The following is a 103505-nucleotide window of genomic DNA, read 5'->3' on the forward strand; positions in this document are numbered from 1 at the left end:
CACAGACATAAAAACGTTTTGTCACCTTGCGGGTCGTAATCGAATTCCCGCTAGCGTAGCCCGCCATTCCAGATGCCGCGACCAGAAACTTTTCGGGCATATTTTCAAGCACCGTATTCACGAGCATCGCCTTCGCCTCGGCATTGTCGAACGCCTCGCAAATCAAGTCCGCTTTCGCAAGCAGCGACACCGCATTATCAGCGGTCACTTTTTCGAAATGCATCTCGAATTCCGTATACGGGGCAACCTCTTTCAAGTTCGCAAGGAGCGCCTCGGGCTTCGGCATGCCCACCTGATTCGCCTTGTACTGCTGCCGATGCAAGTTCGTCACATCGACGCGGTCAAAGTCTATCAGGATCAGTTTCCCGACACCGGCACGAGCAAGCGAAATGGCAATATTCGAACCGAGTCCACCAAGGCCACAAACGGCAACCGTCGTCGCCTGCAACTTGCGCACGGCATCCTTTCCCTGCCGCTTTTCAAGTGCAGCAAGCATCTCTTCGCGAGAGGGAACGCAAGAATCGCGCGTCTGTGAACAAGCGTCAGCCATCACCCGCCGCCTACGAAATTCACGACCTCGACGACATCGCCGTCGGCAAGCACCGTCTCGGCATACTTTGCCTTCGGAACAATTTCCTCGTTCCGTTCCACAGCGATGCGTACGGTATTGTACCCCGCTTCTGCAAGATATTCAGCAACGGTCTTCCCCGCCGCATCGACACTCTGTCCATTAATAGTAAGCATAGAACAAATATAGGAAAATGAACACTCCAATACTGTTCTCAGTTCAATCCGCCTACATAATCGCGGACAACTTCGTACACGACGTTATGGAAAGAAAAATACTTGATGCCGTTCTTTTCCACAGGGATATAGAACAAATGGCGGCTAAAGCACTTATGCGTCGATTGAGAACGAACATCGACATACTCCACAGACAAAGTATCACCATAACGCTCAATTGACAAATCGGCATCAACATAGTCATAATCTTGAACGAAAAGAAGTTCTACCTGGGTCCAATTTTTCCCTGCTTCTTGTAAATACGCCTTTTTGCTATCTTCTACAGAATACATCTTTAAAAACTGGTTCTAGTCCTGACAGAAACTAATCTCAAAATGCGGTGCGGCAGGTTCATTTTTTTCCGCATTCAGCGAGTCCTTATTGACAACAATTGGCGGTACACACGAAACAGTCATAACACTTGGCGGGGGGCACTCGGTACCGGGGTAATGGTATTTCGATTCGCCATTTTCGATATAGAGCGTATCGGGGCAGCAACCCCTTGTATCATAATCCAACCAATTTTTGCTAGAACTACTTGATGCAGGGAACTCCGCTGAAGAAGAGGATTCTTCCTCGCTAGAAGATGATTCAAGTGCAACCTTGCAACAAGTTGTATCGGGAGGTAGTTCTTCTGCTTCGGACGATAAGCCCTTGTCAGTTGTCACATTTTCAGATGAAGAACTTAGCGATGCCGAGTTATCGTCAACGGTAGCAGAAGAATCGAGGCTAGATGACGAATCGCTACAGGCACAAAGAACATGCGACAAAAAAAACGCCGCAAATAAAGAACTTTTTCATATAATCCTCCTATGCCCCTAAATATAACATAGAAGGCAGCAAATTTGTTGCTGTATTCGCAAGAAAGCATCTATATGCAGGACATTTTCACCTCGGTTTCGAGCCGAGAGAAATCTTTATTCATCAAAGTCATACGCGCCAGATTCCACAGCATCGCAAACCATCTCGGCGCGTTCTTTCAAAACAGAAAGAGTCGCTCCATTTGAAGGTGCTCTAGAAACCATGGCATAGTCTTTACAAGTCACCTCAGCATCCGCCACACGCTTCAAAGATTTCTCAGAAGCCTTGCAAAGATCGTTCCATTCAGACTGCGAGAAGCCTATATATGTCGATGTCACAACAATATAGTCACCATCGATAACAGATTTTTCACTAACAGTCTGTCCATCTTGCGTAAGAACCACGGTTACAGAATTCGCGTCCCAAGAGGCTTCGCAAGAAGGCTTATCGCTAGCACTGCTAGAATCATCACAAGCGACAAAACTAAACATTACAGCCAGGAAAAGCGCGGGGAATAGGATTTTTTTATTCATTACGACCTCCTGTTTGGGATAATGCCTTATAGGAGTTCTTTATGAACCCCACCTCATTCTGAATATATCATTTTACTTATGGAAAGTCAATACCCAATATCAACTTTTATCAATGTGGGCATAAAAAGCGATAGTTAAAACATCACCCTGTAGCGGATTTGCTTATCGAAACGGCGGCCCTTGAGATCGCGGAATCCGGAGCGCTCAGGCAAACGCAGATTTGCGCGGTCACGGAGTTCATCGGCACGAATCGATGTCGTTTCGCTGTTAGAACTTTCCGGCGCAACTTCGCTAGAGCTGGACATCACTGTCGCAGTATCCGGCAGTACCGCCTTTTCCAATTTGAATTTCTGGTTGTCCGTTCCGGTGCGCACCCAAGTAATCACCGGCATGCCAGCATCCTTCGAAATATTCAGCACATCGCCCACGAAATCGCTGTCATAATCACCGTAAATGTAGTAGCCCTTGTTCACAGAGGCATTCTCGATGCGGATTTCACAAGCGTTCGCCGAAGTCTTCACCGTATCCAAGAGTTCTGTGGGCGGGCAATAATAGCGACCCGTTCCAAAATTCTGCAAGGTGTAATGACGGCGCTTTTCGCTCTGCTTGAGCACCCACAACTGATTGTTGGCGCGGGCATCCGCAGTATATTCTACCAGCGGGCGCTGCACCACGATTCCGTTTTCATCTTCCAGCGTGAGGTTGCTATGGGAAACCGTCATGCGGTAACCACCATTTTCGACCAACGCGTTATTGACTTTGTCTACACCCGTCGAGGTGCGCTTGATTTTCTGGACATTCGCATTTTCGTCATAATACAGGTAGTCGATATTCACGGAACGACGGTAAGTCCAGCCGCCCGGAGAATTCGCGCCATGATACATAAAATACCAATGCCCGAGATACTTGAAAATCGCCTGGTGGTTCGTCTCGGAATTGTCGAGCTTATCGTTCAGCACGCCCATCTGCGTCCACGGTCCATTGATACTCGGAGCCATGGAATAATTCGTGGTCGAAGGGTACCCCGACGCATAGCTGAAGTAGTAATTGCCGCGGTACTTGTGCATCCAGGGCGCCTCGAAGAAATCCTTAATCTTGATGTCTTCAGGAGTGCCCGCGAGTTCAACCATATTCTCCTTGAGTTTTACGCGGCGGCCCGCACTCCACGAGCCCCAATACATCCAGATATCATCGCCATCGTAAAAGATTGCGGGGTCGATATTGAGTTTCACATCGTTCGGCGTATTGTCGGTAATGAGCGCCTGCCCGATGGCATCGACCCACGGGCCCGACGGATGATCCGCCACAGCCACGCCGATAGCGAAGCCTTCGCTCCCGTTTTCCTGGATGGTTCCATGATGCACAGCCACATACCAGTAGAATTTTCCGTTACGGTATTCGCAGTGGCCCGCAAAAGCGCTGGCGTTTGCCCACTTGAATGTTTTCACACTGAGTACGGCACCGTAATCATGGTAATTTTCCATGTCATCGGTCACGAGCACGTGCCAGTCGTTCATGATGAACGCCTTGTTGTTATTGCCCTGGGGGCCCTGTTCGTCGTGGCCCGCAAAAATGAACAGGCTGTCGTTATGCACAAGGGCAGCCGCATCGGCTGAATAGAAAGCAGTAGTAAGGGGATTGGCAGCGAAAGCTGTAACCGCGCACAAGATTATACTTAAGAATGGATTGCTTCGTCGCATAGCTCCTCGCAATGACGTTGTTAGGTTATTCAGCGCGGATGCTTGCATACGCATTGAAAAACCGCCACAGTCATGCACATTGTGCAATGACGTAAATGCCTTTAGAACATCACCCTGTACGGAATCTGTTTGTCAAAGCTACGACCCTTAAGGTCACGGTAACCCTTGCGAGCGGGCAACTGCAAATCCTGGCGGATTACGCGCGGAGCAATCGAAACCGTGCCCGAGTTACTGGAGGTAATGTCGGTGCCATTGGAACTGGAAGAACCTATAACACTACATGAACCGCTGCAAACATAAGAATCTTCAAACTGAATCTGATCAATAATCAATTCGTCCGAAAGTCCCGACGCAGTCAGGTACAAATCCTTCACTCCCCCTTTATTTTCAAAGCCCTCGCAGTCAACCAAAAAATTGTCATCACGCGATTCATAGGCCTTCGACAAATCGCAAGAAGCGATTACCGGTCCATCCTTGCTCCCGTCACGAATGTCTATGTTTCCGGTAACCTTATTCATCACCCAAAGGCGCGGGAAAGTATCATCAAGTTTGTCCATCACCACATTCTCGTAAATCGCATAACCGCCATCCTTAATGCCCAACTTGTCTTTCTCGGTGAGGCGCACGCGAATGCCGTTGTCAAAGCCGTTCGCTGGAATCGTATCGGTTATCACACGCAGAAAATCAATGCGGTCGAGTTCTGCAAAATTGCCATTGGGCACCGGTTCGATGTCGATGAAATTGCCACCGCGCTTGAGTGTCGCAGGTATCATCACGACGGACTTTTCAGGGAAAGTCCCCCAAGAACCCGTAGGCGGAAGTGTCACCGTCTGAGACTTTCCATTAACAGTCACCTTGTGCGTCGCGGCCGCATCGCCGCCATTTGCATAACGGTAGCGCAGCAGGTAATTCCCCGCTTGCATAATGTTCATGGGCAGGTGAATCTTGGAACCCGAAGTATTCACGTACGCAAGGTATTCCCCATTCGACGCGGTACTACTCGAAGAAATCACGAGGTCACCCGACACAGCTCGCGTGAGCGTACCATGTTCGACTTCGGCACTCAAATAACGCCCGAGGAAGGGCTGTCCCATCTCAGCCCAGTTATCCTCGGTAAAGACGACATCACGAATATGAATATGGTTGAACTTGTCGCCTGCGTTATCGTAATAATGATGCACAAAGCGCACACGGTTCAAGTCCTGGAAGGCTTCGCCGCCGCCCGGCCCCACGTAACGCCCATAACGTTCCATCAAAAGGGTTCCACCACCATCCGCCATATCTTTGCCAGAACGATCCTTGTAAGGTCCCGTCACCCTGTCGGCGCGGCCGTAAGCGGTCTTGTAAGTCGTCTGTTCGATGTTTGCGCCCTGCTGGCAGCACTTATCCCAAGCCGTAAACAAGAAATACTGACCGTTATGTTCGATCAGGCTCGGGCCTTCTTCGGCCCCTTCGCTCGCCTTGCTCGTGCGGCGTGCGATATTGTAGACGGTCTTGTCGTCGCTCGCCTGGTAACCCGAAGTCCCATCCAGCTTAATCAGCTGAATGCCAAGCCCAAACGAACCGAACGCCATCCAGTAATTGCCTTCGGTGTCACGCACCACATCGGCGTCAATCGCGTTGTACTTGTCGCTGGTCGTCGTGTGGAAAACATGCCCATGGTCCTTCCAACCGTAGCCGCTCGTACCCGGCACAATCGAGGTCGTCGCCGTGTAGCCAATTGCAGACGAACGCTTGCCAAAAACAGACACGCAATAGTAGGCGCGGAATTCGCCATTCATATAATACAAATCAGGCGCCCAAATACCCTCGGTACCCGGCGCATACTGATAAGCCCATTGCGGAATCGCACTCACCGTGGACTTGTGGTCCTTCCAGGAATAAGCATCTTCGGATGTCCACAGTTGCAGATTGTTATTCGTGCTCATGAGGGCGTAGCCGTCCTCGAACCGCACCATGCTCGGGTCATGACCCGGCTGTAAATTGTCCTTCGCGTACCAGTCGGCCGCGAAGGTTGCGGTGGTCCCCAACGCCATCGCAAAACTGAATACACCACGTAATCCCATACACATATAACACTCCCTGACGGATTACTTCTAATATACCTATTATTTCGTCAAAAGTCAACATAAATTTTCATTAAAAGTCTACAATTTGAGAAAAATTAAGGCACATCTGCGCATTTTAACAAATGCAAGAAAATAAAAAGTCCACACCATTGTCCCCTTTACTGGTCCCGCACCATACAAAAAACGCCCCAGGCGTGCATGCCTGGAGCAAAAGTAACTCGCTAAGCAACTAGATTACTTCTTGTAACCGAACCAGTAGGCAATATCGATCTGGAAGCGGAGCGGAGACATGTCAATGTCACCCTTGGTGAACGAGTCAAGCACGCCATAGGAGAAACGGCCGCTGAATTCGAGACCAAACCACAGGGTATAACCCGCACCAACGGTCGGACCCAGCTGGAATACGCGCCAGTTTTCAATCTTTTCCCAAGCATCAAAGCCCTCTTCGTCAGCTTCTTCGCTATAGTTCTGCGCCAGCAAATTAAACTGCATATCCAAGCCTGCTTCAGCAAAGAAGCCCGGTGTGAAGTTGATCCTAGCCAACACAGGGAGCTGGAGGTTCAGGAAAAGATTCATATAATCATAATCTTTGCCGTAGTCATCATAAGTGTAGCTGTAAGCGTTAATCTGGAAATCAAGGCCAGAACGCAAAGAAATCATCTGGTTAAAAGGAACACGCACGTTCAAGCCGAGGGCGAAGGCAGAGGAAACCTGCTCATCGCTAAAAAACTTGACAGCATCCTTATCACCAACCATTCCTTCGGACTGGTAAGAAATGTTGACGCCGAAGTTCGCATTCTGTGCGAAAGCACTAGAAGCAAACAGCGCAAACATTGCTAATGCCAAGAAGATTTTTTCATATCAACTCCTTTAATTTAAGATTATTTGAACATTAATCTAAGAAAATTTTTACTTTTAGTCAAGGCAAAACAGACGGCTTCTTACAATTTTATTTACAAAGTACCTCGTACAAGGGTTCATAACAAAGAAAAACTTGCATTTTGAACAAAACCTTAGGATATTCTATATTTTAGTCCATGAAAAAAGATGCAACAAATAACGATTTTTCCCATACAAATTTCTTTTTCTGGTTTATTTTCGGCTTAATTCTTATCGCCGGACGATTCGCCCTCCTCTGCTCGCTTTACATGCTGGATACCCCCACCGGAACATCCCTTGTACCGGACTACAACCGTTTTCTTTGGCACACCCTTTACGAAGAAATCGGGTTCGGCATGGCCCTATCGCTGATTTTCTTCACCATTTCACGTTTTGTCCGCGAAAAAGGCCTAAAATTCGTCAAGATCGCCGCAGTCATTTGTGCAGCCATCTACCTGACCCTGAGCGGAACCGACGACGAAATACAGCGCTGGATGAGCCAAAAGCTCTCTATATCCTTTATCAAGACCTACTGCAACGCCTGGAACGATATGGGACTTGTCTCCAAGATCGCCCTCGGCGGAATTCAGCACTTCCTGTTGACGGTTGGCCTAGTGATTCTAACCGTGACTGGACTTTCCATCTTTTCGTACAAGCATGACATTCGCGGCATTTGGCAGCGGCCCATTCAAAAAAAGACCTGGATTACGCTCGGCATGATGATTGTCTTTGCCGCCCTCGGATGCACGTCGCACCTGTGGTATAACTATTCCCAACACCGCTGGGACCGAATTCGCCCCGTAGTCTACACACTTGTCGGAGACGTCATCGAAGAATTTGAATCAAAGGAGGAACCGCCTGACTACGCAGAAGGTATCAGGCTTATGGGCGGAAACCCCGACAAAGAATACCCCTTCTGGAAAGAAAACCCGAACGAAGCCACTTCTATCGAAACATTCAAGTCAAAGCCACTCGAAGAAAAGCCCGATATTCTTCTAATGACTATCGAATCCCTCCGTGGCTGGACATGCGACATGCGCGTCGAATCCAACTGCAAGCTTTTCCCCAACTTGTGCAGACTTTCCAAGCAAGGGCTTTATTTTCCCAATGCCTACAGCGTCGGTAACCCCTCTGTAGAAGGGCTGCTCGGAATCATGACCGGCGTCAACAGCCACTCCACCAAGACCCTTCTAAGAGACTACCCCAACACAAACCTTCGCGCCTTCTCCGAAGTCCTTTCCGAAGCAGGCTACTACAACGAAGTCATTCTAGGAGCGGATCCCCGTTTCGACAACGAAGAAGCGTGGTACACCAAGTGGTTCGATTATCACGAATTCAAGCCCGAATACGAAGATGACGTTTCTTCGGCCTTGCGCTTTGTGGAACGCTACCGTATGCGCCCCAAGGACAAGCCCACCTTTTTCCATTGGATGAGCCTTAGCATGCACACGCCATTCGTGTTGCCCGCCGAACTGGGTGAAACTCCGGAAGACCCCGGAGAGGCCTACTTAAGGGCAACGGCCTATATGGACAGCGCTGTAGGCATTATCCTCGACTCGCTTGCAACAGACCCACGATTCCAAAACACCCTCATCATTTTGACCGGCGACCACTCCACGCCCAACGGCAAGCAACAACAAGAATCTGGACGCATCGGAATGGGCAACGAAGGCTATTCGTGGATTTCCATCATGATGAGCGGCCCAAACATCTCCCCCGCCATAGACAAGCGAATCGTATCGCAGGCAAACATCGCGCCTTCCATCATGGCGTACCTGGGTCTCGAAGTTTCTAACCACTACATGGGAATCAACCTGTTCGACGACTCGCTCGCCACAAAGGAACTCCCCGCCGTGTATTCTTACAAATACGGAAGCATGGCGATGCGCAGCGATTCCATGTCGTACTACATTTTCCCCGTCGAAGGAACAGACCCGGCCGTCGCCCAGAAAGTTCTCCTGGACCCCACCTGGGATACGACAAATCCGGCAGACGGCTTTGTCACGGGCACTCCCGTCGAATTGCCGAAAGACTCCCTAAACGAAATAGCACGCAAGATGCGTGCTATTGCAAGAGCTTGGAATTTTGTAGTCCACCAGAACAAGGTGATGCCGCCAAGATAAGCGGCATACGCCTTTATGGCTAGTCCAGCGGAATCGTGGACTTCGCGTTTTCGAAATCCTCGACCGTATCGAGTTCGCAGGAGAAATAGTCCGACGCATCCAGAACGGAATACGTGTGCCCCTGCGGAATCAGGCGTTCAAAGGCGAGCTCGTAGAACGTATTTTCCAGGTGTTCCACGTTCATCATCTTTTCAAGCTCAGCGTAAAGGGCGCTAGAGTACGCCGCACCGATTTTCTCGATGCCGAGGCTTTCACCCGCAGCCGCCTTCGGCGAGCACGTCTTGCTGATTTCAGAAATATTTCCGTCGGCACCCAAGACAACCTTCATTTCCTCTTCGCCGAGTTCATGGCGAATCAGCGTAAGCACGTTGCCTGCCTTGGAAGCGAGCACGTTCTTCACGATCTGCGGATCGTAAAGCAAGTCGCTATCGAGCAGCAGGAATTCCTTCCCAGCAACGGCCTGTCCTGCAAGCCAGAGCGAGTAGATGTTGTTCGTGGAATCGTAGAGGGCGTTATGAATGAAGGTGGTGCGAATGGAATCGCCGTAATGTTCCTTCACGAAATTTTCGATCATGTGGTTCAGGTAACCCGTCACAATCACGAACTCGGAAATACCCGCCCCCTTCAGGGCGTCCATGGAGCGTTCCAGAAGCGAGCGACCCTTCACGTCCAAAAGGCACTTGGGCGTATTGTCCGTAAGCGGGCGCAAGCGCTTCGCCATACCAGCTGCAAGAATGACGGCGATCATACGGCGGCACAACGCTTGATGGTGTCGACCACCACCTGAATCTGTTCCTTACGGCCAAGCGTAATGCGCAGGCAATCTTCAAGGCCCTTATCGCTCATGAACTTGATCTTGTAATCCTGTTCGGCCATGGCTTTCTGCAGTGCTTCTTTGATGCGGGTCGGATACTTGATCAAAATGAAGTTCGCGACACTCTTGTAGACCTTGAAGCCCGGCAGGTTGCCGAGTTCCTTCTTGAACAGCTGACGGTCCCATTCCATTTCATCGGCGACCTTGCGGTAGTGATCTTCGCTTTCGATGGCGGCCATGGCCACAGCTTCGCTAAAGCGATTGTAGCCCAGATACTTGTTGGCGTAGCTCAGGAAAGATTCATGACCCTTGCCCATGAAGCCGAAGCCCATGCGAAGCCCCGGAAGGCCGAAGAACTTGGACAGCGTGCGGGAAATAATCAGGTTCGAATACTTGCTCACAAGCGGTGCGATGTAGGCCGTATCCGTCGTAATGAACGAGGCGTAGGCTTCGTCAATCAGCACCATCGTATCACTCGGAATATTTTCCATGATGCGGCCGATTTCTTCGGGCGTAAGGCAGTTACCCGTCGGGTTGTTCGGGGAAGCCAAAAGCAACATGCGCGGGTGAATCTTGTTCGTGAGCGCGATAACTTCGTCCACGTCGTAGGCGAAAGTATCTTCCTTTTCGTGGAGCGGATACATTTCAAAGGATCCACCACATTCACCGGCGATGCGGTTGTAGTACCACCAGGAGAATTCCGGAATCATGATAGTCTTGTTATCGCCCACCATCAAGTAGTAATGGACAGCGTTCTTGAGAATGTCTTCGCCACCGTAACCCAGCAGCACCTGTTCTTCGGGCACGTTGTAGATTTCGGAAAGCTTTACCGAGAAAATGCTCTTTTTGCCTTCGTCGTAAATACGGGTGTAAAAGCAGAGCTGTTCGGGGTCAAAATTCTTGACGGCGTCAAGCACTTTCTGCGAAGGCTTGAAGTTAAATTCGTTTCTGTCCAAGTAATTCATGTTTTACCTTTTACGGGGCGGAGCCCCAATTTCAAAATCCCTTTAAAATATAGGTTATTTCCTACTTCCACCACACATCCATTCCATGGTTATAGCGTTTTTCTTCGGGAGGAAGCTGCATATAGTCACGGTAGAATTCCGACAGATAGTAGTCATAATTCTTGTAACCGCTAAATTCGCGATTCTCAAACGGATAGTCGACCGTTTCCGCAATCTTTTCCATGTCGAGAATACGGTCGGTTTTGGTATCAAAGAAAAGTGTAGCCACGCGGCCCGAATGACTTGTCGGATAGCGATGAATGACGCGTTCCACATAACGGCAAAAACGCTTTTTCCCAACAACACATGCAACCGCATAGAAGAAACGCTTGTACAGGAGCGTCCACGCATCATAAGCCTTGGACTTAAAGTCGGTGGTGATAGAAAGGGTTATCACGCGCAAAAAACTACAATACAGCACAAAGGCCTTTTCCCAAAAACGGGATTTCGGAAGGCCATCGAGCGGGAAAATGTCCACCCACACGCCCATTTCACCCTTGTGGCGCTCTACCTTAACGCTTGTCCGATTGTCAAAGGCCTTCGCGAACGGGTAAAAGTAACCGTCGCAAGTGTCATCGACCACCGAGAACCATTCCTTCTTCGGAACAGAAGGATCCTTCAACAAGGACATCAGCTTTTCATAATCTTCACGCAAAAGACAGATATCGATATCGTCGTCCCACGGAATGTACCCCTTATGGCGCACGGCCCCTAGCAGAGTCCCGTAAGCCAGGCTGTACTTCAAATTGTGTTCTTTACAGATGCGTGCGATTTCATCCAAGACAGACATCTGGACTTCGCGACATTCATTCTGGTCCAACTTTTTCATTTTGATTTTCCTGCCGAAACGGCGTTCCTATCTTTTTCCATCTTTTTCTTGACCACAAGGCCATAAGCAAGTAGGGCAGCTACAATCGCTACGTACACAACGGCCTTTTCTACAAGGGTCAACGTAAACACCTGCATATTCAATGCGATATAGAAAGCGATCAAGGCAATAATCCAGCCCACCTGCGACAAAAGCCTAAGCGAGTAAGGCTGAAGCCCCATCTTGAGGAGGTAGACGTTGTTGGAGATAATGGCGACTATATTGTAGCAAAGCATCGAAAGGGCTGCCCCTACCAGACCAAAGGCAGGAATCAGCACATACCCCGACGCCAAAGCCACCCCCAACAGGACAATGTCCAAAATAAGCGTGTAGAGGCTCTTCCCCATACCGTTCAACACCACAAGCGACATTCCCCCAAACCCAGCAACCAGGTGCACCAGGAGCAAGACGCCGAGCGTTTCGGGCTGCACGACAAAGTCCTTACCCGCAATGCCCAAAATAAGGTCAGGGAACAGCACGATAAAGAACCCGATCAGAAGCTGGATAAAGGTCACCATAAATACGCAGTAGCTATAGACCGGCTTGAGATCCGTCTTTAGGCGTTCCTTGTTCATGCCCGCTACGACCGGCGTAAGGATAGGCGTGAAGCCCACGCGAATCGTCTGGAGAGCATTCGAAATCGTAACCATGATGCCATAGGCACCCGCCTTTTCGGGGCCAAGGAAAAGCATCACCAGCCAGAGGCTCGAACGAATCATGAAGGACGACACGAATTCATCCATCCCCAGCGGAAGCGAGTAGCGCAACAGCATCCACGAAACCGATTTGTGCGGACGAAGCGGCATATCGGGGAACTGCCTACGCAATAAGACGAAGTTCACGACAAAGCCTGCCATCTGCCCCACCAAAAGGCCAAGCGGAAGCGCATGCGGAACTTTCAGGAAATGAAGTGCAATAGACGTGGCCGGTGCAAGCGTCACAGTCAAGAAAGAATTCACGAACACCGCATTTTGCGGACGACGGTTCCCTTCAGAGGCGGTGCTAAAGACGTAAGAGCCCACATAGAACAAAAGCGACAGCGCATACCACGGAAATTCCTTGGAAATATAGGGGGTAAACGAACCTACAAAAATCACCGCAGTACAAAAAAGAGCTATTGCCGCCGAAACCCAGAACGATTCCATGATTCCGTCGTAATGGGCACGGCCATCCAGCTTATTTTTGGGCAAGTACCAATAAAGGCCCTTGTCAAGTCCAAGCGTTGCCGAGTGCGCAATCGTCAAAAGGAGCGTCTGGGCCGAAACAAAGATTCCAAATTCGGCGGCACCAAAAACACGCGCCATCACAAAAGTCAGAAGCGGTCCGCAAACTTTGAGGATGGTCCCCACGATGTTTACGATCATCGCCTTTTTCAAGAACTTACTATCGGTCTCCAGATTTTCCATAATCGCTCGCAATATAGAAAAAAGAAAACGGTCAATTTTCAGCAAAACGACCAATTGCATTAACTTATTGATAACGTGTCCAATATGGGCGATAAAAAACAAACATTTTTCACTATTTTTTCTATTTTAAGGGCATGAAGCTTCGCGTTCCTGAAATTGTAAAAAAGATGACGGCAAGCCTTGCCCCCATGCAAAAACTTGTCCTGATTTCCCTGGCCGCATGGGTTACCCATATTATATTGAGGGTTTTGCTCCTGTTCCGGAACAACCCCTACGGATTTCCGTTCGTGTCCAAGCCGGACTGGTTCATTTTTCACGCCGTCTGTATCGACTTCATGTGGATCGTGAACGCATTGGTGGTATTCCTAGTTATCAGTGCCATAGCTATCAAAATTACCGACGCCCTAAAATCTGACAAAGCAAAGAGCGTCATCCAAAAGATCCTGACAATTTTTTATGCCGTATTTCACGGAGCAATCCTTTTCCTTACCCTTCTTGACAACGAAACGCAGCGATTCCTGGGTGGGCACCTCACTTTTGGACTCGTAGACACCTATAAGGACACCTCGTCTATCGTTGTATTTTACGACTACGTTGCTAACGACCTGTCCGTACCGTACTTACAGTTTGTGGTGCTTCTTCTTATGCTCCCGCTGACTTACGGTGTCTACAGGCTACTTTGCAAGTGGTACCGCCCCGCCGAAGGGTTCTACGTAAAGAAATCCGTCATCGCGATGCTCATTTTCTACATCGCCTCTTACTCTTACGTTTACATTATATGGACCGGGAGTTCCCGCATGGATAAACTCTGCCCGGTCGTGTCGCTGATTTACAACGACCTGTTCTCCGCAAAGAGAGCCCCCGGCCTTACCGAAGCAGACCTGGGTGCATACCGAACCGCCTATCAGAACCTGTGGCAAAAAATCGAAGGCGATTCCGACTGGAAATTTTCCGACGCAAAAGAAGGTGCATCCCTCCCGTTTTACCGCGTCCCTAGCGCAGAGCTTGTAAACAGCGAAAAGCTAGCCGCCCAGCGCGAAATGAAGCCAAACTTCATTCTGGTGCTCATGGAATCCGAACGCGGCCGCAACACGGGCTACATGAATCCGCAAATCAAGCCCTCCCCCACGCCCTTCATGGATTCGCTCGCCGCCCATTCCCACGTATGGATGCGCATGCACACAAGCGGCGTTCCCACCACAGGCGGCGTACTTTCGACCCATATCGGAATTCCGCACCACACCTACCTTTCGCAAGCGACAGACCTTGCCCATATCAGTCTTCCAAGTTTCGTGTCCACCCTCACCGATTCCGGCTATACCACGCACTATATGTCGGCAGCGGACCCGGCCTGGGATAACCTAGGCGTTTGGATGGCAAAGTGGTACACCGCACAACACTACAACCGTCACCGCGAAGACGATTCCACCTTCATGGACAACGCCATCGAATACGTGCGCGACACCCTCGCCAAAGAAGGTCGCCCATTCCTTGCAACCCTCATGACCCGCTCGAACCATTACCCGTTCAACTTCGCCGCAGGCATGACCGACGAGCAAAAGAACCTGCCTTTGCAGGAACGCATCAACGTGACCATGGCATATGCCGACAGGCAACTGGGCCGATTCATCCATGCTATCGAAAACGAGGAATGGTACAAGAATACCTACGTCATTATCATGGCGGACCACGGATTTCCTCTAGGAGAAAACGGCATTTCGACAATGAGCGGCGGCGGATATTCAAACATCAGCTGGATTCCGTTCTTTATTCACGGAAAAGGCCTTGACTCCGTACGCGACACGACAACCGCATCGCAGATCGACATCGCCCCCACCGTGCTCGAACTTGCTGGTTTTGCTGTGCCGAACATCTTTATGGGGCATAATCTGTTAAGGGGTGGTTCGACGGCCTCATCGACCGATACAACGGATTCCGCTAGTGTTAAGGCTCCGCTTGAACGCGCGGGGCTTGCGCTCGGATCGTACTCGGGCTACGCCGCCATCGGGCTAGACGGTTACCGCTTTATCGCGAAATACCCCGTCCAAAGCGAAACACACCTTTTTGCCGACAGCGACCTGCTCCAGGAAAACGAACTCACCGGCAAGTTCCAGAACGAAGAAACTCACTTCTCCGCAATGCTCGACACATTGCTCAAGCTAGCGGACTACACGCTCGAGCGCGGATTTTAAGGACTAAGAGCGGCGACGCTGCTCCAGCAAATCTTCAAGGAGATGAACCCAGTTTTCTCCTATTTTATCCGGAGTGAAGTCCTGGGAACGCTTCCATCCGTTTTCCTGGACTTGCTTACGATAACCTTCGTCTTCAATCATTTTCGAAAGAGCGTTTGCCAGGGCATCCTCGTTTTCGCTTTCTACGCATAAACCTTGAGAATCATCCTGAATGATTTCTCGTTGGCGGCCCTTATAGTCACAGGCGATACAGGCAGCCCCCTGCGACATGGCTTCGATAAGAACCATACCGAAACCTTCGTAACGACTGCTGAGGACAAATATCTCGGAATCACTGAAAAAATCTTTGATATTCAGGTGGAATCCAGAAAGGACGACCCGATTTTCCAAATGGTTTTCGGCAATAAGACTTTCCAGGTACACGCGTCCGCTTTCACCTTCGCCGGCAATTTCCACGACCCAGTCAGGGTATTTTTCCTGAATTCGAGCCCAGGCCTTGATCAGGATATCAAACCCCTTGCAGTGCCAAATATTCAGGCGACCTGCGGCAAGAATCCGCTTTTTCCTCTCGACGCGAAGGATCTCTGCGGGCGGCATCGAAAGAGGATTCGGCATCACCTCCGTTCTCCGGAACTTCTTGACGACTATATCATGGTCCGTTTTTGTCAAAACGGTAACGCAGTCATAAACGGCGTTGAAGTAGAACTTGAGGAGGTAAGGGAAAAGATGCCTTTGCGAATAGGGATTCTTTTCGAAAGAACTGTGGTCAGACGAAACGATGATCTTGTGGAGCCCCAGAGCGGCCAAGTAGGTATAGAAAGTGGAATCCGGCATGACACCGATAATGATGTCAGGATTCTCTTTTTTAATGGCACGTCGAAGGCTGAAAATTTTCAGGGGAAAATAATGACGGAAACAAGGGAGGATTTTCACCCTTTCTTCAATAGGGTAAAAATCAAAGATGTTGCTCCGTTCCTTGTTGCTCACGAAAAAAGTCTCGTGACCCATTCGGGAAAACTGATTGGCAAGCTGAACAGCCACATTTTCCCCGCCACCACGGGCGATTCGGTTAAGGACAATCATTATTTTCATGAATCTAAATCTAGCAAAATCAAGAGCTTACGCCAACATTTTTATATATTTTGTCTATGACTACAAAGAAATCCCTGCAAGAAAGATTTTCAGCATGGTACATTCCGCTGATTTGTAAGCACCAATACAAAGCACTTGCTCTCTATTTCCTGCTTGCAGCACTATGCGCCTTCCCCATTTTCGTTAAACCCGGTCTCCGACTGGACGCCGACCTTTCTCATTTGCTGCCCGATGGAACCCCCAGCGTGCTTGCCCTGCAAGAATCCTACGAGCGTTTTGGCAGCACAGACCGCTTCACGATCGCCATCCAGAGTGACGATCCCGAAGTTGTGGCGGCGATGCAGGATTCCGTGGAAAACTATATCCATAGTCGTTGGCAAGGGGACTTCGTCTCAACGCAAAAAGACGAAGATAACCAGTTCTTCAAGGATAACGCCCTTCTTTACCTGCCCGTGTTCCATTTGGAACGCATCCGCAACAACCTAGAAGAGCTTCAGCTGGAAATTGGCAGAAAGAACGGTCCGCTTGTCGTGGACTTGCTCGGAGATACGCCAGCCGAAACCTCCGAAAAAAAGGAACGCATTTGGTTTGACGAAAACTTGCCGCAAGAACTCGGCCTTCCGGACGAAGCCGTTGGCGCCTTCGCCTCTTTCATTCAAAAGACTAAGATCAATTCCGCCCAGGAAGAGAGCGACGAATGGCACCCCAAGGATCCCGTGCCCGCCCATCTGAAAACACGCCTTATCGGATGTCCGAGGCCCGATAGCACCGGAAAGATTTTGTTTAACGGTGTCGTGAACGCAAAACTCATCAAGCCCTCCACCGATTACGAGTTTGTTACCCATATCCTTGCCCGTACAGATACGCTACTTGAGCATTTCAACGGGAAAACCTACTCCGTGCCTACCCGCTTTACCGTAGACGGTACATACGAAGGCCTCAAGGAAGTTGACGAAGTTGCAAACGACAGTATTTTCTCTTTTGGCATTAGCCTGGTGTTGATTCTCCTTCTTACCTCCTATTTCTTTAGGGGAATCAAGGGACCGATTCTTGTCACGGGTTCCGTGCTTTACGCCTGCATTCCGACCTTTGCCTTTACAGCCCTTTTCTACGGCAAATTGAATCCGTTTACGGTTTTTGTAGCCTCCATCATCCTGGGTATAGGAATCGACTACTCCATCCACATGCTGGGAACAGCCCAAAAACTGTTGCGCGAGAAAGCGACTTTGGAAGAAGTCCTTGAAGAAGCCCAAAAGCGTATGCTCAAGCCGTTTGTTCTGGCAAGCTTTACCACCATCGCCGCCTTCCTCACCTTGCTTGCGGCGCATTTCAAGGGTTTCTACGAATTCGGCGTTGTAGCATCTGCAGGTGTTTTCTTCAGTATGCTCACCTCCATCCTGGTGCTCCCGGTTTTCATCAAGTGCATGGGTGGCATTCCCAAGGCACCCGACAACAGTTTCTTCCCTAAGGCCTGGACAGAAGCGAAAATTCTCAACTTCTTCAAAGTCGCCGCAATCATCGGCTTTATCCTCGGTGCAATTTCCCTCTACTTTGCCCCGCAGGTGGATTTCGAACACGACCTCAAGAACCTTCGCCGAACATCTACGGTAAAGACAGTCGAAGACAACAAGATTTCTACAAAGGTGACGCGCGCAAGCTACAAGGCAAAGACCTCTACGCCTGCAGCGGTCATGGGTTCAAAGACCTCTCAGCTGGACAGGCTCTACGACACGCTGATGTATCGCCTCAACGTGGAACGCGATTCCATGCTCGGCAGTTTCATTACGCTCAGGAGCTTCATACCGCCAAAGGATTCCCAGGAAGCCCGTCTTGAAATCATCGAAGAAATTCGCGACCTGGTGGAAGCCCGCGTCTTTGACAAGGCCGAAGGAGAAGATTCCATCAACATCGCCAATCTGCGTAAACTCGCCATGGTCGATCATACCTTTAATCCAGAGGACATTCCTAGCTGGATTCTGGACATTGTCCGCGAAAAGGACGGTTCGTACGGCAAGATTGGCTTTATCTACGGTGATTTCCCCAGCTGGGATGCACATGCATTGCAACGTTTCCAGGACCGCTACGGCCACTGGAATTTTGACGGCGAAAACCTCCGTACCTTCTCTTCGCAATTCATTCTTTCTGACGTGATTTCTTCTGTAAAGGAAGACAGCTTCAATCTGGCGATTGTGATTATCCTCGTCATTTTCGGCACACTTCTCATTTCGTTCAGAAAGCCCAAGATTTTCCTGGTGGGTTGCATCCCCTTTGGCATGGGCGTTCTGCTGACGCTCGGATTGCTCGGATTCCTTAACGGAACATTCGAGTACGGCAAGATAAGCATCTACAACGTTATCGTCATTCCCATGACACTCGGAATCGGCATCGACGCCACGATTCACCTTGTGACGGCATGGAGCTCCAACAAGACGATGACACTTCGCCGCTTGATGGATACGACGGCAAGAAACGTGATGGCAAGTTCCTTGACGACCATTGCGGGTTTCGTCGGATTCCTCTTTACGACGCATAAAGGCCTGAAGGGAATCGGTGATCTGGCCTGCATGAGTATATTCATATTCCTTATCGCAAGCGTCGTCTTCTCGATGTTCCTCTGCGGAAAGATCCTAAAGAAGGAGTAGTCGGGTGAGATTCATTGAGCTATATCGTAGCATTATGCAAGGTGTCTGGAATATCGGCTTTGTCGAAAACACCTTGGATGAAGTCATCGACGGGAGCCCGCTAAAAATCAACTGGCTGAAACATGAATGCAAGAACCGCTGGTTTGCGGACCCCTTCATTCTCGATGTTACCGATGACAAGATATACGTCTTAGTGGAAGAATACTATTACCCCCATAAGCGAGGGCGCCTCGCGATGCTCACCGTCGATAGGGCAAGCAACACCCTCCTCAAGGTGGACACCATCCTGGAACTGGATTCGCATCTCAGCTTTCCTGCGATTATCCGTAGGGACGGCAAGATTCTCGTCTATCCTGAAAACTTCAAGGGAGGCGGACTGAAGCTCTACGAACTGGATCTGGAAAAAGCAGCCCTGGTGAACGGACGACAGGTAAGCGACGCCCTTCTGACAGACGCCATCTATACGGAATTATTCGGCAAAAAACAGATTTATTCTACGGAATTTCCCGATCCCAACGGCGCCACATTGGGCGTATACGAATTGAACGAAAACGGAAAGTACGTCAAGGTGAAGGAATACCGTTTTCCTGAAAACATCGCCAGAAATGCAGGCGACTGGTTTGAACATAAGGGAAAGCTATATCGTCCGGCCCAGGAATGTAACGTGGAATACGGCCACGGCATTTCCTTCCAGCAAATCGAAAATTCCCCGGACGGCCTCGTATTCAAGGAATTGTGGAGAAAGACCTCCCCTCACCCGACAATGAAGGTTGCTTTTCACACATTCAACATGTATAAAGGCGTCATGGTTGTAGACTGCCGTGGCTACCGTTACAGGGTGGCCGCCGGCATCATCAATTTCTTTAGACGTCCGTTCGTAAAGGGGTAGCCCCCTCTTTTACGGCATCATGATATCGTTGCGGAGTACGGAGCGCACCATTTTCGCAGCCCCCACCGCCCTCTTTTTCCATTCAAGGTCGGCAGCATCAGTCGTAAGCTCATAGTGGCTTTCGCCTCCAGCAGCGGCACGGTAAACATCTTCGTTTTCAAGCCCGCCAGTCAGCACATAATCCCTAAAGCCAAGGTAGTAGGCGTTCTGCGAGAAAAACACTGAAGGCTGTTCTGCAGGGCGTTCCTGGGCAAGCAAGTCGTATCCCCAGAAATGGTTGGGTTCGCGCACCTGCGAGAGGTCAAAAATCGTGGGGCCCAAATCCAGCTGCGAGGCGACATCTTCGCGAACGGTAAGTCCGCTAAAGAGTGCCGTATCCGCCGAGAAGATTCCAAGAAAGATTTGCGAAGCCGAAAGTCCAAGCGGCTGCGGAACCAGGTAATCCACCGAATCCACGGGCGTATCATGATCTCCCAGAATAAATACCACCGTATTTTCGAAATCGGGGCGAGCAGAAAGGGCATCAAAGAAGCGTCCAAGCTGCTTGTCCGTATAACGAAGCGCATTACGGAAACGCACCATGGCATCGTCCGGCTTATCGGTAAAAGCGTTTGGATAACCGTAGAACGGAATATGCGTAGAAATGGTATTGAACGAAAGTTCCCAGGGCTTATCCGTGGGCATTTTTTCAAGAAGTTCCACAGCCAAGTCAACACCCAAACTGTCGTCTGTATCGTCCACGACATCTTCAGCAATCAGGTGCCAATTCTTATTGAAAAATCTTTCAATAAACGGAAGCGTATGGTCAAAAATCGGATTCGAGACCGTCGCATACGCGCGTTGATAACCGGTCAAGAATTCGGGCCAGCCCTTGAACTTATTTGCGGCATAAAAGCTCGGAACGTCGCGGTTCGGGTGTGAGGGGAAACCCATATAGGTAGCCATCGTGCCACGCACCGTCGGATATCCGCCGCTAAAGGCGTGCCTAAACCAAAGTCCACCGCCTAAAGAATTCCCTGCAGAATCCTTGGCATAGTAGCCACCGCTTGCAAGTTTCCAGATATTCGGAGCCAAAGCGGTATCACCCGAAAGCATCTTGTTAAAGATACGTCCCTTGAACGATTCGCCCATGATGAACACGATGTTGTAGGGCTTTTTGGCCCTGTATTCATGCGTCGGAGCGCTACGGTACATCGGATGTTCCAATGCATTTTCACGACTTTCGACAAAATCCTTCGATAAGAAGGTATCCAAATCGCCCACCAGTTCATCGGTGATCTTAGCGTTGTCATGAATGAATTCGAAAGTTTCGACCGCCGCGATATGCAGAATCGGCGCCGTAAGCGTATGTTTTCCCAAAGTGAAGCGCCACTCGATTTTTGTATGAATCAGCGGAATTTCGCCCCAGCCGCGGGCCCCCGAAAGGAACAGCACCAAAGGCGTAAGCGACAAAGCCATGCCGACAGCGAACATGGTCCAGGGGATTTTTTTGGACGAGGGTTTCCAGGATCCGTTGCGGTTATCGAGGACTTTTGAACGGCGATGCGCACGCAACCGAAGCGTATAGGCAACTACAAATGCGATAGCCCCTACAAAGCAGAGAACGACCATCGATACCCAGAGAACCGTCCCGAGCAGATCGCCCCCCAACGTCGAAACCGTGGTGGCATCGGTTATGTTCGAAATATGGAAATACGTGCGCAGGAAAGAAAAGGAAAGACGCTGGTGCGAAAAACGAAAAACGTCATAATCCACAATCGCCACGAAAAAGTACAGTGCGTAGAAAATGGCGAGTCCGCGCGGAGCACGTGCAAAGCCAAAGAGCCCCGCCATGGCAAGTATGGCACCGAACGCCATAAAGACCTGCCAAATCGTCTTTCCCTCGAACATTTCGGTAAGCGAAAGTCCAAGCGGATCGGGCAAACTGTAGAAAAACACCAACAGCACACTCTGCACCAGCAGGGCGACAAGCGCCAGCGCAAGATAGGGATTCTTCAGAAAACGCACAACTACTCCTTCAATACAAAAACTAACGGACAGCGCGATTGTCCTTTCCAATAAGAGCCCCCAACACTCTCAGGGGGAACACGAGGAAAGGCATCTTCTTGTAAATCCAGGCAAGCGACTTCGCGAAGGCATAGCTGCGGATAATGTAGGCACCACCGGCCCCCACCTTGCGGGTCTGGAATTCAAATTCTTCCTTGGCGTGGGCAATCACGTCATCGTAATATTCGTTGATCGAAATGCTCTTGTCTTCATTGACCTTCACTGGAATATTCTTCAGGTTGGTGTAGAAGTCCTTGCGCAAGATTTTCGGCAAGAACAGGTCCATACTTGCGGGCACCTTGTGACCGCGAGTGTCGATGATACGTGAACCGAAGAAGTGCAGCACCTTCGCGGTCGGAAGGAAACGGTTACCGTAGGCCAGCTGACAGTTCCAGCCGCCAGGCATCTTCTTAGTAATGTAGCCGAACTTGAAGTTCGTTTCGGCAAGGCTCGCCATGTCGAAGGGGAAATTCTTCGATACGCAATAGAGCCAGAGTTCGTGCCAGGTTTCAAAGAACTTGCGGGCTTCAGGAGTGTCTGCGGCAAACATCACTCCCCCGTTAAAGATTTCATCGTTCAGAATCGGCGAGAAGCCCATCATCTTCGCGTTGTTCAGCACCTTCTTGCGGTTAATCGCCTTCGAAAGATTCGTATGGAAATCGAGCACCGCATAAATTCCACCCTTCCATTCTTCGGGAATGGAGAGGTCGCCCACAATCGCGATGTCGGAATCCATGTACAGAAAATCGCCGTCAATGACGTTGCGCATCACCGTCTTGAGGTAGCGGGAGCGAAGCATCGGCGTGAACTTTTCGTCGAGGGTGAGTACCTTGAGTTCATCCACCGCATCTTTCAAGGCCGCTCGCGGACCAGTTAAAGTCGCAGCGGTCTTATCGTCCGTCAGGAGCGTTACGAACGCGCCCGGATTATGCACGCGGAGCGATGCAATCGCGACAAGCGTCTGTTCACAAAAGAAATCTTTGGGGGAACTCGTCAAAACAAAAAGGTACTTCGTCATGGTGCAAAATATATCAAAAATTTTACACGTCCGTACAAAAACGAACGCATTCCACCCCCCTAAAAAAGCCTCTCGTCAGATTTTAATTTATTCAAAAAACGAAACTACCGGCGGAAGTCCAAGTTCATACTCTTTCGACAATCTTTCAAATATTTTTACTAAAATGCCTAGAACCGAATCTTTTTTCTTAATTTTTTGCTAAATTATTTGCGTATGATTCAATTCAGTCAAACTTCATGGCAAGAATACACTCTGGCAAACATGCTCGAGACGATGCGTTACGCCCCCATGAACATGACTATCGGCAAAAATCCCGTTCTCCACTATACACTTCCCAAGGCACTCGAAGCAGGCGAAATCGTCCGCTACAATATCGTCGTCGGTTTTAGGAAAATTAGCTGGACAGGTCGCATCAGCGCTATCAACAACGGGAAAATCATGGTCCGCCTAGACAAGGGGCCGTTCCGTGGTTTCAACGCCACCCACGAATTTGTTGACGAAGGCAACCTGACCGGATGCTACGATGAATTTTCTTTCCAGGGATTCAACGAATTCCCCGAAGAATCTTTCTCCAAGGTCATCTCTGACGCAAGCATCGTTTACGCCGTCGCCAGTCGAAAAGATGCCCGCGACGCCATTCTCGCTATCGAAAGCAAGAAACAGACCCAAGGTTTTACAGCCATCGACCAATCCGCAACTGCCGGATAGGTGGTCCCATGTACAGGAATCTGGAACAGGCACTGCTGGATCTTGAACGAGCAGGCATGCTCAAGCGTATTTCACGCGAAGTGGATCCCTATTTGGAAATGGCGGAAATCGCCCGAGAGACTTTCGAAGCCCATGGTCCGGCGCTCCTTTTTGAACATGTCAAAGGTAGCCCTTTCCGCGCAGCCTGCAACATCTTCGGAACTCAGGAACGGCTAGACTTCCTTTTCCAGGATACCCTCAACGGTACAAAGACGGCGGTACTTTTCAAGTCGAATCCGGTAGAATTCTTTAAACACGCAAGCCCCGCGACATTATGCCGAGCGGCCCTCACCGGCCTCCACTCGCTCCCGCAAAAGAGCGGAAGCATCAAAGATTTCGAGGAATGCAAACTCTCCGACCTGCCGCAGCTTGTCTGCTGGCCTCACGACGGAGGCGCATTCATCACGCTCCCGCAGGTTACGACGCGCCCGGCCGAAAATGCATCGGTCATGACGACCAACGTGGGAATGTACCGCATCCAGATTTCAGGGAACGATTACGTACAAAACAGCGAATGCGGACTGCATTACCAAATCAAGCGCGACATCGCAAGGCACCATCAGAAAGCGATTGAAGAAGGACGCCCCCTCAAGGTAAGCATCTTCATTGGCGGCCCGCCCGCCCACACCGTTGCAGCCGTGATGCCCATGCCCGAAAACTTGAGCGAACTGCTATTTGCAGGAATGCTGGGCGGGCGGCGTTTCCGCTACTTTGACTACAACGGCTACCTGGTTTCAGCCGATGCAGATTTCTGCATTCTCGGTGAACTAGAGCCCACTTTAAAAGACGAAGGCCCCTTCGGCGACCACATCGGCTACTATTCCGACAGGCACCCGTTTCCGTTCCTGAAAGTTGAAAAGGTGCTGTGCAAGAAAAACGCCATTTATCCGTTTACCGTTGTCGGGCGACCGCCGCAAGAAGACACCCTGTTCGGAAGTTTCATCCATCAAATTACAAAGCCGATGGTTCCCGCCTCGATACCGGGACTTGTGGCACTCCATGCCGTCGACGACGCCGGAGTCCACCCGCTTTGCCTGGCACTTGCGCATGAACGATTTAGGCCCTACGCCAAGAGCGAAGAGCGCGAACCGCTTGAAATTCTGAAAACGGCAAACGCCATTCTCGGCTTCAACCAGGCAAGCCTCACCAAGTACCTGTTCATCGCCGCGCAAGAAGACGAAACTGAGGGCCACAAAATCGACGTCAACAACGTTGAAGGTTTCTTGAGACACGTTCTAGAACGAATCGATTTCGGCCGAGACCTTCATTTTGAAACAAGCACCAGCATCGATACACTGGACTACACCGGAACAAGGCTCAATCACGGATCCAAGCTGACCCTTGCCGCAGCAGGTTCAAAAAAACGAGAATTGCACCAGAACACCGCCGACTTGCAAAGCCTAGAAATTGCAGGCATTACCGCGAAAGCATGCCCCATGCCGGGTGTACTGATTCTGCAAGCCCCTGCCTACGACGACGCCCAAAGAAACGAACTTCTTCAGCAAATCGAATCGGCTCTTGCCCAATGGCAATTCCGCGAGAACTACCCGTGGATTTCCCTTGTCGATTCTGCCCCCATTTTGGAAGATTCTATAGACATCGAAAAACTCCGCGATTTCCTGTGGCTAACCTTCACGCGATCCGACCCCGCCAAGGACGTTTTCGGCTACCGCGCCCAAATCCGCGACAAGCACTGGGGATGCGAAGCCCCGATGATTGTCGATGCACGAATCAAGCCGCACCATCAGAAGGCTTTAACAGTCTCCGCAGACATTCGCGCCCAAGCAAGAAAAATCTTGGCCGAAGAGCACGTTTTCAAGGAGAACGAATGAAACGAATCCTCCTTGCCATCGGCATCCTCCTAGGAATCGCCCTTCCCGCATTTTCAACACATAAATGCGGAACCGCCCTGTTGCTCGAACAACTGCGCAACCGGAATAAAAATACCAGCGCAACCCTTTCTGAAAATCTTTCGGCACGCGTAAAACTGAGTTCCTGTACCGACAGCGACTTTTACGACAGCGTCTATTCCCGGACAACGGAGCATTTCCAGATTTTTTTCACGTTGAACGGACCGCATAGGACTACCTTTGAGTACGTCGATTCTCTCGCCAAAGCACTCGAATACGCATGGGATTTCCACGTCCGTAAACAAGGAATGAAAGCGCCCCTAGGCCACTCCCCGACCATTCAATTCGAACAGACGGTTAAGGAAAGTCTTTTTCCAGTCGAAGTGGTCGACATGGGTTACCAGCGGACCGTACCGTGCAGACAGTGTTACGGATTCGCCCATCCGTTCGACAACGGGCAAAGCCAGCTGGCCATCGAAAATGACTTCAAGTACGCTCCGACAACCTCTCAGGTCTTTGACACCATAAGCATCAACGGGAAAAACTGCGCCTACGTCCGCTCTACGGTCGATTTTGAAAATGTCGCCCACGGTTACTCCTACGCCAAGAACTTTATGCAGGCCCTCCGGGTAACGGCAGCACATGAACTATACCACACCATTCAATTCCGTTACATCGAAGACCTCAAGAACCCCTCCTTTTGGCTAGAAGCCGCAGCAGCAGGCATCGAAAACGTCGTCGCCCCCGATGTGGACGACTACTTCATTTACCTTCCGAAAATGGCCTCTAACGTCGGGACGCCGCTTTCTGGAATGGAATCGGATTACGGAGCAGGACTCCTTTTTCTGTACCTCTACCACCATGTAGCCCACAACATCGACAAGCTGATTCTTGAAAGCTTTGGAAAATACCCCTCAAAAGCCTTCCAATACCAGCTAACGCAAGTGGCCAGCAAGAAAAAACTTTCGGCGGACTCCCTGTTCCACGACTTTGCGACAAGGCTAGTCCTTTCGGGGGAACTCTCTTCGCATGCCGATTCCAGTTTCTGGATCGACCCGGACCAGCCTCGATGGCCCGAATTCAGGATTCTTCCCAAGGAAAGCCATTTTGAAGCGGACGCTCTAAGCGATCTCGCCTACATGTTCTATTACAACGGTACACCGGATCTTGCTCATTTAACAGGACGCGCCTCCGCCATGGCGCTCAGCCAGGACGCCTACCGTATACGCTTTTTACCGACCAGCAACAGTGTCGATTCGACCTTCACCGAATTTAGCGGCACAGTCGATTCCGTCCTCTGGGTCGTAAGCCGGTTCACCGAGACAGACGCCATACCAACGGTTTTCAAGGATTCCACCCTGCGCGCCTACCCCTCGCCCTGGCGACACGGCCCACTCTGCTTTACGCCCCTTCCGCAGAATAAGGACTTCATCGAAATCCGCAACCGCCGCGGAAATTTGGTCGAAAAAATCAAGTACGAAAATTATACCCAGTGCATCGATGAAGCACGGGTCAAGTCGCTTTTAGCTCCCGGTGTCTACCGTTTCAGGGTAGGCAACAGCGGCAAGCTAAAAGACTTTATCGTTATCTATTAAAACTTGAATCGGATTCGAGACTAGATAAAGATCAGTCCGAAGATTCCAAGTGCCCAGACGTACCAAGCGAAGTGCTGGAACTTGCCTTTCTGCAAGAAGGTCATGAGCCACTTGAGGGCGATAATGCCGAAGATAAACGACACAACCATGCCCACCAGGAGTTCCGGAGTAAAGCCACCCGCTGTAGCGCACTTCATCGCCTTTTCGGGAGCAAGAACAGCCTGTTCCGGAGTCATGGACTGACACTTAAGCCACTTAATGCAGTCAAGGAGGGCAGCACCGCCCACGGCAGGAATGCTCATCAGGAAGCTGAATTCGCCCGCATACTTACGGTTTACGCCCATGAACATCATGGCGCTAATGGTAGAACCGCTACGGCTGATGCCCGGAATGCAGGCAATCCCCTGCACAACACCGGTCACGAGAGCTCGCCACCAGTTCATCTTGACGCCTTCGTTATCCGGATGCTTTGCACCGGTCGCCCCCCACTGAGATGTGAAAAGCAAAATGCCGGTAAAGAGTTCGGCCACGCACACGGCACGCGGATTTTCGAACAGGCCTTCAAGCGCATCCTTGAATCCAAGACCGATAAGCGCCGTCGGGATGCTCGCGAGAATGATGTAGCCCGCTTCGCGAAGCTGGTCGGGATTTCTGCGGAGGCACCCCACGATGATATCGGTAATCTTCTTGTGGAAGACAACGAAAATGGAAAGGAGCGTACCCGCATGGAGCATGATGTCAAAGAACATGCCCGCTTCGTTCATGCCTAGAAGTTCGTGCCCGATAACGAGATGACCGGAACTGGAAATGGGGAGGAATTCAGCGAGGCCCTGCAACAGGCCGAGGATAATAGATTCAATCATAGTGCGGTAAATGTAGCTTTTAGATGAGAGACGAGAGACGAGAGACGAGAGATTTTTAGTTTTTTCATTGCGCGAAGCGCCATTATTTCACTTTCGTCTCTAGTCTGTAGGACCGAAGGTCCGTTCTTTCGTCTAATATTACTATCTTCAAAGTCATGGCTCGCAAATTCCTTCTCTGCTTTCACGATTTCAGCGTCTGGAACTACCAGAAAATGCTCCCGGTTCTGGAACAACTCAAGGACCTGGCAGGAGCGCCCTTCAGCATTCTGGTGATTCCCGATACCGAAAAAGCACCCCCCGAAGCAGTCGACGGTTTCCGCGAAGCCCTTTCACAGCTGAAAGATGACGGATTCGATCTCGCCCTGCACGGATACAAGCACAGGGCTGAATTCAGCCAGGGGCGAAGCTACGCCGGACTGATCGCCATGAACCTCACCCACGGCGAAGCCGAATTTGCTGGCCTCAGCGAATACGAATCCAGCCGAATTCTCCACGCAGGCATCGATGCCTGGAACAAGCTTTTCGGCGATTCTACGACAAAGCCCTCGGCGTTTATTCCGCCCACCTGGTACAGCAATAAGTTTTTGCCCAGCCAGGTGCACGCCGAAAAAATGATCTACGAAGACCGCTACGCCATCGTGACCGCCAAGAGAAAACGCTACGCCTCCCCCGTCGCAAGCTTTGCGGGAATTCCCAATTTTTTAGTCAACCCCGCATTCAGGTTCGGTGAATTTATTCAAAAAATTCCCTTCGGACTCCCCCGCATCGCACTCCATCCAGTTGATTTTCCGCAGCACGAAAAAGCGATACACAACCTGATTCGCGCCGCCCTTGGATGTGGCCGAAAGCTAACCCGATATAAGGATCTCTAAAAGGACATCTAATAGCACTCCCGCACAACAGGAGAACAGATTTCACCATACAAGAAAAACCGGCTGCATCAGCAACCGGCTTTCTTAATTTGTCTAGACCGACTTACTTCACCTGGAAGTAATAGGTCTGCAGGGTCTTGCCGTCCTGGGAAAGCTGAATAATCTGCTTACCCTTCGGTAGGTTGCCCGTAATCTGGAAAAGGTTTTCAGCCTTGTACTGGACGTTCAGGTTCGTACCCTTGGCCTTGTCCACAAAGAGACCGGTCTTTTCGTCGGCACCGAAGCCCTGGCAGTCGCTATGATCGGCCACCTTGCCTTCGACAGCAGGATAGGTCGTTGCGACCAGCGGAGAAGTCACGGAGCTTGCGTTCACGTAGAACACGTCAAGAGCACCTTCGACTACGCGCGGAGCCGGAAGCGGAACGAGCTTGATCTTGGACTTTTCCTTCTTTTTCTTCTTGTCGTCCTTCTTGGGAACCTTGCCCGCTTCAGGATCCTGCGGGAAAACGAGACGGTAGCCGGCGATAGAGGCGTCGGTGCAAGTGGTAGACCACACGACCCATTCGTTCTGGATCTTCTTCGGGCCTTCTTCGCTACCGGTGTACATGCCAGGAGCAACCTGGTCGCTGTATTCGTACAAGGTCACGGAGAGGTTCGGGTTCTTTTCGTCGGTGGCAATCTTCTGCTGACCGAGAATGTACTTGGAACGGCGAGCCTTGATGAGATATTCACCAACGGGAACCTTTTCGAACTTGAACTTACCCTGCTGCAAGTCTGCCTTGTAGGGGTACTTCGGGTTCTGCGTACCGAAGATGGTAGAATCCATCCAAACGGTCGGCATTTCGATTGCCTTGCCGGTAAACGGATCGAGGACGACACCTTCGATGGTGCCAGTCTTCTGGCAACCGGTCATAGCCAAAGCCACGAGAGCGGCTGCACCAATAAAGAGTTGCTTTTTCATTTAAATCCCTTTAGTAAATAAAAGGCCCCCTTGGTTTTGCAGGGGGCCCATCGCTTTGATGAAATTATTCAGCGTCTTCGGCCTTGGCAGGAGCAGCCTTGCGGGTCTTACGCTTTGCACCAGTGATGTTGCCAGCGAAACGCTTGTTGAAGCGGTCGATACGGCCAGCCGTATCCACGCGATGCTGCTTACCCGTCCAGAACGGATGGGTATCAGCCGTAATTTCCAAAGAAATTACGCTATATTCAACACCATCGATAGTCTTCTTTTCGGCGGAAGACTTCGTGGAGCGGGTGATGTATTCTTTACCCGTATTCGCATCGACGAACACGACCGGTTGATAGTTAGGGTGGATACCTTCTTTCATTTTATAAACTTCCTATTGAAGCAGTTAGAATTTGAGAGCATAAATTTAGAAGATTTTCGCCATTTTGGCAAGACTAATGCACCAAAAATCCACAAAAACCCCACTTACGCACGATGATTTCATTTTTAAACACTCCATTTCTATTTCACCAACCCCTACACGAATTGTTTCAAAAATAAACATCATATATATGAATAGGGGGCTATTTTTGCTTGGCACGAAAATTGCATAACAAAGGGCGAAATCAAATAAACAGTCCAACTTGGACTAAAAAGTACAATCTGGGTTCAAAAACCCGCAAAAAAGGAAAAAAGAAAATGATTAAGCCTCTTGCAGATCGAATCGTCGTCAAGCCGGCAGAAGCCGAACAGAAGACCTCCTCGGGTCTCTTTATCCCGGATAACGCCAAGGAAAAGCCGATGCAGGGTAAGGTCGTGGCCGTGGGCCCGGGTCGCAAGAACGACAAGGGCGAAGTCGTAGCCATGGAAGTCAAGGTCGGCGACGTGGTTCTCTACGGCAAGTACAGCGGCACCGAAGTCACCGTCGACGGTGAAAACTACCTCATCGTGAAGGAATCGGACGTCATCGCTACTTTGTAGTGGTTAGTAAACAGTAGGCAGTAAACAGGTTAAGTTAGGCGGCTTCGCCGCGATTATAAAAACTAACCACCAACCACTAATCACTAACCACTCTTTCAAAATTTTAAACAAGGACAATCAAAAATGGCAAAGCAACTTAAGTTTGATGTAGCAGCTCGTGAATCCCTGATGAAGGGGGTCGACAAACTCGCCAACGCAGTCAAGGTTACCCTCGGTCCTAAGGGCCGCAACGTGATGATCGCAAAGGCCTTCGGCGCCCCGAACGTCACCAAGGACGGCGTGTCTGTCGCTAAGGAAGTGGAACTCGAAGACGCCTACGAAAACCTCGGCGCCCAGATGGCCAAGGAAGTCGCCAACAAGACTTCTGACGCTGCTGGTGACGGTACCACCACTGCAACAGTGCTCGCTCAGGCCATCACTCGCGAAGGCCTCAAGAACGTGGCCGCCGGTGCAAACCCGATGGACATCAAGCGCGGTATGGACGCCGCCGTCGAAGCCGTGATCAAGGAAATCGGCAAGATGGCCGTGAAAATCAACGGCAAGGAACACATTGCCCAGGTCGCAACGATTTCTGCTAACAACGACCCAGAAATTGGTGAACTCCTCGCCAACGCTATGGAAAAGGTCGGTAACGACGGTGTAATCACCATCGAAGAATCCAAGACCGCCGAAACCATCCTCGACGTTGTCGAAGGTATGCAGTTCGACCGCGGCTACCTCTCTCCGTACTTCGTCACGAACACGGACAGCATGGAAGTCAGCCTCGAAAATCCGTACATCTTGCTGTACGACAAGAAGATTTCTACCATGAAGGATTTGCTCCCGATGCTCGAACACGTTGCAAAGCAGGGCAAGTCTCTCCTTATCATCGCCGAAGACGTCGATGGCGAAGCTCTCGCAACACTCGTTGTGAATAAGATGCGCGGCACCCTGAAGGTCGCTGCCGTCAAGGCTCCGGGCTTCGGTGACCGTCGTAAGGCCATGCTCGAAGATATCGCTATCCTCACCGGTGGTATGCTCGTTTCCGAAGACACGGGTGCAAAGCTCGAAGACGCTCCGGTTACGGTTCTTGGCCAGGCCAAGTCCATCACCATCACGAAGGACAACACCACGATCGTCGAAGGTGCTGGCGACGCCGCTTCTATCAAGGCCCGTATCGGTCAGATCAAGAAGCAGATCGAAGCCACCACGAGCGACTACGACCGCGAAAAGCTCCAGGAACGCTTGGCCAAGCTCGCTGGCGGCGTTGCCGTCATCAAGGTCGGTGCCGCTACTGAAGTTGAAATGAAGGAAAAGAAGGACCGCGTCGACGACGCCATGCACGCAACCCGCGCTGCCGTCGAAGAAGGTATCGTTCCGGGTGGTGGCGTTGCCCTCATCCGCGCCGAAAAGGCCATTGACGAACTCAAGTTCGACAACATCGACCAGAAGACCGGTGCAGCCATCATCCGCCGCGCTATCGAAGAACCGCTCCGCCAGATCGTGCAGAACGCTGGTCTCGAAGGCTCTGTCGTGGTGAACAAGGTGAAGGAAGGCAAGGACGCCTTCGGTTACAACGCAAAGACCGACACTTACGAAGACCTCATCAAGGCTGGCGTGATCGACCCGGCCAAGGTGACCCGTACGGCCCTCAAGAACGCCTCTTCTATCGCCTCGATGATTCTCACGACCGACTGCGTGATCACCGAAAAGAAGGAACCGAAGCCGGCAGCTCCTGCTATGGATCCTTCCATGGGTGGCATGGGCGGCATGATGTAATCTGCGGTTCGCTAGAGTAATTCTCCTTATGGACGTCCGGTTCTTTGAACCGGACGTTTTTGCATTTCAATTGAAGAATGTCAATTGAAGGGAAACTATTAGTAGAAACAAAAAAAGCCTCCCCCGAATATTCCGGGAGAGGCAAATTTATCACGTCAGAACTCCCCCACCAAAGGGCGATATTCTGCGATGCGATTATTTCTTCAGGTACACGCCCTTTGCTTTCGGCTTGCCAATGTTACGGCCCTTAAGGTCGAAGGTTCGCTTTCCAAGGCGATTGAAGTGAATTTCGCCGGTGCGGGTATCAAGCTTGCCGATAACCGTCGTGTGTTCACCGCCATTGTCCCCCCGACTGACGACAACCACATCAATGGTTTCGGGAAGATTTTCAACGCTTGCCACAGGTTCTGCTGCGGCCGAGTAGCCCTTCGGAACAGGAGCATTGGTGGTCGGCTTGGGCAGCGGACTATAGACCATATAGGCACGCAGCGGACGAATCCATGCGCCGGCGCCAAACTTATAGAACTGGCCAACCTTGAAATTTTCACCCTGACTCTCTGCCGCAAATCCCCAGACATGTCCTATATCGGAATCACCCTTATTCCAGACTTTCTTCTGGAGCGTTCCGCGGAACACCCAGTCGTACGAGCGGGCCTCGGTAGATTCGGTAGGCATAATCGTTACACCTCCATCGAAAGAAATCGTTTCAGATTCCATTTCAATCATATACGGAGTATACGCTTTGAGTTTGCCCGCATATTTATTGCAGTTTGAGTTCTCTGCCGTAGCAACGGCGTCACTGCACCATACATAACTCATTCCGATAGCCGTATCACCGTTGTCCTTTTCGACCAGACCCGTAAATTCGATAACGGACTTTGCTCCCCAAATATTTGAGGCATCGATATCAAAGGGCAGCATAATCGTCGAATATCCGTTCGTTGAGAAAGAACGCTCAAAATAAACCCCATCGACCGGGATTGGGGACGGAATGTTGATGGGGTCGAATCCATTATAGAGTCCGTCAATCGTTGCCCAGACCTTGCCATTCGCCTTAGAGATAGAAACTGCAGCGTATTCACCTTTTACAAGTCTCCATGAAGGCGTTACCGTCACTTTAGACGACGGCATCGTGAACTTATAAGAAGTCCCGGTTGCTTGAACCGACAATTTATTACCATAAGCATCTTTCACGACAATTTCCGTCAACTCATACCCCGCGTTAGGCGTCGCCGTCAGATAGACTGGCTGACCATGCGTTGCTCTGTAATCGTCAGCGGTCATGGAACCACCGACAACAGAGGCAATACTTACTGTGCGATTGCTAATAAGATTTACGGTAAGATCGAAACCAGACTCTAAATATTTATTACAGCTCTTTAATTTACATGGATCAGAGCCAAAATAAAGAGTTACCACATTATCCGTACTAGTCACCGTCGGAACGCTATTAGCACCAGGCCCCTGTACTTTTGCCTTAGGAGTTCCACCATTTGGATACAAAGCATCATAGATAGAGAGGGAATCGTTTTCTGCAAAGAACTGAGCAGAGCCCGAAATTTCCATCACATAACCTTCAGGTGCCTTTAACGCAATTGTGTCTTGGGTCCCCAAGAAATAACACCCACCAACCATTCCTTTCTCAGCCTCCACACAAGCTTTCGGACCGCCATTATCGTACACATGGAAGGTTTCCACATATTCAGGGATCTCTATAGTCCTTGCAATATTTTGGAACATACTTACATACGCACCAGAAAGGTCATTCGTCCAGGTGGGCGTTACCAGAACATTCGATTCTGGCATACTGAAGGTGTACACATCCCAGAACCATTGATCTTTATTCTTTGGAGAGGAATAAACTTTCCCTCCATTCGATTGAACGACGCTGATTCCGGAGAGTATATAACCTTCTTTAGGATTAGCGGTCAATGTCACCGTTTCATAGGCACTATAAGCCATTTTATCGGCAGACATGACTCCTTCCGCGGCATCAGACACATCCACCTTGTACAGAGCCGAACTCAGGGATACATTGAATACAAAACCGCTCGAGACGTATCTAGGGGCATCCGCTCCCGAAGCAAAAAAGATTGTCATTGTATTTCCGGACGTGATGACTGAACTAAAAAGAACATTGTCGCCACTGGATTTTTCCAACAGGCCTTTCGCACCCGCATTATCGCCATCATAAATCATCAGATAGGCGTAATTTTGATAAGTCGACAAAGATCCCGACACAATAAAGTTATAACCTTCAGGAGCCTTCAAAACAAGGGTTCCATTCGCGTTGTAGCTATAGTTATCATCGCTGCCACCATCGTCGTACACCGTAAACGACTTTACGGTTTCCGGAATTTCAATAGTCCTTGTACCACTTTGTGGCATATTCACAAACAGGCTCCCGCTTGCAATCTTTGTCCACGAGGGAGTAACGGTTACTCTGGACTCCGGCATCACGAAGGAAAGTTTACTCGTACTAGAAAGCTCGCCATACTCCCCTTTTACAGTCACCGGATTTCCATATTCGTCCACAACGTTTATACCAGCAAGAGCATACCCCTCGGCCGGAGTCACCGTCAAAGAGACCTTTTCACCAGATGCGACGGATACTTTGGGCGTCGACACGGATCCGCCCTCAACATCCACAACGTCTACATCGTAAAAAGCAACGAGATCCACTTGAAGGTCGAGACCACTCGCCCTATCAGTCGTTGAAGTCGATTTAAACTGCAGTGTCATATTGCCACCGTCATTGATGAAGGAAACTCTTTTTTCGTCGCCTTTACCTTGAAATTTCTTCAACAGCAGACCGTTTCCATCATAAATGTTCAAAACAGCGTAGGCTTCCATTGATCCTTGCAATTTCAATCCATAGCCGGAACGAGCAATCAATTCCAAGGTTCCATCGGCATCGTAACTGTAGGGTTTGTACAAGCCTCCATCATCAAGCACACGGAGACCTTTACCTACCGGGACAGAAGCCGCATTCGTGCCTGTTTGGGGCATTTTTACAACCCCATACCCATAGTTTTCAACAACTTCCACGGTAAGATCTAGGCCCTTGTAGGCATCGAATTGAGAAGATTTTAAATAGAGCGTTAACATACGTCCTGTACTTACAACATCGATAGACTCATCACTAGCGGTAGTATTATAAAGTTCGTTCGCATTGGGATCTCCATCAAAGGCTAGGAACTTGGTACCACTCATTAGAGCCGCACTCCCCGTCACCCGCAATTTGCAATATGGAGGAGCCGTCAAAGTTAAATATTCATTCACATAGCTACTATAATTACCATTCTTTCCCCCGTCGTCATACACTTTGAACGAAGAAACATCCTCAGGAATTTCAATAAACTTCAGCCAGTCATCCGCCATGTTCACATATAAATTTCCGTCACTGTCTTTCGAGAGGCCTCCTGTAGAAAGCGATTTCGTCCAGGACGGATTAACCTGAGTTTTAGAATTGGATTGCGTATACGTAAAGGTTTTGACGTTCCCGTAACTTCCATATTCGAATTTATCATAATCCACATTACCGAATTTAATCCCCGAAAGCGCATAACCTTCTGAAGGGGTCGCAGTCAAAGTCACAACGTCACCAGAAACAGGACTTTCCTTATCTGAAGAAACCGTACCACCGGTAACATTTTCAATAACTAATTTGCGATTATCCTTCCATGTAGAACTGACGGTGACTTCAGCGGCAGGCATAATAAATGTTTTTTTGTTATCACCCACAGATGTCAGCGATACGTTATTGCCGCCATACATGACCTTTAATTCCGTAAGTTCAAATCCCGCTTTTGGGCGAATCGTCAAGGTCACGGTTTCACCTTGAATGGCGTTAAGCTTATCCGACGAGATAGAGCCACCCGTTGCACTACCAATATATACGACATGGGGTTCAAGATACGTCACATGAATATGGTCATTCAGGCCATTGTCATAGTTGTACGAACTTCCCATCGTTGTTACAAAACGGAACGTAATCTGGTTGGTTGAGCTAGTTACAAGATCAGGTTCTGCCAAGCAACCCGCCCTAAGCATATGATTATTGGAGGCATTCACCCCATTGCCATATCGACCTTTACAATATATGGACGAAGGCGTTACACTTGTAGGTCCGTCATAAACATCCAAGAGAAAGTAATCGTCGGGACCACGGTCATATGAAGCGCCCACCCTATCAACCGCCAAGCCTCCACTTATTTTTAAACGAGAACTCGTTGGAGCCTTGATCGTCAAAGAGCCATTTGCACTATAGCTGCGTTCCTGTACCACGGCAATTTCTTTCAGCGATTCACTCAAAGTAATGGTATTTGTTCCCTGATAAGGAATTTTCACCAGATTGCAGCTATGCTCGCCATAGGAGTAGCCAGAAGAACCATCAATGCATGTAGTTTGCACTGGTGTTACATCGGCCGCACCAGCTACCGAGGTTAAAGCACAAAGTAACAGGCTTAACGCCTTGAATTGCTCGGAAATTGAAACACGTTTCATGGATTCTCCTATTTAAGGGCGAACAATTGATAAGCCGCCACTTTCATGTAATAAAAAAGATAGACAAACGTAACCACGCTGTCAAACAAAATAACAGTTCCGAACAACGTTGTGAGTGGGGGCGGCGGGGTGCTACAACAGCTCAGCAATGTTGATGATTTCTATGGCGGGATTCTGCTCGGCTATGCCGAGCAGTTCCGGCTGGGGCTTGAATACAGATTATCAGCTTTCTCACGGCGGGAGGCTACACCGCTTCGCGGCGTAGCCCCGGCTTCGGCTCGGTTATGCCGGCAAGTACACTTGCCGGCGCAACACTCGCCTTACGCCGTGGTCGAACACGGGTTCTCCTGTTGCGTCATAAGTATGAAAAAGAGGCCCCCGAGGGGACCTCTTTTTCATACTCACGGCGGGAGTCGAACCCACGACCCGCTGCTTAGAAGGCAGCTGCTCTATCCAACTGAGCTACGCGAGCGTTGTGGCGCAAATATAGAAAAAAATTTCAAGTTTACACCGATTATTAAAAAAATCCCATTGCCGATTGGCGTATTTTTATTATATTTATGCACGTATCAACATATTTGCATAGGCTAAGGGTGCTGGTCCGACCCGCCCTACGGAGAGATAATGAAGATTGTAGACATTCTGAAGCAAGACAAGATGAGCCTTTCGTTCGAAGTGTTCCCGCCGAAAAAGGAAACGAGCTTCGAAAACGTGAAGACCGCCACCGAATCGATTGCAGCCCTTGGCCCCGCATTCATGAGCGTGACCTACGGTGCAGGCGGCGGAGTAAGCCAGTACACGCTCCAAATCGCAAAGAACCTGAAAGAAAAATTCGGCATTCCGATGCTTGCCCACCTCACCTGCGTTTCGAGCAGCAAGGAAACTATTCACCAGCGCATCGAAGACATGCGGGCCGCAGGCATCAAGAACGTGATGGCCCTCCGTGGCGACCTCACGCCGGAACTCATTGCAAACGGTCGCGACAACTGCGACTACCACTACGCCGTGGAACTTATCCGTGAACTCAAGGCCGCAGACGCAGACTTCTGCATCGGTGCAGCCTGCTACCCCGAAAAGCACCCCGAAAGCGCAAACCAGGCCGACGACATCAAGCACCTCAAGGAAAAGGTGGACGCGGGCGCGGACTTTCTCACCACTCAGATGGTCTTCGACAACAACCTGTTCTTCAATTTTCTGTACAAGCTCCGCGATGCTGGCGTCAACTGTCCGGTACTCCCCGGAATTATGCCGATTACGAACGCAAACCAGGTGGAACGCGCCATCAAGCTTTCCGGTTCCTTTATGCCGCAGCGTTTCAAGTCTCTCGTGGACAAGTTCGGCAGCGACCCCGACGCCATGAAGCAGGCCGGCATCATCTACGCGACCGACCAGATTATCGACCTGTACGCAAACGGCATCACGAACGTCCATGTGTACTCAATGAACAAGCCGGATGTGGCCGAAGGAATCCTGAAGAACGTCTCCGCGATTCTGGGCAAGAACTTCGCATAAGGAGCTCTCGCCCCTATTCCAACTTGGAATAATCCTTTGCAAAACGGACCGACAACCCCTTGTCGGCCCGTTTTTATCTCCCAGAAATCGAAAAAAAGTCATTTTTTGAAAAATAAGACAAAAACGTGACACTTTTTTCAAGAATCTTTATTTATATTGAGGGTATAGTGCAGACAGCACCAAAAGTTTTAATCTATAGAAGGATCAATATGCTCTCTTACGCTGAAGCTTATAAAATCGCCGCCGAAGTCCACAAAGATCAAACCGACAAGGCTGGTGGCCCGTATATCGATTTTCTTCAGAACGTCGCTGACTATCTGAAGAACAAGGGCGAACCCGAAGAAGTGCAAACGCTTGCCATTTTGCAGGACCTGATCACCGCCTCTACCAAGAAGACTCCCGAAGAAGTGATTGCGATGGGCGTTCCGGCAGACATCGTCGAAAAGATCCAGAAGATGACTTACCACAAGAACCAGGGCTGGATCGACGAATACAGCTGCAAGCTGATGGCCGAAGGTGTGCCCGCCGAAGAAGCGAACTACGAAGCCCGCGAAAAGGAATTCGTGAAGTTCATGGAAACGCTCAAGAGCGATCCACTAATGGCAAAGGCCAAGAGCGCCATTCTGAACGTGCTGCTTGAAGACAAGTACATCAAGCGCCAGGAACGCCGTGAACTCAAGACGAAGTTCCGCCTCAAGAAGTACCAGGCCGCCATCGAAGCCTTAGGGGTCTGAGCGACGAGGACGGCGCAAAGCGCCTCTGAGATTTTCAAAGCGGACTTTTAGTCCGCTTTCTTTTTTTGCTCAAAGTGACCGCAGGTCGCGTGCTCACACCTCATTACTCACCTCTTTTTCCTCTAGCCGAACGAGCCGTATTTTGCTATTTTTACGCGCGTAATTATAAAGCCCCTCAAAAGGCAAAACAAAAAGGAAAACAACCATGGCAAATAAAGTCTATAACTTTAGCGCAGGACCGTCTGTCCTGCCCGAACAGGCACTCAAGGAAGCATCTGCTGCATGCATCGACTTCGAAAACAGCGGCATCAGCATCCTCTCCATGAGTCACCGTTCAAAGCCGATTGAAAACATGTTCGCCCAGACGGAACACTACCTCCGTGAATTGATGGGCATCCCGGAAGACTACGACATCGTGTTCCTCGGTGGTGGTTGTTCACTTTTGTTCTGCATGCTCCCGATGAACTTCCTCGACCAGAACGCTACGGCCGACTACGCCTTGACTGGCGTTTGGGCAAACAAGGCTTACAAGGAAGCCAAGCAGTTCGGTAACGCTCTCGCCGCTTGCGACACCAAGTCCGAAACTTACAGCCGCATCGACAAGAACCTGAAGCTCTCCGACAACGCTAGCTACCTCCACGTGACCGCCAACAACACGATCTACGGTACGGAATGGCACAACTTCCCGAAGCCGAAGTCTGGCTTCCTCATGGCTGACGTGAGCTCCGACTTCCTCGCCCGTAAGATCAACGTGTCTGACTTCGGTGTCGTCTATGGCGGCGCTCAGAAGAACATCAGCTGCGCAGGCGTGACCGTGACGATCATCAAGAAGGGCCTTCTTGGCAAGGTGAACCGCACTATCCCGACCATGCTCAACTTCCAGACCCACATCGACGCAGCCAACATGTTCAACACACCTCCGGTCTTTGCCGTGTACGTGATGAACCGCACCCTCAAGTGGCTCAAGGATTTCGGTGGCGTGGACGCTATCGAAAAGGTGAACCGTTCCAAGGCCGCTCTCCTCTACAGCGCACTCGACAATTCCAAGGTGTTCGTCGGTACGGCTGCTAAGGAAGACCGTTCTATCATGAACGTTCCGTTCGTGTTCAACAAGGACGTCGTTGCAGCTGACAAGGCTGACGATCTCGCCAAGGAATTCCTTGAATTCGCTAAGGCTCGTGGCCTCCAGCAGCTCAAGGGTCACCGTTCTGTCGGCGGCTTCCGCGCTTCTATCTACAACGCTATGCCGGTCGAAGGCGTGCAGGCTCTCGTTGACTGCCTCGGCGACTTCGAGAAAAAAGTTCTCGGCTAATTAGCCAAGAACTTGGACTTGAGCGAATGCGAAAGTCCAACGTTCTAAGGCTAATCCAAGAGTGTCATCCTGAGCGGAATGCCGCAAGGCATGAAGTCGAAGGATCTAAACAATTAAAAGGCTTCGGGATAATACCCGAAGTTTTTTACTTTTGTTACTGTGTTTTTATGGTTATTGGGAGTGTTCTATGAACAAGAAAACTAGTTTTATCAAAGCCGCTTTTATTTTTGCGATGGCTTTGACCATGACAACAGCGGCCTACGCCGTGGATGCCTGTAAAGATCAGGAAATGGGACACGTGGGCGAAGGAACCATAGTAGAAGGCGACGCAAAAGGTTCCATCACCGATATTCCTTGGGGATTTCAGCAGTGGTCCCAAAATGAATCCAGTTACATGACCTACTATAGTAATGGCACATATCAAGCTGTATGGAGCAATGCGGCCGACTATATGGCCATGGTCGGTTTCTTTTATGATGAAACAGGCATCGATTATACGGAAAAAAACTATGCGGTTGATTATAAATACTCAAAAACAGGAAGCGCACCTTACGGCTATATTGGCGCTTATGGTTGGACAACAAATCCTCTAGTCGAGTTCTACATCATAGATGACTGGTATAGCAAGCCTAGTGAACAATATATTGGCGAAAAGTTCGGCGAAATCACCGTCGATGGAGCGAAATATACTATCCACGCATATCTTCGTCAGCAAGAACCTATCGACTTCGATCGGAACAATCAGCAAACATACTTGCAGATTTTCAGCGTTCGTGACTCAGCCCGTCAATGTGGACATATCAATATTTCCGCCCATTTAAAAAAGTGGAACGAACTCTTTACTGGACAAACAAAACAGCTTAGAGGTTCTAAAGGCGGCGGATCAGCAAGTCTCAAGCTCGGCAAAATAACCAAAGTATTGTTCATGACCGAAGCAGGCGGGAACGCAAAAGGTTCCATTGATTTCACTTACTTTAATATGGAAGAAAACGCTTCGTCTAATAGCGAAGTGATTGAATCAAGCTCATCTTCCGAAGAAGAGTCTAGTTCCTCCGAAAAATCTAGTTCGTCTGTAACGCTTCCCCCTTATGTTTTAGTTGATGCTTGCCAAGATGACGTAAATATGGGACATCCCGGTGAAGGCAACATCATAGAAAAAAATCGTATCGGTTCCATCAAAAATACTCCCTGGCGCTTCGAACAATGGTATGACGGAGGCGAAGCAGCAATGACTGTTTACGACAACGGAACCTTTAAGTCTGAACTGGATGAAGCTGCCGACTATATTGCACGTGTAGGTTTCCGATATGATTCAACAGGGATTGATCATACAACCAAAGCCTTCGCCGCAGATTATAAATACACTAGGTCTGGTACAGCAGGAAATAACAACTACTTAGGCGCATATGGTTGGACAACAAAACCACAGGTAGAATTTTACATTGTAGATGATTGGTGGGATGGTCCCAGACCCAACGAACTGTATGTGGGCGAAAAGTTTGGTGAAATAGAAGTAGATGGAGCTAAATACTCCATTCACGCGTTTCTGCGCCAGCAGGAACCCTCCACAACAGGAACATCCACCTTTATGCAAATTTTCAGCATTCGCGAGACACCCCGTCAGTGTGGACATATTGACATTTCCGCCCATTTCAAAAAATGGAACGAACTCTTTACGGGGCAAGAGAAAATCCTCAGAGGTTCTAAGGGCGGTGGAAAAGCGGAACTTAAATTCGGCAGACCGACTGAAATATCGATTATGGCAGAAGCCGGACATTGTAAAGAATGTTCTATAGATTATACTTATCTGAATATTGTGGACAACGCCGATTCTCGCATCGAAGATCCAGAATCTAGTTCGTCTGCAGAAGAATCATCTTCATCCGTAGCAGAAAGTTCGTCTTCGGAAGAGGAATATACAACCACTCTGTCGGCAAACATCCACCTCAACAATACTGACAAAAAACTGCAGATATTCGATATGCAAGGACGATTCCTGGGAAAAACTTTATTTACAAGAGAAGCGGATATGCAAGCCGCAGTTAAGGCTCTTGTTCAAAGGAGTGGAAACTATATCGTTAGACAGAACGGATATGTCTACAAGATTTCCGTGAAATAGTCACATTCATCTAAAAAGCATTAGAAAGACCTCCGCGAAAGCGGAGGTTCTTTTGTTATAAACTGTATTTAGATTGCTTCGCTGCGTTCGCAATGACGTGAGAATGTTGCACTCGCGCAAGCGAAGTTTTTTACAGTATTCTACTTTGTATTGACCTTGGACATTTCGAAGGAGGCAGTGTAAGTTTTACCGTCATCATCCTTACGCAGAGCGGTCCACTTCATCTTGCCATCCTTGATCGATTCCACGTCCCACCATTCGCGATATTCCTTGCCTTCGCTAATCCAGCGGGAACAAAGGAGGGTGCCATCCACAAAGTATTCATTGAGGGTGTTGTCACTTGCAACCCATTTTCCATCTTTCTTGAAATAGTAGACATAGGTTCCATTCTTTTTGTATTCCCAACGGTGCGTCAAGTCGTCACTGTACGCATCCTGCTCACTGGAAATTTTTCCCTCCCAAGTGCCAAGCACATCCTTGGAATAGTCTTCGGTAAGTTTCACCATGCGCACTTCTTCTTCACCAGGGGCTTTCCTTTCTACGGAATCCTTCGCACCTTCGGGAGCACCCTCAGGAGGAGCCATTCCCACGGAATCCATACCCTCCACAATCATTTCATGTTTTGCAACAAGTTCATCGTCTGTAATGGAGATGATTGTATAGACCTTAACCACGGACGCCTTGCCGTCCTTGTACTCCGTAAGACGAACCTTGTTCCCCTCTATCTTGGCTTTAAATTCCACGGCGTTATTCCACACATCCCCACCCGGCTGAGGTCCTTTTAAGGAATCAGGCTTAGGACCCATCAAGGAATCCGGTTTAGGTCCTTCTTCAGGCTTGGGCCCCTTCGAAGAATCGGGAGCAGGACCAGGACCCGCGTCAACACTAATTGATGCACTGACATAGCCCTTGGTTGTGGACTCAAACGTGGTGACCACCTTTTCGTTGGTCAGCACAGGTTCACCATTCTTTTCCACAACAATCCACTTGCCAACGATATGCTCGGCAATGCTGGATTCATCAATGGAAATTTCATCTGGATCCGTGCTAGAAGAGCTATCGCTAGAACAGGCTGTAAACGCTACTGCGCCACAGACAAGCCCCATCGCGAGGATCCACCGCATTTTTTTCATTTTATTCATTTTTTTCTCCTTACTTAGGTTAATAAAAAGCCTACACAAAGGTAGACCAACAAAAAAGCAAATAAAGCCAGCCGGAGTTATCCAGCGTCGCTCTTCTTGAACTTGTTCACGACGTCGGGCACAATGTCCATGACCTTGGACACCAGCGAGCTGTCCTTGGTAATCGGCATCACACGGATATCGTCACCCTTGATGACGAGGAAGGCGACCGGTTCGACCGAGGCGCCACCACCAGAGGCAGAAGTATCTCCCTTGGACTGATGTCCGCCAAAACCGAAGCCCACCGATACGCGGCTCACCGGCACAACGGTAGATTCACCGGCCTGAATAGGGTTACCGATAACCGTTTCAGCCTTGGTGATGAAACGGAGCTTTTCCAAAAGAGTTTCTGCAAGTTTTTCAATAGCCATAACTTTAATATAGATTAAAGACGAGAGACGAGAGGCGAGAGGCGAGAGAAAATACCCCTTTATCTAATCTTTATTTGCGCAAAGCGCCATTATAAAATCTCTCGTCTTTAGTCTGTAGGCTCGTAGAGCCGTTCTTTCGTCTAGTACCTAGCCTCGTAGATGCGGTCACTCGCGGTAAAGAACATTCGCTCCAGGTCCGGCCAAGAAAGATAGCCCCACACGACCGCCACTCGCCCACCGGCCAAGCGGCTCGCGATTCCGTTAGAGCCCTCGCCCGCTTCAAAATAGACACAGTCATTCGCCGGAAAAATGCCGACCGGCCGCACATGCCTTAAGCCCGCCGCCCATGTTTCAAACGCTTCGGATTCCACCTGATCCCAGCTGCGAGCCACGTTCCAGCGCAGATTGCCGTCACGGTAGCTTTGCACCAGCACAGGAAAGCTCGACTTGACGCCCAGGAAAAACTTTGTCTGGATAGAAGCTCGTCCCTGCTCGCGAAAATCAAACGGCAGACTCAGGAACGCCTGCGGAAAACCACCATGATAGCCGGGGAACCTGCGCACGAAATTTTCGAGGTCGGCACGCTCATAACGACGGTAACTATCGTGTCGAAAAATAAAGATACGCTTGTCGGCACGGAAACTCTGTTCCAGGAAATTTCCCCTCAGAATCGGGACGCTCCCCTGGAAATGTCCGCTGTTCATGTAGTAGTCAAGAGCGTAGACATCACTTTCGAATTCAAGCACCGAGACATCGAGCGTGTCGCCCAGCATCACGGCGTATCTATAGTCGTAACGACTTTTCAAGGAAGGAATATCAGCTTTTTTTGAAGAGTCTACCGCAAAAGAGGCAGGCTTCAAAAACTTGTACGCAATCGACGAATAATCAACGGGAACTTCTTCTTTTTCCTGACAGCCCGCAAAAAGCGCGACACAAGCCGCAATTGCAAGCCACATGAATCGAGAAGAAAAACGCATAGTGAAAAATTTAGTAAAAGCTTTCGGCTAGTTACCAGTTAATAGTTAATAGTTACTAGAGAATCCCGATAAAAAAACTAGTAACTCCAAACTGAGAACTAGTAACTATTCCGCGTAGCTGCAGTATTCTCTTAGCGGACATTTGCGGCAATGGTCGGTAAAGTGTCGACAAATAAAGCCGTCGGCTCCGTCTTCCAGATAGAACTGAAGGCTGTGCGCGGCCACATAGGCAGTCAGCGCATCGACCTTTGACTTTTTCACCTCGGCATTTTCGGACTGTTCCATCAAATGCTGCACAAGCGCCACATACATATCGGTCGCGAGTTTCTGCTTTTGCGCGGGTTCGAGGTCCGCAAAGCCGTCGCTTGCAGGCCCAAGAATCGAGAGATAACGGCGAACGCCCATCGTTAAGGGCAGAAGCGGCATTTTAGGAGAAGGCGCACTGTCCAGCGAAAGCCCCACCGGGGCGGGTGCAAGCAATCGGTAAATGGCAGCACAGACTTTGGGGCGCGGGTTTCCCTTGCCCATAAAGTAAATTTCACCCAGATCACGCCAGATTTCTTCGGGAGTACGGGATCTGAGCCAGCCCGCCAAATCCATGTGTCGGCGCACGAACAGCCCTACACTCCAGAAAATTCCCGCCACGTTTTCAAACATCGACCAGGTACGGCAACCAAAAGCCGATTCCACGCAAGCTTCAATTTCCTGCGCCTTCGGCACCGGCAACGTCCAAAGTTTTTCACCGGGAAACTTTTCGTTGAGCGCCTGCAAGAGCGCTACAAATTCCGGGTAGCTTACATCTTGAAAAAGTACCGTCCCTAAAAGCGTCCACGCAATTCGCGCCTCGACCGTTTTTTCGCGAGCAGCCACCGCAAGCACCGGATCTTCCATACGGGCAAACAGCCGTACGAATTCCGCCGTCGCCTTGAACACTGCGGGTTCGTCGTGAATAAAACGCTTGACCGAGACCATCGGCTTAAAGAGCCTCGCCCACCTTCACGGCTGTTCCCACGCGGCTCTGGAAAAGCCCCGGATTCCTTTCGCGGATTTTCTTGTCGACCACGAGAATCACGGTGCTGCCCATTTCAAAACGGCCAAGTTCACCGCCCTTTTCCACGCGAATTTCCTGCGAAGGTTTCCAGTCGTAACGCTTGCAATCCCTGGGGAGCTTTCCCGCATTCACCAGGAGTTCATCCGTGTAGGCAACGCCAATGCGGCCCACGTTCGTGGCACCAACCTTGACCACCAGCATTTCGGAACCGTCATCTAGGCGGATGTGACTCGTGAGGCGTTCGTTGATGCAGAACAGGCCCTCCACACGTTCCACGCTGCCGACATTCACCGGCCAAAGAGTTCCCGGACAATAGCTCGCACCGACAACCTCTCCCGCAACCGGGCTATGGATGCGGTGGTAGTTGAAAGGAGCAAGGTAAATCGTTGCAAAGGCTCCCCCTTCAAAGCGGGCAGCCATTTCTTCGTCGCGGAGCAAATCCTTGAGGGTATAGGTCTTCCCCTTCGCCTGAATCAATTCCTGACTCACGTCAAAAGTCGCCGTCTGCGAAAGTACGCCATCGACCGGAGAAACAATTTCGGAATCGGCAACCGGACGCATTCCCGGCTTGAGCCTGCGGATAAAAAGTTCGCCAATGTTTGCATAATGTTCGAGCGGATATTCCGACTCATCCATATTCAACTTGTAGTAAGCGGCAAACTTGTTGCGGGCCACCTTCGAAAGCACCGGTATGCGAAGACGCGTAAACGCACCGAAGGCGCGGCTCACCGCATTCTTCGGCAACAATTTCATAAAGACATAAAAAGCAGTATTCATATTAAAAAAGATAGAAATTAAAATCATACAGAAATAGCCGCGATTTCTCGCGGCTATTCCTTTTTGCTAACCACCAAACTTGTTTTACTTACCGCACTGGTCGTAAGAGCCGAACTTATCTACGACAAATTCGCCATCCACGGGGAACTGGAGCTGGATTGTCGTCACTTTTCCAAGGACATCTTCAATCTTTTCTTTGGAATCTTCATTGACATTCCTGAAAGCGTCCCAAGCGACTTTGCCCCACGTCATGTCGTCTGAATAATCCACCTCGGCATACCAGTATTTGTTTGCGGAGAAGTCCGTGACAAGTGCGATTCTAATAAAGTTATACGTGCTATAATGAATGCAGAAGCCACCCCACGCGCTGATGTCAGCCGGTTCAAGTTTCGAACTGACGGTATTAAAGCCTATCGTCGGCATGCTGTCCAAGGCATAGAGGTGGTCCTGGGATTTCACGTAAGCCGTAAACTTGTGGTACTTGCTTACCATGGTCGGAATGATATTTTCATCTTCGTCGTCGGCTTCGACATCGTCGGGGAATCCAAAGCGATACGTATCCGTGTATTCAGGAGAATTTGTCCAGACTCCGCCAGCCGTTGCTCCGGAAATGCCGAGATCCACGCGGTCACCGTCAACAGAACCATCCCACAAGAAGCTCTTTCCCGATTTATATTTAGAAGATTGCGTCGGCTTCACATCCTTATAGTCGCCAGTTTCCTTAACCGAAAGATCTTCCGGAACCAAGGCGCTAATACGTCTGATTGCAACAGCCGTTTTATCCCAATTTCCCTTCGTAAATTTCACGCGAATCTTTGCCAAATGCTTCAGGATGTCATCAGATGCACCTAGGACATTGTCGAAAACGATGCAGTTCTTTTCCATATCGATATTCTTCGGGAAAGTCATTGTCTTGATATTCTTCCCAAGGGTACCCTTCGACGAATCCCCAGGAACAAGTTCCATGACGAGATCCGATCCGGATCCATATTCTAGGCACATGCCTTTCCACAAATTAGACACGTCTGCCGTATAAATGAAGTCTTTGCCTTTTTTAGTGGTCTTCCCCGCAATAAGGAATTCAAAACCGACATCCGGATTGGAACTTTCACTCTTGAAGACTACATTTCCATAAATGCCTTCGTTATATTCGACCAGTTCAGCTAAATCCGTATAATCATCATAAGATTCGTTCCACTCGAAATAGGCCTTGGAAGAATCTCCAAAGAATTCCAGCTTGCCAGAAGTTCCTTTATCGCCTTTAGCAAAACCGGTCTCTATGATGGAAGAACCGTCCTTGCCGATCCACAAATCAGAGCGAACGTAAGGAGTCAGCCCCTGAATGCTGAATTCACCCGATGCCCCCGACTTACCCACAAAGACCAGCTGCACGGAGCGCACCTTCTTGACGACATCGGAACCATTTGCACCGTCCGATTTTTTCGTCTTGAAATCCTTCCAGGAAGCGCAACGGCTTTCGTCCCCGCCCTCCTTCATATTCAGGCTGACATGGGGCAAATCCTTATCCACAGAAGAACTTGCATAGTCTTCCGTATCAAGGCGGACTTCCACTTCAAAATCGGATTGGTAAGCAATACACAAGCCGTCATTTCCCTGAGAAAGGTCCGTCGGAGAACCGTCCGCGTCGGAAACATCAAAAGCGATACCGGCACGGGCCAGGTCTTTAGAACTAGACTTTTTCAAAGCAACACGACCGAGCAAAGCACGCTTGGAATTTTCCAACTGAATGTCAGAACCATCCATGACCTTCCATGCAGCCAGATTAGACGATTCGTCCCAGAAAGCATTCTTTTCTTCGGTAGTACCGTAATTATGTGACGTTGCGGAATTTTCCGAACAGGCCATCAATGCAAAGGCTCCTAACACCCCACAGCAAATAGCCTTCGTTTTCATTAATTTAATCATATTAGACCTCTTTATTCTTGTTAGTAATTTTTGATAACGGAAACATCTGCAAGTTCAATCGATAAACTTGATTCGGTTCCTTACACATGTTAGCGATTGCCACAATCTTTCTGCGACAGGAATCCAATTCCCGCACAATTTGTTCATAGGTTTCGCGGTCGATTCCCATGGTCACACCGGAAACATTACGTTCGCTTGGATCAAACTCGTCAATGGCCTTTTGTGCAAAGCCCGCCATTTCACGATGCATAGAGCGCACCACCAGGGGCATCACATCCGAATTGCCGACCAACGCCTTGTCCGTCTGTACATAGACATTCTTGGACTTGCGCTGCAAAATGCCGACACTTACCATAAAGTCAAGGGATTTGCGAACTTCGTCTGCGGTAATCGGCTGCCAGCACATTTCGGCAACCGCCTCAGGAGTGGCCCCCGGCATCATGGCAACCAGTTCGCGCAAGACCGGATTTTTCCAGGATTCAAAATACGTGAAGGCGTCGGCATCAACCACTCGAATCCTGTTCGCTTTCGCGATATCCTTCATGCTAGCGAAGGCATTCTTTTTTGCCTCGTCATCCTTCGCCTGGTTATACCGCACCAGGTGACGGAAATAAGCATATTCGAAGCCGCCCAGGTTCATGGCCGAGGCGACCCTTTCAATCCCTAGTTCACTGAGGCTGCTTTTGCCTTCACATACCAACTTCAAGTATGTCGGTGAAGTGAAGCCTGCCAGCCGGGCAAACTCTCGCCACGTAAACGAGCAAGTCCTCTTACGCTCATCGTAAAAGTCTTGCATGCAGCAGCGATAATCACGATATTCCGTTATTGATTTCATAAGAACTCCTAACCTTTCTTACGTTGTACCCCTAATGTAGCAAATCTTGTATCATCAGGCAAGTATTATATGATACAAAATAAAAAAATTTCATTTTTTTTATAGCGACGAACCACCAACACAAGAACGATGTGAAGAATTGACATTTTTCAAGAAATAAGATACTTTTCATTCACATAATTCTTACATTTACCTCAACGTCGAAGCATAACACGTGAAAAAATTATACACATTCTGTTGGATTTTATTTTCTCTGCTTAGCGCTTGCAGCAATAGTGAGTTATATACAACAGAAGATTTTTCGACCGAAGTAAACACTTCCATTCAGGATTTCCTAGATAACATAATAGTCCCTACTGAAAAAGAAAACTCCCCCTCCGGAGCCGCAACAGACTCCGCCCGCGTCCCAAACGACTCTATTAACGCCATAATCGCGCAAGCCGCTTCCCGAGCACTCATTCCTGCTGCAGGCTTCAAAAAAGCATTTACGTTATCTCCCCCCTCGACACAAGGCATCGTCCAATGTACTTTTGACGGTTCCGAACCAGATTCAACCACAAAGGCATTTTTAGAGGACCGACTGATAGACACAACAACCGTAGTCCGTTGCTACGAATTCATAGGCGGAATACTTGCAAAAAAACAAACCGAGACCTACTTTGTCAACGAAAAAATCAACATGCCCGTCGTATCTATCAGCGTGGATCCGTATTATGTAAAAGAATACCTGGATGCTGAGCCCTGCAAGCCTTACCCTTGCTATAGCGCTAAATTTTGGGAAGATGTCGAATATCCAACACATGTAGAATACTTTCCAAAAGGGAGTTCTTCAAAGAAAAAAGCCTTTGAAGTAGATGCAGGGCTATCCATTACCGGGAATTTCAGCAGGGACTTTCCCAAAAAATCCGTTTCCGTAAGAATGCGAAAGCAATATCAGTCCGGTAAAATACATTATCCCATATTTGAAGTCCGGCCTGAAAAAAATACTTTCAAATCTTTCACCTTGCGCAACAACGGGAATCGTTTCGCATCCGATTACATTGAAGACGCCATGGCAACCAGTCTTCTCGAAGGGACTACCGTCGATTACCAACGATCTAAACACGTTGTCGTATTCTATAATGGCGAATTTCGAGGCATTTACGACCTGCGGGAAAAGCTAAACGAGCATTTCATAGAAACAAACTACGGTATAGACAACAACTCCGTAGACCTGATCAAACTTTTGCACGAAGAAATAGAGACGAAAAACGGCTCCGCAGACGGTTACAGAAGCACCTTAGAATTTATCGACAAGTCGAATTTCAAAGACGACAATACCGCCTACGACCTAGTTTCCCAAATGATAAACATTACGAACTATATGGAATACATGGCCGCACAAATCTTTTACGCCAACGACGACTGGCCACAAGCCAACGTACGCGCATGGAAAAGCGGAAATTCCCCATGGAAATTCATAGCCTTCGATATAGACCAAGGGCTCGACTGGATGCCCAGACTCGATGGATTTACGGAAAACACAAATATGATCAAATGGATCCTTGGTGGAGGAAGAACCAACAAGCCTTGCGCCGGCGGAAAAAACAGCAAGTGCTTTACCAACATATTCATCAAGCTTATTCAAAACCCGAGTTTCAAGCAGAGCTTCATAAACAGGGCTTCTTACCTGTATTCAACGTTTATTAACGGTGAAAGAGTCGCGCAACAAATAGACCATATAACTAAATCGATTGACCCGGAACAAATAAAAAGAGACCAACAACTATACAAAAGAAGCAAGCATAAAAATGCCTGCGGAACATACTTTGAAACAGACGGCAGCTGCTTGAAAAAATGGTCTTACAACCGCGACAAAACTGTTAGAAACGATTTTAAAGAAGCATTTGGCCTAAACGATGACGTTCCCATTACCATAAAGGTAAAAGGAAACGGAACTTTAAGACTAGATGGTTTCGACATCAAACAAAGCCCTGAATACAACTGGAACGTTTTTGAGCATCATCCCATGAAATTGAGCGTAGAATGCCCTAATGGCTCCACATTCATCACTTGGGAAGACGGTTCAACTGATCCTAATCGGGTGATAGACCCTACCCGGAATTCAATATACACTGCAGAATGCCAATAGGCATTTTTCTCCGGTCCACCACGCCCAGATTTGTTTACCATTTTTTGCCCAAAACAAGCAGATTGCTATAACGAGCATTTTTTACTGCACATTTGCACATCAATCATTTGTTTTTTACTATATTGTATCTGGAGCGATTTTGACACTCAACTGTCAAAAAAATTGTTTATCTTTGTACCGACTAAATTTTTAACGAGAGTTTCTAATTACTATGGCAGCAGCAAAGTATACCGAAGACAGCATTAGAACACTGGAATGGAACGAACATATCCGCGAACGTCCGGGTATGTACATCGGCAAGCTCGGCGACGGCAACAGCCCCGACGACGGCATTTACGTGCTGGTGAAGGAAATTATCGACAACTCCATCGACGAATTCGTGATGGGCGCAGGCAAGCAAATTATCATCGACATCGAAGACCACTGCGCCCGCGTACGCGACTTTGGCCGCGGCATTCCGCTGGGCAAGGTCATTGACTGCGTATCGAAGATCAACACCGGCGGTAAGTACGACTCCGAAGCCTTCCAAAAGTCGGTCGGCTTGAACGGTGTGGGTACCAAGGCGGTGAACGCCCTTTCGACCAAGTTTATCGTGAAGAGTTTCCGCGACGGCCGCGTCAAAGAAGCCGAATTCAGCAAGGGCAAGCTTGTCCGCGAGGAACGCGAAAAGAGCACGACCGAAAAGAACGGTACCGAAATCTATTTCGAACCGGATGCCAGCATCTTCAAGAATTTCCGTTTCTTGCCGGGCTACATGGAAGAAAAGGTCTGGAACTACGCCTACCTGAACAACGGCCTTTCGCTCATCATGAACGGCAAGACCTACAACAGCCCGAACGGGCTCCTGGACCTGTTGCAGAACCACGTGGACGATTCGATCCGCTACCCGGTGGCCCACTTTAAGGCAAACGATATCGAAGTCGCCTTTACGCACGGCAACCAGTACGGCGAACACTACTACAGCTTTGTGAACGGCCAGCACACCACGCAGGGCGGTACGCACCAGCAGGCTTTTCGCGAAGGCATTGTGAAGGGAGCCCGCGACCACTTCAAGAAGGACCTGGATCCGGCCGACGTGCGCAACTGCATTATCGGCGCCATCTCCGTGCGCATTCAGGAACCAGTTTTCGAATCGCAGACCAAGACCAAGCTCGGCTCGACGACGGTCGCTCCGGGTGGTGCCCAGCTGCGTACCTGGATTGTGGACTACGTCGCCTCGCAGCTCGACAACTACCTGCACAAGAATCCGGAAACCGAAAAGGCCCTTTTAAACCGCATTACGCAGAACGAACGCGAGCGCAAGGAAATCGCGGGCATCAAGAAGCTCGCGAATGACCGCGCGAAAAAGGCGAACCTACACAACCGCAAGCTCCGCGACTGCAAGATTCACCTGACCGACGCGAAGAATGCGCTCAACCGCGAAACCATGATCTTCATTACCGAAGGTGACTCTGCATCGGGTTCTATCACCAAGGCCCGCAACGTGCAGACGCAGGCCGTGTTCAGCTTGCGCGGTAAGCCGCTCAACAGCTTCGGCATGACGAAGAAGGTTGTGTACGAAAACGAGGAATTCAACCTGTTGCAGCATGCTCTCGATATCGAAAACGGTCTCGAGAACCTCCGCTACGACAAGGTGATTATCGCGACAGATGCTGATGTGGACGGCATGCACATTCGTCTGCTCCTGATGACCTTCTTCTTGCAGTTCTTCCCCGAACTCGTAGAACAGAAGCACCTGTTCATTCTGCAGACGCCGCTTTTCCGTGTGCGCAACAAGCAGGTGACCAAGTACTGTTACGACGAAGTGGAACGCGACAGGGCTGCCAAGGAAATCGGCAAGACCGGCCTCGAAATCACTCGATTCAAAGGTCTCGGCGAAATTTCTCCGGAAGAATTCGGCCAGTTCATCGGCGAAGACATGCGCCTAGAAACGGTGGTGCTCCCGCCCGATGCCTCTTTCGGCAAGATGCTCGCCTACTACATGGGCAACAACACTCCCCAGCGTCAGGACCACATCGTGCAGAACCTCCGCGCCGAAGCCGTGGAAGAGCTGTAAGAGGAACGACCTTACGGCCTAGAGGTATGAGGTCGCTACGCTCTGAGCCATGAAGCGCTTCGCTCTAAGGCAAACCTGTCATTTCTACTTAAACAAAAAAGCAGCTTTTCAAAGCTGCTTTTCTCATACCTCAAAGGGGCGTAGCCCCGAGCTCATTGCTCAGCCCTATCAAACCACTTTAAATGCCTGCGTGCGGGGCACGGCCTTGATGTTCTTGGTCTTGCCCTTGCCGCCACCCGGCAAAATCATGAGCACCTTTTCCATGCGGGTGCCGTCCATTTTTAAGACACGGAAGGTGTAACCCTTGATGGTGACTTCGGCGCCAGGAGAAGGAATAATGCCGAGCGTTGCCTGAATCAGGCCCGAAAGCGTTTCCACGTGGGAATTTTCGGGAGCTTCAAGTTCCACGCCGAGCTTGTATTCCAAATCGGAAAGCGTCATGATCGGGTCGAGAATGAAGCGGCCGTCCTTAAGGCGCTGCACGTCTTCATCTTCGTCCACGTCATCTTCGTCCTTGATTTCACCCACGATTTCTTCGAGGATGTCTTCGAGCGTGACAAGGCCTGCGGTTCCGCCATATTCATCGACCACGATAGCGAGCTGGTTACCCGTCTTGCGCAGTTCGGTGAGCATGTCGTCAATCTTCTTGTGATACGGCACGAAAACCGGCGGCATCACGAGTTTCATGATGTCAAACGGTTCGTCGCGATGTTCGGTGTACCATTCCAAGAAGTCGCGGTTCGAAAGGATACCGACGATGTTATCAACCGTTTCCTTGTACACCGGCAAACGGGAATGGCGTTCGGTATTCAGCACCTTCACCAGTTCTTCGAGCGGAGTGCCGACCTCGACCGCGCACATGTCCACGCGGGGCGTCATAATTTCACGCACCGGGGTTTCCACGAAGTCGAAAATGTTCAAAATCATCTGGCGTTCTTCTTGTTCCAGGCCTTCGGCATCAGGGTCCGCCTCGTCGTTCATGTCGGCCTGCGCCTGCACGGCGTCGCGGCGTTCTTCGGGCAAGAAGCTGAGCTTGGAATCGTAGCCCAGGCCCTTCAGAATCTTGACGAACAACACGTGGCAAATCTTTGCCGGGAGTGCAAACGGCAAACGGATAAGCTTGAACAAGGGAATCAGCACGACCGCAAACGTATCGGGCTTCAAATTTGCCAACAGGTTTGCAAGGAAAACGGTAATCGTGTAAATGCCGATGCAGGCCACCACCAGGTAGGCAGCAAATGCCAGGAACCAGTATTCCTGCACCCAGCTCCACGGAATCATCTGGAACAGGTAAAAGCCCAAAACGCCCGCACCTACGTTACAGAAGATGCGGCCAATCGAAATCGTTTCGTTAAAGCCCGGCAGTTCCACCAGGGAGGCGACCACTTCTTCGCGGCCTTCGCGGTCACGGGCGTCACGCTTGGCGTAAATGGCACTAAAGGCTGCCTTGATCAGCGAAAACGAGAACGATGTCAGGACAAATACGACAAGGAACGCAATCGCCCAACTTTCGGGAGTTTCCATGACAGAAGGTTCCATCAGGCACCTTCCTTGTACGGGTCAAGTCCCAGGAATTCGCATTCACGCTTGCGCATCACCTTGCGGTCAGCGGCCTTGATATGGTCGTAGCCCGAAAGGTGCAAGAGCCCGTGTACAATCACGCGCTTCATTTCGGCGTAGAACGTATTGCCGTATTCGGGAGCCTGGCGGCGCACCTGCTCGCGGGCGATGTAGATTTCGCCGAGCATAGCCTCGTCTTCGGGAATTTCGACACCGAGCTCATTTTTCCATTCGAACGAAAGAACGTCGGTCACCTTGTCGAGCCCGCGGTAGTCGCGGTTCATGGTGCGCACGAACTCGTCGGTGCAGAGCACGATATTCACGTCTTTTTCCTTGCCTTCTTCGGCAAGGAGCTTGCGAGCCATCTTTTCGAACTTGTCCTTATACGGAAAAGCCTCGATGTCCCCCTCGCAAAGGAACTCGATATTATACTTCTTTTTTCGACTAGCAGGGTCTGGCATTAAATGTTATACCATTTCTTGAGGACATCTATGATAGCTTCGGCCTGGGCCTTGCCCGTAATCTTGAACTTGCCCTGGGGCTTGAAATTGCCCGCCATCTTGCGGTAGCGGCGCAGCGAAACCTTGGGTTCGGTAAATTCACCGGACTTCGGGTCGCGTTCCTGGTAAAAGAACATCACGGTCGGCCATGCACCCTTCGAAAGGATCTCCTTGCCGATTTCCTTGACAACTTCTTCGCCAGAATCTTCATCGCTATAGGCAACGGTCAGTTCTTCAACTTCCATATTCAGTCCTGTAGTTATAGTGTTCAAAACTTCTTTCATTTTACTGCGAAAGAAGTCATTTTATTATTACCTTAAATAGTTTGTTCTATTCAAGTATGTAAGAAAAATACATATATTTGGTATAGTTTGCATTCGTTCAAAGAGGCAATATGTCATTTTACCGCTTTTTTAAGCTTATCGCTATCGCCACAGCCCTAATGGTCGGGGTATCCTCCGCAGCAAAGAATGCGTTTGGAAACATCACCTATGTCGCAGGCGGCAATCAAGCTGAACACAAAAAGAAGAACAAGGACTGGAAACAGGCCAAGTTCAAGGACAAAGTCTACCAGCACGACGACCTGAGAACCGGTGACGAAGCCCAGATCAAGATTCAGCTTCCCGACGGTAGCGCCATCACCATTAACGAGCGCACCTTGGTGTCCATGGCAGAGCTGATGAACGAAAACGGCATCAACCAGACCCTGGTCGACATCAAGAACGGTAAGGTGAACTTCGACGCCCAGAAGCAAGCGAACGGGAGCAATTTCAAGTTTAAGACGGGAACGGCGACCGCAGCCATCCGCGGAACAGCCGGTGTCGTCGGCAAGTCCTCTAAATCCAAGATGATCGTCTCCCTCCACAACGGTGAAGTCAAGTTCACGGACGAAGTAACGAACAAATCCGCCATGGTCAAGGGAGGACAAACCGCTTTCCTGTACAAGGATTCCATCGTAACGCTAGACCTCCCCTCTTCGGGCGACCCCGCGGTATACAACATCATTGACACCCTCTTGAACGACACCACCAAGTCTATCGACGAAGTCATAGATGCGATCAAGAACTCGGAAAAGCAATACCGCGATTATATGGACGAACTGCGTCAAAGCATCCAGTGTTCCATTGCGCCTCTTCCAGACACCGTCTACGAAGCCACACAGACCGTGAAGGCGACCTGCACCGTCGGAACCCTGGTGGGAATTTACGAAGCCCCGATCCGCTCCGAAGGTGAAGTTCTTGAACTCACCGTGAACTGGGCTCCGAGCCTGGTCGGACAAAAGAAAATTCCGCTCACCTGCTACATTGACGGCACTCACGGATTCCCATGCGGACAAGTGAACACCTACTATGCCGGTTCTGCAGGCAAGAGCCACTCCAAACCGGAACCCCTGACCATCACGTCCGGTTCGACCATGGAAGTCTGTAATTCCTCGAACATCACCATCGAAGGTACGTTCGATTCCACCGATACGCAAGCGACCCTTTACATCCAGCTCGGCAACTACAAGTCCGATGAGCTCGTTCACGTTAGCGTAGGCGGACATTTCTCGCACACAATTCAGGTTTCCGACAAGCAGGGCAACTGGAACGCCACTAAGGCATTCGTATACTACAAGTCCAAAAAGAACGGCGACCAGAAGAAAGAGATTGACCTGGTCATTAACAAGAGCTGCAAGGCGATCAACCTGATTTTCCCGCTTATCGAAGTTTCCAAGAACGAATGTCAAGCCAACATTTCCGTCAACAACATCGACGGTGACAACGCCATCTTCAGCTATTTCGTCGACGAACAGCCCCAAAAAGAACGTTACGTCGAAAGCAAGACCTCCTTCCCCATAAAGCTGAAAAAGGGCGTGCACAATTACAGGTTCGTTATCGAAGACCTGGCCGGAAACAGCAAGGAAATCCAAAAGGAATACGCCTGTTTCTCTAACCTCAAGAACCCAAGAATTAAACTTTCAAAGGGACGAAAGGAACGTCTTCGCGTACCTCCCCCGCCAAGCGGCATCAGCAACATTATCTACAGGCAACTGAGCTTTACGGTGAAGGGGCTTCCCCCAGGAAACGACCCCCGCTACATCAAGGAAGTGAAGATCGTCCAGGACGAAAAAGAAATTGCGAACTTGAAAACAACCGACCTGCAATCGAATACGATTACACAAGAAATTCAGTTGTCTCGCGGTAAGACCTCGACTATAGATATCACGGTCACCTTGATGAGCAACCAGATTCTTCACGCCACTAAGACCTACGAGGTCCATTAATGAAGCGCCAAATTCTCTTTTCAATAGCACTAGCGTCGAGCCTTGTTTACGCCCAAAACGCCAACTCAAATGCTGAGGAAAGCCAACCGTCATCCGAAGTTCAGGAAGAAAGCGGCGTTGCAGACACAACCGCCCATGCAGATTCCGCAAAGGCTCCCGAACAAGACAGCCTCCAGCAGGCTCTTGTCGTTGTTCCTCCGCCCCCGCAGGAAACACTTGCCGAAGGAACACCCCTCAAGGGAACCTTGCACGGTTTTCTGAAGGCAGACCAGTCCCCCTACCTTATTACAGAAGACATCTCTGTTGCCGAGGACATGGTGCTAGTCGTTGAACCGGGAGTTGTTCTGCAGTTCGCTCCGGGAACAGGATTATACGTCAAGGGACAGTTCGTTGTCGCGGGTACACGAGGTAACGAGGTCGTTTTCCAATCGGCACTGGGCATGCCCAAGAGCGGAGACTGGAAGGGCATCTTTATTACCGGTGACCAGACATCCGAAATCCGTAACGCCGTTATCAAGGATGCGGCAACAGGCGTTGTCGTAGAAAACGGCGCCCTGAAAATTCATGCGTCCAAAATCGAAAAGACCTCTAGCCGCGGCGTGTACGCGAGGAACTCGAAACTAACCATTAGCGAGACCCAGTTCAACAAGAACGACGGTGCCGCCGTCCACGTAGACAGCTACAGCGAAGCAAACATCAGCGGCGTTCATTTCGACGGCAACAACGTTGCCCTCTACAACGGCAAGCTCGCAATTACGCAAGTGGAATCGTCCCGTTTCGAAAACAACTCCTACGGCATTCTTGACATGGCGAACAGCTACCTCGCCTTTGACAACAGCCAGGTCAGCAAGAACAAGGTCGGTGCAAGCATCGACGACGTTCTTGAAAAGGAAGTTCTCGAAAGCATTGCAGGGAACGAAACCGACTATTCAAAGGACTTTAACGACGTTTCGCAGATGCTCCCCCGCGAACCCGAAATTCCGGGTGTAGAAAGCCGTCCGATCGGTGCAAACGACAAGGTCGGTGACCTACTCGCCCAGAAGAAGGCGTCCGAAGAAGAAGCCGATTCTACGCAAAAGGGTTGGTCCATTTACGGAAACGTGATGTTCGACAGCTACTACCATCGTGTCATCACAAGCAAGAATGACACCGACGAAGACGTCGAAGTCAACGGAAGCGTCATTAAGCCCGGCGAAAAGTTCAACAACATTTTCCAGACTCCCGGATTCGGCACCGAAGCAAACATCTACTTGCTGATGCAGTCGTTCGACGGAAAGACGATTGAATTCAGTACAAACTATACAGGCGATTCCTGGGATCACTTCTCGCCGAACCAGGTCACGCTCAGCTACACGGATAACTACAGCCACCTGATCTTGGGCGATTTCAACAAGGCCGGTGGAAACATCTACATGGAAGGCCTCCCCGTTTTCGGTGTCGGTTACACGCTTTCGCTCTTGAAGAACAACGCGAACCAGCCGCTTGTCGAACTGGACGGTTTCTTTGGCGAAAACCGCAAGCCCTACCTGAAGGGTGACAGACACCCCGAAATCTACAAGGACTACATTGAAGACGGTGAAACCCGCGCCCAGAGGCTTACCTACGGAGGCTCTTTCAAGTGGGCGCCGCTTCGCCGCTTTGACGCCAAGTTCGGCTTTATCTATGCCAACGACGAAATCGAAGATCCGCTGTTCCGCGACGGAAGCACCCATTCCAGCTTGACCAGCGAACCGATGCAGAAATCCCTGACGGCATACGCCGATGGAAACTGGCTGTTCTACCCCGGCGACATCGAACTCAATGGACAGATTGCCGTTGGACACGCCGACACGGCTGACGTCTACAGGGAACGCGCCATCAACAAGGTCTTTACGGACGCCGGGCTCAACACGTCCTCGATGAGCAAGCTTCGCCAGCTGATGGCAAACGAATCCAGAATCAACGCGCTTTCGTCCAAAGAACTTGAAGAAATCTTTGGCGACAACACGACGCTTAGCCGAAGCGCAATGCGCGATTCCTTGCGTACGCTTATTCGTGAAGCAAAGTCGCTCAAGAACGACTACGAAGATGAACGCGACGAAGACCGCGTATTTGGACTCAACTGGGGAAGCCAGGACATCGCCCTGGGCGGTTCTCTCTACTGGAACATCTACAAGACGACTCTTTCGGGACACGTCAAGTACGTCGGAGCGAACTACTACAGTGCAGGCTCCCCTGACCAGCTTTCCAACACTCGTGAATTCGGCGGCAACATCGAACAGATTGTCACGGATTTCTGGACACTCAATTTCGGCTACCAGATTAACGTCGAAAATGCCGCAAAAGAAGAAAAGACAAACATCCTCGGTTTGAGCGAAGGTACCGAATGGGGACTCTTCGGTGGCGACGATACCCAGTGGTTCGACGATCACGAACGCGACGAATACCGTACCAAGTACATCCAGAACTGGAAACTGCAAAACGAATTCAAGCTCAACAAGGCTGTAAGCATCGACGTCGGATACAACCTGGAATACCGGACCCAGTACCGTCCGTACCAGCTCCACGGCAATTATATCCTGGAAGACGGAATTTACAAGGACGGCTGGTTTGAAGCCCGTAAGGGAAATCCGACCACCGAAATCGTGAGCAATGGAGACACAACGTTTGTAGATTCGGCCCGCTGGACAGAGTACCTCGCCCTTTCCTCGGAAGACAACCTCGCCTCCAAATTCCAGGAAAGGATTTACAGGAATTCCTGGTCGGCAGGGATTTCCGTGCAGGCCTATCGTTCCATTTTCAGACTCGGTGGCCGCTGGACAATCCGAACCGACGATTCCAAGTTCTACAAGGACAGCCTGATTAGCGATATGGACCTGTCGAACGAAACGATTGCCAAGCTGGGTTACTACTTTGGCGGAGCAGACTTTTTCGAACATTCCTATCCGCTTTCTATCACCACAAACTTGGGAACTATCCAGAACAGCCTTGCCGTAACGCCCCGTTTCAAGAGCTACGAACGTGACGACATGACCGAAAGCGAAATCACCGTAGACGAAGATTTCGAAATCGCGTTTATGAAGAGATTCCTTACGGTAGGCCTTTCGGGCGAGTTCCGCTACATGGTTACTTCCTGGGAAGAAGAAGGCGGAAGTTTCGACGAAAAGGAAACGGACATTCTGGGAACACTCAACCTGACCGTAAACCACACCAAGCGCCTGAGCAGCGAATGGTACGGCGGTACGGCCCTTTATTTCCGCCCGGACAACCTGAGCGACGAATATAAGGATATTTTCGGCGGCATCCGAGTCAACTACGCTTTCTAAAGCGGCTTCGCCGCAGTTCCAAGTTCCTAGTTCGAAGTTACTAGGAACTTTTTATATTGAACAAAAGGCGTTCGGTACATTTTGTCTAGTAACTAGTATCTAGTAACTAGTAACTACTTTTCCAATTTCTACATTTGTGGCGATGTTCACCTACCGCTACAGAGAACTTTCCGTCGCCCTTCACAAAAAGGGTGAATACCGCTCTGCGCTCGCCCGCGAACTCCGGCTGCATCCCGAAGAAATTTTCAACTTGCAGGTGGAGCGTTTTTCGCTGGACAGCCGCCGAAAGGGAGACCCGAAGTGGTCTTACAACGTGATTTTTGACCTAAAGCGTGAAGTACGCGCCACGGGGAATCACGCCAAGGGACTTGTGGCGGCAACGCGTGACAAGGAAAGTTTAGAGACCGACCCGCAGAAAAACAGCATCGCGATGCCGGGACATGTCGATGTGATTGGCGCAGGTCCGAGTGGACTTTGGGCAGCATTGCATCTGCTACGGAAAGGCTTTGCGGTTGACTTGTACGAACAGGGAAAATGCGTCGAGGAACGCTTTCGAGATATTCGACGGTTCTTTGTCGACAGGAATTTTAACGCCTACAGCAACGTACTTTTTGGCGAAGGAGGTGCGGGTGCCTTTAGCGATGGAAAGCTGAATACCCGCACCCGGAACCTGTTCACGGAACAGGTTCTACACGACATGGTGGACTTCGGAGTCGACGAATCTGTCGTGACCTTCGCCAAGCCGCATATCGGCACGGACCGCCTCGTTTTACTGCTACGGAAACTACGCGAAGAAATTACACGCCTCGGCGGCAAGATTCATTTTAGCACCACCCTTGAAGACATTGAGATTAAAGATGGACGCATCGTAGCAATTCAGCTGAAAGAGATCCCCGCCTTCGCGGGGAAGACATCAGGCGGGAATGCCGCGATTCCTCACTGGAAACCCTGCGAAGCCTTGGTGCTCGCCGTCGGGCATTCTGCCCGGAGCATTTACGAAATGCTCCACGCCCGTGGCGCAGCACTCGAAAGTAAGGCTTTTGCCATGGGCGTGCGCGTCGAGCACCCGCAGCAGCTCATCAACATGCGTCAGCTGGGCCTGAATGTAGATACCAAGCTCACGGGTTCCGCCGAATATTTTCTCGCCACCCCGACACTGAACAAGACAAGCAGCGCCTACAGTTTCTGCATGTGCCCGGGTGGCGTTCTGGTGCCCTGCGCCTCGGAACCTGGGACCCTTGCCACCAACGGTATGAGCTACAGCCGCCGCAATGGCCCCTTCGCCAACGGTGCCATCGCCGTGCCCATTGCCGCAAGCGACAAACTCTTTGGCGGTCTTGAGTGCCAACGCAAAATTGAAAGCGACGCCTACGCGGTCGGCGGCAAGAGCTACGCCGCCCCAGCACAAAGCATCAAGGCGTTCCTCGCCCACAAAGAAGACAAATCTCTCCCGAAATCCACCTACCCCTGCGGACTCGTACAGAGCAATCTGTGGGACTGGATGGACAAGACCATTTGCAAGAGCCTCGCCGAAGGATTCCAGAATTTCGACAAGAAGATTCCCGGATTCATCGAAGAAGGCCTGATTGTCGCCCCCGAAACCCGCACCAGCAGCCCGCTGCGCATGAGCCGCAACAACGAAACGCTTGAATGCGTGAATACCAAGGGCCTGTTCGTGCTCGGCGAAGGAGCCGGATATTCCGGCGGAATCGTCACCAGCGCCGCCGACGGCGTGCGACTCGCCCACTACGCGAAAAAGGATAAATTGGTATGAGCAATGAGCTCGCTCATAAATTCGCTTTGAGGTCACTCCGCTTAAAGCCAATGCACCTAAAACCTCAAAGGCACGTAGTGCCGACCCCTTACCCCACACCTCAGGTTAGCCTATGATTACTCGAGTCATTGACCGCAATTTTGCCAACATGCGCCTCGACCGTTTTTTACGCAAGGCGTTCCCCGACGAATCGCTGTCGGTCTTTTTCGCCGTCATCCGCAAGAAGAAAGTCCGCGTGAACGGCGTGGTGGGAAAAGCGAACCAAATGCTGCAGGAAGGCGACACCGTCTGCATTTACGAGAATTTCAAGAGCGTCAGCGAAGACGAGAGAACGCTCGCAAGCTCGCTACAGACGAGAGACGAAAACACAGCGTGTCATCCTGAGCAAGCGAAGCACGTCGAAGGATCTAACGCCGGTTTCGCCAAAGCCAAGTCTACCTGGGGCAAAACAGACGAGAGACGAAAGACGAGAGACGAAAGGAACGCTTCTTGGGGGGCAAAGGAACTCGACATCGTCATTCAGACCGAAGACTACGTGGTCGTAAACAAGCCCTCGGGACTTGCAAGCCAACCGGGCTCCGGCACACGCCCCGGCGAAAGCCTCGTGGAATACCTGTGGGAATGGGGCCGCCGCGAGGGGCTCGACTTCAAGCCCACTATCGCCCACCGCCTCGACCAGGAAACCTCGGGCATGATCATTGCCGCCCTCCACGGCGATACGCTCCGCGACTTTACGCGCATGATCCGCGAACACGAAGTCGACAAGTTCTATTACGCGCTCGTCAAAGGGAACCTCAAGAAAGACAAGGGAACCATCGACGAGACGCTCACCCGCACCGATGCAGCCAAGGGCTCCAAGATGAAGGTTGGCGAAACCGGAAAGGATGCCCAGAAGGCCATCACGCATTACCGCGTCAAGCAGCACTACGAAGGCTACGACCTGGTAAAAATCAAGCTCGAAACAGGCCGCATGCACCAAATCCGCGCCCACTTCGCAAGCATCGGGCACCCGCTCCTGGGTGACACCCGCTACGGCGATTTCGCGCTCAACCGCGAAGTCAAAAAGCAGCTCGGACTCCACCGGCTTTTCTTGCACAGCTGCCGCCTGGAATTTGTGTGGCACGGCGACAAAATCGTACTCGATTGCCCGCTCCCTAAGGAACTGCAAAGCGTCGTAGATCAGTTAAAGCCTATCCGCCACGAGTACCGGTAAAAAGACTCCATTTCTCTTTACTTTGTCATGCCCGCATGGTTCGGCCCTTCGGCAGGCTCAGGGACCTTATCACCACCTTGCGGGCATTTTCCATTTCTACTGAATCGAACTATTTATTTCCCTGCTCGACTTGCTTGATGTCCTTTTGCGAGGCTTTCGTCAGGGAATATGTATCAAAAGCGGCCTCTCGCGGAAGTTGCAATTCGATGGATGTTATCTTCTCCATCCGGACCTCCCCCTTTTCTAGCGAAAGGTCAAAGACGTGTCCGCCAAAGCGTTTATCATCGGACACAAAGTGGAAATGCCACCCGGCCGCGTTGATACCTTCCATATAGTCGGGATAGTATAGACAAACTAGCGAACCCGCGATATGATCGAATTCAAACGACTTCTGCCGTTCAAACAGAATCTCCTTCAGTTCTATGTGATGCGCCTTGACGCCACTTTCGGAGCGAGCATTCACTTTCTTGAAGAATCCATCTATCCGCACCATGTGCATACTATTGAGACCGAAGTGTTCTTCGATTTTCACATTCAGCAAAGCCTTGAGGCTATCGATATTCCCGACGGCACCAACCGCAAACGATTCCTGATTCTTTAGGAATACGACCGAAGCAAAGGGAACCCCCAGGTCAGCAGGAGTTTCGCTTACAGATCCATCATCGGCGGCGCGGTAGCAATGACCATCCACGACAATCATTTCGCCGTCGCAGTTTTCAAACGTTCCAAGCCCTGTATCTCCGTTCTGCAACAAGTCACTGACTCTAACCACCGTTCGCGTATACCCTAGCGCAAGGGCGTTCAACGTGGACACCTGGTACATTTTTTCTACAGAATTCAAATTGCAAGCTGACATCAAGGTTTTATCCTCGTTTTATCGTTTTCAAGACCTCTTCCCGCAAAAAGATAATAAAAATGTAATAATTAGCGCAGATATTTTTTATATTACCCAACAAGGGACAATCCCTAGGGGAAAATATGAAATTCTTATCGGCAGTTATTGTATTCCTATTTCTAATGGGCTGCAGCAGCGAAACAAGCAGTTCAAGCAATCAGTCAGATAACGAAAATCAATCGGATTTCGTCGAAGTCGAAGGAATGGTCCAACTAAAGAGCGGATCCGTTTCCATCGGTTCCAATGACAAAAGCTTCAAGGCAAACGAACGCCCCGCCATGGAAGTCATACTCGATTACGACTTCTACATGGGCATCCACGAGGTCACCTGTGGCGAATACGCCAGTGTAGCCAAAAAAGCCAAGCTCAAGACCTTCAAAAAATGCGAAAATGACAGTCTCCCCCTCACCGACATCACCTACTACGACGCCATCCTTTTTGCAAACGCCAAGAGCAAACAGGATAACCTAGATACAGCCTATACCTATAGCAAGCCCCTGTATGACGACGACGGGCACTGCACGGAAATGGAAGGTTTTGCATTTCACCCTGATGCGAACGCATTTCGGCTTCCCACCGAGGCGGAATGGGTCTATGCGGCAAGCCTTGCCTGGGACGTAAAGAAAAGCTGGAATAGCGACAATTCCGATTACAAGCTTCATCCGGTCTGTAGCATATGGACAGACTCCACCGGATTCTGTGACATGGCCGGAAACGCGATGGAATGGGTGAATGACTGGATGGGAACATTCCGCGACACAACCGTCACCAACTATGTGGGGGCTCCCGATGGCGGTGACCTGGGAGAAAGAATCGTAAAAGGGGGCCGTTATTCCTCTACCCCAAAAGAGCTCAACCCATACAGTAGAGGGGATGTCTATACGGTCACATCAGCCACAAGAGCCGATTACGTTGGCTTTAGACTCGCGTTCGGAAAAATTCCGAACCCACTCTGGATGGGTGACGACGGTAAATCACAATCAAGCGTCATTACCCCACTAGCCCAAAGCGAGACACTCAAAAAGCTAACAGGCACATACAACGTAAAACTTTCCTTCCGCAACGATATTTCCGGAAATATCGCCTATATCGACTACCTGAACGGAACGGTTTCTGTCAAGGAAATTACAAAAAATGTCAGCGCGTACCATCCAGAAATTTCTCCCGACGGAAACTGGATTGCCTATTGCACCGGATTCGAAGGCGTCTCGGGCAAAACAACAATTTACGTTCAAAACTTTGATACCGAGAATCACATCAAGGTAAAGCTCAAAACAGAAAGTGCCGCAATCCCCCGCTGGAACGTCCTTGAAAACGGCGACACCGTCATTGTCTACGTAAACGACGCCGGGAACAACAAGGAAAACGCAACGTTCAAAGGAACCTCAACCTGGCAGGTCAAATTCAAGAATGGAAAATTCGGAAAGCCACAGAAACTTTTCGACGGAGCATACCATGGAGGCATCAGCGAAGACCGCACCCTGGCTGTTTCGGGCACAAGGATTCTGCGGGCCCGTGTTGCGAAAAAAGGCTCAACCATAACCGACAAAGCAAGCGACATTGTTTGGTACGATTCAGCCCAAGCCTGCAACGTATCGCTTTCCCAAGATGGAACCAAGCGCACCGCATTCCTCGACTTCGGTGGAAAACCGGGCAAGAAATTTGTCGGCGAAAGCTACGCCACTCACGAAAGAGTCTTGATTGCAGACAGCACCGGGAAACTAGTTCAATCGCTCAAGGCCCCCACGGGTTATACATTCGACCATACGGAATGGGCAACCAACGGTGAAAAATCCATTATCGTAGCAACGCTCAGCAACACAAACGGCGCACATACCAAAGTAGTCCTCATCAACCCGACAGACAGCTCCATTACCGAAATCGTCGAGGGCGAAGAGGTTTGGCATCCGAACCTATGGGTAAAAAGAAATCATATAAAGTACAGTTCGAGTAGTGCCATCAGCAGCAGCTCTGCTATCCGCATCAGCTCGAGTAACTCCAGTAGCAGCACGGTTATTATTGAAAGCAGCTCGTCGTCATACGATTCAAATATTTCGAGCAGCATTGTCGTTCAAGAAAAATCCTCCAATTCTAATTACAGCTTTGAACTTGACCCAGACAGTGCCGGAGCCTACTACCGATCTTCGGGGCCCAATAGAGACGCAGACCAATGGCGTTATAAAATGGAATTCCTTTGGCAATATAAGGATACGGCTAATTTGGTTGTACTGGGATCGTCTCGTGCCTACCACGGCATAAATCCAATGCTGTTCAGCACACCCGTTTTCGCTATCAACCTAGGGGTATCCAGAAATGCAATCGCGGGAACCCATTACCTTTTCAACCATTACGTGTTACCCCATGTAAGGAATCTAAAATATGTCGTATTGACCGTAGATAATGATTTATGGAATGACACCGAATCCTTTTTTACATCAGATTACAAATCATACCCCGGTTACGTTTACGATGCCAATCACAATTTTTGGATAGATCATTTTCCGGAACAACTCGTAGAATACACCTACGAATCATTAGGAAACAGCATCAAAGGGCAAATGCTTAGAAAAATGCGTGGTTATTATGACGTAACGTCCTGCTCTTGGGGAAAACCAGCTGTAGAACAAGACAGTAATTGGTTGCAAAAGCGATATAAATATTACTACGAAAACTTTGAAATGCTAAAGGATCTGGCAAAAACGTGCTTTGAACATAACATCATCCTTATCGGAATAATCACTCCACGTAGTCCACAATACAAGGAAACAGGATCTTTTGGTTACCATGGACTGTTGCGTAGCGAAGCCCCTGCCCTCATTCAGGAAATTGCAGACATTGGCAAGACGTATCCCAACTTTATCCTGATGGACGAAAATAAAATGGGCAACCACGACTATACAGAAGACATGGCGTTCGACTTCGATCATCTTAATAGAAATGGTGCGGCACAACTAACGGCACGAATAGACGCTCTATTGAAAACTTTAGAATAAACTTTTATATATTACCCAACAAGGGATATTCCCTAGGAGAAAATATGAGAATTTTACTAGCAATTATTGTATTCTTATTTCTAATAGGATGCAGCAACAGCGAATCGTTTACGCCTCCCAACACCGAGGAGTCCGTTCCTAACGATTCCGTTCAAATCGATCCCATTGTCATTGAAGGAATGATTCACTTCGCAAACGGCAAAGTCTCCCTTGGCACCAACAACAAGAACTTCAAGGAAAGCGAGCGCCCCGCCATGGAAGTCATACTCGATTACGACTTCTACATGGGCATCCACGAGATAACCTGTGGCGAATACGCCAGTGTAGCCAAAAAAGCCAAGCTCAAGACCTTCAAAAAATGCGAAAATGACAGCCTCCCCCTCACCGACATCACCTACTACGACGCCATCCTTTTTGCAAACGCCAAAAGTAAACTCGAGAATCGTGATACCGTCTACTCATATCGCAGCGCCATCTTCGATGAAGAAAAGCACTGCACCGACCTCGAAGGTTTTGCTTTCCACCCAGGAATCGAAGGCTACAGACTCCCGACCGAAGCGGAATGGGTCTATGCGGCAACCCGTGCTTGGGACGTAAAGAAAAGCTGGAACAACGAAAACTCCGAATACAAACTTCATACCGTCTGCAGCAAGGGAGCCGATTCCGCCGGGTTCTGCGACATGGCAGGAAATGCCCTGGAATGGGTCAGCGACTGGAAAGGCGACTTCCGCGATACAACCATTACAAACTATGTCGGCGCCCCTAGCGGAGAAGACTTGGGCGAACGAGTTGTAAAAGGAGGATGCTATTCCTCCTCCGAAAAGGAACTCAACCCCTACAGCAGAGGCGACATATATACCGTCACCTCGTCCACGCGAGCAGAATATGTCGGTTTCCGGCTAGCCTTCGGAAACATCCCCAACGCGCTCTGGATGAATAACGACGGGACTTCACAGACAAGCGTCATCACGCCACTTGCAGGCATCGAGACCATCAAAAAAATCACCGGCTCATACAACGTAAAGCTCGCCTTCCGCAACGATGTATCTGGAAACATCGCCTATATAGACTACTTGAACGGCAGTATGTCCGTCAAGGAAATCACCAAAAACACAGACAGCTACCATCCAGAAATTTCTCCTGACGGAAACTGGATTGTCTATTGTACCGGATTCGAGGGAGTCGCAGGGAAATCAACAATTTACGTTCAAAGCCTTGAGGGAGAGGAAACCATCCAGGTAAAACTCAAAGCAGAAAGTGCAACAATCCCCCGCTGGCGCGTCCTTGAAAACGGCGACACAACTATAGTCTACGTGACCGATGCCGGGAGCAACAGGAATAAAGCGACATTCAAATCGACTTCGACATGGCAAGTCAAATTCATGGACGGCAAGTTCGGCACCCCGCAAAAACTGTTCGACGGAGCCTACCACGGTGGTATCAGCGAAGACCGCACCCTTGCCGTATCGGGCGCACAGCTCCTGCGCGCTCGCATTGCCCAGAACGGGTCCTCCGTAACAGGAAAAGCAAACGATGTCGTCTGGTACGATTCAGCGCAAGCCTGCAACGTATCACTTTCCCAGGATGGGACCAAGCGCACTACCTTCCTTGATTTTGCAGGGAAGCCGGGCAAGGACTTTGTCGGCGAAAACTATTCCACCCATGCGCGTCTTTTTATAGCTGACAGCACCGGAAAACTGATCCATTCCATCAGGGCCCCCTCGGGCTACACCTTCGACCATACGGAATGGTCGACCGATGGAGAAAAATCCATTATCGTAGCAAGCCTCACCAACACAAACGGGGCACATTCTAAAATCGCCCTTATAAATCCAGAAGACAACAGCATCACCGAGATTGTCGAAGGCGATGAGCTCTGGCACCCGAACTTGTGGATTAAGAAAAAGACCAGCAAATCAAGTTCCGACAACGACACGCTCCCTGCAAGACCAGCTTTCGAACTGGATCCAGACAGTGCCGGAATTTATTACAACACCTCTGGAGCTCACGATAGAGCCGACCAGTGGCGCTATAAAATGGAATTCCTGTGGAAATATAAAGATACGGCAAACATTGTCATTATCGGTTCTTCACGAACCTACTATGGCATAAATCCCCTGCTTTTTAGCGAGCCCTATTTTGCAGCAAATCTGTCCGTTTCAGGAAACCACCAAAAAGCATCTTATCATTTCTTAACGCAATATGTACTCCCCCATGTGAACAAATTAAAGGTAGTCATCAAGGACATTGATTTGGACAGATGGCATACCGTTAGTTCGGGCATTTTTAGGTCTGCATATACAGCATACCCTGGATACGTTTACGACAAAAACCACAACTATTGGAAAGGCAACTATCCAGAAGGTTTGGCTGAAGCCGCTTACGATGCCCCCGGTAGCGCCTTAATACAAGGCGTGCTGCGTCCAACACGAGGATACCAGGAAAGATACGCCCACGGCTGGGGCAAGCCAACAACAAATCATGATTCCACCTGGCTTGACGAACTCAGGAACAACTACTATGATAATTTCGACTATCTTGTAAAAATGATCAAAGAATGTCAAAAGAGGGACATCATTTTTATCGGCATCATCACGCCAGAAAATCCGCATTACAAAGAAACAGGTGCCTTTGGAAAGCATGGGCTCAGGAGAAGCGAGGCCACATCGCTTATAGCAGAAATCAATAGCCTAAGCGAGAAGTATCCCAACTTCATCTTGATGGACGAAAACAAGATGGGCAATCATGACTACACAGATGAAATGGCGTTTGATACGGACCATCTAGCGGGCGCAGGCGCAACGCAGCTGACTCTTCGTGTGAACGAACTCATCAAGACATTAAACATCCATTTTGAACAGTAAGTATCGGCAAAGAGGGAATGGGATTTTTCTCGCAGGGTCTCATTTTTTCTAAATTTACCACCGAAATTTAAGCAGGCACGTGTTTTGCACGCGGGTCGTTTTGTGGCACCCAGGCAAAATTCGCGCTAAAGAGGAAAAAGATGAAAGTTTCTTTGAATTGGCTCAGACGTCATGTTGATCTTCCGGAATCTGCGGAAGAAGTTGCAAAGGCCCTCACCGCCGTCGGCTTGGAAGTCGAAGGCATGGAAGAACCGGGCAAGGTTTATGAAAAGCTGGTGGTGGCAAAGGTTCTTACCTGCGAAGCCCACCCGGACAGCGACCACTTGCACATCACGACGGTGAACGACGGCAAGGAAACCATCCAGGTCGTTTGCGGAGCCCCGAACGTGGCTGCCGGCCAGACCGTGGTGCTCGCCCCGATCGGTGCGGAACTTCCGCTCCCTGATGGTGGCACGCTCAAGATGAAGAAATCCAAGATCCGCGGCGTCGAAAGCTTCGGCATGATTTGCGCCGAAGACGAAATCGGCCTTTCTGACGACCACGGCGGAATCATGGTTCTCGACGACAGCATTCCCGCTGGTACACCGTTCGTAAGCCTCGGCCTCTACGACGTCTGCTTCGAACTGAACGTGACCCCGAACCGTCCGGATGCCCTCAGCCACCGCGGTGTCGCTCGTGAACTTGCCGCCAAGTTCAACCGTCCGCTCAAGCCGCTTACCTACGAACTCAAGGAAGATTCCGAAGCCGCAAGCTCTGCCGTGAGCCTCGAAGTGGTTCCCGGTTGCGGTTGCTCCCGCTATGTGGGCCGCGTCATCAAGGATGTGAAGGTCGAAAAGTCCCCCGCATGGCTCGCCAAGTTGCTCCACGCCGTGGGCATGAACAGCATCAACAACGTCGTCGATATCACGAACTTCATTCTGATGGACGTGGGCCAGCCGCTCCACAGCTTCGACATGGACCAGCTCCACGGGAACTCGATTAAGGTTCGCCGCGCCGTGAAGGGCGAAAAGATCGAAACCATCGACCACACCGCCCACGAACTTCTGGAAAGCGACCTCGTGATCTGCGACGGTGACCGTCCGGCTTGCGTAGCCGGCGTGATGGGCGGCGTCGAATCCGAAATCGTCGATGCCACCAAGAACGTGTTCCTCGAAAGCGCCTGGTTCAACCCGACCATCGTCCGCAAGCAGGCCAAGCGCCTCTGCATCTCGACGGATTCCAGCTACCGCTTCGAACGCGAAATTGACTTTACCACCCAGGACGAATACAGCCGCTACGCCTGCGCCATGATTCAGGAAGTCGCGGGTGGCCGCATTCTCAAGGGCACCGTCGAATACACCGGCGACGACCACAAGAAGAATTTGAACGAAGTCACGCTCCGCACTGCCCGCGCCGAAAAGATCATCGGCATGAAGATTGCCGCAGCTGACATCGAAAAGTACCTCACGGGTATCGCCCTCGAAGTCGTGAAGAAGGATGCCGAGTCTATCACCTTCAAGATTCCGGGCTTCCGCCCCGACCTCGAACGCGAAGTGGACCTCATCGAAGAAGTGGCCCGCCTCATCGGTTTCGACAACATCCCGTACAGCTTGCCGAAGTTCACCATGCAGCCCAACGAACTTCCGCCCATCGAAGTTTTGAACAGGAAGATCCGCAAGACGCTTTCGGCAATGGGTCTCCACGAATGCTTGAGCCTCCGCTTTACGAGCAAGGCCCGTACCGAAGCCCTGTTCGGTGCCGAAAACGACGACCGCCGCAGCAAGCCCGCAGCGCTCCTCAACCCGCTTTCCGATGAACTCGGCGTGGTTCCGACCAGCCTCCTCCCGAATCTTCTCAAGAGCGTTGCCGAAAACGAAAAGAACCGCCCCGGTTCCGTTCGCCTGTTCGAAGTCGCCAAGGGACAGTTCAAGCGCGACCGCAAGGACGTGCGCGATCCGGGCTTCGACGAATCGAACTTGGTCGCTCTCACCATCGCAGGCGCATTCGACGTGAATCCGCTGAACGACAAGCCCGCCCAGATTGACTTTGCCGCCTTCAAGGGCTTTGTGCAGAGCTTCCTCAAGCGTGTGGGTCTCGTCGTAGAATTCCGCGTTCCTGAAAAGGCCGAAATTTACCTGCACCCGGGCAAGCAAGTCGAAGTCCTCGCCGACGGCGTGGTACTCGGCACCATGGGTGAACTCCACCCGACCGCCATGGCCGCTTTTGAAATCGGCTACACCACCTACGTGATGGAACTCGACATGGACAAGATGGAACACGCCACCCACAAGAAGATTGTGTTCGAACCGTTCAGCCGCCAGGTGCCCTCCAGCCGCGACATCTCCATTGAAGTCGACAAGACGATGACTCACGAGCAGATCCTCGCCCGCATCAAGGGACTCAACCCGAAGAACCTCGCGAAGATTACGCTCAAGAGCATCTACGAAGGCGACAAGATCGAAGCCGGCAAGAAGAACATGGTCTACAGCCTCACCTACCAGGCCATGGACCGCACGCTTACCGACGACGAAGTCAACAAGGCCCACAACAAGCTGCGTGACAAGCTCGTCGCTAACGGCGATATCGTGCTGAGATAGAGCTATGAGGTCGGCGTAAACGCCTCTGAGGTCGCTACGCTTTGGGCCTTGAGCATTTATAATAAAAGCCCCTGCAAAGGGGCTCATTTTTTTCTCATAGCTCAAAGCTCAAAGGGCCGTAAGGCCCGACCTCATCGCTATTCCAGCGCTTCACGAATCTGCTGGATAAAGTCCATTTCTTCGGGAGACACGCAGCTTGCGTTGTCGTCTTCCTTAGAGGCATTCGCTACGCGGAGCATCGATTCCAGCACCTTGCTCTTGAATTCGCCCGATTCGTTCTTCAACACTTCGACACAGGCCGCGGCACGGTCCTTTGCAGAGCTGAAACTGGCGTAAGTATCGTTGAAATCGTCCCACGAGACATCCGGGGTCAGTTCGTCGTGAATCGCATCGAGCGTATCGCTTTCGGCCTCCGTCGCCGAAGTAGAACCCGGCAAAAGCTTGTCGGTTTCGGTTTCGTGATAAAGGCAGGCCACCTGCCAAGAAAGAATCAATAACGCTAAATTCGAATTCATCGGGTACCTCGTAATTATGGAATAAAAGATACTAAAAATATTCAGTTAATCGTCCTGGAGGCAACGGACACTAAGGCCTCGATCCTTATAAATGCCACCATGATCCAACCGATCAGGCTGCAAGAACATATAACCAGCCATTTCATAATCATATTCATCAGAACACCAAAAGTACGCCATATTCTGATTATAACGATCAAACTCATTCTTATACGCACCAAACGGAAGTGCAGTAAACCCATACGCATCGGTCGCATCAGGCCATTCCTCAAATCCCCTTGCCTGTAACTTATAATGTTGTCTAGATTCATCTTTATACACGGCGTCGAAAAACAACATATATTCAGAATCATCATTGTAACAAGTTGGCAAATGCCAACCTTCAGGACACACGCCTCGAATAGGATATGCATTAATAAGTTTTTGATAACATTGCATAATTTTATTATATCCACAACCAGTTGATTTTTCGCTAAACAATCCCGCACTATCCATTGCTGCCGCCCAGCTATAGACATTGCCATAAATTCCATGTGTCGTACTGGTTACATAAAATTCACTATACAAAGATGAATCCTTATACACATAGTCTAGGTTTTCGGCCATCCATACCTGACCTTCTATTTCAACCGTTCTGTAGGCATGTCTATCTCGTTTATCAATCAAATAACCATAATCGATATTTTCATTAAAGTATGAATTTTTAGACAAAGAAACAAAGAATCCTTTCAAGCACCAATAATTTTTTTCATAGAAGTTACTTCGTTTATTTTTTACAACTAACGAATCAAAATCATTCTCACTGCATACGTCAATACCAAAAAATTCATTAGCAATAAAGTTTTCAACATGCCGTTCGAAATCACCGACTTTTGAGCCACCATTTAAGCCCCAGCTTTCCACATTTTTGCGAATTTTCGACATTTCTTTTGTAAAAGCCCAATCAGCAATTGCCGTCTTAATGGAATCCGCATTTTCTCCATTCCATAGCCCATCCGTTTCCATATCTTGTGCAATTTCAGTCAACAACACGGAAAGATCCGTTTCATCGCCATCGCCCTGCAAAAGAATCGAAATAGCGAGCAAGGCCGCATCGGCAGCGGTTGCACCGAATACGTCCATATCCTCCGATTCCGTCTTAAAGCCCGTTGTATCGATGTGGAACGCATCAAATATTTCATGCTGAGCCTTTTTCTTTGCAGCTCTCACACTCATTTTGTCATGTGTCACTAGATAATACACTCGCTGTGATTCCAAGTGAGTAAGCAAATTCACATTCGCCGACCTACGCGCAAGCATATTAGTATAGGCCTGCAGCTGTATATTTGTAGCGGTAGGCTTACCCGTCACCTCATTACGGTACTTACCATCCACAACAATCAGGGCGTACTGACTCGTCAAATTACGACTGGAAAATTTGTAGCGACCGTCATCACTCGTAATATGACTTATAAAGTTTCCATTCGTCTGCTTGAGGGTTCGCCCATCGGAAAGTTCGTACAAATAAACCGTAGAGCCCTTGAGGAACGGTCCCTTCTGCGAATAACCCGTCAAGGAATCGAGCGAAATCGCAATCTGCTCAGAATCGGCTTCCGTAGTGTCCGACGAACCCATCGAAGGGGTTCCGCCAAAATGAAGCGTCATCGTAGAATCACCGCAGGTGATCGTCACCGAAGATTCGTCTTGAGCGACAATGGTACACCCAGCACCATCATCCCCCGCATCACCCTTCTTGCCATCTTTACCCGATTTTCCGTTGGCACCGTTTTCGCCGTCCTTACCAGCGACACCCGGGTCTCCCTTTGCACCGTTCAACACCACGCCAATGGAATCTCCATTGCAGATAATCTTGATGCCACTCTTGTCCTTAAGTTCCTTGGTGGAGCAACTGAACTCAAAATCTGAATCCGACGCCACCTCGACAATCTTTTCGGTTGTAGTCTCACCGTCGCAAGCAGCAAGAAAAGCACCCATCGCAAAAGCCACGATTGCATTTTTTTTCTTCATAATTCCTCTTGACTCAATCAAGGTTCCCAATCTTCTTTTTCGATACAACGTAACGACAATGTCGATTTATAAAAACTTCCAGCACAGTCCGCTAAAGTAATTTGATCGGTATTATAGTTAAAACGGACGCACGAAGCTTCATAGAGGCCTCCACCGCGATAAGGAGTACTCCAAAACACAGCTACAGAACCTTCATTGATATGATTGCCTTCGTGATCCACAGAACCAGCTGGTAAAATTGAAAAAGAAAAATCATCGGAGCCATTCCCATTATTATCCCAACCAGAGGTAGACTTGAGGAAATTGCCCCCCGTTGGAACTCCCGCATACCATGATCCACCAACGGCACTAAACAAAAAAGTCCATTCGCGTGTTGTCGGCATTCGCCAACCCTTTGGGCAAATACGATTAGCCTCGTCATAGGAATAGAAACGCCCATACTTTTCGCAATCAAAGCAGACGTTGTCTTCTATTTCATAATTCATATTTTCAGCCATCCATCTCCGAGTTCCAATCGCAATCGTCCTGTACTCTGTACCAGCCGCATCTTTCACCGTTCCGGAGCTGCCTTCCGCATCGAAAATCCACCCCTCATCCGCGGTGCACTTGTAATGCGACAACTGATTTTCCAAGACAAAACTTTCATTATAGATATAGCTCACGCAACCTCTGTTCCAGCCAATTTCCGATCCATTTGCATACCTAAGCGTATCCGCATCCCATACCAGCTTTTTCCCTGAAACGGGGCCCACCAAAAGGGTTCCGTCTTGCGTATTTTCGGGCTCCCAATTATAGCGGTCACTTTCCAATTCGGTTGCCGTACGCCACTGTCCCCCTTCGACACATTTAAACCGAATCTTTGTGATTTCCGTATCGTAATAATCTTTCGCATAGAAATTTGTGGATTGCGGATTCGCCACTTCTTTAATAGTTCCTTCCGGAACGTCATCGCCGCAGATTCCGAGTTCAAGTTCCTTGCCGTAGAACCGGCGAATCACCTTTTCAAAATCAGGAGCCTTAGCCGTAGAAAGCTTCCACCCCTCGACATTTTTACGAATATTCGCAAGTACGTTTAACGTATCCGACATCGCAGAATCGGCGGTAAGCGCCCACTCGGCGATTTTCACCCTAGCAAGCGAATCATTCCATTCACCGTCGATTTCCATATCCATAGACATTTCGGTCAAAAGCACTGAAAGGTCTGTTTCGTCCCAATTTCCCTGCAACAATACCGAAATGCCAAGCAGCACCGCATCGGCATCACTTGAACCGAACACATCCAAGTCTTCGGATTCTACCTTGATACCCGTCGTATCAACATGGAAGGCATTTAAAATTTCAGACTGAGCCTTTTTCTTAGCTCCCCGAACACTCATTTTTTCACGAGTCACCAGATAGTACACCCGAACCGATTCCAAATGCGTGAGCAAGTTCACGTTTGCAGATCTACGCGAAAGCATATTGGTATAGGCCTGCAATTTGATAGGCGTACTCATCGGTTTTCCGGTTATTTCACTCCGGTATTTACCATCGACCACAATCAAGGCGTATTGGCTCAACAGATCACGACTTGAAAACTTGTAACGACCATCGTCACTCGAGATATAGCTTAAAAAATTTCCATTCGTCTGTTTTAGGGTCCTGCCATCGGAAAGTTCGTAAAGGTACACCGCCGAGCCCTTGAGGAAAGGCCCCTTTTGCGAAAAGCCTGACAAGGAATCCATCGAAATCGCAATCTTTTCAGAATCGACTTCTGCAGTATCCGCACCTGTAAAATCGGGATCATCTAAAAACAAGGTAAATGTGCTATCGCCACAGCAAATGGTCACCGACGTATCGGATTTATCCACAATTGTACAACCGGTACCATCCTTACCGTTTTTTCCATCGGCCCCAGAAGCCCCATTTTCACCCTTGGCACCATCGTTGCCAGAGGCACCTTTTTTACCGTCGGCACCTTTTTTTCCGTCTTTTCCATACAGAACTTCACCGACAGAATCCCCGTTACAGATAATCTTGATTCCGCTTTTATTTTTAAGTTCCTGAGTGATACAACCGGATTCAGCACCGTTCAAGTAAAAAGTATCTACAGGCACAATAACGGTATCAAGCACAAGCGTTTCCGTATCGGATTCAAACTCCGAAATGCCATCTGACGTCGTTGAATCGCCACAAGCCCCAAAGTAAAGAGCCAATAAAAAAATCCATAAAACTTTTTTCATAAAAACTCTTCCGTTAAAAATCTTCTATACAACGTACGGAATGCAGCAGTACATCATTATAGGTATACATGTGAGAATTTTTGTAAAAATTATCAAAATACACAACATAAGCATTTGAAGACTCTTCGTGAGTGGATGACCAGAAATAAGCATAGGTTCCTTCGCCAAATAAGTCGCCAACTCTTTGGCCGAGACCCACAGGTTGCGCAGAAAAGCCAAAAGCATCCACTCCATTGCCATTATTTTTCCAACCAGATGTGGACTTGAGAACCAAAGCAGCTGTTGAATCTCCTCCAACCGTTATAAACAGTGTTTCCCAATCCCCTTTTGTCGGCAAATGCCATCCTCTGGGACACGCCTTATCCGCGGCTTTCCAAGTATAGAACCGTCCCGTTTCTTCACATCTATCACAGTCACTTTCTTCTGTTTTGTAATTCAGGTTTTCGGCCATCCACGTCTGGTTTCCAATCGTTATGGTCCGGTATCTCGTACCGGCAGCATCCCTCATCGTTCCTGAACTCCCTTCTATGTCAAATATCCACCCCTCGGCAGAGCACTTGTAATGCGACAATTGGTTCGCAAAAACAAAACTTTCGCCTCGGATATAGCTTACACAACCCCTATCCCAGCTAATTTCTGTACTATCCGCATACCTAAGCGTATCCGCATCCCACACCATCTTTTTCCCAGTAATGGGGGCATCCAAAAGTGAACCATCCTTGGCGTTCCTTGGGTTCCATTTAAAACGGTCCTTTTCGATATCTGTCGCCGGGCGCCATAATTGGGTCTTTAAATCACAAATATACCGCACCTTCGTTCGTGTCGTGTCCAGGTAGTCTTCGGCATAAAACTCTATGGAATTTACGTTCGGAACCTCTTTTACCGTTTCCGGAAGGACATCGTCTCCACACACACCGAGCCCTAGTTCCAGACTATAAAACCGGCGAACCACCTTTTCAAAATCAGGAACTCCAGCCGAAGAAAGTTGCCAGTTTTCCACGTTTTTCCGAATTCTCATGAGGCCATTTGTAGAATCTGAGGCCGAATCAGCGGCAATCGCCCAATCGGCAATTTTTGCCCTAGAAAGAGAATCCGTCCACAGGCCATCATCTTCCAGATCCATCATCACGTCAACCAAAAGCACCGACAAATCCGTTTCATTTCCACTCCCCTGCAACAGCACCGAAATGGCGAGCAAAGCAGCATCGGCATCCGTTTTTCCGAACACATCCAAGTCTTCGGATTCCATCGCGAATTCCGTCGGGTCAATATGGAATGCCCCAAAAATTTCGTACTGCGCTTTTTTCTTCGCTTCACGAAGCCTCATTTTTTTGCGCGTCACCAGGTAATACACACGCAACGATTCCAAATGCGTAAGCAAGTTCACATTGGCGGACCTGCGCGAAAGCATATTGGTATAGGCCTGCAACTTAATCGTGGTTGCAGTCGGTTCACCCGTCACCTCATTGCGGTACTTACCATCGACCACAATCAAGGCATACTGGCTCAACAAATTACGACTCGAAAAACTGTAGCGACCGTCGTCACTCGTTATTTCACTCGTGAAGTTTCCATTCGTCTGCTTTAAGGTACGACCATCAGAAAGTTCATAAAGGTAAACCGTTCCCCCTTTCAAAAACGGCCCCTTCTGCGAAAAACCCGTCAAGGAATCCAGCGAAATTGCAATTCTTTCGGAATCGATTTCAGCCGTATCTGCAATCGAGCCAATATCATTATCGATTTTTAATGTAATCGAGCTATCGCCACAGGTAATCGTCACCGAAGAATCTGTTTTATTCGTAATAGAGCAGGAAATTCCGTCGAGACCGTCTTCGCCGTCATTTCCGGCAACACCGTCATCGCCCTTTTCTCCATCCTCGCCTCTGGCACCCTCCTTACCATTTGCCCCATTTTTTCCATTTTTCCCATTCAATACAACCCCAATGGAATCTCCGTTACAAACAACCTTAAGGCCACTTTTATCCTTTAATTCCTTGGTGGTACAGCTATAGTTGTCCGCCAAATAAAGGGTATCCGCCTCAACGATAACAGTATCTTTTACCGAAGAATCATCCGTGAAAGCGGATTCAGAGGCAGACTCCGTTGTCGAGGAATCCCCGCAAGCGAAAAGAACAAGAGAAAGTAGAAGTAGCGCGACTAATTTTTTCATGGCAGTTCCTCTTGATTTTCAATACAACGGACCGACATATAATGATCATCCAAATAAACAACCACTTTGGAACGAGCTTCAGGTCGTTCATAATCAAAGGAAACATCGAAAGCTCCTGATTTGCCCAGATCTTCACCTTCGGTGGCTGTCCAGAAAAAGGCAGACATTCCTTTATTTGCATGACTTCCTGCCCAAAGCCCCGCAGGCAATACGGTAAATCCGAAAGCATCCGTACCTCCGCCACTATTTCCTTGCCAAGTAGAAGTCCAGCCAGAAGCCGATTTGAGGACCGCACCGGCCGAAGTCGCGCCACCAACCGCAGCAAACAAGGTATTCCATTCCTCTAATGTCGGCAAATGCCAACCTTCGGGACAGACCCACTTTGCGGAGCTCCAAGTATAGAGTCGTCCATAAGTTTCACATTCAATACAATTGCTATCCCAAATAGCATAGTTCAAATTTTCAGCCATCCATCTCTGGGTTCCAATGGCTACCGTCCGGTATTCCGTTCCAGCGGCATCCTGCATTGTGCCCGAGCTTCCCTCCTTATCAAAAATCCACCCTTCCTGCGAACAAATGTAATGCGACAGCTGATTTTCCAGGACAAAGCTCGAATCCCGTGTATAGCTTACACAACCCCTGTTCCAACTCACTTCCGAATCATCCGCATATCGGAGCGTATCCGCATCCCATACCAGTTTCCTTCCGGTAAACGGGCCATCCAAAAGAGTTCCGTCTTCGGTATTTTCCGGATTCCAGCCATAAAGATCTTTTTCCAAATCGGTCGCAATACGCCACCGACCATCATCCAGGCACTTAAAGCGGGCTACCGTTATTGTTGAATCAAAATAATCCTTTGCATAATACATCGTGGATTTAGCATTCGACACCTCTTTCACCGTTCCCATAGGGACATCGTCTCCGCACACCCCCAGTTGCAGTTCCAAACCGTAGAAACGGCGAATCATTTTTTCAAAATTTGGAACTCCTGTCGTCGAAAGTTTCCACCCTTCCACATTTTCACGAATCTTCGCAAGTCCATTTGCGCTATCAGGCAAAGGTGAATCTATGGTTAACGCCCACTCCGCGATTTTCGCCCTGGAAAGGGAATCATTCCATTCCCCGTCTTCTTCCAGATCCATCATCATATCCGTCAGCAACACCATCAGTTCCGTTTCGTTCCCCTCACCTTGCAAAAGCACCGATATGGCAAGCAAGGCGGCGTCGGCATCGGTCTTGCCAAACACATCAAGATCTTCAGATTCGGCATTGAAACCTGTCGTATCAATGTGGAATGCATTGAATATTTCGTACTGCGCCAGCTTTTTCGCCCTCCGGACAGTCATCTTCTCTTTTGTAACAAGGTAAAATACGCGATTTTTTTCCAGATGAGTCAGCAAGTTCACGTTTACGGATCTGCGCATCAGCATATTGGTGTAGGCCTGCAACCTAATGGCAGTAGACGTAGGCACCCCAGTCACTTCATTGCGGTACTTACCTTCGGCAACAATCAGGGCATACTGGCTTTTCAAATCGCGGCTAGAAAACCGATAGCGGCCATCATCATTTGTAATATGACTTATAAAGTTTCCATTTGTCTGCTTAAGGGTTCTGCCATCGGTAAGCTCGTAAAGGTACACTGCCGAGCCCTTCAGGAACGGGCCCTTCTGCGAAAAACCCGACAGGGAATCCATCGATACCGCCACCTGTTCGGAATCGACCTCAACAGTATCACCATTGAGTTCTTTCCCTAAATTCAAGACCATCGTAGAATCGCCACATACGATGGTCACCGTAGAATTCGTCCTATCCGTTATGGAGCAGTCATCCCCATCCTTGCCATCTTGACCATCGGGGCCATCAGAGCCTTTTTTCCCCTTTGCGCCGTCCTTCCCCTTAGCACCATCCTTGCCGTCGGAGCCATCTTTTCCCTTTACGCCCTTCAGGACAACGCCAATAGAATCCCCATTACAGATAATCTTTATACCACTTTTGTCCTTGAGTTCCTTCGTGGAGCAACTGAATCCACTCGCATCCAGATAAATAGCCTTTTCAATAACGACTACCGTATCGCCATTCTCTATACCAGAACTAGCCTCAGCGACTCTATCGGATGAGGAATCATCGCCACAGGCGACAAGCAACAAGAAAAGACCGAAAACGAGAGATAACGTAACCCTACTCCCCGCAAAGACTCTTAAGATACCCATCGATGGATACTCCATAGAATGTTCTCCTTACAGATAAGATAAAATATAATTTTTTTGAATTTATTTGTGGACGATATGCGCCAACCTCATCCCCGTTCCTCTCTGAATACCCTCCCTCGTTGCACTCGGTCGAGGATGACATTTTCAATTCATCCCAAGATCCTTCGACTTCGTTCACTTCGGCCCTTCGGCAAGCTCAAGGACCTTTGTAAACCGCTCAGGATGACAGCAGATGACCTAACCACTAATCACTAACCACTTTCTACCGCATACTTTTTACTATATGGCGTTCTTTCAGAACGCATATAGTACGGCTCGGCAATGTCAAAATAACAAGTTATTTTGCCGCTGCTCTCGCCTTTTACTATATTCCCCTACATGGCATACGTAGCAATGGCCCGCAAGTGGCGTCCGCAGTCTTTTGCCGACATGGTCGGCCAGGAACATATCGCAAAAACCCTCCAGAACGCAATCGAAGGAGGACGACTTCATCACGCATTCCTATTTACCGGAACCCGTGGCGTCGGCAAGACTACCAGTGCCAGAATCCTCGCCCGCACCTTGAACTGCACCGGCGGCGACCCGCTGCACCCGTGCGGACAGTGCGAAAGCTGCAAGGACATTGCCGGCGGTTCCCCGATGGACGTCTTTGAAATAGACGCGGCCTCCAATACCGGCGTCGACAACATCCGCGACGTGATCGAGCGCGTACAGTATCCGCCCGTTATCGGCAAATACAAAGTCTTTATTATCGACGAAGTCCACATGCTCACGACAGGCGCTTTCAATGCGCTCCTGAAAACGCTCGAAGAACCGCCCGAACATGTCATCTTCATTTTTGCGACGACCGAAGTCAACAAGGTCCCGCAAACTATTCTTAGCCGCGTACAGCGTTTCGACTTCAAGCGGCTCACCGTAGAACAGATCCGCAGCCGTCTCCGTTACATTTGCGAACAGGAAGGAATTAACGCGACCGACGAAGCGCTCGACATTTTCGCCGAAAAAGCCGACGGTTCAATGCGCGACGGCCTCACCTATTTCGACCAGGCGTACGCCTTTACCGGCAACGAAATGAGCGCCGACGCCGTCCGTAGCGTCCTCGGCATTCCGCCCGTGGAACTTTTCTTCACGCTGATTTCTGCCATCGAAGGGCACGACCTCAAGGGTTGCTTCAAGATGGTGGACGACGCTTGCAGACGCGGTATCGAATTCACGCCGCTCCTCGACGGATTCGGAAAATTCCTGAGGAACCTGCTTTACGCCCGCCTCGACGCATTTACACCCGACGCCCTGAACATTTCCGAAGAAATGTTCACCAAGTACAAGAGCATCGTCCCCGAAATCAAGAACGGAGACATTCTCCGCATCAGCAAGATGCTGATTGACCTGCAGGCGACGCTACGCTACAGTACCAATCCGCGCCTGCTTGTAGAAACGACTTTTGCCCGCATGGCATGGCTCGACAGGCTGACAGACCTTAGACGCGCCCTTGCAGCGATCAACGATCCTAAAAGCGCCTCCGAAGAGGCGTTAAAAAAAAAAGTAGCTGATGTCCAAAACATGCTCGACGCCGAGGAAGAAGCCAAGGCGTTGCAGCAGCGTGAAGAAAACCCCTTCGCCGCCCTCCAGCAGGGCATTTCAAGCGGATACAACGGAGACTCCTACAGCCGTTACGAAATTTCGGCCGCCTGGGGCTCAATCAAGACACGCATCGCCGACGCCGGTGATTTCGCATTCTCGGTCGCCCTAAACGACACGGTTCTTGAAACCGGCGACCCCAAGGAAACGCCCTTCCCCATCGCGCTCACCTATCTCGGAGACAACGCGGGCGATGCCTGGGGCGTCAAGCAGATGGAAGACCACCCCGAATACATGGAGCGCATCAAGCAAATGCTCGAAGACGCCCTCCAGACTCCGGTGAACCTCAGCCTCAAGAGTCGAGCATTCAACGAGTCGGAACTTAGAATCCGCAAGCAGGCGCAGATGTCGCCCTACGAACTCGACCTCGAAAAAGACCCCGGACTTGCCAAGCTGAAAGAAATGTTCCTTGCCGAACTTATTTACAGCCACAAGAGCAACCGCCCCGTAGCACCGCAGCAAAGCGAATCCTGCTGCGATACCGATAGCGAAGACAACAACTAGCTAAGCCTGTTGCACATCCTTCATCTTGAAGGCAAGCATCGTAATGTCGTCGAACTGAGGCGCGTTCCCGGCGTGGTTCCTTACCGCCATGCGCACCTTTCTGCACAACAGTCGAACGGAATCGTCCTTCGCCTCGTTTAGCACATTCTGCAAGCGTTCCAGGCCGAATTCCTCGTTCTTTTCGTTGATCGCTTCGGGAACACCGTCGGTATAGTTGAAAATCGTATCGCCGGGCTGCAGCTGGACTTCAAAGTCCTGGTACTTATAACCGGGCATTCCCGCAAGGACAAATCCGCTCTTGACCTTTGCCATTTCGAACTTGCCGTCCTTATGCTTGATGAACGGCTTTTCGTGTCCGGCATTCGCATAGACCAGGTGGCCCGTCCTAATGTTCAGCACCCCGCAAATACACGTGACAAACATGTCGTGCACATTACGTTCTGCCAGTTCATCATTCGCCTGGTTCAAGGCCTCGGCAGGCGAAAGCCCATGCTGCAGGTTGTGCTTCAGTACAATTTTCGAAACCATCATGAAAAGGGCCGCAGGAACCCCCTTCCCCGAAACGTCTGCAATCAGAAGCGCAACATGATCGTCGTCAATAAAGAAATTATCGTAAAAGTCGCCACCAACTTCAAGCGCCGGACGCATTGCGGCATAATTGTCAAAGCCCTCGATTTCTAGCGGCCTAGAAAGGGATGCCCGCTGGATGGTCGTCGCAATGGCAAGCTCCGTATGAATTTTCTGTTGCTTTGCGGTGGCCACTGTCAGTTCCTTCACGTAATCTTCGAGTTCCGTCGCCATATCCTGATACGAGCGCGCCAACTTTCCAATTTCAGACGTAAAGTAGACATACCTGTGACACTTATTTAAAATGTTATGAATGCGTATATCGATATCCGTATTCTGGCCGAAGGACTTCGCGATTTCGCTCATGCTCTCGATAGGCCGCGTCACTGTCCGTTCCATATAGTAGAGGAACCCGAGCGAAACCCAGATGCCGATATTGAGCAGTGCGCCAATGAAAAAGTAAACGTAACTCCAGAGGTAAAGATTGTTCTCGCCGTACTTGAGGGCGATACTCGGGTAGCTCGCAGCTCCTAGAGCGACAGAGATAATGATACTCGTCGCCAAAAAGAACAGAATGAATTTTTCGTTGAGCGAGAAAGAAAAGACGAATTTTGCAGGTGAGCCTTGATCCCTTGTAGGCAAGTTTTGCTCCTTGCGCATACGTCGTTGGCTAATCAGGGACGCACAGATAAGGTACGGGAAACCAATCACCACCATGGTGATGAACTGGTTGAAGAAAATGTTTGCCGAAAGCATCGAGAAATACTGCTCGTCGAACTTGAGCTTGATGACACTCACGACCATGAACGCCGTTGCCAGGGAATCCAAGATGACAATCAGCATGTATTGCACATTCTTGTAGATTTTATCCAGCTTGAACTTATTCTCATCATTTTTACGAAGCCGGTTCCAAATGACGGCGGGCACGTAGCCATAAATAATCTGGATGAAAAATCCCGGAACAAAGATAATGGCGTCATACCCCGAAATAATGTCGGCGACAAGATTTGCGATGGCACACCCCAAGACGCCCCAGAATCCAAACGAGATGCCGAACAGGAGCGGAAGGGCGGCAACGATTCGCACCTCCGTCGTATCCGAAATCCGGAAAAGATCCCGACAAGGTAACCCGAGGACAAAGAAAATCAAGCCACAAATAACGGCAACAAGTATGTACTTATAAATATTCTTCATAAGACTCCTTCTTAGCCATCAATATAAACAATTTTTTACTTCGCCGCTACAAATTTTTCTTTTTTTATTGTGGAAAGCCCGCTTGAAAATCACCGACGAACAAGTTCCTTGAAAGGATACGGGACCGCAGATGACAAAAACGGCGAGCTTTGCTCGCCGTTTTTAATTTCCTTGTAGAGAAGGATTAGTCGCCGGTCCTGTAGTTCGGAGCTTCCTTCGTGATGGTCACATCGTGCGGATGAGATTCACGGAGGCCTGCGCCCGTAATACGGACAAAGGTTGCCTTCTTGTAGAGTTCTTCGAGGTTTGCAGCACCGGCATAACCCATAGCAGAGTGGATACCGCCAATCAACTGGTAAACGGTGTCACGGAGCGGTCCCTTGTACGGAACACGGCCTTCGATGCCTTCCGGAACGAACTTGCGCGGTTCCTGAACGCCACCCTGGAAGTAACGGTCGGCAGAACCGGCCTTCATGGCGCCGAGGGAGCCCATGCCACGGTAGCTCTTGTAGCTACGGCCATCGGCGAGAATCACTTCGCCCGGAGCTTCTTCGGTACCGGCAAAGAGAGAACCCACCATCACGGCGTGACCGCCAGCAGCGAGAGCCTTCACAATGTCACCAGAGAACTTGAGGCCACCGTCAGCGATAATCTTCACGCCGACCTTGCGGGCCATCTTGCCACATTCCACGACAGCGGAGAACTGCGGGTAACCGACACCAGCCACGATACGGGTCGTACAGATGGAACCCGGACCGATACCCACCTTGACGATGTTGGCGCCGCACTTGGCGAGTTCTTCCACGGCTTCCGGCGTACAAACGTTACCGGCGCAAATCGTGAGCTTCGGATATTTCTTGCGAACGGTCTTCACCATGTTACGCACACCAATATGGTGGCCGTGAGCCGTATCGATAATCAACAGGTCAACGCCGGCATCCACGAGGGCAGCCACGCGTTCAAGAGTATTTGCAGAAGTGCTGACAGCGGCGCCCACGAGCAACTGGCCATTCTTGTCGAGGCTAGCGTTCGGGTTATTTTCGCGCTTCAAGATGTCCGTCATCGTGATGAGGCCCTTCAAGGCACCAGAAGCGTCCACGAGCGGGAGCTTTTCGATACGCTTTTCGGCGAGGATTTCCTTCGCCTTGGAAAGGCTCACCTTCGGGCTTGCCGTCACCGGATTCTTCGTCATCACGGAACGGATCTTCACGTTCATGTCGCTCACGGTGCGGAGGTCGCGGCTCGTGAGCATGCCCACGAGCTTACCCTTAGAAAGAATCGGGAAACCGCTCACCTTGTTGCGGGCGCGGAGTTCAAAAGCAGCGGACACCGGTTCGTCTGCATCGAGCGTCACCGGATTGGTCACAATACCGGACTGCCAACGCTTAACCTTGCGGACTTCTTCGGCCTGGTCTTCGATGCTCATGTTCTTGTGGATAATGCCGAGACCACCCTGCAAAGCCAAGGAAATGGCGAGCGGAGCCGTCGTCACGGTATCCATAGCGGCACTGATAATAGGAATGTTCAGCTTGATATTGCTGGCGAGCTGCGTGCTCACATCGGTCTGAGCCGGAAGAACAGAAGATTCAGCGGGAACAAGGAGGACGTCGTCAAACGTCAAAGCTTCTGGCAAAAGTTTCATATAGTACCTCTTTTGCGTAGTAAATATAGTAAAATATGTAAGGCGAGTAAAGCGTGAAAATAAAATTTTCACATTTTTGAGCCACGACCGTTAGTAGAAAGCCATGGCCGATTCAACCAGGAAAAAGCCGCCAAGTGCTACCGATCCTTGATGCAACGGACCGAAAAAGCGAATTCCTTGTTCATCGCAAACTGCTCCGCCTTCAGCTGGGGGTGAAGCGCCATAGTAAAGGCGAACTTTTCCTGGAGCGATATCGTGGTTCCCCTAAAGCGGGCATAACCACCGTCGTCATAATACTTTCCATTGCTCGCCCTATACCCCGCAGGAACCGCATTAAAGCCAAAGTCGTCGGTACCATTGCAATCCTTGCCACGCCTTTTCTGCCATCCGGTCTTGGACTTCAACTTTGTACCGGCGGAATCCGGGCCACCCGCAGCAGAGATCAAATCATTAAAATCGTCGTATGTCGGCAAGCGCCAACCTGCAGGACAGGCCTTTCTAGCCGCATCCAGAGTGTAAAGACGCCCCTGCGCCGTACAAAAAATGGGATTGTCCCTGAAACAATAGCTTTCTTCCGTTTCGTAATCCAGGTTTTCGGCCATCCACACCTGACTTCCGATTTTGACCGTTTTGTAGACCCGGCCATCGCGCGGATCTTTCAAGTCAGAGTCACATGCGACCAACGCGCACACCAAAAGCGCGCCAAAAGCTACGGAAACAATCTTTCGAATCGAAATCATTTCACCCTCTCCATATCGGACAACATAAAGAATACATTTTTTAAAGGACTTGCCAAGCACATTTTTGCAAATAAACGCCCAAAGAGCCCCTTTTTGCCGAATAAAGCCCCTCAGGAATACTACATTGCAGCCCATGAGCCTGAATTTCAACCGAATGGATGCATACCTCGCCTTCTTGGGCGTAGAGCGGAACCTATCGCCAGCGACCATCCAAAGCTACCAAGAAGACCTACGGCATTTCGTAGGCTGGCTCGACGATTGCGGAATCGACCTCAAGGAACTCACCCCCGAAAAATTGGATGAATTCCTGACCCTCACCGCAAGCCAGGCGGAATACTCCCCCACGTCGGTGGCAAGGCACTTTTCGAGCTTACGCGGATTCTTAAAGTATATGCAGAGTCAGGGCGAATACGACTACAGCACCGAATCGATGCTTGAACGCCCCAAGCTAGGGCACTACCTGCCCCAGTACCTGACCCGAGAAGAAATCGACAGCGTTTTCGAAAGCGCCGCAAACGGAAAGAACCCACTGCGTGACACCGCCCTTTTCGAACTGATGTACAGCGCCGGGCTCCGCATTTCGGAAACACTCGGCATCAAGCTTTCGCAACTGGACTTCGAGAATGAATGGCTGACGCCGATCGGCAAGGGGAACAAGCAACGCCTGATTCCGCTCGGCAGCAAGGCGAAAGATAATCTTAAGGCATGGATTGAACTTGGGCGCCCCCTCACCCATCCAACTACAGACAACGTTATTCTCAACGCACGCGGAAAACCCATGAGCCGCATGGGAGCCTGGAAAATTGTACAACTGCACACGATGCATTTAAGCAAGCAGGTTTCACCACACACCTTCCGCCACAGTTTCGCCACGCATTGCCTAGAAGCGGGGATGGACTTGCGCGTTCTACAGGAACTGCTTGGGCATGCCGATATCGGCACCACGCAAATCTACACGCATATCGACAAGGAATTCATCAAGCAGGAACACCGACAATTCCATCCGAGAGAAATAAGCGACCGCACGGGTTCGGGAGACCGCACGGGCTAACATCAAAAAAAAATACGATTGGCCCGTGCTCTCGCAGACACCCCTGTTTAAGAACAGGGGCTTTCTGCTCACAGAACGACCGCACGAACTCACATCAAATAAGGACATACTTTTCTATATTTACTCTCGTGGCGTTCTACTCTAACGAAATCATTCAGCAGCTCAAGGCCCACGCGGATATCGCGACGGTCATCGAGAACTTTGTCCCGCTGAAACGTTCGGGGAATGGCCGCTTCCTGGGGGTATGCCCTTTCCACGACGACCGCAGCCCCTCGATGAACGTGAACCCGACGCTCGGCATTTACAAGTGCTTTGCCTGCGGTGCGGGTGGAGACGTTTTCAAGTTCGTCCAAGAACACGAAAAGATGGATTTCAAGGGGGCAATCGAGTGGGTTGCAAACTTCACCGGTTTTGCCCTCCCCCAGCTCGGCGCTCCGGAAAGCAACGAAAGAATCGAAGAACGCGCCAAAATCCGTAGGCTGAACGAACTCGCCTGCGAATGGTTCGAGCAGGAACTCACCCGCTCCCCCAAGGCGCTCGAATACCTTTCGAGTCGCCATATTACCGACGAAACTCGCAAACGGTTCCACATCGGCTACGCCCCCGATGGCCGCGAAGGCTTTATCGGCTATGCGGTCAAAAACGGTTTTTCGCCGCTGGACTGCGTGAAGGCGGGGCTTGCCGTCCAAAAAGAAAACGGCGGCATCTCGGATAAGTTCAGGGACCGTCTGATGATCGCCATTCAGAACATGTCGGGCATCATCGTCGCGTTTGGCGGCCGAGACCTCTCCGGAAAAAGCCACGCCAAATACATGAACAGCCCCGAAACAGAACTCTACCTCAAAAGAGACATTCTTTTCGGGCTGTACCATAGCAAACAAAGTATCGCCAAAGAACGCGAAGTAGTTATTGTCGAAGGTTACTTTGACATGATTAGCCTTTTTCAGGGCGGAGTCACCAACGTGGTTGCCGCCTCGGGAACGGCCCTCACCGATTTACACGCGGGCATTCTCGCCCGCTACGCCGAAAAGGCATATCTTGTATTTGACGGAGACAAGGCGGGCAGAGAAGCCACCTTCAAGAGTTTGCAAATCGTGCTCCCCAAGGGAATTGCCCCCCGAGTATTCGCCCTTTCGCGTCCGGACGGCACCAAGATTGACCCAGACAACTTTGTAAACGAGTTTGGCGCCGACGCCTTCAAGGAGGCACTCAAAGGTTCTGAGGACTGGCTTTCGTACCTGATGCGGATTCGAGACATGGAAAGTCCCGAAGAACGCGCGAGACTCGTGAACTTTGCAAAGGCACTCGTCAAGAGCATTCCCGACCACGAGCTACGCAACCAGTACGTGAAACTGATCTCGGAACGGTTCAACACAGACCGCTCCTTGGCACAAGTGAAGGCCTTGAAACCGCAAAAAAGTTTTGAGGAGCGTCGCCCCGCCCAAGGCACACCAAGCGCAAACGGAGAAAACGTCGAAGTCATTCCGCAACTGGAACAGGCGGCAACACTCGACTGGGCAAGCATTCCGCCGATGGAAATCCGCTTTGCAAACCTGGTGCTCCGCAACCCGACCCTTATGGAACGTGCGCTGGAATATTTCGACATGGACTGGGCCGCAAGCGGAATCCAGATGTTCGAATCTCCGGTAGTCGAAGAATTCGTGAACTCCGCCATCGCGCTTTACGCCGAAACGGGAGCAGTTTCGCCACAGTTACTATACGACAACGTTTCGCCCACGCTTCGCATTTTCCTGGAAGGCCTCTCCGATGAAAAATGGAAAACGCCCCAGGAGATTATCGAGTTTTACCAGACGCTCACGGTATTTTCGACCAAACTCTGCGACAGGCAAAAGCACCAGATTCCGCTAACGAGTAACGAGGCGGTAGAAGTACGTATGCAGATGTCCAAGTTCACGCAGGGCATGCAAAAGTTGAACTCCTTGTTCAACGCCGAAAAGATTTCGATTGACGCCTTTGCCGATCAAGTGGTACGCAGCAAGGCTCAACTGATCCATTTCCAATCCGTGATTCAGGGCGCCCCGATGACTGCAGCGCCAACCGTGATTACACCGGCATCCGTTCAGGCAGCGCCTGCACCGGTTCAAGCGGCGCCTGCACCGCAGAATCCGCAGCCGAGTGCCCCTGCATTTGCAGAAAATGTGCCGCAGCCCCCTGCAGAATTTGCGCCTGAAAATTATTCCGAAGAACAAATGCCTAATGACGAACCGCCCGAGGGTTTTGAGCCCCCGCCGCCCGAAGACGACGAAGAATACTCTTACGGCGGTGACGACAACATGAGCAACGACTTTGACGACTTCGGGTAATCTGTTCATCTGATTATAGAAAGAATTGATAAGACACTGGCCGCAAGTTTTTCTAAATTTGTGCCGTAAAAAATGATTCTAGCGCAAAAAGCGCCGGAGGTAATATGCTGTCCATCAAGAACCTGAAAGCAAGTATCGAAGACGGAACCCAGATTTTGAAGGGTATCAACCTGGAAGTCAAACCGGGCGAAGTTCACGCAATCATGGGCCCGAACGGGTCTGGCAAGAGTACGCTTTCAAAGGTCATCGCAGGCCACCCCGCCTATACCGTGAACGATGGTTCCGTGACTCTCGACGGCAAGGACCTGCTCTCGATGGAAATCTGCGACCGTGCGAATTCGGGACTTTTCATCAGCACGCAATACCCCACCGAAATTCCGGGCGTGAACAACGTGGAATTCTTGCAGATGGCGCTCAATTCCAAGCGCGCCTACCTGGGGCTTGAACCGCTCTCCGATGCCGACTTCAAGAAGCTCTGCGAAGAAAAGATGGCCATGCTCGAAATGGACGACCGTTACCGCGACCGCGGCGTGAACGACGGCTTTAGCGGCGGCGAAAAGAAGCGTAACGAAATTTTGCAGATGGCTATTTTGGATCCGAAGGTATCGTTCCTCGACGAAACAGACTCGGGTTTGGACATTGATGCGCTGCGCATTGTGGCTCACGGCATCAACCAGATTATGTCGCCCGAAAAGGCGGTGATTCTGGTGACGCACTACCAGAGACTTCTGGATTACATCAAGCCGACTTACGTGCATGTGCTCCGCCACGGCAAGATTATTCTCTCGGGCGGCCCTGAACTTGCGCTCAAGCTCGAAGAACAAGGCTACGACTGGATCGAGGAAAACTAATGGACGCCATTACCCGCATTAAGCAATTGGGAATGCCGCGTCGCAATAACGAATTGTGGACGTTTTTCCCGGTCAACAAGATTCCAAATGTACTGAGCGCGGATGGAGATTGCCGCGTCGCTGACGCACCTCGCAATGACGAACAGGAAGCATTAGACTTTTCGAAAGAAGAAGATTTCGCAGCACTTTTGCCGATTGCAAAGGCAGCCCCTCTCATGAAAAAGGTTTTTGCCGCAGGCGAAACCGAAATGGGGATTATCAAGAGCCGCAACGACTTTGCTCATAGCCAGTTTATCATCGAAAAGGGCGCCAAAGTTTCGCTCGAAATCCTCGACAACAAGGTGATGCACGAAATTTGCGCGGAGCGTTTCGACATCCTTGTAGACGAAGGGGCCGAACTCGAAATCTTCTTTGCAAACCCCGCGAACGACTTGCCGCTCACCTTTAGGCATTTCGACATCAAGCAGGCCGCAAATTCTACGGTGCGTTTCGCTAACGTTTTGCAAGACAGCGGCATTGGCCGCATCAGCGCCCGCGTGGAACTGAACGGCGAAGGCGCGAACTTCGATTACCGCAGCCTGAACATTCTGAAGGGCAACGCCTCCAAGCACCAGCGCCTAACGATTCTGCACAACGCCCCGAGCACGGTAAGCACACAGTTCGTACGCAACATTCTCGACGAAAACGCTTACACCAGCTACGACGGCCAGGTGATCGTAGGGAACAACTGCAGCCAGGTGAATTCAAGTCAGTTGGTGAATACGATTCTCTTGAGCGACGGCCCGAGTGTTTCGGTGAAGCCGGTACTCAAGATTTACCACGACGACGTGGAATGTACGCACGGCAATACCGTGGGTGAACTCGACAAGGATCAGATGTTCTACCTGACAAGCCGCGGCATTCCCGCCGACAAGGCCCGCGAAATGCTCACCCGTTCGTTTGCAAAGGAACTTTTCTTGACGCTCCCCGAAGGACCGGCAAAGAAAAGACTCATGCAATCGCTTTAATAAAATTTACCGGCTTTTCACACGTAATGTCATCCCCGACTTGGTCGGGGATCTTTTTTTATTTCTCGTACACGGTCAATACATCCGGACCGATCATAAACGATTCTCGGGCGACAAGCCCCGTCGGAAGTTCCGGATACGCAAGGCCTTCGGCACCGCTAGATTCAAGCGCACGTTCGACAGCAGAATCCGTTGATTGCCATAAATCAAGGCGATTCCACAAGCCACATTTAAAGATTTCTTCCGCAAGGCGCGCCCCTGGTTCGACCATCAGGCGGTGCATGCCACGGGCGGAAAGATTCTCGAGCATCTGACTCCAGCACCCGACAAAAGTCGCGGCATTAAACGTCACGATTTCAATTTGATGCCCGGCGACATTTAAGGTCTCGCCCAACGGTGCAGCCGGCGCATCCCCCACATTCTTTTTTTCGATGGCAGGTTGCGGTACGCACGTAAAGACGATGGGAGCCTTCCCCGCTTCTACAGGCGCCTGGAACACGCGAAGCCCCGCAACTTCGGCAGCGGTAAATTCATGGTGCCCCGCCCAGATGATTTTCACGGGATTGTTCCCTTGGGCATTTCGTACATCAAGCGAAGGATTGTCGGCGAGTACCGTACCAGCGCCTACGAGAATCGTATCGCTCATGGCACGAAGTTCATGATTCCAGCAGTTGGCACCTTGCGCGGTGATTTTCAAGGGGGCATTACACGCCGCGACCTTTGAGCCGCAGCCGCCACCGACAAGCGCACCCATGTAGCCTTCTTGAGAAATGGCCGATTTAATTTCGACAAAAGTCGCCTTGTTGCGCACAAAATAGTCGTACGCTTCAAAGAACCGCTCAATTTCGTGAAAGAGCATGCGGGCTTCGGCAAGCGCCTCGGCGCGAGTCTCCGGCTCCCCCATGGCAGTCGGATTTCCCGAAAGCACCTTGCAACCGTCATGCGAACAGGAATCGTCCCAGCCGCTTTCAACAACGGCACGTTCGCAAGCATCCTGGCCTTCGAATACCTTGACGCCAGCTTCTTCGAGAATGCTACGGCTTTTACCGCGCACCAGCGGATTCGGATCGGCATGAGCAAAGTAGACTTCCTTGATGCCCGCCTCGATAATCGCCTTGGTGCACGGGGGCGTGCGGCCATAATGACAGCAAGGTTCAAGAGTCACATAGATGGCCGCCCCGCGGGCGAGTTCGCCCGCGTCACGCAGCGCCATCACCTCGGCGTGAGCATTCCCCGGGCGCTGCGTCCGCCCCCTCCCGACGACGATACCGTCACGTACGACAACGGCACCCACCGCAGGATTCGGCCGACTGATGCCGACCGAGAATAGAGAATTCTCAAACGCGAGCTGTAGATAGTTCATTAGTTCTTCGGGAACGCGAGGAAACCGCCACCGACGTTAAACACGCGTTCGTAACCGTTGTCCACCAAGAAATTGGAGGCAACCATGCTGCGCTTTCCGCTACGGCAGTAAATCAGCAAGTCCTTGTCCTTCGGGAATTCATTCAAGCGATGCTGAATTTCCTGGAGCGGAATGTTGATAGCGCCCGGAGCCATGCCCTCGGCCACTTCACCCGGAGTACGCACATCGATCAAAACGGCACCGGCCTTGTTCATTTCAAGCGCCTTTGCCCAATCCACCGTAACAATTTCTGCCTTCTTCACTTCGACCGGAGCTGCCTGCGCCGCAACCTGCTGAGCGGGTTGCTGTACAGCGGGCTTCTGCTCGGCAGCAGCTTCCTTCTTGGATTCTTCACAACCTGCAACCATGAACAGTGCAGAAACGGCAAACAACATTAACTTTTTCATCTTATCTCCAGAGTTGATCTTTGTGTATTTTCAAAATCCTGTTCATCCAGCTGCATGTACACCCCGAGTACGCGATGGGTGTATCCATCCGTCCGCTTCAGGGGAACCGCATTGAACCAAAGCAAACGTTTTTTCACGCCGAAAGGCCCTTTCCACGCCTTGGGGAGCCCTCTTTCGAACACTTCGGAAATAACGCTATGGAACATATTAAAGTAGCGCGGGCGAACCACTTCGAGCAACCGTTTTCCCTTGACATCGTCCGGGAGCGGCATCCCAAACGCAAGCGAGAAAGCCTGGTTGCATCCGCAAATCTTATAGTCGCGGTCTATCCAGAACACGCGGATATCGGGGAAAGCAAACACCGACGACATCGTCGATTCGTTGACAATGTCGCTTGCCACAATCGGATTGTCCAGCAGCAAGTCCAAACGCCTCGCCGCGCCCCTAAAAACAACCTTCGCATTCTCTTCGGAACAGAGCCTGCCGCAAAAGGCAAACCAAATCTGCTTTCCGTCTTCACCCATCAGGCGCAGTCTCACGCCACGGTTTTCGCTAATATCCTGCCCCGTTGCTCTGAATTCGACAATGCGCGAATTCAGGTGCTTTTCAAAATACGCATAATCTTCTTCGGGCATCAGCAAACGGATATCCTGAATTCCCTGCGACCGCGGAACCACACGCCCTTCATCGTCCAGCAAGGGCGTTATGAAGGTGAACCGGCGACTATCGACATCTACAGACCACAGAAAATCGCCCGTATTCCGAAGCAGCATGTCTACATTTTCTTTCAGAAGGTCTCGCTGGTGTCCAATTTCCACTTCCTGGGTAACGTCCTTAATCAGCAGGACCATGCTTTCGTCACCGCTCCGTTTTTTCATCTGGACGCGAATTTCGTACCAGTTGCTCCTAGAATCCGACACATACGAAAAGACGAAGGGAATATCGGGATAAGCATCGAGGCCCTTGATATAATCCAGAAAACGCTTGTATTCCTTATCCACAAAAATGGACTGAATCGACTTGTTGCGCAGAATTTGGTCGTAAAGGGGGCTTGTAATGCTTCGGGGCATCGCATCGAGCAAACGGCCGTCCTTCGACACGATAATGACAAGATCGCTCAAATACCCCGAAAAGCCCGCGTAGACTTTTTGCTTTTCCTGAATTTCACGCAAAAGCATCAAGACAAGAATCAGTGCCACGAGCAACAGGAAAACTACAAAAAGAATGATCGCAAAAAAGGCCGGGGAGATTGTCATAAATTACCCAATTACACCCTACAATATAGTCTTTTTCCCCTGTTTTTTAGAAACAGAAAATCCAAACCAGTCCCAAATGCGCCCCACAAAGCCATACGTTCCATCTACCGACCAGTCCCCCAGCAAAAAGTCAAGCGAAACGGCGACACCAAAATCGGGGAAACGGTAAGCAGAACGAACACGCACAAAACTAAAGCAGACCTCGTTTCCGACATCAAAAAATGCCCCATCCCATTCCGCGAACATTCCAAAGCGCTGGCTCACCTCATAGCGGAAACCAAGCACATAATCCGCCTCTTTTAACGGGACATCGCTAAAGCCTAGCACAACGCCCCCAACGGAAAGCCCCTTCCATATAAACGTCGCTGCCGTCTTATAACGATGACGGTTCCACTTTTCATCACGGGGAATCCACTCCACCGAAAAGCCGTACCCCGCCCCCAGAATAAACCAGGAACGGCAAAAGGAAAAATCCAGCTCCGAATACACACGGCGGTAAAGCGAATCCATTTCCAGGTAGCTGCTCGAAAAAGCGATACGGGAATTCCCCAGGCCAAATTCCCCCGACACGCCACCGTTCCACACATCAGCCGATACCATACGGGCATACGCGATACCAAATCCAGGTTCGGCAAACCTTGCCGGTGAAGCACTTTCCCACGAAAGGCCCGATGTCGAAAGTTTTCCACCAGAATTTTGAACAAACTCCCCTGGGAGGTCCATCGAATACGAAAAAGACGAAAGCAGGAAGGACACCGTCCACATCCGTAACCGCCCCCAAAGCTGCAATACAGACAACATATTTTCTCCTATGGGCGTAAAAGAATTCCCAAGACCTTTTCAAAACGCCCCGTCGAAAGCGACACATAAGCAACACCAAGCCCCGCACCTTGCGCAACAGGAACCAGCCACCACGTATTCGAATGGGGTGGAACCGAAGTTTTCCATTCTTCATGCCCCGAAGAATCGAGCAGACGCAACTGCACCGGATAAGCACTTTCGACATACACACGCAAAGGGGCTCCTCGCCGCCGCACGACGCGCGACGACAACCGATAGGTGAAAGGCTCCTCAGACTCCCCCTTTTCCCTCCGAGATTTTCCCAGAAAACCAGGAGTATTTTCAGCTGCGCCACTCATCGGGCTGAACCCGGACGGGCACTCCACGGTAGACTTGTCCCAGGCCACGCTGTCGATAACGCTATCGCCCCAGCAAACAGAAACGGAACCGGCGGTATTGTTCAGAAACCCCATCGAAACCTGGAACAGGCGAACATCCTTAAACCCGAAAAACTCCCGAAGCATAAGCGTATCCCGCGTAAGGACCGCCACCTCGAACGGCGCAAGGGTATCGTCACGCTTTACATCCCAGTTCTTTCCACGATTGCAAAAACGGAACTGCTGCATCGAAAGCGCCTTATCGGAGGCGTTGTAGATTTCTACCCATTCCGGTTCGGGCTCCAGCGGACAATGATGGATTTCAGAAATCCGAATTTTCGGATTGAACTCGCCCGAAGGCTGAACGCTAAAAGAGGGTTCCGCCACCTCCCACTCATCCGAATCCTTGACACGCCGCAGCGACTTTCCCGCCTTGGGGCGCATCAGCAAAACAGAATCGCGGCACGCCCCCGCCCAAAGTTTCCACTCCGATTCCCGCGAATTCGGAAGCGAAAGCGATGGAGCCAGTCCGCAAGAAGCGTCCGGGAAATCAGCACACCGTAGACTGTCACGGACAATGACGAAACTGCTCCCCGCAGGGTAAGCAAAGCAGAAAGGCTTTTTCGATTCGAACTGAACGCAAAGGCTGTCCGGCCGAACAATATCCTGAAAATCGTCGAGCCGGATTTCGACAAATTCGCCCTCCTGGTCCGAAACCTCTACAGGGTCCGGGAAAAACTCGACAAACCTTGGACAAGCGTACGCCGGAGAGCCGCACTGCGCTAAAACAAGCGTGAGGCCGACAAACAAATCCGTTCCTAAAAACGGAATGAACCATTTTTTCAAAAAATCACCCCCGAGGGGTGGTGCAATCCTTAGCCGGAAAAACCGGCGCCCTTTTCTCGGACAGCGGCGCTACCCAGGCCCCGTCAATCGACGGTATAGCCGTTGGGCAACATATAGGCAAGCGGGTTCACAGGGGCGTTTCTCACCCACACTTCGTAATGGAGGTGCGGACCGACGGAACGGCCGGTGTTTCCCATATATCCAATCACCTGGTAACGGTGAACAAACTGGCCCGGATGCACGATAGACAGCTGCATGTGACCGTAGCGTGTCTTGATGCTGTTTCCATGGTCAATCGTCACAAAGTTACCGAAGGTCGAACTCATCTGGGCGACTTCCACCACACCATCGGCAGAGGCGTAAATCGGAGTCCAGCGTTCGTTCGAAATATCCACGCCCTGATGCATCTTGCCCACTTCACCCGTCACCGGATGAATGCGGGGGCCAAAAGACGACGCATAGCGGCCATTTGTGGGTGCAATAGACGGCACAAAGCGCCAGGCGGACATTTTCTGGTCCATGAACTTGTTCAGGTTGCGGAAAGAGGCGTCGTTGTTCGCAAGTTTCCCCTGGATACGGCGAGCCGTTTCACCCAGGAGCGACATCCGTTCATAAACCGGCGATGTCTTGCGGAGCAACAAAGAATCTGCACTGATAGAACCACCCGTACCCAGTTCCCTAGAAGATTCGTCCTGCACCGGCAGACTGAACCTTGCATAAAGGCGGTTTTCGTCGTTAAAGAAGGAATTGGTTGTATTGGAAAGGTAATCCAGCGTCCCCTGGATTTGGGTCATTTCGCGATCGAGCTTGGCACGTTCGCTCAGCTGGTGGTTCAGCACCCCGTCGTAAACGGTTGTTGAAACCATCTGGACCAGGAACAGAAGAACTCCGATAGCCACAAAGAATCGCAACACGGGCCAGGCCTTAAACAGGAACGCAGGCACATGCAACGTGATAGACTTCGAGGAATTCTGGAAGTGTATGGTCGTCCTATAAAAATTCACGGGTGGAAAGATAGTAAAACACTTCTTTAAAAACACCCTTTTTTTTTCGAACCCGCCGTTCCGCGTAACGTTTCAGAAACAAATTTCCATTTTTGGCGTAAAAACGGCATTTTTGAGTGTTTTTTGGAAGTAAAATGTAACTAAATCGGGTTGTCGATATCGATAAATTTCGCCGTCAAACCGAGCTCTTTTTCGATTTTTTCCGCAATGGCGCGTACACCGAACACCTCGGTCCGGTGGTGCCCCGCAGACACCAAATTGAAACCCAGTTCTTCGCACAAAATGGGCACCGATTCCTTGATATCGCCGGTCACGAAAGCGTCACACCCCAGCGAAATAGCTTCTTGAATGCCGCTGGCACCGCTACCGCTGCAAATGGCGACCCGGCGGATTTGTTCCTTACCGTACATCAGCGCATTCTGGATTCCGTGTTCAAAGGCACCATTGGCTCTTTTCAAAAAATCTTCCCGCGAAAGGGCATCCTTGTAAGTTCCAATCCAACCCACGGGGCGCTCCCCTTCGACCATAAAACCTTCGGCCACGTCCAGGCCAAGCGCACGGGCAATCAGCACGTTATTGCCGAACTCGGGCTGGCCGTCGAGCGGCAAATGGTAACCGTAAAGTGAAATTCCATGTTGCATCAGGCGACGCATGCGTTCTCCGAACTTGCCTACCAGCACCCGATTTTCACCGTTCCAGAAACCGTTCGGATGATGCACGAAAATGCAATCGGCATGCTCCTCGATAGCAGCATCGATCAGGCGGTCACGAAAGGAAACCCCCGTCACGACACGGGTCACCTCGCCAGACGCCTCGACACAAAGCCCATCGACACAGTAATCCTTAAAGAGCTGCGGTTCCAGCAAACCATTTAACCAGTCAGAAAATTCAGAAAGTCGCATAACAAAACCTTTTCTGCGAAAAATAGATAAATCGCTTTTTTCTAACCACGAATCACCAACCTCTACACACTATTTTCTATATTATTCCCTGTAATTTTTTAACCCATGACCGTGTAGTACACACTGCACGAAAACTCAAAAGGAAAAAACAATGGCTGACAATCTGTCCGTCCTCGGCAAGGCCCGCAAGGCCTACCAGCCGAAACTCCCCGCAGCGCTGCGCGACGGCGCTCTCAAGGTTACTCTCAACAAGGGTAAGGCAACCGAATCCGTCCGCGACCAGGCCAAGATCAAGGCTCTGTTCCCGAACACCTACGGTGCACCGTACATCTCCATGAAGAAGGCTACCAAGGCTGCTGCCGGTAAGGCACTCAACGTGGGCGTCGTTCTGTCCGGTGGCCAGGCTCCTGGTGGACACAACGTGATTGCGGGTATCTTCGACGGTATCAAGAGCATCAGCAAGAATTCCAAGCTCCTCGGCTTCCTCGGCGGTCCGTCTGGCCTCGAAAACGGCAAGTTCATCGTGATCAACGAAAAGATCATGGACTCCTACCGCAACACTGGCGGATTCGACATCATCCAGTCCGGCCGTACCAAGCTCGAAACTGAAGAACAGTTCAAGAAGTGCATGGCTGTTGCCAAGGCTCAGAAGCTCGACGCTATCGTGATTATCGGTGGTGACGACTCCAACACCAACGCTGCTGTTCTCGGTGAATACTTCCAGGCCAACGGCGCAAGCTGCGTGGTTTGCGGCTGCCCGAAGACCATCGACGGCGACCTCAAGAACGAATACATCGAAACCTCCTTCGGTTTCGACACCGCCGTCAAGACCTATTCCGAACTCATCGGCAACATCATGCGCGATGCCAACTCCGCTCAGAAGTACTGGCACTTCATCAAGCTCATGGGCCGTAGCGCTTCTCACATCGCTCTCGAAGCCGCTCTCCAGACCCACCCGAACATCTGCTTGATTTCTGAAGAAGTCAAGGCCAAGAAGATGAAGCTCAAGCAGGTCATCAAGTACGTTGCAGACATCGTTGCTGCCCGTGCTGCTGACGGCAAGAACTTCGGCGTCTGCCTGATTCCGGAAGGCCTCCTCGAATTCATCCCGGATGTTGGCGTGCTCATCTCCGAACTCTCTGAAGCCCTCGCCCACCACGAAAAGGAAGTCGAAGGCCTCGACACCGCCGCCAAGGTTGAAAAGCTCTGCAACTGGATTTCCAAGGCTTCTGCCGAAGTCCTCAAGAGCCTCCCCTCCACCACTCAGGGCCAGCTGATGCTCGACCGCGACAGCCACGGCAACGTGCAGGTTTCCCTCATCGAAACCGAAAAGCTCATCATCGAAATGGTCAAGAAGGACCTCAAGAGCCGCAAGAACTTCAAGGGCAAGTTCTCTGCCCTCAACCACTTCTTCGGTTACGAAGGCCGTTGCGCCGCTCCGTCGAACTTCGACGCCGACTACTGCTACAGCCTCGGCTTCACCGCTTCTGTGCTCGCCTTCAACAAGATGAACGGCTACATGAGCTCTGTGCGTGACCTCACGAAGGGCATTGAAAAGTGGACTGCCGGTGGCATTCCTATCACCATGATGATGAACATCGAACGTCGTCACGGTGCCGACAAGCCGGTGATCCAGAAGGCTCTCGTTGAACTCGACGGTGCTCCGTTCAAGTTCTTCGCCAAGAACCGCGAAGTCTGGGCCAAGACTGAATCTTACACCTATCCGGGTCCGATCCAGTACTGGGGTCCGAGCGAAGTCTGTGATGTTACCAACTTTACGATCAAGCTGGAACGCGGCGCCCTCAAGGTGAAGTAAGACTTCGTCTTTTAATTCATAAGAATTAAAAAGTCCTCGCTTTGCGAGGACCTTTTTCTTATTGTCATCCCCGCGAAGGCGGGGATCATTTATCGTCATAACGATGACGTTCCTACACTTTAGGCATCATCACGGTCTTATTGAATTCTTCGGGGGTCGTGAAGGTGG

General features: G+C 50.3%; 74 protein-coding genes and 1 tRNA gene (1 of these 75 only partly in view). 29 read left to right on the forward strand and 46 right to left on the reverse strand.

Annotated features, from left to right (window positions below; genetic code table 11):
* The 8 genes from thiF to Q0W37_RS02965 form a co-directional block, all read right to left on the reverse strand.
* A protein-coding gene (thiF, locus tag Q0W37_RS02930; RefSeq protein ID WP_297698610.1) for a thiamine biosynthesis protein ThiF crosses the window boundary here: on the reverse strand, positions 1 to 550 show its 5' portion. 113 nt of this gene lie to the left of the window's left edge; 550 of the gene's 663 nt are visible here — the first part of the coding sequence; its start codon is at positions 548 to 550; its stop codon lies off the left edge, out of view.
* Positions 550 to 744, reverse strand: a complete 195-nt coding sequence (gene thiS, locus Q0W37_RS02935) for a sulfur carrier protein ThiS (RefSeq protein WP_072978161.1) — start codon at positions 742 to 744, stop codon at positions 550 to 552. Before thiS ends, thiF begins: the two co-directional genes overlap by 1 nt.
* 38 nt (positions 745 to 782) lie before the next feature.
* Positions 783 to 1076 (reverse strand): hypothetical protein, encoded by a 294-nt coding sequence (locus Q0W37_RS02940; protein WP_297698612.1) that lies wholly within the window; start codon positions 1074 to 1076, stop codon positions 783 to 785.
* Between the two features lie 15 nt (positions 1077 to 1091).
* The gene (locus Q0W37_RS02945) at positions 1092 to 1553 is read right to left on the reverse strand and encodes a hypothetical protein (protein ID WP_297698614.1); all 462 of its coding nucleotides are present in this window, start codon (positions 1551 to 1553) and stop codon (positions 1092 to 1094) included.
* A 147-nt stretch (positions 1554 to 1700) separates the two neighbouring features.
* Positions 1701 to 2117 (reverse strand): hypothetical protein, encoded by a 417-nt coding sequence (locus Q0W37_RS02950; RefSeq protein ID WP_297698616.1) that lies wholly within the window; start codon positions 2115 to 2117, stop codon positions 1701 to 1703.
* A 134-nt stretch (positions 2118 to 2251) separates the two neighbouring features.
* Positions 2252 to 3817: a glycoside hydrolase family 43 protein gene (locus tag Q0W37_RS02955; protein ID WP_297698617.1), complete on the reverse strand. Its 1566-nt coding sequence runs from the start codon at positions 3815 to 3817 to the stop codon at positions 2252 to 2254.
* A gap of 101 nt (positions 3818 to 3918) precedes the next feature.
* Positions 3919 to 5883 (reverse strand): family 43 glycosylhydrolase, encoded by a 1965-nt coding sequence (locus tag Q0W37_RS02960; RefSeq protein WP_297698619.1) that lies wholly within the window; start codon positions 5881 to 5883, stop codon positions 3919 to 3921.
* 237 nt (positions 5884 to 6120) lie between these two features.
* On the reverse strand, positions 6121 to 6720 hold the full coding sequence (locus Q0W37_RS02965; RefSeq protein ID WP_297698621.1) for an outer membrane beta-barrel protein: 600 nt from the start codon (positions 6718 to 6720) through the stop codon (positions 6121 to 6123).
* Positions 6721 to 6923: 203 nt separating this feature from the next.
* On the opposite strand from Q0W37_RS02965, the gene Q0W37_RS02970 reads away from it, so the two are divergent.
* A complete protein-coding gene (locus tag Q0W37_RS02970; protein WP_297698623.1) occupies positions 6924 to 8888 on the forward strand; it encodes a sulfatase-like hydrolase/transferase in 1965 nt (654 codons plus the stop codon).
* Between the two features lie 19 nt (positions 8889 to 8907).
* Here the strand turns inward: Q0W37_RS02970 and Q0W37_RS02975 are convergent, their stop codons facing one another.
* The 4 genes from Q0W37_RS02975 to Q0W37_RS02990 form a co-directional block, all read right to left on the reverse strand.
* Positions 8908 to 9636 carry a phosphocholine cytidylyltransferase family protein gene (locus tag Q0W37_RS02975; protein WP_297698625.1) on the reverse strand — a complete coding sequence of 243 codons (729 nt, stop codon included), beginning with the start codon at positions 9634 to 9636 and terminating at the stop codon, positions 8908 to 8910.
* A complete protein-coding gene (locus Q0W37_RS02980) occupies positions 9633 to 10667 on the reverse strand; it encodes a histidinol-phosphate transaminase (RefSeq protein ID WP_297698627.1) in 1035 nt (344 codons plus the stop codon). Before Q0W37_RS02980 ends, Q0W37_RS02975 begins: the two co-directional genes overlap by 4 nt.
* 61 nt (positions 10668 to 10728) lie before the next feature.
* Positions 10729 to 11535 (reverse strand): phosphorylcholine transferase LicD, encoded by an 807-nt coding sequence (locus tag Q0W37_RS02985; protein ID WP_297698629.1) that lies wholly within the window; start codon positions 11533 to 11535, stop codon positions 10729 to 10731.
* Complete coding sequence (locus tag Q0W37_RS02990) at positions 11532 to 12980, reverse strand: oligosaccharide flippase family protein (RefSeq protein WP_297698631.1); 1449 nt, start codon at positions 12978 to 12980, stop codon at positions 11532 to 11534. Before Q0W37_RS02990 ends, Q0W37_RS02985 begins: the two co-directional genes overlap by 4 nt.
* Positions 12981 to 13114: 134 nt before the next feature.
* Between Q0W37_RS02990 and Q0W37_RS02995 the strand changes: the two genes are divergently transcribed.
* Positions 13115 to 15172 (forward strand): LTA synthase family protein, encoded by a 2058-nt coding sequence (locus tag Q0W37_RS02995; protein WP_297698633.1) that lies wholly within the window; start codon positions 13115 to 13117, stop codon positions 15170 to 15172.
* A 3-nt stretch (positions 15173 to 15175) separates the two neighbouring features.
* On the opposite strand, the gene Q0W37_RS03000 is transcribed toward Q0W37_RS02995, so the two are convergent.
* Entirely contained in the window at positions 15176 to 16264 is a 1089-nt protein-coding gene (locus Q0W37_RS03000) for a glycosyltransferase family 4 protein (RefSeq protein ID WP_297698635.1), read from the reverse strand.
* Positions 16265 to 16320: 56 nt separating this feature from the next.
* Here Q0W37_RS03000 and Q0W37_RS03005 point away from each other — a divergent pair, with 56 nt between their 5' ends.
* Together Q0W37_RS03005 and Q0W37_RS03010 are read left to right on the forward strand one after the other, a co-directional pair.
* A complete protein-coding gene (locus tag Q0W37_RS03005) occupies positions 16321 to 18906 on the forward strand; it encodes an MMPL family transporter (RefSeq protein ID WP_297698637.1) in 2586 nt (861 codons plus the stop codon).
* 4 nt (positions 18907 to 18910) lie between these two features.
* Positions 18911 to 19795, forward strand: coding sequence for a hypothetical protein (locus tag Q0W37_RS03010; protein WP_297698639.1), 885 nt, complete (start codon positions 18911 to 18913; stop codon positions 19793 to 19795).
* A gap of 9 nt (positions 19796 to 19804) precedes the next feature.
* Here Q0W37_RS03010 and Q0W37_RS03015 read toward each other — a convergent pair whose 3' ends face one another.
* Both Q0W37_RS03015 and Q0W37_RS03020 read right to left on the reverse strand, forming a co-directional pair.
* On the reverse strand, positions 19805 to 21802 hold the full coding sequence (locus tag Q0W37_RS03015; protein ID WP_297698642.1) for a sulfatase-like hydrolase/transferase: 1998 nt from the start codon (positions 21800 to 21802) through the stop codon (positions 19805 to 19807).
* A 22-nt stretch (positions 21803 to 21824) separates the two neighbouring features.
* Complete coding sequence (locus tag Q0W37_RS03020; protein WP_297698644.1) at positions 21825 to 22859, reverse strand: hypothetical protein; 1035 nt, start codon at positions 22857 to 22859, stop codon at positions 21825 to 21827.
* Positions 22860 to 23072: 213 nt separating this feature from the next.
* On the opposite strand from Q0W37_RS03020, the gene Q0W37_RS03025 reads away from it, so the two are divergent.
* The 3 genes from Q0W37_RS03025 to Q0W37_RS03035 are packed head-to-tail and all read left to right on the forward strand — an operon-like array spanning position 23073 to position 27051.
* Positions 23073 to 23567: a hypothetical protein gene (locus tag Q0W37_RS03025; protein ID WP_297698645.1), complete on the forward strand. Its 495-nt coding sequence runs from the start codon at positions 23073 to 23075 to the stop codon at positions 23565 to 23567.
* An 8-nt stretch (positions 23568 to 23575) separates the two neighbouring features.
* Positions 23576 to 25438: a UbiD family decarboxylase gene (locus tag Q0W37_RS03030; RefSeq protein WP_297698647.1), complete on the forward strand. Its 1863-nt coding sequence runs from the start codon at positions 23576 to 23578 to the stop codon at positions 25436 to 25438.
* The gene (locus Q0W37_RS03035) at positions 25435 to 27051 is read left to right on the forward strand and encodes a hypothetical protein (RefSeq protein ID WP_297698649.1); all 1617 of its coding nucleotides are present in this window, start codon (positions 25435 to 25437) and stop codon (positions 27049 to 27051) included. Before Q0W37_RS03030 ends, Q0W37_RS03035 begins: the two co-directional genes overlap by 4 nt.
* 20 nt (positions 27052 to 27071) lie before the next feature.
* Here Q0W37_RS03035 and Q0W37_RS03040 read toward each other — a convergent pair whose 3' ends face one another.
* Positions 27072 to 27914, reverse strand: coding sequence for an undecaprenyl-diphosphate phosphatase (locus Q0W37_RS03040; RefSeq protein WP_297698651.1), 843 nt, complete (start codon positions 27912 to 27914; stop codon positions 27072 to 27074).
* Positions 27915 to 28069: 155 nt separating this feature from the next.
* Here Q0W37_RS03040 and Q0W37_RS03045 point away from each other — a divergent pair, with 155 nt between their 5' ends.
* Positions 28070 to 28786: a polysaccharide deacetylase family protein gene (locus tag Q0W37_RS03045; protein ID WP_297698653.1), complete on the forward strand. Its 717-nt coding sequence runs from the start codon at positions 28070 to 28072 to the stop codon at positions 28784 to 28786.
* Between the two features lie 103 nt (positions 28787 to 28889).
* On the opposite strand, the gene Q0W37_RS03050 is transcribed toward Q0W37_RS03045, so the two are convergent.
* Together Q0W37_RS03050 and Q0W37_RS03055 are read right to left on the reverse strand one after the other, a co-directional pair.
* Positions 28890 to 29747: a hypothetical protein gene (locus tag Q0W37_RS03050; RefSeq protein WP_297698655.1), complete on the reverse strand. Its 858-nt coding sequence runs from the start codon at positions 29745 to 29747 to the stop codon at positions 28890 to 28892.
* 64 nt (positions 29748 to 29811) lie between these two features.
* Entirely contained in the window at positions 29812 to 30114 is a 303-nt protein-coding gene (locus Q0W37_RS03055) for a type B 50S ribosomal protein L31 (protein WP_072977299.1), read from the reverse strand.
* Between the two features lie 317 nt (positions 30115 to 30431).
* Between Q0W37_RS03055 and groES the strand changes: the two genes are divergently transcribed.
* Positions 30432 to 30713 (forward strand): co-chaperone GroES, encoded by a 282-nt coding sequence (gene groES, locus Q0W37_RS03060; protein WP_088627732.1) that lies wholly within the window; start codon positions 30432 to 30434, stop codon positions 30711 to 30713.
* A gap of 123 nt (positions 30714 to 30836) precedes the next feature.
* Complete coding sequence (gene groL, locus Q0W37_RS03065; protein WP_297698658.1) at positions 30837 to 32471, forward strand: chaperonin GroEL; 1635 nt, start codon at positions 30837 to 30839, stop codon at positions 32469 to 32471.
* Positions 32472 to 32666: 195 nt separating this feature from the next.
* Here groL and Q0W37_RS03070 read toward each other — a convergent pair whose 3' ends face one another.
* Complete coding sequence (locus Q0W37_RS03070) at positions 32667 to 36977, reverse strand: hypothetical protein (RefSeq protein ID WP_297698659.1); 4311 nt, start codon at positions 36975 to 36977, stop codon at positions 32667 to 32669.
* A gap of 398 nt (positions 36978 to 37375) precedes the next feature.
* Positions 37376 to 37449 (reverse strand) — tRNA-Arg (locus Q0W37_RS03075).
* A gap of 152 nt (positions 37450 to 37601) precedes the next feature.
* Here Q0W37_RS03075 and metF point away from each other — a divergent pair.
* From metF to Q0W37_RS03095, 4 genes are all read left to right on the forward strand, one after another.
* On the forward strand, positions 37602 to 38489 hold the full coding sequence (gene metF, locus Q0W37_RS03080) for a methylenetetrahydrofolate reductase [NAD(P)H] (protein ID WP_297698661.1): 888 nt from the start codon (positions 37602 to 37604) through the stop codon (positions 38487 to 38489).
* A gap of 209 nt (positions 38490 to 38698) precedes the next feature.
* Positions 38699 to 39223, forward strand: coding sequence for a hypothetical protein (locus tag Q0W37_RS03085; RefSeq protein WP_297698663.1), 525 nt, complete (start codon positions 38699 to 38701; stop codon positions 39221 to 39223).
* Positions 39224 to 39428: 205 nt separating this feature from the next.
* Positions 39429 to 40535: a 3-phosphoserine/phosphohydroxythreonine transaminase gene (serC, locus tag Q0W37_RS03090; RefSeq protein ID WP_297698665.1), complete on the forward strand. Its 1107-nt coding sequence runs from the start codon at positions 39429 to 39431 to the stop codon at positions 40533 to 40535.
* A 187-nt stretch (positions 40536 to 40722) separates the two neighbouring features.
* On the forward strand, positions 40723 to 42654 hold the full coding sequence (locus Q0W37_RS03095) for a glycoside hydrolase family 11 protein (protein ID WP_297698667.1): 1932 nt from the start codon (positions 40723 to 40725) through the stop codon (positions 42652 to 42654).
* 140 nt (positions 42655 to 42794) lie between these two features.
* On the opposite strand, the gene Q0W37_RS03100 is transcribed toward Q0W37_RS03095, so the two are convergent.
* From Q0W37_RS03100 to Q0W37_RS03130, 7 genes are all read right to left on the reverse strand, one after another.
* Positions 42795 to 43796 carry a hypothetical protein gene (locus Q0W37_RS03100; protein WP_297698669.1) on the reverse strand — a complete coding sequence of 334 codons (1002 nt, stop codon included), beginning with the start codon at positions 43794 to 43796 and terminating at the stop codon, positions 42795 to 42797.
* Positions 43797 to 43873: 77 nt separating this feature from the next.
* Positions 43874 to 44206 carry a GerW family sporulation protein gene (locus Q0W37_RS03105; RefSeq protein ID WP_297698670.1) on the reverse strand — a complete coding sequence of 111 codons (333 nt, stop codon included), beginning with the start codon at positions 44204 to 44206 and terminating at the stop codon, positions 43874 to 43876.
* A 140-nt stretch (positions 44207 to 44346) separates the two neighbouring features.
* A complete protein-coding gene (locus Q0W37_RS03110) occupies positions 44347 to 45183 on the reverse strand; it encodes a hypothetical protein (RefSeq protein ID WP_297698672.1) in 837 nt (278 codons plus the stop codon).
* A gap of 105 nt (positions 45184 to 45288) precedes the next feature.
* Positions 45289 to 46155: a hypothetical protein gene (locus Q0W37_RS03115; protein ID WP_297698674.1), complete on the reverse strand. Its 867-nt coding sequence runs from the start codon at positions 46153 to 46155 to the stop codon at positions 45289 to 45291.
* A gap of 4 nt (positions 46156 to 46159) precedes the next feature.
* Complete coding sequence (asd, locus tag Q0W37_RS03120; RefSeq protein ID WP_297698675.1) at positions 46160 to 47011, reverse strand: archaetidylserine decarboxylase; 852 nt, start codon at positions 47009 to 47011, stop codon at positions 46160 to 46162.
* A gap of 84 nt (positions 47012 to 47095) precedes the next feature.
* Positions 47096 to 48937: a hypothetical protein gene (locus Q0W37_RS03125; RefSeq protein ID WP_297698677.1), complete on the reverse strand. Its 1842-nt coding sequence runs from the start codon at positions 48935 to 48937 to the stop codon at positions 47096 to 47098.
* 1 nt (position 48938) lies between these two features.
* Positions 48939 to 49772 (reverse strand): TIGR02147 family protein, encoded by an 834-nt coding sequence (locus Q0W37_RS03130; protein ID WP_297698679.1) that lies wholly within the window; start codon positions 49770 to 49772, stop codon positions 48939 to 48941.
* A gap of 214 nt (positions 49773 to 49986) precedes the next feature.
* Here Q0W37_RS03130 and Q0W37_RS03135 point away from each other — a divergent pair, with 214 nt between their 5' ends.
* Positions 49987 to 51903, forward strand: a complete 1917-nt coding sequence (locus Q0W37_RS03135) for a CotH kinase family protein (RefSeq protein ID WP_297698682.1) — start codon at positions 49987 to 49989, stop codon at positions 51901 to 51903.
* Between the two features lie 211 nt (positions 51904 to 52114).
* Positions 52115 to 53959 carry a DNA topoisomerase IV subunit B gene (locus tag Q0W37_RS03140; RefSeq protein ID WP_297698684.1) on the forward strand — a complete coding sequence of 615 codons (1845 nt, stop codon included), beginning with the start codon at positions 52115 to 52117 and terminating at the stop codon, positions 53957 to 53959.
* A 168-nt stretch (positions 53960 to 54127) separates the two neighbouring features.
* On the opposite strand, the gene Q0W37_RS03145 is transcribed toward Q0W37_RS03140, so the two are convergent.
* Genes Q0W37_RS03145 through Q0W37_RS03155 form a run of 3 tightly spaced genes read right to left on the reverse strand, consistent with a single transcriptional unit; the run spans position 54128 to position 56264 of the window.
* Positions 54128 to 55498, reverse strand: coding sequence for a hemolysin family protein (locus Q0W37_RS03145; protein WP_297698686.1), 1371 nt, complete (start codon positions 55496 to 55498; stop codon positions 54128 to 54130).
* Positions 55498 to 55980: an rRNA maturation RNase YbeY gene (gene ybeY / locus Q0W37_RS03150; protein ID WP_083564456.1), complete on the reverse strand. Its 483-nt coding sequence runs from the start codon at positions 55978 to 55980 to the stop codon at positions 55498 to 55500. The genes Q0W37_RS03145 and ybeY overlap by 1 nt, the downstream gene beginning before the upstream one ends.
* A complete protein-coding gene (locus Q0W37_RS03155) occupies positions 55980 to 56264 on the reverse strand; it encodes a hypothetical protein (RefSeq protein ID WP_297698688.1) in 285 nt (94 codons plus the stop codon). Before Q0W37_RS03155 ends, ybeY begins: the two co-directional genes overlap by 1 nt.
* Positions 56265 to 56413: 149 nt before the next feature.
* On the opposite strand from Q0W37_RS03155, the gene Q0W37_RS03160 reads away from it, so the two are divergent.
* The 4 genes from Q0W37_RS03160 (at position 56414) to Q0W37_RS03175 (ending at position 64577) form a co-directional block, all read left to right on the forward strand.
* Complete coding sequence (locus tag Q0W37_RS03160; RefSeq protein WP_297698690.1) at positions 56414 to 58285, forward strand: FecR family protein; 1872 nt, start codon at positions 56414 to 56416, stop codon at positions 58283 to 58285.
* Positions 58285 to 61590, forward strand: coding sequence for a right-handed parallel beta-helix repeat-containing protein (locus tag Q0W37_RS03165; protein WP_297698692.1), 3306 nt, complete (start codon positions 58285 to 58287; stop codon positions 61588 to 61590). The genes Q0W37_RS03160 and Q0W37_RS03165 overlap by 1 nt, the downstream gene beginning before the upstream one ends.
* Before the next feature lie 142 nt (positions 61591 to 61732).
* Positions 61733 to 63364, forward strand: coding sequence for an NAD(P)/FAD-dependent oxidoreductase (locus Q0W37_RS03170; protein WP_297698694.1), 1632 nt, complete (start codon positions 61733 to 61735; stop codon positions 63362 to 63364).
* 112 nt (positions 63365 to 63476) lie between these two features.
* Positions 63477 to 64577 (forward strand): RluA family pseudouridine synthase, encoded by a 1101-nt coding sequence (locus Q0W37_RS03175; RefSeq protein WP_297698696.1) that lies wholly within the window; start codon positions 63477 to 63479, stop codon positions 64575 to 64577.
* Between the two features lie 109 nt (positions 64578 to 64686).
* Here the strand turns inward: Q0W37_RS03175 and budA are convergent, their stop codons facing one another.
* Positions 64687 to 65433, reverse strand: a complete 747-nt coding sequence (gene budA, locus Q0W37_RS03180) for an acetolactate decarboxylase (RefSeq protein WP_297698698.1) — start codon at positions 65431 to 65433, stop codon at positions 64687 to 64689.
* A 122-nt stretch (positions 65434 to 65555) separates the two neighbouring features.
* Here budA and Q0W37_RS03185 point away from each other — a divergent pair, with 122 nt between their 5' ends.
* The 3 genes from Q0W37_RS03185 to pheT all read left to right on the forward strand — a co-directional run bounded on the left by Q0W37_RS03185 (position 65556) and on the right by pheT (position 73905).
* A complete protein-coding gene (locus Q0W37_RS03185; RefSeq protein ID WP_297698700.1) occupies positions 65556 to 68465 on the forward strand; it encodes a TIGR02171 family protein in 2910 nt (969 codons plus the stop codon).
* A 44-nt stretch (positions 68466 to 68509) separates the two neighbouring features.
* Positions 68510 to 71329, forward strand: a complete 2820-nt coding sequence (locus Q0W37_RS03190) for a TIGR02171 family protein (protein WP_297698701.1) — start codon at positions 68510 to 68512, stop codon at positions 71327 to 71329.
* Between the two features lie 140 nt (positions 71330 to 71469).
* On the forward strand, positions 71470 to 73905 hold the full coding sequence (gene pheT, locus Q0W37_RS03195) for a phenylalanine--tRNA ligase subunit beta (protein WP_297698703.1): 2436 nt from the start codon (positions 71470 to 71472) through the stop codon (positions 73903 to 73905).
* A 137-nt stretch (positions 73906 to 74042) separates the two neighbouring features.
* Here pheT and Q0W37_RS03200 read toward each other — a convergent pair whose 3' ends face one another.
* The 5 genes from Q0W37_RS03200 to Q0W37_RS03220 are packed head-to-tail and all read right to left on the reverse strand — an operon-like array spanning position 74043 to position 83029.
* Positions 74043 to 74420, reverse strand: a complete 378-nt coding sequence (locus tag Q0W37_RS03200) for a hypothetical protein (RefSeq protein ID WP_297698705.1) — start codon at positions 74418 to 74420, stop codon at positions 74043 to 74045.
* A gap of 45 nt (positions 74421 to 74465) precedes the next feature.
* Positions 74466 to 76427: an FISUMP domain-containing protein gene (locus Q0W37_RS03205; protein ID WP_297698707.1), complete on the reverse strand. Its 1962-nt coding sequence runs from the start codon at positions 76425 to 76427 to the stop codon at positions 74466 to 74468.
* Positions 76428 to 76444: 17 nt separating this feature from the next.
* Positions 76445 to 78649, reverse strand: a complete 2205-nt coding sequence (locus tag Q0W37_RS03210) for an FISUMP domain-containing protein (RefSeq protein WP_297698708.1) — start codon at positions 78647 to 78649, stop codon at positions 76445 to 76447.
* Positions 78650 to 78662: 13 nt separating this feature from the next.
* On the reverse strand, positions 78663 to 80819 hold the full coding sequence (locus Q0W37_RS03215; RefSeq protein ID WP_297698710.1) for an FISUMP domain-containing protein: 2157 nt from the start codon (positions 80817 to 80819) through the stop codon (positions 78663 to 78665).
* Positions 80816 to 83029: a fibrobacter succinogenes major paralogous domain-containing protein gene (locus Q0W37_RS03220; protein WP_297698712.1), complete on the reverse strand. Its 2214-nt coding sequence runs from the start codon at positions 83027 to 83029 to the stop codon at positions 80816 to 80818. The genes Q0W37_RS03215 and Q0W37_RS03220 overlap by 4 nt, the downstream gene beginning before the upstream one ends.
* Positions 83030 to 83407: 378 nt before the next feature.
* Between Q0W37_RS03220 and dnaX the strand changes: the two genes are divergently transcribed.
* Positions 83408 to 85171 (forward strand): DNA polymerase III subunit gamma/tau, encoded by a 1764-nt coding sequence (gene dnaX, locus Q0W37_RS03225; RefSeq protein ID WP_297698713.1) that lies wholly within the window; start codon positions 83408 to 83410, stop codon positions 85169 to 85171.
* On the opposite strand, the gene Q0W37_RS03230 is transcribed toward dnaX, so the two are convergent.
* From Q0W37_RS03230 to Q0W37_RS03240, 3 genes are all read right to left on the reverse strand, one after another.
* Positions 85172 to 86932 carry a SpoIIE family protein phosphatase gene (locus tag Q0W37_RS03230; protein ID WP_297698715.1) on the reverse strand — a complete coding sequence of 587 codons (1761 nt, stop codon included), beginning with the start codon at positions 86930 to 86932 and terminating at the stop codon, positions 85172 to 85174.
* 184 nt (positions 86933 to 87116) lie between these two features.
* Complete coding sequence (gene guaB, locus Q0W37_RS03235) at positions 87117 to 88574, reverse strand: IMP dehydrogenase (RefSeq protein WP_297698717.1); 1458 nt, start codon at positions 88572 to 88574, stop codon at positions 87117 to 87119.
* A gap of 137 nt (positions 88575 to 88711) precedes the next feature.
* Positions 88712 to 89314 carry a fibrobacter succinogenes major paralogous domain-containing protein gene (locus tag Q0W37_RS03240; protein ID WP_297698719.1) on the reverse strand — a complete coding sequence of 201 codons (603 nt, stop codon included), beginning with the start codon at positions 89312 to 89314 and terminating at the stop codon, positions 88712 to 88714.
* A 133-nt stretch (positions 89315 to 89447) separates the two neighbouring features.
* On the opposite strand from Q0W37_RS03240, the gene Q0W37_RS03245 reads away from it, so the two are divergent.
* The 4 genes from Q0W37_RS03245 (at position 89448) to Q0W37_RS03260 (ending at position 94547) form a co-directional block, all read left to right on the forward strand.
* A complete protein-coding gene (locus tag Q0W37_RS03245) occupies positions 89448 to 90365 on the forward strand; it encodes a tyrosine recombinase (RefSeq protein WP_297698721.1) in 918 nt (305 codons plus the stop codon).
* A 128-nt stretch (positions 90366 to 90493) separates the two neighbouring features.
* Complete coding sequence (gene dnaG / locus Q0W37_RS03250) at positions 90494 to 92689, forward strand: DNA primase (protein WP_297698723.1); 2196 nt, start codon at positions 90494 to 90496, stop codon at positions 92687 to 92689.
* A gap of 104 nt (positions 92690 to 92793) precedes the next feature.
* Complete coding sequence (gene sufC / locus Q0W37_RS03255; RefSeq protein ID WP_173350904.1) at positions 92794 to 93540, forward strand: Fe-S cluster assembly ATPase SufC; 747 nt, start codon at positions 92794 to 92796, stop codon at positions 93538 to 93540.
* Positions 93540 to 94547 carry a SufD family Fe-S cluster assembly protein gene (locus Q0W37_RS03260; protein ID WP_297698726.1) on the forward strand — a complete coding sequence of 336 codons (1008 nt, stop codon included), beginning with the start codon at positions 93540 to 93542 and terminating at the stop codon, positions 94545 to 94547. Before sufC ends, Q0W37_RS03260 begins: the two co-directional genes overlap by 1 nt.
* Positions 94548 to 94605: 58 nt before the next feature.
* On the opposite strand, the gene Q0W37_RS03265 is transcribed toward Q0W37_RS03260, so the two are convergent.
* The 7 genes from Q0W37_RS03265 to Q0W37_RS03295 all read right to left on the reverse strand — a co-directional run bounded on the left by Q0W37_RS03265 (position 94606) and on the right by Q0W37_RS03295 (position 101521).
* Positions 94606 to 95910 carry a dihydrofolate reductase family protein gene (locus Q0W37_RS03265; protein ID WP_297698728.1) on the reverse strand — a complete coding sequence of 435 codons (1305 nt, stop codon included), beginning with the start codon at positions 95908 to 95910 and terminating at the stop codon, positions 94606 to 94608.
* A complete protein-coding gene (locus Q0W37_RS03270) occupies positions 95910 to 96356 on the reverse strand; it encodes a rhodanese-like domain-containing protein (RefSeq protein ID WP_297698730.1) in 447 nt (148 codons plus the stop codon). Before Q0W37_RS03270 ends, Q0W37_RS03265 begins: the two co-directional genes overlap by 1 nt.
* Positions 96353 to 97612 (reverse strand): PAS domain-containing protein, encoded by a 1260-nt coding sequence (locus Q0W37_RS03275; RefSeq protein WP_297698732.1) that lies wholly within the window; start codon positions 97610 to 97612, stop codon positions 96353 to 96355. The genes Q0W37_RS03270 and Q0W37_RS03275 overlap by 4 nt, the downstream gene beginning before the upstream one ends.
* An 18-nt stretch (positions 97613 to 97630) precedes the next feature.
* Positions 97631 to 98413 (reverse strand): hypothetical protein, encoded by a 783-nt coding sequence (locus Q0W37_RS03280; protein WP_297698733.1) that lies wholly within the window; start codon positions 98411 to 98413, stop codon positions 97631 to 97633.
* 8 nt (positions 98414 to 98421) lie between these two features.
* Positions 98422 to 99615: a lamin tail domain-containing protein gene (locus Q0W37_RS03285; RefSeq protein WP_297698735.1), complete on the reverse strand. Its 1194-nt coding sequence runs from the start codon at positions 99613 to 99615 to the stop codon at positions 98422 to 98424.
* A gap of 83 nt (positions 99616 to 99698) precedes the next feature.
* Complete coding sequence (locus Q0W37_RS03290; RefSeq protein WP_297698737.1) at positions 99699 to 100619, reverse strand: M23 family metallopeptidase; 921 nt, start codon at positions 100617 to 100619, stop codon at positions 99699 to 99701.
* Positions 100620 to 100759: 140 nt separating this feature from the next.
* Positions 100760 to 101521, reverse strand: coding sequence for a Nif3-like dinuclear metal center hexameric protein (locus Q0W37_RS03295; RefSeq protein WP_297698738.1), 762 nt, complete (start codon positions 101519 to 101521; stop codon positions 100760 to 100762).
* A 151-nt stretch (positions 101522 to 101672) separates the two neighbouring features.
* On the opposite strand from Q0W37_RS03295, the gene Q0W37_RS03300 reads away from it, so the two are divergent.
* Positions 101673 to 103337 carry a diphosphate--fructose-6-phosphate 1-phosphotransferase gene (locus Q0W37_RS03300; protein WP_297698740.1) on the forward strand — a complete coding sequence of 555 codons (1665 nt, stop codon included), beginning with the start codon at positions 101673 to 101675 and terminating at the stop codon, positions 103335 to 103337.
* Positions 103338 to 103505: the final 168 nt, after the last annotated feature.

The organism is uncultured Fibrobacter sp. (genome assembly GCF_947166265.1).
Lineage (GTDB): Bacteria > Fibrobacterota > Fibrobacteria > Fibrobacterales > Fibrobacteraceae > Fibrobacter.

Excerpts from the sequence above, each read along its gene's own strand:
- Q0W37_RS03205 (WP_297698707.1), bottom strand. The coding sequence starts at position 76,427 with ATGAAGAAAAAAAATGCAATCGTGGCTTTTGCGATGGGTGCTTTTCTT.
- Q0W37_RS03040 (WP_297698651.1), bottom strand. The coding sequence starts at position 27,914 with ATGATTGAATCTATTATCCTCGGCCTGTTGCAGGGCCTCGCTGAATTC.
- Q0W37_RS02985 (WP_297698629.1), bottom strand. The coding sequence starts at position 11,535 with ATGAAAAAGTTGGACCAGAATGAATGTCGCGAAGTCCAGATGTCTGTC.
- Q0W37_RS03095 (WP_297698667.1), top strand. The coding sequence starts at position 40,723 with ATGAACAAGAAAACTAGTTTTATCAAAGCCGCTTTTATTTTTGCGATG.
- Q0W37_RS03055 (WP_072977299.1), bottom strand. The coding sequence starts at position 30,114 with ATGAAAGAAGGTATCCACCCTAACTATCAACCGGTCGTGTTCGTCGAT.
- Q0W37_RS03050 (WP_297698655.1), bottom strand. The coding sequence starts at position 29,747 with ATGAAAAAGCAACTCTTTATTGGTGCAGCCGCTCTCGTGGCTTTGGCT.
- Q0W37_RS03125 (WP_297698677.1), bottom strand. The coding sequence starts at position 48,937 with ATGATTAAATTAATGAAAACGAAGGCTATTTGCTGTGGGGTGTTAGGA.
- Q0W37_RS02990 (WP_297698631.1), bottom strand. The coding sequence starts at position 12,980 with ATGGAAAATCTGGAGACCGATAGTAAGTTCTTGAAAAAGGCGATGATC.
- Q0W37_RS02975 (WP_297698625.1), bottom strand. The coding sequence starts at position 9,636 with ATGATCGCCGTCATTCTTGCAGCTGGTATGGCGAAGCGCTTGCGCCCG.
- Q0W37_RS02960 (WP_297698619.1), bottom strand. The coding sequence starts at position 5,883 with ATGGGATTACGTGGTGTATTCAGTTTTGCGATGGCGTTGGGGACCACC.
- Q0W37_RS03020 (WP_297698644.1), bottom strand. The coding sequence starts at position 22,859 with ATGACGAAGTACCTTTTTGTTTTGACGAGTTCCCCCAAAGATTTCTTT.
- Q0W37_RS03220 (WP_297698712.1), bottom strand. The coding sequence starts at position 83,029 with ATGGGTATCTTAAGAGTCTTTGCGGGGAGTAGGGTTACGTTATCTCTC.
- budA (WP_297698698.1), bottom strand. The coding sequence starts at position 65,433 with ATGTCAGCTTGCAATTTGAATTCTGTAGAAAAAATGTACCAGGTGTCC.
- Q0W37_RS03085 (WP_297698663.1), top strand. The coding sequence starts at position 38,699 with ATGCTCTCTTACGCTGAAGCTTATAAAATCGCCGCCGAAGTCCACAAA.
- Q0W37_RS03160 (WP_297698690.1), top strand. The coding sequence starts at position 56,414 with ATGTCATTTTACCGCTTTTTTAAGCTTATCGCTATCGCCACAGCCCTA.
- Q0W37_RS03070 (WP_297698659.1), bottom strand. The coding sequence starts at position 36,977 with ATGAAACGTGTTTCAATTTCCGAGCAATTCAAGGCGTTAAGCCTGTTA.
- Q0W37_RS03300 (WP_297698740.1), top strand. The coding sequence starts at position 101,673 with ATGGCTGACAATCTGTCCGTCCTCGGCAAGGCCCGCAAGGCCTACCAG.
- Q0W37_RS03240 (WP_297698719.1), bottom strand. The coding sequence starts at position 89,314 with ATGATTTCGATTCGAAAGATTGTTTCCGTAGCTTTTGGCGCGCTTTTG.
- dnaX (WP_297698713.1), top strand. The coding sequence starts at position 83,408 with ATGGCATACGTAGCAATGGCCCGCAAGTGGCGTCCGCAGTCTTTTGCC.
- Q0W37_RS02955 (WP_297698617.1), bottom strand. The coding sequence starts at position 3,817 with ATGCGACGAAGCAATCCATTCTTAAGTATAATCTTGTGCGCGGTTACA.
- Q0W37_RS03260 (WP_297698726.1), top strand. The coding sequence starts at position 93,540 with ATGGACGCCATTACCCGCATTAAGCAATTGGGAATGCCGCGTCGCAAT.
- Q0W37_RS03030 (WP_297698647.1), top strand. The coding sequence starts at position 23,576 with ATGTACAGGAATCTGGAACAGGCACTGCTGGATCTTGAACGAGCAGGC.
- Q0W37_RS03045 (WP_297698653.1), top strand. The coding sequence starts at position 28,070 with ATGGCTCGCAAATTCCTTCTCTGCTTTCACGATTTCAGCGTCTGGAAC.
- Q0W37_RS03190 (WP_297698701.1), top strand. The coding sequence starts at position 68,510 with ATGAGAATTTTACTAGCAATTATTGTATTCTTATTTCTAATAGGATGC.
- Q0W37_RS03210 (WP_297698708.1), bottom strand. The coding sequence starts at position 78,649 with ATGAAAAAAGTTTTATGGATTTTTTTATTGGCTCTTTACTTTGGGGCT.
- Q0W37_RS03295 (WP_297698738.1), bottom strand. The coding sequence starts at position 101,521 with ATGCGACTTTCTGAATTTTCTGACTGGTTAAATGGTTTGCTGGAACCG.
- Q0W37_RS03105 (WP_297698670.1), bottom strand. The coding sequence starts at position 44,206 with ATGGCTATTGAAAAACTTGCAGAAACTCTTTTGGAAAAGCTCCGTTTC.
- Q0W37_RS02965 (WP_297698621.1), bottom strand. The coding sequence starts at position 6,720 with ATGTTTGCGCTGTTTGCTTCTAGTGCTTTCGCACAGAATGCGAACTTC.
- Q0W37_RS03115 (WP_297698674.1), bottom strand. The coding sequence starts at position 46,155 with ATGGTCTCGGTCAAGCGTTTTATTCACGACGAACCCGCAGTGTTCAAG.
- Q0W37_RS03000 (WP_297698635.1), bottom strand. The coding sequence starts at position 16,264 with ATGAAAATAATGATTGTCCTTAACCGAATCGCCCGTGGTGGCGGGGAA.
- Q0W37_RS03280 (WP_297698733.1), bottom strand. The coding sequence starts at position 98,413 with ATGTTGTCTGTATTGCAGCTTTGGGGGCGGTTACGGATGTGGACGGTG.
- Q0W37_RS03035 (WP_297698649.1), top strand. The coding sequence starts at position 25,435 with ATGAAACGAATCCTCCTTGCCATCGGCATCCTCCTAGGAATCGCCCTT.
- Q0W37_RS03265 (WP_297698728.1), bottom strand. The coding sequence starts at position 95,910 with ATGAACTATCTACAGCTCGCGTTTGAGAATTCTCTATTCTCGGTCGGC.
- Q0W37_RS03100 (WP_297698669.1), bottom strand. The coding sequence starts at position 43,796 with ATGAATAAAATGAAAAAAATGCGGTGGATCCTCGCGATGGGGCTTGTC.
- sufC (WP_173350904.1), top strand. The coding sequence starts at position 92,794 with ATGCTGTCCATCAAGAACCTGAAAGCAAGTATCGAAGACGGAACCCAG.
- guaB (WP_297698717.1), bottom strand. The coding sequence starts at position 88,574 with ATGAAACTTTTGCCAGAAGCTTTGACGTTTGACGACGTCCTCCTTGTT.
- groES (WP_088627732.1), top strand. The coding sequence starts at position 30,432 with ATGATTAAGCCTCTTGCAGATCGAATCGTCGTCAAGCCGGCAGAAGCC.
- groL (WP_297698658.1), top strand. The coding sequence starts at position 30,837 with ATGGCAAAGCAACTTAAGTTTGATGTAGCAGCTCGTGAATCCCTGATG.
- ybeY (WP_083564456.1), bottom strand. The coding sequence starts at position 55,980 with ATGCCAGACCCTGCTAGTCGAAAAAAGAAGTATAATATCGAGTTCCTT.
- Q0W37_RS02995 (WP_297698633.1), top strand. The coding sequence starts at position 13,115 with ATGAAGCTTCGCGTTCCTGAAATTGTAAAAAAGATGACGGCAAGCCTT.
- Q0W37_RS03270 (WP_297698730.1), bottom strand. The coding sequence starts at position 96,356 with ATGAAAAAGTTAATGTTGTTTGCCGTTTCTGCACTGTTCATGGTTGCA.
- Q0W37_RS03145 (WP_297698686.1), bottom strand. The coding sequence starts at position 55,498 with ATGGAACCTTCTGTCATGGAAACTCCCGAAAGTTGGGCGATTGCGTTC.
- Q0W37_RS03140 (WP_297698684.1), top strand. The coding sequence starts at position 52,115 with ATGGCAGCAGCAAAGTATACCGAAGACAGCATTAGAACACTGGAATGG.
- metF (WP_297698661.1), top strand. The coding sequence starts at position 37,602 with ATGAAGATTGTAGACATTCTGAAGCAAGACAAGATGAGCCTTTCGTTC.
- pheT (WP_297698703.1), top strand. The coding sequence starts at position 71,470 with ATGAAAGTTTCTTTGAATTGGCTCAGACGTCATGTTGATCTTCCGGAA.
- Q0W37_RS03005 (WP_297698637.1), top strand. The coding sequence starts at position 16,321 with ATGACTACAAAGAAATCCCTGCAAGAAAGATTTTCAGCATGGTACATT.
- Q0W37_RS03155 (WP_297698688.1), bottom strand. The coding sequence starts at position 56,264 with ATGGAAGTTGAAGAACTGACCGTTGCCTATAGCGATGAAGATTCTGGC.
- Q0W37_RS03230 (WP_297698715.1), bottom strand. The coding sequence starts at position 86,932 with ATGAAGAATATTTATAAGTACATACTTGTTGCCGTTATTTGTGGCTTG.
- Q0W37_RS03175 (WP_297698696.1), top strand. The coding sequence starts at position 63,477 with ATGATTACTCGAGTCATTGACCGCAATTTTGCCAACATGCGCCTCGAC.
- Q0W37_RS03245 (WP_297698721.1), top strand. The coding sequence starts at position 89,448 with ATGAGCCTGAATTTCAACCGAATGGATGCATACCTCGCCTTCTTGGGC.
- Q0W37_RS02940 (WP_297698612.1), bottom strand. The coding sequence starts at position 1,076 with ATGTATTCTGTAGAAGATAGCAAAAAGGCGTATTTACAAGAAGCAGGG.
- Q0W37_RS03215 (WP_297698710.1), bottom strand. The coding sequence starts at position 80,819 with ATGAAAAAATTAGTCGCGCTACTTCTACTTTCTCTTGTTCTTTTCGCT.
- Q0W37_RS03130 (WP_297698679.1), bottom strand. The coding sequence starts at position 49,772 with ATGAAATCAATAACGGAATATCGTGATTATCGCTGCTGCATGCAAGAC.
- thiS (WP_072978161.1), bottom strand. The coding sequence starts at position 744 with ATGCTTACTATTAATGGACAGAGTGTCGATGCGGCGGGGAAGACCGTT.
- Q0W37_RS03025 (WP_297698645.1), top strand. The coding sequence starts at position 23,073 with ATGATTCAATTCAGTCAAACTTCATGGCAAGAATACACTCTGGCAAAC.
- Q0W37_RS03165 (WP_297698692.1), top strand. The coding sequence starts at position 58,285 with ATGAAGCGCCAAATTCTCTTTTCAATAGCACTAGCGTCGAGCCTTGTT.
- Q0W37_RS03200 (WP_297698705.1), bottom strand. The coding sequence starts at position 74,420 with ATGAATTCGAATTTAGCGTTATTGATTCTTTCTTGGCAGGTGGCCTGC.
- Q0W37_RS02970 (WP_297698623.1), top strand. The coding sequence starts at position 6,924 with ATGAAAAAAGATGCAACAAATAACGATTTTTCCCATACAAATTTCTTT.
- Q0W37_RS02950 (WP_297698616.1), bottom strand. The coding sequence starts at position 2,117 with ATGAATAAAAAAATCCTATTCCCCGCGCTTTTCCTGGCTGTAATGTTT.
- Q0W37_RS03275 (WP_297698732.1), bottom strand. The coding sequence starts at position 97,612 with ATGACAATCTCCCCGGCCTTTTTTGCGATCATTCTTTTTGTAGTTTTC.
- serC (WP_297698665.1), top strand. The coding sequence starts at position 39,429 with ATGGCAAATAAAGTCTATAACTTTAGCGCAGGACCGTCTGTCCTGCCC.
- asd (WP_297698675.1), bottom strand. The coding sequence starts at position 47,011 with ATGAATACTGCTTTTTATGTCTTTATGAAATTGTTGCCGAAGAATGCG.
- Q0W37_RS03170 (WP_297698694.1), top strand. The coding sequence starts at position 61,733 with ATGTTCACCTACCGCTACAGAGAACTTTCCGTCGCCCTTCACAAAAAG.
- Q0W37_RS02980 (WP_297698627.1), bottom strand. The coding sequence starts at position 10,667 with ATGAATTACTTGGACAGAAACGAATTTAACTTCAAGCCTTCGCAGAAA.
- Q0W37_RS03110 (WP_297698672.1), bottom strand. The coding sequence starts at position 45,183 with ATGCGTTTTTCTTCTCGATTCATGTGGCTTGCAATTGCGGCTTGTGTC.
- Q0W37_RS03185 (WP_297698700.1), top strand. The coding sequence starts at position 65,556 with ATGAAATTCTTATCGGCAGTTATTGTATTCCTATTTCTAATGGGCTGC.